At 61.8% G+C, this 112,614-nt stretch carries 105 protein-coding genes and 1 pseudogene (1 of these 106 only partly in view); 43 read left to right on the top strand and 63 right to left on the bottom strand.

The features are described from left to right. Window positions 1-166 precede the first annotated feature (166 nt). Window positions 167-1,831, bottom strand: coding sequence for an energy-dependent translational throttle protein EttA (gene ettA / locus AB1462_RS18660; protein WP_090399649.1), 1,665 nt, complete (start codon window positions 1,829-1,831; stop codon window positions 167-169). Window positions 1,832-2,116: 285 nt separating this feature from the next. Here ettA and AB1462_RS18665 point away from each other — a divergent pair, with 285 nt between their 5' ends. Both AB1462_RS18665 and glyA read left to right on the top strand, forming a co-directional pair. Further along, window positions 2,117-5,968: a bifunctional diguanylate cyclase/phosphodiesterase gene (locus AB1462_RS18665; protein WP_276544562.1), complete on the top strand. Its 3,852-nt coding sequence runs from the start codon at window positions 2,117-2,119 to the stop codon at window positions 5,966-5,968. A 230-nt stretch (window positions 5,969-6,198) separates the two neighbouring features. Next, a complete protein-coding gene (glyA, locus tag AB1462_RS18670; protein ID WP_053137906.1) occupies window positions 6,199-7,452 on the top strand; it encodes a serine hydroxymethyltransferase in 1,254 nt (417 codons plus the stop codon). 45 nt (window positions 7,453-7,497) lie between these two features. Here glyA and yjiA read toward each other — a convergent pair whose 3' ends face one another. The 3 genes from yjiA to AB1462_RS18685 form a co-directional block, all read right to left on the bottom strand. Continuing rightward, on the bottom strand, window positions 7,498-8,463 hold the full coding sequence (yjiA, locus tag AB1462_RS18675) for a GTPase (RefSeq protein ID WP_090399644.1): 966 nt from the start codon (window positions 8,461-8,463) through the stop codon (window positions 7,498-7,500). A gap of 156 nt (window positions 8,464-8,619) precedes the next feature. Continuing rightward, window positions 8,620-8,817 (bottom strand): YbdD/YjiX family protein, encoded by a 198-nt coding sequence (locus AB1462_RS18680; RefSeq protein WP_003176208.1) that lies wholly within the window; start codon window positions 8,815-8,817, stop codon window positions 8,620-8,622. A 15-nt stretch (window positions 8,818-8,832) separates the two neighbouring features. Continuing rightward, window positions 8,833-10,899, bottom strand: coding sequence for a carbon starvation CstA family protein (locus tag AB1462_RS18685; protein ID WP_259194196.1), 2,067 nt, complete (start codon window positions 10,897-10,899; stop codon window positions 8,833-8,835). Window positions 10,900-11,073: 174 nt separating this feature from the next. Between AB1462_RS18685 and AB1462_RS18690 the strand changes: the two genes are divergently transcribed. After that, window positions 11,074-11,442: a PilZ domain-containing protein gene (locus AB1462_RS18690; protein ID WP_090399640.1), complete on the top strand. Its 369-nt coding sequence runs from the start codon at window positions 11,074-11,076 to the stop codon at window positions 11,440-11,442. A gap of 30 nt (window positions 11,443-11,472) precedes the next feature. Here the strand turns inward: AB1462_RS18690 and radA are convergent, their stop codons facing one another. The 3 genes from radA to katB are packed head-to-tail and all read right to left on the bottom strand — an operon-like array spanning window position 11,473 to window position 15,012. Further along, complete coding sequence (radA, locus tag AB1462_RS18695; protein WP_024077502.1) at window positions 11,473-12,840, bottom strand: DNA repair protein RadA; 1,368 nt, start codon at window positions 12,838-12,840, stop codon at window positions 11,473-11,475. A gap of 35 nt (window positions 12,841-12,875) precedes the next feature. Beyond that, window positions 12,876-13,415 carry an ankyrin repeat domain-containing protein gene (locus AB1462_RS18700; protein ID WP_090399638.1) on the bottom strand — a complete coding sequence of 180 codons (540 nt, stop codon included), beginning with the start codon at window positions 13,413-13,415 and terminating at the stop codon, window positions 12,876-12,878. A gap of 55 nt (window positions 13,416-13,470) precedes the next feature. Beyond that, the gene (gene katB / locus AB1462_RS18705; RefSeq protein WP_090399636.1) at window positions 13,471-15,012 is read right to left on the bottom strand and encodes a catalase KatB; all 1,542 of its coding nucleotides are present in this window, start codon (window positions 15,010-15,012) and stop codon (window positions 13,471-13,473) included. 287 nt (window positions 15,013-15,299) lie between these two features. Between katB and mscL the strand changes: the two genes are divergently transcribed. Then, on the top strand, window positions 15,300-15,716 hold the full coding sequence (gene mscL, locus AB1462_RS18710) for a large-conductance mechanosensitive channel protein MscL (protein ID WP_053137928.1): 417 nt from the start codon (window positions 15,300-15,302) through the stop codon (window positions 15,714-15,716). A gap of 47 nt (window positions 15,717-15,763) precedes the next feature. Here mscL and AB1462_RS18715 read toward each other — a convergent pair whose 3' ends face one another. After that, window positions 15,764-16,540, bottom strand: a complete 777-nt coding sequence (locus AB1462_RS18715; protein ID WP_090399634.1) for a ferredoxin--NADP reductase — start codon at window positions 16,538-16,540, stop codon at window positions 15,764-15,766. Between the two features lie 380 nt (window positions 16,541-16,920). Between AB1462_RS18715 and AB1462_RS18720 the strand changes: the two genes are divergently transcribed. After that, window positions 16,921-17,631 (top strand): autoinducer binding domain-containing protein, encoded by a 711-nt coding sequence (locus tag AB1462_RS18720; protein ID WP_367247601.1) that lies wholly within the window; start codon window positions 16,921-16,923, stop codon window positions 17,629-17,631. 161 nt (window positions 17,632-17,792) lie between these two features. Further along, a complete protein-coding gene (locus tag AB1462_RS18725; protein ID WP_259194194.1) occupies window positions 17,793-18,917 on the top strand; it encodes a methyltransferase in 1,125 nt (374 codons plus the stop codon). Window positions 18,918-18,998: 81 nt separating this feature from the next. Here the strand turns inward: AB1462_RS18725 and AB1462_RS18730 are convergent, their stop codons facing one another. From AB1462_RS18730 to AB1462_RS18740, 3 genes are read right to left on the bottom strand one after another with little or no spacing between them, the layout of a single operon-like run. Continuing rightward, window positions 18,999-19,166, bottom strand: coding sequence for a DUF2474 domain-containing protein (locus AB1462_RS18730; protein ID WP_099584739.1), 168 nt, complete (start codon window positions 19,164-19,166; stop codon window positions 18,999-19,001). Between the two features lie 12 nt (window positions 19,167-19,178). Further along, window positions 19,179-20,186 (bottom strand): cytochrome d ubiquinol oxidase subunit II, encoded by a 1,008-nt coding sequence (cydB, locus tag AB1462_RS18735; RefSeq protein ID WP_131700155.1) that lies wholly within the window; start codon window positions 20,184-20,186, stop codon window positions 19,179-19,181. Between the two features lies 1 nt (window position 20,187). Next, the gene (locus AB1462_RS18740) at window positions 20,188-21,621 is read right to left on the bottom strand and encodes a cytochrome ubiquinol oxidase subunit I (protein ID WP_090399625.1); all 1,434 of its coding nucleotides are present in this window, start codon (window positions 21,619-21,621) and stop codon (window positions 20,188-20,190) included. A 318-nt stretch (window positions 21,622-21,939) separates the two neighbouring features. Here AB1462_RS18740 and AB1462_RS18745 point away from each other — a divergent pair, with 318 nt between their 5' ends. Beyond that, window positions 21,940-23,190, top strand: a complete 1,251-nt coding sequence (locus AB1462_RS18745) for an MFS transporter (protein ID WP_090399622.1) — start codon at window positions 21,940-21,942, stop codon at window positions 23,188-23,190. A gap of 138 nt (window positions 23,191-23,328) precedes the next feature. Here AB1462_RS18745 and AB1462_RS18750 read toward each other — a convergent pair whose 3' ends face one another. From AB1462_RS18750 to AB1462_RS18765, 4 genes are all read right to left on the bottom strand, one after another. Beyond that, entirely contained in the window at window positions 23,329-25,512 is a 2,184-nt protein-coding gene (locus AB1462_RS18750) for a xanthine dehydrogenase family protein molybdopterin-binding subunit (protein ID WP_367247602.1), read from the bottom strand. Further along, the gene (locus AB1462_RS18755) at window positions 25,509-26,498 is read right to left on the bottom strand and encodes a xanthine dehydrogenase family protein subunit M (protein ID WP_090399617.1); all 990 of its coding nucleotides are present in this window, start codon (window positions 26,496-26,498) and stop codon (window positions 25,509-25,511) included. The genes AB1462_RS18750 and AB1462_RS18755 overlap by 4 nt, the downstream gene beginning before the upstream one ends. Beyond that, window positions 26,495-27,019: a (2Fe-2S)-binding protein gene (locus AB1462_RS18760; protein ID WP_259194192.1), complete on the bottom strand. Its 525-nt coding sequence runs from the start codon at window positions 27,017-27,019 to the stop codon at window positions 26,495-26,497. The genes AB1462_RS18755 and AB1462_RS18760 overlap by 4 nt, the downstream gene beginning before the upstream one ends. 96 nt (window positions 27,020-27,115) lie before the next feature. Then, window positions 27,116-27,562 carry a YolA family protein gene (locus AB1462_RS18765; RefSeq protein WP_259194191.1) on the bottom strand — a complete coding sequence of 149 codons (447 nt, stop codon included), beginning with the start codon at window positions 27,560-27,562 and terminating at the stop codon, window positions 27,116-27,118. A 188-nt stretch (window positions 27,563-27,750) separates the two neighbouring features. Between AB1462_RS18765 and AB1462_RS18770 the strand changes: the two genes are divergently transcribed. Both AB1462_RS18770 and trmA read left to right on the top strand, forming a co-directional pair. After that, window positions 27,751-29,046 (top strand): NCS2 family permease, encoded by a 1,296-nt coding sequence (locus AB1462_RS18770; protein WP_053137959.1) that lies wholly within the window; start codon window positions 27,751-27,753, stop codon window positions 29,044-29,046. Next, entirely contained in the window at window positions 29,043-30,122 is a 1,080-nt protein-coding gene (gene trmA, locus AB1462_RS18775) for a tRNA (uridine(54)-C5)-methyltransferase TrmA (protein WP_367247603.1), read from the top strand. Before AB1462_RS18770 ends, trmA begins: the two co-directional genes overlap by 4 nt. A 158-nt stretch (window positions 30,123-30,280) precedes the next feature. Here trmA and AB1462_RS18780 read toward each other — a convergent pair whose 3' ends face one another. The 7 genes from AB1462_RS18780 to AB1462_RS18810 all read right to left on the bottom strand — a co-directional run bounded on the left by AB1462_RS18780 (window position 30,281) and on the right by AB1462_RS18810 (window position 40,035). Further along, the gene (locus AB1462_RS18780) at window positions 30,281-31,597 is read right to left on the bottom strand and encodes a TolC family outer membrane protein (RefSeq protein ID WP_367247604.1); all 1,317 of its coding nucleotides are present in this window, start codon (window positions 31,595-31,597) and stop codon (window positions 30,281-30,283) included. After that, a complete protein-coding gene (locus AB1462_RS18785) occupies window positions 31,594-32,919 on the bottom strand; it encodes an HlyD family type I secretion periplasmic adaptor subunit (RefSeq protein WP_090399607.1) in 1,326 nt (441 codons plus the stop codon). The genes AB1462_RS18780 and AB1462_RS18785 overlap by 4 nt, the downstream gene beginning before the upstream one ends. Continuing rightward, window positions 32,916-34,652 carry a type I secretion system permease/ATPase gene (locus AB1462_RS18790; RefSeq protein ID WP_367247605.1) on the bottom strand — a complete coding sequence of 579 codons (1,737 nt, stop codon included), beginning with the start codon at window positions 34,650-34,652 and terminating at the stop codon, window positions 32,916-32,918. The genes AB1462_RS18785 and AB1462_RS18790 overlap by 4 nt, the downstream gene beginning before the upstream one ends. 174 nt (window positions 34,653-34,826) lie before the next feature. Continuing rightward, a complete protein-coding gene (locus AB1462_RS18795) occupies window positions 34,827-35,447 on the bottom strand; it encodes a heme acquisition protein HasA (RefSeq protein ID WP_367247606.1) in 621 nt (206 codons plus the stop codon). 103 nt (window positions 35,448-35,550) lie between these two features. Then, window positions 35,551-38,301, bottom strand: a complete 2,751-nt coding sequence (locus tag AB1462_RS18800; RefSeq protein WP_367247607.1) for a TonB-dependent hemoglobin/transferrin/lactoferrin family receptor — start codon at window positions 38,299-38,301, stop codon at window positions 35,551-35,553. Window positions 38,302-38,451: 150 nt separating this feature from the next. After that, complete coding sequence (locus tag AB1462_RS18805) at window positions 38,452-39,450, bottom strand: FecR domain-containing protein (RefSeq protein ID WP_367247608.1); 999 nt, start codon at window positions 39,448-39,450, stop codon at window positions 38,452-38,454. 63 nt (window positions 39,451-39,513) lie between these two features. Beyond that, window positions 39,514-40,035, bottom strand: coding sequence for an RNA polymerase sigma factor (locus AB1462_RS18810; protein WP_259194186.1), 522 nt, complete (start codon window positions 40,033-40,035; stop codon window positions 39,514-39,516). Window positions 40,036-40,242: 207 nt separating this feature from the next. On the opposite strand from AB1462_RS18810, the gene aroQ reads away from it, so the two are divergent. After that, window positions 40,243-40,692: a type II 3-dehydroquinate dehydratase gene (gene aroQ, locus AB1462_RS18815; RefSeq protein ID WP_010206717.1), complete on the top strand. Its 450-nt coding sequence runs from the start codon at window positions 40,243-40,245 to the stop codon at window positions 40,690-40,692. Then, window positions 40,689-41,537, top strand: coding sequence for a shikimate dehydrogenase (locus AB1462_RS18820; RefSeq protein WP_367247609.1), 849 nt, complete (start codon window positions 40,689-40,691; stop codon window positions 41,535-41,537). Before aroQ ends, AB1462_RS18820 begins: the two co-directional genes overlap by 4 nt. A 359-nt stretch (window positions 41,538-41,896) precedes the next feature. Here the strand turns inward: AB1462_RS18820 and AB1462_RS18825 are convergent, their stop codons facing one another. Together AB1462_RS18825 and quiC are read right to left on the bottom strand one after the other, a co-directional pair. Continuing rightward, on the bottom strand, window positions 41,897-42,562 hold the full coding sequence (locus AB1462_RS18825; RefSeq protein ID WP_090399815.1) for a TetR/AcrR family transcriptional regulator: 666 nt from the start codon (window positions 42,560-42,562) through the stop codon (window positions 41,897-41,899). An 80-nt stretch (window positions 42,563-42,642) separates the two neighbouring features. After that, a complete protein-coding gene (gene quiC, locus AB1462_RS18830; RefSeq protein ID WP_090399592.1) occupies window positions 42,643-44,544 on the bottom strand; it encodes a 3-dehydroshikimate dehydratase QuiC in 1,902 nt (633 codons plus the stop codon). Between the two features lie 223 nt (window positions 44,545-44,767). Here quiC and AB1462_RS18835 point away from each other — a divergent pair, with 223 nt between their 5' ends. Then, entirely contained in the window at window positions 44,768-46,102 is a 1,335-nt protein-coding gene (locus AB1462_RS18835) for an MFS transporter (RefSeq protein WP_367247610.1), read from the top strand. Here the strand turns inward: AB1462_RS18835 and AB1462_RS18840 are convergent, their stop codons facing one another. Beyond that, window positions 46,103-46,981: a DMT family transporter gene (locus tag AB1462_RS18840; protein ID WP_090399587.1), complete on the bottom strand. Its 879-nt coding sequence runs from the start codon at window positions 46,979-46,981 to the stop codon at window positions 46,103-46,105. 198 nt (window positions 46,982-47,179) lie between these two features. Between AB1462_RS18840 and AB1462_RS18845 the strand changes: the two genes are divergently transcribed. The 3 genes from AB1462_RS18845 to AB1462_RS18855 are packed head-to-tail and all read left to right on the top strand — an operon-like array spanning window position 47,180 to window position 49,503. Then, the gene (locus AB1462_RS18845) at window positions 47,180-47,593 is read left to right on the top strand and encodes a lipoprotein (RefSeq protein ID WP_090399585.1); all 414 of its coding nucleotides are present in this window, start codon (window positions 47,180-47,182) and stop codon (window positions 47,591-47,593) included. A gap of 44 nt (window positions 47,594-47,637) precedes the next feature. Further along, window positions 47,638-48,525 (top strand): neutral zinc metallopeptidase, encoded by an 888-nt coding sequence (locus AB1462_RS18850; protein ID WP_259194183.1) that lies wholly within the window; start codon window positions 47,638-47,640, stop codon window positions 48,523-48,525. Beyond that, a complete protein-coding gene (locus AB1462_RS18855; RefSeq protein ID WP_367247613.1) occupies window positions 48,526-49,503 on the top strand; it encodes an alpha/beta hydrolase in 978 nt (325 codons plus the stop codon). It begins immediately after the preceding gene. A gap of 120 nt (window positions 49,504-49,623) precedes the next feature. Here the strand turns inward: AB1462_RS18855 and AB1462_RS18860 are convergent, their stop codons facing one another. Genes AB1462_RS18860 through AB1462_RS18870 form a run of 3 tightly spaced genes read right to left on the bottom strand, consistent with a single transcriptional unit; the run spans window position 49,624 to window position 51,700 of the window. Then, window positions 49,624-50,223 (bottom strand): HAD family hydrolase, encoded by a 600-nt coding sequence (locus AB1462_RS18860; protein WP_259194181.1) that lies wholly within the window; start codon window positions 50,221-50,223, stop codon window positions 49,624-49,626. Further along, a complete protein-coding gene (gene tesB / locus AB1462_RS18865) occupies window positions 50,220-51,089 on the bottom strand; it encodes an acyl-CoA thioesterase II (protein ID WP_027605282.1) in 870 nt (289 codons plus the stop codon). Before tesB ends, AB1462_RS18860 begins: the two co-directional genes overlap by 4 nt. Before the next feature lie 41 nt (window positions 51,090-51,130). Next, the gene (locus AB1462_RS18870) at window positions 51,131-51,700 is read right to left on the bottom strand and encodes a GNAT family N-acetyltransferase (protein WP_090399575.1); all 570 of its coding nucleotides are present in this window, start codon (window positions 51,698-51,700) and stop codon (window positions 51,131-51,133) included. Between the two features lie 76 nt (window positions 51,701-51,776). On the opposite strand from AB1462_RS18870, the gene AB1462_RS18875 reads away from it, so the two are divergent. Continuing rightward, on the top strand, window positions 51,777-52,697 hold the full coding sequence (locus AB1462_RS18875; protein WP_259194179.1) for a histone deacetylase: 921 nt from the start codon (window positions 51,777-51,779) through the stop codon (window positions 52,695-52,697). A 171-nt stretch (window positions 52,698-52,868) separates the two neighbouring features. After that, window positions 52,869-54,095: a TIGR03862 family flavoprotein gene (locus AB1462_RS18880; RefSeq protein ID WP_367247614.1), complete on the top strand. Its 1,227-nt coding sequence runs from the start codon at window positions 52,869-52,871 to the stop codon at window positions 54,093-54,095. Window positions 54,096-54,138: 43 nt separating this feature from the next. Here AB1462_RS18880 and AB1462_RS18885 read toward each other — a convergent pair whose 3' ends face one another. Together AB1462_RS18885 and yedA are read right to left on the bottom strand one after the other, a co-directional pair. Then, complete coding sequence (locus AB1462_RS18885; RefSeq protein WP_259194177.1) at window positions 54,139-55,476, bottom strand: DEAD/DEAH box helicase; 1,338 nt, start codon at window positions 55,474-55,476, stop codon at window positions 54,139-54,141. Window positions 55,477-55,524: 48 nt separating this feature from the next. After that, window positions 55,525-56,421, bottom strand: a complete 897-nt coding sequence (gene yedA, locus AB1462_RS18890; protein WP_367247615.1) for a drug/metabolite exporter YedA — start codon at window positions 56,419-56,421, stop codon at window positions 55,525-55,527. 161 nt (window positions 56,422-56,582) lie between these two features. Between yedA and AB1462_RS18895 the strand changes: the two genes are divergently transcribed. After that, window positions 56,583-57,044, top strand: a complete 462-nt coding sequence (locus tag AB1462_RS18895) for an Lrp/AsnC family transcriptional regulator (protein WP_090401964.1) — start codon at window positions 56,583-56,585, stop codon at window positions 57,042-57,044. Window positions 57,045-57,130: 86 nt separating this feature from the next. Here AB1462_RS18895 and AB1462_RS18900 read toward each other — a convergent pair. The 4 genes and pseudogenes from AB1462_RS18900 to AB1462_RS18915 all read right to left on the bottom strand — a co-directional run bounded on the left by AB1462_RS18900 (window position 57,131) and on the right by AB1462_RS18915 (window position 59,626). Next, a pseudogene (locus AB1462_RS18900) lies at window positions 57,131-57,354 on the bottom strand (acyl carrier protein). Between the two features lie 277 nt (window positions 57,355-57,631). Then, window positions 57,632-58,243: a PolC-type DNA polymerase III gene (locus AB1462_RS18905; RefSeq protein WP_090401963.1), complete on the bottom strand. Its 612-nt coding sequence runs from the start codon at window positions 58,241-58,243 to the stop codon at window positions 57,632-57,634. A 46-nt stretch (window positions 58,244-58,289) separates the two neighbouring features. After that, window positions 58,290-58,766, bottom strand: a complete 477-nt coding sequence (locus tag AB1462_RS18910; RefSeq protein WP_090401961.1) for an NYN domain-containing protein — start codon at window positions 58,764-58,766, stop codon at window positions 58,290-58,292. A gap of 116 nt (window positions 58,767-58,882) precedes the next feature. Beyond that, entirely contained in the window at window positions 58,883-59,626 is a 744-nt protein-coding gene (locus tag AB1462_RS18915) for a DUF2076 domain-containing protein (RefSeq protein WP_090401959.1), read from the bottom strand. A 180-nt stretch (window positions 59,627-59,806) separates the two neighbouring features. Between AB1462_RS18915 and AB1462_RS18920 the strand changes: the two genes are divergently transcribed. Both AB1462_RS18920 and AB1462_RS18925 read left to right on the top strand, forming a co-directional pair. Next, window positions 59,807-60,466, top strand: a complete 660-nt coding sequence (locus AB1462_RS18920) for a YciC family protein (protein ID WP_090409866.1) — start codon at window positions 59,807-59,809, stop codon at window positions 60,464-60,466. A gap of 40 nt (window positions 60,467-60,506) precedes the next feature. Beyond that, window positions 60,507-61,595 (top strand): endonuclease/exonuclease/phosphatase family protein, encoded by a 1,089-nt coding sequence (locus AB1462_RS18925; protein WP_259194174.1) that lies wholly within the window; start codon window positions 60,507-60,509, stop codon window positions 61,593-61,595. Window positions 61,596-61,635: 40 nt separating this feature from the next. Here AB1462_RS18925 and hrpB read toward each other — a convergent pair whose 3' ends face one another. Next, a complete protein-coding gene (gene hrpB / locus AB1462_RS18930; RefSeq protein WP_367247616.1) occupies window positions 61,636-64,146 on the bottom strand; it encodes an ATP-dependent helicase HrpB in 2,511 nt (836 codons plus the stop codon). 110 nt (window positions 64,147-64,256) lie between these two features. Here hrpB and AB1462_RS18935 point away from each other — a divergent pair, with 110 nt between their 5' ends. Further along, complete coding sequence (locus AB1462_RS18935) at window positions 64,257-64,676, top strand: polyribonucleotide nucleotidyltransferase (RefSeq protein ID WP_090401953.1); 420 nt, start codon at window positions 64,257-64,259, stop codon at window positions 64,674-64,676. A 9-nt stretch (window positions 64,677-64,685) separates the two neighbouring features. Then, on the top strand, window positions 64,686-65,591 hold the full coding sequence (locus AB1462_RS18940) for a cation diffusion facilitator family transporter (protein ID WP_090401951.1): 906 nt from the start codon (window positions 64,686-64,688) through the stop codon (window positions 65,589-65,591). A gap of 64 nt (window positions 65,592-65,655) precedes the next feature. Here the strand turns inward: AB1462_RS18940 and AB1462_RS18945 are convergent, their stop codons facing one another. Beyond that, window positions 65,656-66,726 (bottom strand): DUF6515 family protein, encoded by a 1,071-nt coding sequence (locus tag AB1462_RS18945; protein WP_367247617.1) that lies wholly within the window; start codon window positions 66,724-66,726, stop codon window positions 65,656-65,658. 431 nt (window positions 66,727-67,157) lie between these two features. Between AB1462_RS18945 and AB1462_RS18950 the strand changes: the two genes are divergently transcribed. Together AB1462_RS18950 and AB1462_RS18955 are read left to right on the top strand one after the other, a co-directional pair. Beyond that, complete coding sequence (locus AB1462_RS18950; RefSeq protein ID WP_003194418.1) at window positions 67,158-67,637, top strand: Lrp/AsnC family transcriptional regulator; 480 nt, start codon at window positions 67,158-67,160, stop codon at window positions 67,635-67,637. 195 nt (window positions 67,638-67,832) lie between these two features. Then, the gene (locus AB1462_RS18955) at window positions 67,833-68,042 is read left to right on the top strand and encodes a DUF2788 domain-containing protein (RefSeq protein WP_025999909.1); all 210 of its coding nucleotides are present in this window, start codon (window positions 67,833-67,835) and stop codon (window positions 68,040-68,042) included. Here AB1462_RS18955 and AB1462_RS18960 read toward each other — a convergent pair. The 5 genes from AB1462_RS18960 to AB1462_RS18980 all read right to left on the bottom strand — a co-directional run bounded on the left by AB1462_RS18960 (window position 68,037) and on the right by AB1462_RS18980 (window position 74,835). Next, window positions 68,037-68,672, bottom strand: a complete 636-nt coding sequence (locus AB1462_RS18960) for a pseudouridine synthase (protein WP_090401947.1) — start codon at window positions 68,670-68,672, stop codon at window positions 68,037-68,039. The two genes, AB1462_RS18955 and AB1462_RS18960, sit on opposite strands and share 6 nt — an antisense overlap. A 71-nt stretch (window positions 68,673-68,743) precedes the next feature. Further along, window positions 68,744-70,216: an AMP nucleosidase gene (amn, locus tag AB1462_RS18965; RefSeq protein WP_167361103.1), complete on the bottom strand. Its 1,473-nt coding sequence runs from the start codon at window positions 70,214-70,216 to the stop codon at window positions 68,744-68,746. Window positions 70,217-70,411: 195 nt separating this feature from the next. Continuing rightward, on the bottom strand, window positions 70,412-72,067 hold the full coding sequence (locus tag AB1462_RS18970; RefSeq protein ID WP_090401943.1) for an acyl-CoA dehydrogenase family protein: 1,656 nt from the start codon (window positions 72,065-72,067) through the stop codon (window positions 70,412-70,414). A gap of 100 nt (window positions 72,068-72,167) precedes the next feature. Next, window positions 72,168-74,558, bottom strand: coding sequence for a hybrid sensor histidine kinase/response regulator (locus AB1462_RS18975; protein WP_259194170.1), 2,391 nt, complete (start codon window positions 74,556-74,558; stop codon window positions 72,168-72,170). Beyond that, a complete protein-coding gene (locus tag AB1462_RS18980; protein WP_143513856.1) occupies window positions 74,500-74,835 on the bottom strand; it encodes a hypothetical protein in 336 nt (111 codons plus the stop codon). Before AB1462_RS18980 ends, AB1462_RS18975 begins: the two co-directional genes overlap by 59 nt. Between AB1462_RS18980 and AB1462_RS18985 the strand changes: the two genes are divergently transcribed. From AB1462_RS18985 to AB1462_RS19000, 4 genes are all read left to right on the top strand, one after another. Then, complete coding sequence (locus AB1462_RS18985) at window positions 74,834-75,631, top strand: hydroxymethylpyrimidine/phosphomethylpyrimidine kinase (RefSeq protein ID WP_124418525.1); 798 nt, start codon at window positions 74,834-74,836, stop codon at window positions 75,629-75,631. The genes AB1462_RS18980 and AB1462_RS18985 overlap by 2 nt on opposite strands. 32 nt (window positions 75,632-75,663) lie before the next feature. Further along, a complete protein-coding gene (gene thiE, locus AB1462_RS18990) occupies window positions 75,664-76,293 on the top strand; it encodes a thiamine phosphate synthase (protein WP_090401937.1) in 630 nt (209 codons plus the stop codon). 11 nt (window positions 76,294-76,304) lie between these two features. Next, the gene (hemL, locus tag AB1462_RS18995; RefSeq protein WP_090401934.1) at window positions 76,305-77,588 is read left to right on the top strand and encodes a glutamate-1-semialdehyde 2,1-aminomutase; all 1,284 of its coding nucleotides are present in this window, start codon (window positions 76,305-76,307) and stop codon (window positions 77,586-77,588) included. Between the two features lie 226 nt (window positions 77,589-77,814). Next, entirely contained in the window at window positions 77,815-78,369 is a 555-nt protein-coding gene (locus AB1462_RS19000; RefSeq protein WP_090401932.1) for a tetratricopeptide repeat protein, read from the top strand. An 8-nt stretch (window positions 78,370-78,377) separates the two neighbouring features. Here AB1462_RS19000 and AB1462_RS19005 read toward each other — a convergent pair whose 3' ends face one another. After that, the gene (locus AB1462_RS19005; RefSeq protein WP_003215457.1) at window positions 78,378-78,704 is read right to left on the bottom strand and encodes a DUF1820 family protein; all 327 of its coding nucleotides are present in this window, start codon (window positions 78,702-78,704) and stop codon (window positions 78,378-78,380) included. A 131-nt stretch (window positions 78,705-78,835) separates the two neighbouring features. Between AB1462_RS19005 and miaB the strand changes: the two genes are divergently transcribed. The 5 genes from miaB (at window position 78,836) to lnt (ending at window position 84,227) form a co-directional block, all read left to right on the top strand. Continuing rightward, window positions 78,836-80,164, top strand: coding sequence for a tRNA (N6-isopentenyl adenosine(37)-C2)-methylthiotransferase MiaB (miaB, locus tag AB1462_RS19010; RefSeq protein WP_367247618.1), 1,329 nt, complete (start codon window positions 78,836-78,838; stop codon window positions 80,162-80,164). Between the two features lie 193 nt (window positions 80,165-80,357). Then, window positions 80,358-81,362 carry a PhoH family protein gene (locus tag AB1462_RS19015; protein ID WP_053138073.1) on the top strand — a complete coding sequence of 335 codons (1,005 nt, stop codon included), beginning with the start codon at window positions 80,358-80,360 and terminating at the stop codon, window positions 81,360-81,362. Continuing rightward, on the top strand, window positions 81,355-81,813 hold the full coding sequence (gene ybeY, locus AB1462_RS19020) for an rRNA maturation RNase YbeY (protein WP_053138075.1): 459 nt from the start codon (window positions 81,355-81,357) through the stop codon (window positions 81,811-81,813). Before AB1462_RS19015 ends, ybeY begins: the two co-directional genes overlap by 8 nt. A 42-nt stretch (window positions 81,814-81,855) precedes the next feature. Beyond that, the gene (locus AB1462_RS19025; protein ID WP_005791724.1) at window positions 81,856-82,695 is read left to right on the top strand and encodes an HlyC/CorC family transporter; all 840 of its coding nucleotides are present in this window, start codon (window positions 81,856-81,858) and stop codon (window positions 82,693-82,695) included. A gap of 8 nt (window positions 82,696-82,703) precedes the next feature. Beyond that, window positions 82,704-84,227, top strand: a complete 1,524-nt coding sequence (gene lnt, locus AB1462_RS19030) for an apolipoprotein N-acyltransferase (protein WP_090401930.1) — start codon at window positions 82,704-82,706, stop codon at window positions 84,225-84,227. A gap of 74 nt (window positions 84,228-84,301) precedes the next feature. On the opposite strand, the gene AB1462_RS19035 is transcribed toward lnt, so the two are convergent. Both AB1462_RS19035 and AB1462_RS19040 read right to left on the bottom strand, forming a co-directional pair. Then, entirely contained in the window at window positions 84,302-85,063 is a 762-nt protein-coding gene (locus AB1462_RS19035) for a YdcF family protein (protein ID WP_259194168.1), read from the bottom strand. Between the two features lie 97 nt (window positions 85,064-85,160). After that, the gene (locus AB1462_RS19040) at window positions 85,161-85,478 is read right to left on the bottom strand and encodes a hypothetical protein (protein WP_090401926.1); all 318 of its coding nucleotides are present in this window, start codon (window positions 85,476-85,478) and stop codon (window positions 85,161-85,163) included. A 261-nt stretch (window positions 85,479-85,739) separates the two neighbouring features. Between AB1462_RS19040 and leuS the strand changes: the two genes are divergently transcribed. From leuS to AB1462_RS19065, 5 genes are all read left to right on the top strand, one after another. Beyond that, entirely contained in the window at window positions 85,740-88,346 is a 2,607-nt protein-coding gene (leuS, locus tag AB1462_RS19045; RefSeq protein WP_259194167.1) for a leucine--tRNA ligase, read from the top strand. 88 nt (window positions 88,347-88,434) lie between these two features. Continuing rightward, window positions 88,435-89,040, top strand: coding sequence for an LPS assembly lipoprotein LptE (gene lptE / locus AB1462_RS19050; protein ID WP_090401922.1), 606 nt, complete (start codon window positions 88,435-88,437; stop codon window positions 89,038-89,040). 39 nt (window positions 89,041-89,079) lie between these two features. Beyond that, the gene (holA, locus tag AB1462_RS19055; protein WP_259194166.1) at window positions 89,080-90,117 is read left to right on the top strand and encodes a DNA polymerase III subunit delta; all 1,038 of its coding nucleotides are present in this window, start codon (window positions 89,080-89,082) and stop codon (window positions 90,115-90,117) included. 127 nt (window positions 90,118-90,244) lie between these two features. Continuing rightward, window positions 90,245-90,409, top strand: a complete 165-nt coding sequence (arfA, locus tag AB1462_RS19060) for an alternative ribosome rescue factor ArfA (RefSeq protein WP_003176285.1) — start codon at window positions 90,245-90,247, stop codon at window positions 90,407-90,409. 61 nt (window positions 90,410-90,470) lie between these two features. After that, window positions 90,471-91,796 (top strand): lytic murein transglycosylase, encoded by a 1,326-nt coding sequence (locus tag AB1462_RS19065; protein ID WP_090401918.1) that lies wholly within the window; start codon window positions 90,471-90,473, stop codon window positions 91,794-91,796. Window positions 91,797-91,911: 115 nt separating this feature from the next. Here the strand turns inward: AB1462_RS19065 and AB1462_RS19070 are convergent, their stop codons facing one another. From AB1462_RS19070 to AB1462_RS19130, 13 genes are all read right to left on the bottom strand, one after another. Beyond that, window positions 91,912-92,832, bottom strand: coding sequence for an LD-carboxypeptidase (locus tag AB1462_RS19070; RefSeq protein WP_367247620.1), 921 nt, complete (start codon window positions 92,830-92,832; stop codon window positions 91,912-91,914). A 155-nt stretch (window positions 92,833-92,987) separates the two neighbouring features. Beyond that, window positions 92,988-93,989 carry a lipoyl synthase gene (lipA, locus tag AB1462_RS19075; protein ID WP_057444888.1) on the bottom strand — a complete coding sequence of 334 codons (1,002 nt, stop codon included), beginning with the start codon at window positions 93,987-93,989 and terminating at the stop codon, window positions 92,988-92,990. A 26-nt stretch (window positions 93,990-94,015) separates the two neighbouring features. After that, entirely contained in the window at window positions 94,016-94,663 is a 648-nt protein-coding gene (gene lipB, locus AB1462_RS19080; protein ID WP_367247621.1) for a lipoyl(octanoyl) transferase LipB, read from the bottom strand. Further along, on the bottom strand, window positions 94,663-94,938 hold the full coding sequence (locus AB1462_RS19085; protein WP_090401914.1) for a DUF493 domain-containing protein: 276 nt from the start codon (window positions 94,936-94,938) through the stop codon (window positions 94,663-94,665). Before AB1462_RS19085 ends, lipB begins: the two co-directional genes overlap by 1 nt. An 84-nt stretch (window positions 94,939-95,022) precedes the next feature. After that, window positions 95,023-96,180 (bottom strand): D-alanyl-D-alanine carboxypeptidase family protein, encoded by a 1,158-nt coding sequence (locus AB1462_RS19090; protein ID WP_053138096.1) that lies wholly within the window; start codon window positions 96,178-96,180, stop codon window positions 95,023-95,025. A 176-nt stretch (window positions 96,181-96,356) separates the two neighbouring features. Continuing rightward, window positions 96,357-97,355, bottom strand: a complete 999-nt coding sequence (locus AB1462_RS19095; RefSeq protein WP_259194165.1) for a septal ring lytic transglycosylase RlpA family protein — start codon at window positions 97,353-97,355, stop codon at window positions 96,357-96,359. After that, on the bottom strand, window positions 97,355-98,365 hold the full coding sequence (gene mltB / locus AB1462_RS19100; protein WP_367247624.1) for a lytic murein transglycosylase B: 1,011 nt from the start codon (window positions 98,363-98,365) through the stop codon (window positions 97,355-97,357). The genes AB1462_RS19095 and mltB overlap by 1 nt, the downstream gene beginning before the upstream one ends. A gap of 17 nt (window positions 98,366-98,382) precedes the next feature. Beyond that, a complete protein-coding gene (gene rodA / locus AB1462_RS19105) occupies window positions 98,383-99,486 on the bottom strand; it encodes a rod shape-determining protein RodA (RefSeq protein ID WP_050442794.1) in 1,104 nt (367 codons plus the stop codon). Between the two features lie 31 nt (window positions 99,487-99,517). Continuing rightward, a complete protein-coding gene (gene mrdA, locus AB1462_RS19110; RefSeq protein WP_090401911.1) occupies window positions 99,518-101,416 on the bottom strand; it encodes a penicillin-binding protein 2 in 1,899 nt (632 codons plus the stop codon). 15 nt (window positions 101,417-101,431) lie between these two features. Further along, window positions 101,432-101,899, bottom strand: a complete 468-nt coding sequence (rlmH, locus tag AB1462_RS19115; protein WP_064454284.1) for a 23S rRNA (pseudouridine(1915)-N(3))-methyltransferase RlmH — start codon at window positions 101,897-101,899, stop codon at window positions 101,432-101,434. Window positions 101,900-101,908: 9 nt separating this feature from the next. After that, on the bottom strand, window positions 101,909-102,403 hold the full coding sequence (gene rsfS, locus AB1462_RS19120) for a ribosome silencing factor (RefSeq protein ID WP_003176298.1): 495 nt from the start codon (window positions 102,401-102,403) through the stop codon (window positions 101,909-101,911). Window positions 102,404-102,472: 69 nt separating this feature from the next. Then, a complete protein-coding gene (gene nadD, locus AB1462_RS19125; RefSeq protein ID WP_065910068.1) occupies window positions 102,473-103,117 on the bottom strand; it encodes a nicotinate-nucleotide adenylyltransferase in 645 nt (214 codons plus the stop codon). After that, a complete protein-coding gene (locus AB1462_RS19130) occupies window positions 103,117-104,382 on the bottom strand; it encodes a glutamate-5-semialdehyde dehydrogenase (protein WP_259194164.1) in 1,266 nt (421 codons plus the stop codon). Before AB1462_RS19130 ends, nadD begins: the two co-directional genes overlap by 1 nt. A gap of 175 nt (window positions 104,383-104,557) precedes the next feature. Here AB1462_RS19130 and AB1462_RS19135 point away from each other — a divergent pair, with 175 nt between their 5' ends. Next, window positions 104,558-105,241 carry a DNA-3-methyladenine glycosylase gene (locus AB1462_RS19135; RefSeq protein WP_367247626.1) on the top strand — a complete coding sequence of 228 codons (684 nt, stop codon included), beginning with the start codon at window positions 104,558-104,560 and terminating at the stop codon, window positions 105,239-105,241. Between the two features lie 25 nt (window positions 105,242-105,266). Beyond that, complete coding sequence (locus AB1462_RS19140) at window positions 105,267-106,583, top strand: bifunctional DedA family/phosphatase PAP2 family protein (RefSeq protein ID WP_090401908.1); 1,317 nt, start codon at window positions 105,267-105,269, stop codon at window positions 106,581-106,583. Here the strand turns inward: AB1462_RS19140 and AB1462_RS19145 are convergent. From AB1462_RS19145 to AB1462_RS19155, 3 genes are read right to left on the bottom strand one after another with little or no spacing between them, the layout of a single operon-like run. Next, window positions 106,580-107,170, bottom strand: coding sequence for an LON peptidase substrate-binding domain-containing protein (locus tag AB1462_RS19145; RefSeq protein WP_090401907.1), 591 nt, complete (start codon window positions 107,168-107,170; stop codon window positions 106,580-106,582). The two genes, AB1462_RS19140 and AB1462_RS19145, sit on opposite strands and share 4 nt — an antisense overlap. Before the next feature lie 21 nt (window positions 107,171-107,191). Next, window positions 107,192-107,908, bottom strand: coding sequence for an LrgB family protein (locus AB1462_RS19150; protein ID WP_090401906.1), 717 nt, complete (start codon window positions 107,906-107,908; stop codon window positions 107,192-107,194). Beyond that, complete coding sequence (locus AB1462_RS19155) at window positions 107,905-108,258, bottom strand: CidA/LrgA family protein (RefSeq protein WP_090401905.1); 354 nt, start codon at window positions 108,256-108,258, stop codon at window positions 107,905-107,907. Before AB1462_RS19155 ends, AB1462_RS19150 begins: the two co-directional genes overlap by 4 nt. A 166-nt stretch (window positions 108,259-108,424) precedes the next feature. Here AB1462_RS19155 and AB1462_RS19160 point away from each other — a divergent pair, with 166 nt between their 5' ends. The 3 genes from AB1462_RS19160 (at window position 108,425) to AB1462_RS19170 (ending at window position 111,375) form a co-directional block, all read left to right on the top strand. Continuing rightward, window positions 108,425-108,880 (top strand): MaoC family dehydratase, encoded by a 456-nt coding sequence (locus AB1462_RS19160; protein ID WP_003194496.1) that lies wholly within the window; start codon window positions 108,425-108,427, stop codon window positions 108,878-108,880. Between the two features lie 105 nt (window positions 108,881-108,985). After that, complete coding sequence (locus AB1462_RS19165) at window positions 108,986-110,704, top strand: C13 family peptidase (RefSeq protein WP_259194159.1); 1,719 nt, start codon at window positions 108,986-108,988, stop codon at window positions 110,702-110,704. 29 nt (window positions 110,705-110,733) lie between these two features. Beyond that, complete coding sequence (locus AB1462_RS19170) at window positions 110,734-111,375, top strand: oxidoreductase (protein ID WP_259194158.1); 642 nt, start codon at window positions 110,734-110,736, stop codon at window positions 111,373-111,375. 91 nt (window positions 111,376-111,466) lie between these two features. Here the strand turns inward: AB1462_RS19170 and AB1462_RS19175 are convergent, their stop codons facing one another. The 3 genes in view from AB1462_RS19175 to mpl are tightly spaced (each overlapping or abutting the next) and all read right to left on the bottom strand, a layout consistent with a single transcriptional unit that may run on beyond the window. Continuing rightward, entirely contained in the window at window positions 111,467-111,751 is a 285-nt protein-coding gene (locus tag AB1462_RS19175) for a YceK/YidQ family lipoprotein (protein WP_090401902.1), read from the bottom strand. Further along, window positions 111,744-112,373, bottom strand: coding sequence for a flavin prenyltransferase UbiX (ubiX, locus tag AB1462_RS19180; RefSeq protein WP_017735613.1), 630 nt, complete (start codon window positions 112,371-112,373; stop codon window positions 111,744-111,746). Before ubiX ends, AB1462_RS19175 begins: the two co-directional genes overlap by 8 nt. Then, a protein-coding gene (gene mpl / locus AB1462_RS19185; protein WP_090401901.1) for a UDP-N-acetylmuramate:L-alanyl-gamma-D-glutamyl-meso-diaminopimelate ligase crosses the window boundary here: on the bottom strand, window positions 112,370-112,614 show its 3' portion. 1,105 nt of this gene lie beyond the right edge of the window; the window shows 245 of its 1,350 coding nt (coding positions 1,106-1,350); its start codon lies beyond the right edge, outside the window; the stop codon is at window positions 112,370-112,372. Before mpl ends, ubiX begins: the two co-directional genes overlap by 4 nt.

The raw sequence follows: 112,614 nt of genomic DNA on the forward strand, positions 1-112,614 counted from the left end.
GTTTTTGACGGCCCTATCGGGAGCAAGCTCCCTCCCACATTTTGAATGTGTGCACAAATCAAATGTGGGAGGGAGCTTGCTCCCGATAGGGCCGTCAAAAACACTGCAAAACCCCAGCGCAAAAAAAAGCGGAGCCCGAGGGCTCCGCTTTTTCAAACCAGCCGGATCAGGCCAGTTTTTTGTGGCGTACACGGTGCGGCTGGGCAGCAGCTTCGCCCAAGCGCTTTTTACGGTCCGCTTCGTACTCGGTGTAGTTGCCTTCGAAAAAGACTGCTTGCGAGTCGTCTTCGTACGCCAGGATGTGGGTCGCGACGCGGTCAAGGAACCACCGATCGTGAGAGATCACAATGGCGGCGCCCGGGAAGTCCAGCAGGGCTTCTTCCAGGGAACGCAGGGTTTCAACGTCGAGGTCGTTGGATGGTTCGTCGAGCAGCAGGACGTTGCCGCCCTCTTTCAGGGTCAGGGCCAGGTGCAAGCGACCGCGCTCACCACCGGACAGGTCCTTGACGAACTTCTGCTGGTCGCCGCCCTTGAAGTTGAAACGACCGACGTAGGTGCGCGACGGGATTTCATAGTTGCCGATGCGGATCTGGTCGGAACCGTCGGAGATTTGCTGGAATACCGTCTTGCTGCCATCCAGGTCTTCGCGGCTCTGGTCCACACAGGCCAGTTGCACGGTTTCGCCGACTTCGATGGTGCCCGAATCCGGGGTTTCCTTGCCCATCAGCATGCGGAACAAGGTGGATTTACCCGCACCGTTACCGCCGATAACGCCGACGATCGCGCCTTTTGGCATGGAGAACGACAGATTGTCGATCAGCACGCGGTCGCCATAGCCTTTGGAAACGTTCTTGAACTCGATGACCTTGTCACCCAGGCGCGGACCGGCCGGGATGTAGATCTCGTTGGTTTCGCTGCGCTTCTGGAATTCCTGCGACTGCATTTCTTCAAAGCGTTGCAGACGTGCCTTGGATTTGGACTGGCGGGCCTTGGCGCCTTTGCGCACCCACTCCAGTTCTTCCTTCATGGCTTTTTCATGGGCCGATTGCTGCTTGGATTCGGCGGCCAGACGGTCGGACTTGGCTTCCAGCCAACCGGAGTAGTTGCCCTCGTAAGGGATGCCGGCGCCACGGTCGAGCTCGAGGATCCAGCCGGCAACGTTGTCCAGGAAGTACCGGTCGTGCGTGATCGCAACCACGGTGCCCGGGAAATCGTGCAGGAAGTGCTCCAGCCAGGCGACGGAGTCGGCGTCCAAGTGGTTGGTCGGTTCGTCGAGCAGCAGCATGTCGGGAGCCGACAGCAGCAGGCGGCACAGGGCCACGCGACGTTTTTCACCACCGGACAGGAACTCGACCTTGGCGTCCCATGCCGGCAGGCGCAGCGCATCGGCGGCGACTTCCAGCTGGCGCTCCAGGTTGTGACCGTCGCCGGCCTGCAGGATCGCTTCGAGCTTGGCTTGTTCAGCGGCCAGCTTGTCGAAGTCGGCGTCCGGTTCGGCGTAGGCGGCGTAGACCTCGTCCAGGCGGGCCTGGGCGTCCTTGATCACGCTGACGGCCTCTTCGACCACTTCGCGCACGGTCTTGGTCGGGTCCAGGATCGGCTCCTGCGGCAGGTAACCGATGTTCAGTTCCGGCATCGGGCGGGCTTCGCCTTCGAACTCGGTGTCGACGCCGGCCATGATTTTCAGCAGCGTGGACTTACCTGAACCGTTGAGGCCGAGCACGCCGATCTTGGCGCCAGGGAAGAAGGACAGCGAAATGTTTTTCAGGATTTCCCGCTTCGGAGGGACAACTTTTCCCAGCCGATGCATGGTGAAGACGTATTGAGCCATGGTGAACCTAGCGTCAGTGACTGATGAATTAAGCGGGCGAAGCCCGTGCCAGGCCATGCGCCGCGCGGGCCGTTGACTATCATCAATGCCAGCGAGCGGAAAAAGCCTGAATATCTGGGGCTGGAACGCCCCCGCGTAACCGGCAAAGCTACCTCAATGCGCTTGGTCAGTCCAGCCAAGCAGGGCTGGCACTTTGCCACAAGTCAAGGCATGCTAGCCGCCCTTCGGGCGTCCGGCTTATAGTGCACGTCGCGCGCCAGTCCAGCCAAACCGCAGGATCACAGCTTGTCCAAAGTCACGCCGCCAACTCCCTTGCGCGCCGCTCATGTAGCGCCGGGAACGCCCCTGCACGGCACCCTTAAAGGCGCATTGGCGACGCTTGTCCTCATGCTGCTCGCATTATTGTTCTGGCAACTGCTGGACCAGCTGCAGCAAAACCAGAAAAACCAACAGCAATACACCATCGACTACAGCGCCGACCTGGCTGAACAGATCAGCCTGAACATGGCCCTGAGCGCAAAAATTGCCCTGAACCTGCTACCGATGGTCGAGCCGCCGCGCGACATCGAACAGCAACAAGCCTTGACGCGCACGCTACAGCGTTCCCTGCCGGAACTGCGCAGCATCGCCCTGCTCGCGCCGAGCGGCGCGATGATCAGCGACAGCGCCAATGACAGCCAGGACAGCGCCTTTCTGGAAGAGTTGGTGCAGCGCAGCCACGGCCAACCCTACTACTTGAGCAATAACAACGATGGCACCCTCATCTATCTGCTGCTGCACCAGCCCAGCGGCGGCTCAAGGATGTACTGGGCGCTGCGCCTGGCACCCGCCTACCTGGTCAACCTGACGCGCCAGGACAGCCAGGGCCAGCGCCCCATGTGGGCCATCGAGAACCGCGTGAACCACCGTGTGGTCAGCCGTGACGGCGGCATGCCGGCGCAATGGACCGGTGCCCTGACCCCGGATGACCTGAATAAAAGCGTGCTGGTCACGCCCCTGAGCAAAAGCGACTGGCAGTTGCGCGGGATGTTCGACCGCGCAGCCGTGCTGGAACAACTGCTGCCGGCATTTATCGGTAAATGCCTGCTGGGCCTGGCCTTCTCGTTGATCCCCGTGATCGTGCTGCTGAATATGCGTCGCCGCCAGCGCCAGGTACATGAAGGCCGGCGGCGGTATCAGGATATTTTCGAAGGCACCGGCGTCGCCCTGTGCGTACTTGACCTGTCGGGCCTGAATGCATTCTTTGGCAAGGCGCACTTGCAGACCCGCGAGCAACTGCACGCCTGGCTGCAAAACACCCCCGAAGAGTGCCGACAGCTGCTCACCGAACTGCGCATCACCGAGATCAACCAGGTGGCGGTGCGCCTGCTGAGAGTGGGTTCGTGCGAGGAGGCTTGGGAACGACTGATCGATGATTGCCCGCGCAACACCACGTCCATCGGTCATCAGATACTCGAAGCGGTGCTGACCGAACAAAATCAGCTTGAGTTGGAAATCCAGCTCAAGGATGCAGCCGGCAACGAGCAATACCTGTGGCTGGTGATGCGCCTGCCGGAGCAGCAGGACGACTTCAAGGCGGTGATCCTCAGCATCAGCGACATCACCAGCCGCAAGCTGATCGAACTGTCACTGGTGGAGCGTGAAAGCTTCTGGTCGGACGTGGTCCGTACCGTACCCGACCACCTGTATGTGCAGGACGTGATCAGCCAGCGCATGATCTTCAGCAACCACCATCTGGGCCACACCCTCGGCTATACCAAGGCCGAACTGCAGCAAATGGGCGAGTATTTCTGGGAAATCCTGCTGCACCCCGAAGACGCCGAGCATTACCACGATTTGCGCCAACAGCAACGCCAGGTCGGCTACACGACGCAGCTGCACTGCCAGTTGCGCTTTCGCCATCGCAATAACCAATGGCGGCGCTTTGATATTCGCGAGCAGGCCCTGGCGCGGGACAAGACGGCGCAAGTCACACGCATCATCGGTGTGGCCAAGGACATCACCGACCAGATCGAAGCCAGCGAGTCCCTGCGCGACAGCGAACAGCGCTACCGCATGCTGGCCGAAAGCATCAGCGACGTGATCTGCTCCACCGACAGCCAACTGGCCCTGAACTACGTCAGCCCGTCGGTCAACGCCGTGCTGGGTTACGACGTGGACTGGGTGTTCAAGAATGGCTGGCAGTCGATCATCGCCAACCCGCAGCAACTGACCGGCATCTATAGCCTGGTGGAACAGGTCAGCCGCGCACTGGGCGATCCCGAGGCGCTGAATAAACTGCGCGATCAAGTGCAGACCCAATTGTTCCTGTTCGACTGCCTGCGCGCCGATGGCCGCAAGGTGCCGATCGAGCTGCGCCTGGTGCTGGTGTGGGATGAGCACGGCGCCTTCGAGGGCATCCTCGGCGTGGGCCGCGACATCAGCCAGCAACGCCGTGCCGAAAAAGACCTGCGCATGGCCGCCACCGTATTCGAGCACTCCACGTCGGCGATCCTGATCACCGACCCCGCCGGCTATATCGTGCAGGCCAACGAGGCGTTCAGCCGGGTCAGCGGTTATGCGGTGAGCGATGTACTCGACCAGTTGCCGAACATGCTCACCGTCGACGAACAGCAGGAAGCCCACCTGCGCTACGTGCTCAAGCAACTGCACCAGCACAGCACCTGGGAAGGCGAAGTGTGGCTCAAGCGCCGTAATGGCGAGCATTATCCGGCCTGGGTCGGCATTACGGCGGTGTTCGACGATGAAGGCGACCTGGCCAGTTATGTGTGCTTCTTCAGCGATATCAGCGAACGCAAGGCCAGCGAACAGCGCATCCACCGCCTGGCCTATTACGACGCCCTGACCCACCTGCCCAACCGCACCTTGTTCCAGGACCGCCTGCACACCGCGTTGCAGTCGGCCGAGCGGCAGAAGTCGTGGGTGGTGCTGATGTTCCTCGACCTCGACCGCTTCAAGCCGATCAACGACTCCCTGGGCCACGCCGCCGGCGACCGCATGCTCAAGGAAATGGCCACCCGCCTGCTGGGCTGCGTGGCCGAAGACGACACCGTGGCGCGCATGGGCGGCGACGAGTTCACCTTGCTGCTGCAACCGCGGGTCAGCCGCGAAATGGCGCTGAACCGCGCGATCCATGTGGCCGAGCAGATTTTGGCCAGCCTGGTGAAACCGTTTGTGCTGGAGGGTCGCGAGTTCTTTGTGACCGCCAGTATCGGCATTGCCCTCAGCCCGCAGGACGGCAACGAGCTGAGCCAGCTGATGAAGAACGCCGACACCGCGATGTATCACGCCAAGGAACGTGGCAAGAACAACTTCCAGTTCTACCAGGCCGACATGAACGCCAGCGCCCTGGAACGCCTGGAACTGGAAAGCGACCTGCGCCATGCGCTGGACCAGGACGAATTCGTGCTCTATTACCAGCCGCAATTCAGCGGCGACGGCAAACGCCTGACCGGCGCCGAAGCGCTGCTGCGCTGGCGCCATCCACGCCGTGGGCTGGTGCCGCCGGGAGACTTCATTCCGGTGCTCGAAGAGTTGGGCCTGGTAGTGGACGTGGGTGACTGGGTGATCAGCGAAGCCTGTCGCCAGCTCAAGACCTGGCACCAGAACAAGGTGCGGGTGCCGAAAGTCTCGGTGAACATCTCCGCGCGGCAGTTCTCCGACGGCCAACTGGGCACGCGCATCGCCACCATCCTCAAGGACACCGGCCTGCCACCGGCGTGCCTGGAGCTGGAGCTGACCGAAAGTATCCTGATGCGCGAAGTCAACGAAGCCATGCACATCCTCGACAGCCTGAAAAACCTGGGCCTGAGCATCGCGGTGGACGACTTTGGTACCGGCTATTCGTCACTCAACTACCTCAAGCAATTCCCCATCGACGTGCTGAAAATCGACCGCACCTTCGTCGATGGCTTGCCATCCGGCGAACAGGATGCGCAAATCGCCCGCGCCATTATCGCCATGGCCCACAGCCTGAACCTGGCGGTGATCGCCGAAGGCGTGGAAACCCATGAGCAACTGGACTTCCTGCGCGAACACGGTTGCGACGAGGTGCAGGGTTATCTGTTCGGGCGGCCGATGCCGGCACATCGGTTCGAGGCGCAGTTCAGCAATGATGCGCTGTTCATGTTCGATTGAAATGTTGTGGTGGGGCTTATGGCCTCATCGGGGGCAAGCCCCCTCCCACATTTGAATGTATTCACAAGTCAAAAGGTGGGAGGGGGCTTGCCACCGATGAGGCCGGCACAGTCACCACCCATCCCGAGATGAGCCCCACTTGTCCGCGACATGATGTCCTTTCATATGCCATCTAAAACCCATTGGGTTAGAATGCCCTCCTTTTCTGCCCCCGATCCTTGAGGACCGCCATGTTCAGCCGTGATTTGACTATTGCCAAGTACGACGCCGATCTCTTCGCCGCCATGGAGCAAGAAGCCGTGCGCCAGGAAGAGCACATTGAGCTGATCGCTTCGGAAAACTACACCAGCCCTGCGGTGATGGAGGCTCAAGGTTCGGTTCTGACCAACAAGTACGCCGAAGGCTACCCAGGCAAACGCTACTACGGCGGCTGCGAATACGTCGACGTGGTTGAGCAACTGGCCATCGACCGTGCAAAAGAACTGTTCGGCGCCGATTACGCCAACGTCCAGCCCCACGCCGGCTCCCAAGCCAACAGCGCCGTCTACCTGGCCCTGCTGCAAGGCGGCGACACCATCCTGGGCATGAGCCTGGCCCACGGCGGTCACCTGACCCACGGCGCCAGCGTTTCCTCCTCCGGCAAGCTGTACAACGCCGTTCAATACGGCATCGATGCCAACGGCCTGATCGACTACGACGAAGTCGAGCGCCTGGCGGTCGAGCACAAGCCAAAAATGATCGTGGCCGGTTTCTCTGCCTACTCGCAGATCCTGGACTTCCCGCGCTTCCGTGCGATCGCCGACAAGGTTGGCGCCTACCTGTTCGTCGACATGGCTCACGTGGCTGGTCTGGTCGCCGCTGGCGTCTACCCGAACCCGGTGCCGTTCGCTGACGTGGTCACCACCACCACCCACAAGACCCTGCGCGGTCCACGTGGCGGCCTGATCCTGGCTCGCGCCAACGCCGAGATCGAGAAGAAGCTGAACTCCGCCGTATTCCCAGGCGCCCAGGGTGGCCCACTGGAACACGTGATCGCCGCCAAGGCGATCTGCTTCAAGGAAGCACTGCAGCCTGAGTTCAAGACCTACCAGCAACAAGTGGTGAAAAACGCCCAGACCATGGCCAGCGTGTTCATCGAACGCGGTTTTGACGTGGTGTCCGGCGGTACTGAAAACCACCTGTTCCTGCTGTCGCTGATCAAGCAGGACATTTCCGGTAAAGATGCTGACGCTGCCCTGGGCAAAGCCTTCATCACCGTGAACAAAAACTCCGTGCCGAACGACCCACGTTCGCCGTTCGTCACCTCCGGCCTGCGCTTCGGCACCCCGGCTGTGACCACTCGTGGCTTTAAAGAAGCAGAGTGCAAGGAGCTGGCTGGCTGGATCTGCGACATCCTGGCGGACCTGAACAACGAAGCCGTGATCGACGCGGTACGTGAGAAGGTCAAGGCCATCTGCAAAAAACTGCCGGTATACGGCGCTTGATTGCAGTTGTTTGACTAAGAAGCCCGGCCCTTGAGCCGGGCTTTTTTATGCCTGTTGTTGGTAAACCTTGGCAAAGCCTTCGCGGATTTTGTCTTCCGGCAACTCATCGGCAATAAACACGATCACACTTTCCCGCACCTCACCCTCGGCCCACTCGGTATCCCAGTCGAAACCATAGAGTTTGAGCACGCCCTGGAACACCATGCGGCGGTCTTCGCCGGCGATGTTGAGCACGCCCTTGTAGCGCAGCAGCTGCTTGCCATGGTCTTCCAGCAGTTCGTTCATGAACTCACTGAGACGGTCGATATCCAGCGGCTGGTCGGTGCGCAGCACCAGACTGGATATACGGTCGATGGACGGCGCCTTGCTCACCGGGCGCAGGCTCATGCCGGCGTTGAGGTTGAAACCACGCACATCGAGCAGTTCGGCCAAGTCAATCTTGCCGTGCTCGACCACGCGAATCGGCGCGCGGCGGTTGATGCGTGTGAGGCGTTCACTGAGCGCCTCGAAGGTGGCGTCGTCCACCAGGTCACGCTTGCTCACCAGCAGCCGGTCGGCGAAACCGATCTGCGCCTGGGCGATGGTTTGGGTCAGGTGGTGCTCGGCGTGGGCCGCATCCACCAGGGTGATGATGCCGTCGAGGATGTAGCGCTCGCGCAGTTCCTCATCGATGAAAAAGGTTTGGGCCACCGGCGCCGGATCGGCCAGGCCGGTGCACTCGATCACCAGGCGGTCGAAGGCGATCTCGCCGCTGTCCAGGCGTTCGAGCAGCAGATAGAGGGCCTTGGTCAGGTCGGTGTGAATGGTGCAGCACACGCAACCGTTGGACAGGGTCATGACTTGCACTGGCTCGGTGCCCAACAACTGGGTGTCGATACCGGCATCGCTGAATTCGTTTTCGATCACGGCGATTTTCAAGCCGTGTTCGGCCTTGAGCAGATGGCGCAACAAGGTGGTCTTGCCGGCGCCGAGAAAGCCGCTGAGGACGGTGACGGGAATGGGAGAGGACAAAAACAGTTCTCCTTATTAACTGAAGGAACACAAAACAAATGTGGGAGGGGGCTTGCCCCCGATAGCAGTGTGTCAGGCACTTATGTGTCACTGAGACACCGCTATCGGGGGCAAGCCCCCTCCCACAGTAGATCACCGCCAGCCCGAACTACCGGGTCAACAGCACTTGGGCCCACCCTTGCCGCCGTAACGGGCCTCCTGGCGTTCACGGAAGAACGCCTTGTAGTCCATCATCGGCTTGTCCGGGTGCTTGGTTTGCATATGCTCGACGTACGTGTCGTAGTCGGGCATGCCGACCATCAGGCGTGCGGCCTGACCGAGGTATTTACCGAGGCGACTGATGTCATTGAACATGTTTGCAATCCTCGGTTATGCGTCCGGTACGGCCTGGAACGGGGCTTCTTTATCCGTACGCTCTTTGTTGCCCCAGGCGGCGACACCGACCTTGAGCGCATAGAACAGGATGCTGAACACCACGAACAGGAACAGCGCCGTCAGCGTTGCGTTGGTGTAGGCGTTCCAGATCACGTGCTGCATCTGGTCGATGCTCTTGGCCGGGGCCAGAATCTGGCCGTTAGCCAGGGCATCGCTGTATTTCTTCGCCAGCGACAGGAAGCCGATCGCCGGGTTGGCGTCGAACAGCTTGATGAAGCCTGCGGTGGTGGTGCAGATCAGCAGCCATACCGCCGGCACCATGGTCACCCAGATGTAGCGTTGGCGTTTCATTTTGATCAGCACAACGGTGGCGAGCATCAGCGCGATACCGGCCAGCATCTGGTTGGAGATACCGAACAGCGGCCACAAGGTGTTGATGCCGCCCAGCGGGTCGATCACGCCCTGGTACAGCAGGTAACCCCACATGGCCACGCAACCGGCGGTCGCGATCAGGTTGGCGGTCCAGGATTCGGTGCGCTTGAGCGCCGGTACGAAGGAACCCAACAAGTCCTGCAGCATGAAGCGACCGGCACGGGTACCGGCGTCAACCGCCGTCAGGATGAACAGCGCCTCGAACAGGATCGCAAAGTGATACCAGAACGCCATGGTGTTTTCACCCGGCAACACACTGTGCAGGATCTGCGCGATACCCACCGCCAACGTCGGCGCACCACCGGCACGCGCCAGGATGGTGGTTTCACCGATGTCATGGGCCACGGCCGACAACGCCTCAGGGGTAATTGCAAACCCCCAGCTGCTGACGGTTTGCGCCACGGTGACCACGTCGGTGCCGACAATCGCCGCCGGGCTGTTCATGGCGAAGTACACGCCTGGCTCGATCACCGAAGCGGCAACCATCGCCATGATCGCCACGAAGGACTCCATCAGCATGCCGCCGTAACCGATGTAACGGGCGTGGCCTTCACTGGCCAGCAGCTTGGGCGTGGTGCCCGAGGAAATCAGCGCGTGGAAGCCCGAGACCGCGCCACAGGCAATGGTGATGAACAGGAACGGGAACAGACCGCCCTTCCATACCGGGCCGGTACCATCGATGAACTGGGTCAGCGCCGGCATTTTCAGGTCGGGCATGGTGACCAGGATGCCAATCGCCAGGGCGATGATGGTGCCGATTTTCAAGAAGGTAGAGAGGTAGTCACGTGGCGCGAGGATCAGCCACACCGGCAGTACCGCTGCCACGAAGCCGTAGCCGATCAGCATCCAGGTGATCTGGATCCCGGTGAACGTGAAGGCCTTGGCCCAGACCGGATCAGCGGCAATCTGCCCGCCCAGCCAGATCGAACCGAGCAGCAACAGCACGCCGATGATCGAGATTTCACCAATGCGGCCCGGGCGGATGTAGCGCATGTAAATGCCCATGAACATCGCGATCGGGATGGTCGCCATCACCGTGAAGATGCCCCATGGGCTCTCGGCCAAGGCCTTGACCACGATCAGCGCCAGCACCGCGAGGATGATGATCATGATCAGGAAGCAGCCGAACAGCGCGATGGTCCCCGGGATACGGCCCATCTCTTCGCGGACCATGTCCCCCAGGGAACGGCCGTTGCGACGAGTAGACAGGAACAGGACCATGAAGTCCTGCACCGCACCAGCCAGCACCACGCCGGCAATCAGCCAGAGCGTGCCGGGCAGGTAGCCCATTTGCGCCGCCAGTACCGGGCCGACCAAGGGGCCTGCACCGGCAATCGCCGCAAAGTGGTGACCGAAAAGGATGTGTTTGTTGGTCGGCACATAGTCCAGACCGTCATTGTTGACCACTGCGGGGGTGGCCCGCCGTGGATCGAGTTGCATCACGTTGTTAGCGATGAACAGGCTGTAGTAGCGATAAGCGACCAGATAAATGGCCACGGCAGCGACCACGATCCACAAGGCGTTGATCGCCTCGCCTCGGCGCAAGGCCACTACGCCCAGGGCGCACGCTCCTACGATTGCCAGCACCAGCCAGGGTAAGTGGCGTAGCAGGCTATTATTATTTTTCATTTTTATATTCCAGCCAGGGTGGACAGAAAGGACAGCCATCCGGAGTTTAGCGCTACTGGCCTTAAAGGCCACCCCCCTACGTTGGTCTAGAGCCTTGCAACGGCAAAAAAAGCAGAAAAAACCGCCCAATGATGGCGCACGGCTACAATCCTTTTATCCACAGAGGGTTTCACCATGACCGAGCAAGCGTCTGATCGCCGCCGTTTTCGTCGAATTGCCTTTGATGCCAAGACCGAACTTCGGCAAGGCGATAAGGAATGGCCGGTGCAATTGGTGGATTTGTCGCTCAAGGGCCTGTTGGCGCAACGGCCTGAAGATTGGAAGGGGAATAAAGCGCTGCCGTTCGCCGTCGACATACGCCTGGATCCCAAGGCTCATATAAAGATGCAAGTTCGGCTGACCCACGAAGCCGATGGCCAACTGGGGTTTGTGTGCACAGACATCGACCTGGACTCGATCAGCCACTTAAAGCGGCTTATCGAGCTGAACCTTGGAGATGAAGAAGAACTGCACCGGGAGTTGTCGGCGCTGCTGGAGATCTAACAACCCACATTGGTTTTGCGGCGTTGGTGATTACTCGAACAAGGCATCCAACGCCTGTTCCAGGCGGGTGACCCCAATCACCTGCAATCCTGGCGGCATTTCCTTCGGCGCATTGCCCTTGGGCACGATCGCGCGCTTGAAGCCGTGCTTGGCCGCTTCCTTCAAGCGTTCCTGACCGCTGGGCACCGGGCGCACTTCGCCGGACAGGCCCACCTCACCGAACACCAGCAGGTCGTGGGGCAATGGCCGGTTACGCAGGCTGGACATCACCGCCGCCATCAACGCCAGGTCGGACGCGGTTTCCAGCACCTTGACCCCACCTACCACGTTGAGGAACACGTCCTGGTCATGGGTCGGGATCCCCCCATGGCGGTGCAACACCGCCAACAGCATCGCCAGGCGGTTTTGATCCAGGCCCAGAGTGACGCGACGAGGGTTGGCCAAATGGCTGTCATCCACCAGCGCCTGGACTTCCACCAGCATCGGCCGGGTACCTTCCCACGTCGCCATGACCACGCTGCCTGGGACTTCTTCCTGGGCACGGGTGAGGAAAATAGCCGAGGGGTTGGAAACTTCTTTCAGCCCCCGGTCAGTCATGGCGAACACACCCAGTTCGTTCACCGCGCCGAAACGGTTCTTCACCGCCCGCAGCAAACGCAAACGACCATCGGACTCGCCTTCGAAATACAGCACGGTGTCGACCATATGCTCCAACACCCGTGGCCCGGCCAGCGCGCCTTCCTTGGTGACGTGGCCGACCAGGAAGATCGCCGTGCCGCTCTGCTTGGCGTAGCGCACCAGCAACGCCGCACTCTCGCGCACCTGGGAAACACCACCGGGCGCCGATTGCAGTTGCTCGGTGAAAATCGTCTGGATCGAGTCGATCACCATGACCTTGGGTTTTTCGATCCGGGCCGTGGCGATGATGCTTTCGATGCAGGTTTCGGTCATCACCCGCAACTGGTCCTGGGGCAAACCGAGGCGGCGGGCGCGCATAGCCACCTGTTGCTGGGATTCTTCGCCGGTGACATACAGCGCCGGCATACGGCTGGCGATGCTGCACAGGGTTTGCAGCAGAATCGTCGATTTGCCAATGCCGGGGTCGCCGCCAATCAACACCACCGAGCCGTCCACCAGGCCGCCACCCAGGACCCGATCCAGCTCACCGGAAGCCGTCGAGAAACGCGGGATCTCTTCGACGCTGACCTCAGCCAGGGTCTTGATCTGCGCCTGTTGCCCGGTCCAGCCGGCGCGGCCAGTGGGGGCCGAGGCACCGCCACTTTCAATCATGGTTTCAGTCAGGGTATTCCACGCACCACACTCGGTGCATTGGCCGGCCCACTTGGGAAAGGTCGCGCCGCACTCCGTGCAGCCGTACATGCGCTTGGCCTTTGCCATTTGAGAACCTCCAACCGAAAAACCGCGATGATAGCTCAGCGCGACGCCGGGGTCCGGATTTCACCGCTGGCCAACCGTGAAGCACTGTTGCCGACCGGGTCTTCGGCGTTGAGATCGGCGCCCTTGGCCTTGAGTTCGTCGAGCAACTCAATGCGCTTGAACAGGCCGGCGTACATGGCCGCCGTCTGACCGGCGCCGTTACGTTGGTCGGGGTTGCAGTCGGTGGACAGCAGGCGCTGGGCAATTTTCAGTTCACCCTTGAAGATCGCGCCCATCAACGCGGTGTTGCCGCGGTTGTCCTGCACGCAAGCATCGGCCCCGGCAGCGAGCAAGCGCTCCACGTAGGCGCTTTCGCCATGGTAGGCGGCGAGGATGAGCGCGGTGTAGCCCTTGTCGTCCTGGGTATTGAGGGGGAATCCGGAGTCGATAAAGGTGTTGAGCATGTCGACGTCGCCACGGCGGGCGGCGTCGAAGTAATAATCCTGGAGCTGCGCCTTGAGCGCGACCGGGTCGGGCGACTCGGCATGCGCGACAAAGGCCAGCATGGCCATCAGTAGGCCGATAGAAATACGCATGGGTGCTCTCCTGCCAGAGGTCGACGCCCGCGTCGGGCGTCGACCGAAACCAACGTCAGTCAGTGAGTTTTTCAGCCAGCGCCTTCACGCGCGCCAGGTCACCCTTGGCGACCTTGGCCACGCCGGTGCCGTATTCCGGATCAGCCTTGTAGAGGAACGACAGGATGATGTGCTTGCTCTCGTCATCGGTAGTGGCCAGGGAGCCGCCGAAGTTGTCGATCAAGTCCTGACGCTCTTTCTTGCTGTAGGAGCGATACAGATCACCGGCCTGCTTGAAGTTCTGCTCACGCTGGATCTTCGCCTGCTGGGTGCTGCCCGACAGTGCCGCCTGGCTGTAGCGCGCGGTTTGCGGCTCTTCACGGTTTTCCAGGCGGCTTGGCTGGTAGTTCACGCCGCTGGTGGTCTTGCCGAAGTTCAGCGCGCCGTCCTGGTTACCGTTGTTGACGGTGACCCGTGGGGCGTTGATCGGCAATTGCAGGGCATTGGCGCCCAGGCGATACATCTGCGTGTCGGCATACGAGAACACCCGGCCTTGCAGCAGGCGGTCTTCCGACGGTTCGATACCCGGTACCAGGTTGGCGGGGGCCATGGCCACTTGCTCGGTTTCCTGGAAGACATTCGCCGGGTTGCGGTTCAGCACCATCTGCCCGACTTTGCGCTCGGGTACATTCGGCCAGATCTTGGTGGCATCCAGCGGGTCGAAATCAAACTTGGCCAAGTCTTCCGGTTTGAGTACCTGCACATACAGGTCCCACTTGGGGAAGTCGCCCTTGTTGATATGGGTGACCAGGTCGTTGGTCATATGGCTGTAGTCACGCCCCTGCACTTCGGTAACTTGCTTGGGGTCGAGGTTCTTGATGCCTTGCAGGCTCTTCCAGTGGAACTTGACGTAGTGCACCTCGCCCTTGGCGTTGATCAACTTGTAGGCATGTACGCCATTGCCATCCATTTCCCGATAGCTGGCGGGGGTACCGGAGTCGGAATACAACTCGGTGAGTGTGCGAGTGGCCTCGGGAACATGGGAAAAGAAGTCGAAGCGACGGGAGTCATCGTCCAGGTTGGTGCGCGGGTCCGGCTTGAAGGCGTGGACCATGTCGGGGAACTTGATGGCATCGCGGATAAAGAACGTCGGGAAGTTATTGCCCACCAAGTCCCAATTGCCGTCAGCGGTGTAGAACTTGGTGGCGAAACCGCGCGGGTCACGCAAGGTTTCCGGGGAGTGGTTGCCGTGCACCACGGCGGAGAAACGCACGAACACCGGGGTGGCTTCGCCTGCCGCAAAGACCTTGGCCTTGGTCAGGTCGCTGAGGTTGTCGGTGACGGTAAACGTGCCGTGGGCGCCGGTGCCACGGGCATGCACCACGCGCTCAGGGATGCGTTCGCGGTCGAAACGCTGCAGCTTCTGGATCAGTTGCACGTCTTGCAGCAGTACCGGGCCATTGGCGCCCGCGGTTTGTGAGTTCTGGTTGTCGCCAACGGCGGCGCCGTTATCGCGGGTCAGGTTGGCGGCTTGCACAGAGAGGGAAAGCAGGCTGGCGGTCGCCAGTACCAGCACATGACGCGCCAATACCGGGCCGCGATTGGTTGGAGTCTTCATCAAGGTTTCCTCTGGTTTTTTTAGTGCACATTCAGTTGTGCTTGCCAGAGGCTAGTGACCCGCGAGTCAGAAGATAAATAGAAAAACCCCACCAGGGCGATTAAGAAATTAATGTGGCAAGCCACTGAAATGGCGAGTATTTCGCGCGCGATTGGTGGCACTTTGCAAACTATTTGCGTTTTAATGTGTCGATTAAAACTAACAGTGTTAAGAGTTGTGTCGGGCAAGCCCGCTACGACTGACTTACACTGAGCGGCACCCTTCTCATGTGTAACAAGGAATAACCTATGGGCGTGATCAGTGAGTTCAAGGCCTTCGCGGTCAAAGGTAATGTGGTCGACATGGCCGTCGGTATCATCATCGGCGCAGCCTTCGGCAAAATTGTTTCCTCGTTTGTAGGCGACGTGGTGATGCCGCCCATTGGTCTGTTGATCGGTGGCGTGGACTTTGGTGACCTGGCGATAACGCTCAAGGCGGCACAAGGCGATGTACCCGCCGTCGTCCTGGCGTACGGCAAGTTCATCCAGAGCGTGATCGACTTTGTGATCGTCGCATTTGCGATCTTCATGGGCGTCAAGGCCATCAACCGCCTCAAGCGCGAGGAAGCCGTGGCACCGAGCCTGCCACCGACGCCAAGCAAGGAAGAAGTGCTGCTGGGTGAGATTCGCGACCTGCTCAAGGCACAGAACGACAAGCCGCTTTAACCCCTACCGGCTTGGAAAAAAGGCGCCTGCTTGAGGCGCCTTTTTTATTACCAGTAGTTTTCCACCGCCACCTGCCCCGGCCGGCGGCTCAGGCTCAATTGCATATCGCGCTGCTTGAGCAACTGGCGAGTGTCATCCACCATCTGCGGGTTGCCGCAAATCAGCACGCGCGAATGTTCCGGGGTCAACTCGACGCCGGCAGCACGCTCCAATTCACCGTTTTCGATCAACGTGGTAATGCGCCCATTCAATGCACCCGGATGTTGCTCGCGGGTGACGGTAGGAATGTAAGTGAGCTTGTGCGCGTACTCAGCCAGGTACTCCCGCTCACCCAGCTCCTTGATCAGCGACTGATAGGCCAACTCTTTGCCTTCGCGCGCGCTGTACACAAGGATGATGCGCTCGAATTTCTCCCAGACTTCGAAGTCCTGCAGCATCGACAGAAATGGCGCTACCCCGGTGCCGGTGCCCAGCATCCACAAATCGCGGCCATCGACGAAACGGTTCAGGGTCAGGAACCCCGTGGCCTGGCGTTCCACCATCAAGGTATCACCTACCCGCAGGCGACTCAGTTCACTGGTGAATTCCCCGCCAGGGACGACAATCGAGAAGAAATCCAAGTGCTCATCAAACGGTGAGGACACCACTGAGTAGGCACGCCACACCGTGCTGCCATCCGCCTTGGTCACCCCCAGACGCACGAACTGACCGGCGGTAAAACGGAACCCCGGGTCACGGGTGGTTCGCAGCGTAAACAGGCTGGGGGTCAGCGATTGCACATCGAGCAGGGTCTGGCGGGTAAATTTCTCAGCACTGGCCGTCATGGGGGACTCCGTTCTACAGGTGCCCTAGTGTCCCTCAAAGTCGCGCCCGGAAACACCGCTGGTTTGTAGTGGTTTCGTAGGCAGCGAATAATAGCAATTTAATGCCACTCCTAACTAATTCGCTATTAGCCACTTTACCAATGGTTACTCACACACTCTAAGTTGACCCGTCCTCAGTGCTTTAACCCACTAATAAATCCCAAAAAAACCAACTAACCCTTTGCGCGCTCAACTCGCAGCGGTGTAAAGAATCTATAAAATATCGTCGGCAAATAGCGAAAATCTCAGCTCTCCATGTAGCTCGTGTCCTACACTGATTTCCGTGCAGTGGGAGTTCAGGACGTATCCCATATCAAGCGGAAACCCATGGAGAGTTACCGATGGTTAACTGGCGCAACACAAGACTTCCCAAGCGGGAAGGCGAGAGTGAGGCCTCTAGTCTTTTCGACATGGCCGTCAACCACACCTACGCACTCGGCTTCCAATACTGTTCCTTTACGATGAGTTCCCAACTCCCCAACAATCAAACGAAACCAATCCGCATCAATAACTATCCAGACGAATGGAACACCTTGTATAACCAGGCGCACTTCTTTGAAGTTGATCCTGTGGTCAAACATTGCAAGCGTTGCGTATTGCCACTTGTCTGGGAAGAAAAAACCTTTAAAGACGCACCAAACTTATGGTCTTTAGCCCAGTCATTTGGCGTGCATCTGGGCTGGACCCAAGCAGTGCATGATTTCCAGGGTGTGTTCAGCATGCTGACCCTGGGTCGTAGCAAGGGCCAAGTCAGCCCGCAGGAGCTGTACGAAAAGGCCGGCCAGGTACTGTGGTTATGCCATGCGTTACATGCAGCCGTGGCGCAGACGTATGCCGATAAGACTGGCGCCAGCCCCGCCAGCAAATTGAGCCCGCGGGAAACCGAAATCCTCAAGTGGTCTGCCATGGGCAAGACTGCGGCGGACATCGCCGCGATCCTGTGCTTGTCTGAACGTACGGTGGGCTTTCATATCTGTAGTTGCTTCAAAAAGCTGGGGGTCAACAACAAGATCGCCGCCGTGCTCTGCGCTTCGAAAGCGGGATTGTTTTAGCCACCGTTGAAACACCGCATGTAATCCCTCTGGAAAAAAAGTAACATTTACGGCCAATTCTGAGTGTTGAGCAGCCCCCAAGGGGTGCCGCACGCTGTTCACTCAGACGGTTCCGCAGCCGACTGCCGAACACCCATCGATGACCCAGAGCCTCCCCCGCCATGCCCCTGCTCGACAGCCCCTTCGCCCAGCTCGATCTGATCCGCCAGCCAGAGCAACATAACGATCCGCTGCAAGCCTTCGACGCCGCCGACGAGTACCTGCTCAGCTATCTGGCCGAACAACAACCGACCGCTGCGACGCGCGTGCTGGTGCTCAATGACAGCTTCGGCGCCCTGGCTGCCAGCCTGGAAGGCCGGGTGCAGGTAACCTCCAGCGGTGACTCGTTCCTGGCCGCCATGGGCCTGGATAAAAACCTGGTGCGCAATGGCAAAGCCTTTGATGCCGTGCCGTTCATCCCCGCCAGCGAAGTGCCCAGCGGGCCGTTCGACCGGGTGCTGATCCGCGTGCCCAAGACCCTCGCATTGCTGGAAGAACAACTGATCCGCCTGCAAGGCCAACTGGCGCCGGGCGCCGAGGTGATCGCAGGGGCGATGATCAAGCACTTGCCCCGGGCGGCCGGTGAGTTGCTGGAGCGCTATATCGGGCCGATGCACGCCTCCCTGGCCGTCAAGAAAGCCCGGCTGCTGATCGCCACGCTGGCCGACCGACCCGTCGCCGTGTCGCCCTACCCAACGCGCTACGCCCTGGACGCGCCGGCGATTGAACTGCTGAACCATGCCAACGTGTTCTGCCGTGAAGGCCTGGACATTGGCACCCGCGCCTTCCTGCCGCACCTGCCAAAAAACCTCGGCAGTGCCCGTGTGGCGGACCTGGGTTGCGGCAATGGTGTACTGGCGATTGCCAGCGCCCTGCAAAACCCTGAGGCGCACTACACCCTGGTGGACGAGTCCTACATGGCTGTGCAATCGGCGCTGGAGAACTGGCAAGCCGCCCTCGGCGATAGGGATGTGACAGTACGCGCCGGCGACGGCCTCGCAGGCCAGGAGCCGGATTCCCTCGACGTGGTGCTGTGCAACCCGCCGTTCCACCAGCAGCAGGTGGTCGGCGACTTCCTTGCCTGGCGTATGTTCCAGCAGGCCCGGGAAGCACTGGTGGTCGGCGGCGCCCTGTATATCGTCGGCAACCGTCACCTGGGTTATCACAGCAAGTTGGCGCGTTTGTTCCGGGGCGTCGAGCAGGTGGCCGCCACACCGAAGTTTGTGATTCTCAAAGCGCGCAAATAAAAAAGCCCTGCCCTTCCAAAAGAAGCACAGGGCTTGCCCTCAAGTTAACAGGCAGCGGGCCGCGAAGCCCGGATCGGGATGTCAGTGGGTGGTCAGGCCGGCCGCATTCATGAACATGCGCATCAGGCTGGCCACGATGAACAGGGCCAGCACACTGCCGGTCCAGATCATCGCCAGCCACCCCAGGCGCCGCCACAACGGCTGTTTCTCGGCCTGTTCGATCTCGTGCAACGTAGGTTTGCCGGACATGCAACGACCCTCCTAGTGATAACCGTCTTCGTGGGTGACCTTGCCGCGGAACACGTAATAGCTCCAGAAGGTGTAGCCCAGGATGAACGGGATGATGAACAAGGTGCCCACCAGCATGAAGCCTTGGCTCTGCGGCGGCGCAGCGGCATCCCAGATCGACACCGATGGCGGGATGATGTTCGGCCACAGGCTGATCCCCAGGCCGCTGTAGCCGAGGAAGATCAACACCAGCGTCAGCAGGAACGGCGTGTAGTGGGCGTTACGCGCCACGGCGCGGATCAACCCGTACATGGTCACCAGCACCAGGATCGGCACCGGCAGGAACCAGAACAGGTTCGGCAGGGTGAACCAGCGCGAGGCAATTTCCGGGTGCGACAGCGGGGTCCAGATGCTCACGATACCAATCACCGCCAGCACCACGAAGGCCAACGGCCGCGCCAGGTTGTGCATCTTCTCCTGCAACGGGCCTTCGGTTTTCATGATCAGCCAGGTGCAGCCGAGCAACGCATAGGCCACGATCAGCGCAACACCGCAGAACATCGTGAACGGTGTGAGCCAGTCCAGCGAGCCGCCGGCAAACTGGCGATTGACCACCGGGATCCCGTCGATAAACGCGCCCAGCGCTACACCCTGGAAGAACGTGGCCGCCAGCGAACCGCCGATAAACGCCTTGTCCCACAGGTGACGCTTGTGGTCCTTGGCCTTGAAGCGGAACTCGAACGCCACACCGCGAAAGATCAGCCCGATCAGCATCAGGATCAGCGGCAGGTACAGCGCCGACAACACCACCGAATAGGCCAGCGGAAACGCGCCGAACAACGCCGCGCCGCCGAGTACCAGCCAGGTTTCGTTACCGTCCCAGACCGGGGCCACGGTGTTCATCATCACGTCACGGTCGGTCTTGCCCGGAATAAACGGGAAGAGGATGCCGATGCCGAGGTCGAAGCCGTCCATGACCACGTACATCATGATGCCGAAGATGATGATCACGGCCCAGATCAGCGGAAGATCAATACCCATCTCAATGCCCCTTGTGCTGGAGGTGGTCGTCATCGCTGCCATCGTCGGCAGCCGACAACGGACGCGCCGGTGTGCGTTTCTGGCCAGGGCCACCGTGGGTCGGCTCGGTGCCTTCGTGGGTCACGGGGCCTTTGCGCACCAGGCGCATCATGTAGCCCAGGCCCGCACCAAACAGCGCGAAGTACACCACCACGAACAACACCAGGGTGATCGTCATCTGCGCCAGGCTATGCCCGGAAGACGCATCCGCCGTGCGCATCAACCCGTAGACCACCCACGGCTGTCGGCCGATTTCGGTGGTGAACCAACCGGCGAGAATCGCGATCAGGCCAGACGGGCCCATCCACAGCGCCAGGTACAGGAACGGTTTGGACGTGTACATCTTGTCGCCCCGGCGCAGCCAGAGGCTGAACAGGCCGGTGAAGATCATCAGGAAGCCCAGGCCGACCATGACCCGGAACGACCAGAACACGATGGTCGAATTCGGCCGGTCTTGCGGCGGGAATTCCTTGAGCGCCGGCACCTGTTTGTCCAGGGAGTGGGTCAGGATCAGGCTGCCAAGGTACGGAATTTCCACCGCGTACTTGGTTTTTTCGGCCTTCATGTCCGGCCAGCCAAACAGGATCAGCGGCGTTGGCTCATTGCCTTTGTTTTCCCAGTGGCCTTCGATGGCGGCGATTTTTGCCGGCTGGTGCTCGAGGGTGTTGAGGCCATGGAAGTCACCGATCACCGCCTGGATAGGCGCCACGATCAGGGCCATCCACATCGCCATCGACAACATTTTGCGGATCGCCGGGTTGTCCTTGCCGCGCAGCAAGTGCCAGGCCGCCGAGGAGCCGACGAAGAACGCGGTGGCCACAAAGGCCGCCGTAGCCATATGCGCCAGCCGGTAGGGGAACGAGGGGTTGAAGATCACCGCCAGCCAGTCAGTAGGAATCACGCGGCCATCGATGATTTCAAAGCCTTGCGGCGTTTGCATCCAGCTGTTGGACGCCAGGATCCAAAAGGTCGAGATCAACGTACCGACGGCCACCATCACCGTGGAGAAGAAGTGCAGCTTGCGCCCCACCTTGTTCCAGCCGAACAGCATCACGCCGAGGAAACCGGCTTCGAGGAAGAAGGCCGTAAGCACTTCGTACGTCAGAAGCGGCCCGGTGACGGCGCCGGCGAAGTCCGAGAAACGGCTCCAGTTGGTACCGAACTGGTAGGCCATGACCAAACCGGAGACCACGCCCATGCCGAAGTTGACGGCAAAGATCTTCGACCAGAAATGGTAGAGGTCACGGTAGGTGTCGTTGTGGGTCTTGAGCCACAAGCCTTCCAGCACCGCGAGGTAACTGGCCAGGCCGATGGTGATCGCCGGGAACAGGATGTGGAACGAGATGGTGAACGCGAACTGAATTCGGGCGAGATCTAGCGCCTCCAAACCGAACATAAGTCTTCCTCTGTCAGGTAATACCGGCTGCTGGCGGGAGCCTGCACCCACTGCCCCCACGGATATGGAGTCTGGCGAATTTCAATTCGTTTCTTTTTTTAACCAACCACGTAGGGAATCGGGCCTTGCGGCCACCAGAACAAATTCTGAAATGACTTTGATCTGGATCAATCACAGTCAAAAGAGTAGTCCCATTTTCGCGGTTGGCCTGTGTGGTCTTTTGCCGCGTGACAGCTTGCCTCAGCCTTCTTCTGGCAACTAATTGTTACAGCTTGATGCTAATCTGGCCCTTCCCTCCGGCCTTGACCTGAATTTCCGATGCCTAGTGAACCCGCGTTGCTGTTACGTCACCACCGCCCTTTCATCGCGTTCTGGCTGGCACGGATCTTCACCGCCAGCGGCTTCCAGATGCTTACCGTGGCCATTGGCTGGAACCTCTACCAACTCACCGGCAACGTGCTGGACCTGGGGCTGGTCGGCTTGGTGGAGTTCGTGCCGCGCGTGCTGTTCATGCTGCACACCGGGCATGTGGCCGACCGCTATGAGCGACGCAAAGTCGCGGCCATCTGCCAGACCGTGCAGGCGCTGATTGCCCTCTCCCTGGCCATCGGCGGCCTGACCGGCAACGTGACCCGCGAGATGATCTTTATCCTGGCCTTCCTGCTCGGCGCCGCGCGCTCGTTTGAAATGCCCACCACCCAGGCGCTGTTGCCGAGCATTGTGCCCAGCGCACTGTTCCCGCGCGCCGTGGCCTCGTCGCAGTCGGCCCAGCAACTGGCAACCATCGTCGCCCCGGCGCTCGGTGGTTTGCTTTACGCCTTCGGCAGCGTCTGGGTGTATGGGCCCACGGTGGTGCTGTACATCATTGCCTGCGTGCTGACCCTCAACCTGCCCGCCCGCCAGACCCCGCTCAATAAAGGCAAGGCCACCCTCGATTCGCTGCTGGCCGGCATCCGCTTTATTCGCAGCCGCCCGGACATTCTCGGGGCGATTTCCCTCGACCTGTTCGCCGTGCTGCTGGGCGGCGCCACCGCGTTGCTGCCAGTGTTCGCCAAGGACATCCTGCTGACCGGCGCCTGGGGCCTGGGCCTGTTGCGTTCGGCGCCGGCGGTGGGCGCCTTGTTGATGTCACTGTGGCTGGCACGCTTTTCGGTAGATCGAAAGGTCGGCCGGGTGATGTTCACCGCTGTCGGCGTATTCGGCGTGGCGACCATCGCCTTCGGCCTGTCCACCTCGTTCTGGTTTTCCCTGGCGGTGCTGGTGGTGCTGGGCGCGGCGGACATGATCAGCATGGTGATCCGTGCGTCCTTCGTGCAACTGGAAACCCCGGATGAAATGCGTGGGCGGGTGAGCGCGGTCAACGGCCTGTTTATCGGTGCATCCAACCAACTGGGCGAGTTCGAGTCCGGCCTCACCGCCCATTGGTTCGGCACCGTACCGGCCGTGGTGATGGGCGGGATCGGTACGCTGGTAGTGACCGGGGTGTGGATCAAGCTGTTCCCGACTCTGGCCAACCGGGATCGCATGCATGTGCCGGTGGAAGAGCCCGCTCAAAAAGCTACCGCATAACCCATGTGGGAGGGGGCTTGCCCCCGATAGCGGTGGATCAGTCAACTTATGCTTGGACTGAAACTCCGCCATCGGGAGCAAGTCGAATCGTCGCACCGCCCCTCCCACATTTGGATCTTCACTGTTTGCTGAACCGCGTCAGAGCAGCTTGTCCAGGGTGATCGGAAACTCCCGCACCCGCTTGCCGGTGGCGTGGTAAATCGCATTCGCCACCGCCGCCGCCACGCCGACAATCCCGATCTCGCCCACGCCTTTGGACCCAAGGGCGTTGACGATTTCGTCGTGTTCTTCAACAAACACCACGTCTATGTCGCCGATATCGGCATTTACCGGGATGTGATACTCGGCCAGGCTGTGGTTCATGTAGCGTCCTAACTGATGGTCGACTTGGGTCTCTTCGTGCAGGGCCATGCCGATGCCCCACACCACCCCGCCGAGGATCTGGCTACGGGCCATCTTCGGGTTGACCACCCGCCCGGCCGCAATGGCGCTGACCACGCGGCTGACCTTGATCGTGCCCAAGTCCTCATCCACCCGTACCTCGACGAACACCGCCGAATGGGTGGCGGTGGCGTAACCTTCGCGTTTCTTGTCCGGTTCGCTGTCGACTTGGACCTCCAAGGCCTCTTCGCCACTGTCCTTGACCAGTTGCGCCAACGACACACTCACGTCGCCGGTGTGCAGTTGGCCGTTTTCAAAACGCACGGACTCGGCATCCTTGAACACCGGGTAAGTCTGCCGGGCGATGGTCAGCAGTTTGGCGGTCAACGCTTGGCAGGCTTGCTGCACGGCGGTGCCGACGGACGACACGGTGAACGAGCCGCCTTGCAGCGGTGCAGTGGGCAATGACGAATCGCCGAGCAGAAACACCACGTCCTCCACCGCCACACCACTGGCCTGCGCCGCGATCTGGGTCATCACCGTGTAGGTGCCGGTGCCAATGTCCGTGGTGGCGCTGCTGACCGTCAGTTTGCCCTCGGCGTCGATGCGCGCCTTGGCGCTGGCCTTCATCTGCATGGCCTCCCACACGCCACCGGCCATGCCCCAGCCGATCAACTGGGAGCCGTCGCGCATGCTGCGCGGTTCCGGATTGCGCTGGCGCCAGCCGAAGCGCTCGGCACCTTCGCTGTAACATTCGCGCAGCGCCTTGCTGGACCAGGGTTTATCTTCGTTCTGGTTGCGCTCGGCGTAGTTGACCAGCCGCAGTTGCACCGGGTCCATGCCCAAGGCGCACGCCAACTCGTCCATGGCGCACTCCAGGCCAATCACGCCCAACGCGGCGCCGGGCGCGCGCATGTCCAGTGGCGTGAACACATCCAGCGGCACCAGCTTGTAGGTCAGTTGCACGTTATCGCAGTGGTAAAGCATGCCGCTCCACTCCACCACGTGCTCGCTGAAATCTTCGAAGCGCGAGGTCTGGCCAATCGCCGTATGCCCCAATGCCAGCAGGCGACCATTGGCGGCGGCGCCCATCTGCAAACGCTGCAACGTGCGCGGGCGGTAGCCGAAGGTGAACATCTGCTGGCGGGTCAGGGTGACGCGCACCGAGCGCTTGAGCGCCAGGGATGCCATCACCGCCAAGGGCAATTGATACTGCGGACGCAAGCCCGAGCCGAAGGCACCGCCAACGAATGCAGCAAAGATGCGCACCTGGCTGTTATCCAGGCCGAACACCTTTTGCACATAGGCCTGGCAGTTCTGCGGGCCCTGGGTCTTGTCGTGGATATGCAAGGTGCCGTCCGGCTGATACAGCACGGTACTGGCGTGGGGTTCCATGGGGTTGTGGTGTTCGATGGGCGTGCTGTAGTGCAGGTCGAGACTGACGGCGGCAGCGGCCCACTCGGCCTGGAAGTTGCCGCGTGGCTTGGGCGGCGTTTGCGCTGAAGCATGGGCCTGTTCCTGTTGGGCGAGCAGGTCGGTCTCGAAGTCTTCGCACGCGTATTCGATCTCTACCAGCGAGCCGCCATGCCGCGCCAGTTCGAGGTTGTCGGCAAGCACCAGGGCCAGGGGCTGGCCGCTGTACAGCACACGGTCGTTATACAGCGGGCGAAACGGTGAGCCGTCCGCCGCGTCATCATCCTGGAAGGCATCGTCGTAACTGGCGATTTTCGGCCGGTTGAGGTGATGGATAACCGCCACCACGCCCGGCAGGGCCAGTGCCCTGGCCGCGTCGATAGCCAGCACACGGCCCTTGGCGATGGTGCTGGACACCACACTGCCGTGGAGCAGGCCGTCTTCGGGGAACTCGCCGGCATAACGCGCCTGGCCGGTGACCTTGAGCAGACCGTCGACACGGTCCAGGGGTTTGCCAAGGGCAGTCATGGGCGTTCTCCTGCGACGGCAGCGTCGCTCAGGGCGCGGATCATTGCGCGGCGCGCCAGCTTGATCTTGAAGCCGTTGTGTTCCAGCGGCTCAGCGTCTTGCAGCACCGCGTCGGCGGCGTTGCTGAAGGTCTCGCGGCTGACCACCTGGCCGATCAGCGAGGCTTCCACCGCGCGGTCACGCCAGGGTTTATGGGCCACGCCGCCAAGGGCCAGGCGCGCGTCGACGATTCGCTCGCCCTCCAATTCAAGCGCGGCGGCGACAGACACCAACGCAAACGCGTAAGACGCGCGGTCGCGGACTTTCAAATAATGGCTATGACGAGCCAGGTGGTCGGCGGGCAATTCGATAGCGGTGATCAGCTCATCGTCGGCCAGTTGGTTGTCGCGTTGCGGCGCATCACCGGGCAAGCGGTGGAAGTCGGCAAACTCGATAACCCGCGCACCGCCACGCCCCTCCACATGCACCCGCGCCTCCAGCGCCGCCAGGGCCACGCACATGTCCGAGGGATGAGTGGCCACGCACTGGTCGCTGGCGCCGAGGATCGCATGGATACGGTTCAACCCAGTGCGCGCCGGGCAACCGCTGCCGGGCTCACGCTTATTGCACGGCACCGTGGCGTCATAGAAGTAGTAGCAACGGGTGCGCTGCAACAGGTTGCCACCGGTACTCGCCATATTGCGCAGTTGCGGCGAAGCACCGGCGAGGATCGCCTGGGACAGCAACGGGTAGCGCTGTTCGATCAGCGGATGCCAGGCCAGGTCGGCATTGCTCACCAGCGCGCCGATCCGCAGGCCGCCCTCGGCGGTTTGTTCAATCTCATTGAGCGGCAGGCCGGTGATGTCGATCAGATGCTCGGGGCGGCTGATGTTTTCTTTCATCAAATCCAGCAGGTTGGTGCCGCCGGCAATAAAGCGCGATGCGGCGCTGCTCAGGTGCACGGCTTCGTGGACGTCCGCCGGTTTGCTGTACTGGAAGGGATTCATTGCGCGCCTCCCTGGGTGCGGCAGGCCGGCAAGGCCTCTTCGATGGCATCGCGGATGTTGCTGTAGGCGCCGCAGCGGCACAGGTTTCCGCTCATCAGCTCCTGGATCTGCGCGCTGTCGTGGGCACGGCCTTCATTGGCCAGGCCGACGGCGGAGCAAATCTGACCAGGCGTGCAGTAGCCGCACTGGAAGGCATCGTGCTTGATGAAGGCTTGCTGCATCGGGTGCAGTTGATCGCTGTCGGCGAGGCCTTCGATGGTGGTCAGTTCGGCGCCGTCGCACATCACCGCCAGGGTCAGGCAGGCGTTTATGCGTTTGCCGTCGCGCAATACCGTACAGGCGCCGCATTGGCCGTGGTCACAGCCTTTTTTGCTGCCAACCAGGTCCAGTTGCTCGCGCAGCAGGTCCAGCAACGTGGTCCAGGGCAATACCTCGAGTTGGCGGTCCTGACCATTGAGGGTCAAGCGTATGGAGTGGGCGACGAACGGTTGGACCGCCGCGCCATTAGGGGTCGCGCTCATAAACACCTCACGGGTTGGTGTACATCCGCGGCGTTCAGGAAAGTCGCCGTCTCAGGGGTACGACTTCCCAGGGTATTGAGCGTTCAAGGTGATTGATCAGCGGATATTGAGCAGTGTCTTCAAGGTATTGCGCGGGCCGTTGATCGACGTGTTGCTGTATTCGAACCAGCCTTGGGCTTGGACATTCAGGTCAAATACATAGATGTAGCCCATCAACGTACCCGCACCGCTGCAAGCCTCGCTGATGCTACCGACCTGGCACACGGGCGTACGTTGCCCGTTCAGTTCGGCACCGTTGAAACGGCCCATCGGGTTGTTGCCCAGGCCGACTTCCATCACCGACACTTTGGTGGGCCCACGGTGCGTGCACATCTGGGTGCTTTGCGCGCGTTCCGGGATGGTTTCCGTGCAGCGCGCCGATTCGACCTTGAACACGCGCACCTCGCTCAAGGGCGGTGCAGTCGCGCCCCACACCGGTGCCGCGCCCAGCCACAGGCCGAGACAAGGGATCAGGGCTAGACTCCACGCGTTGGCTTTTTTCATGCTGTCGATGACCCGCTGTTGAACGTCGCCGCAGTATGCCTCAAGGCCATGCGCCACACAGCCTCGGCTGCTGGTATGATGCGCCGCTTTTTCCGATCCTCTCTGGAACCACAGCCGCTTGGCGCAGTTTGTGCTTTGACTTAGAGGTCAACAAATAACGACGCAACATAGCGTCACAGGGAGCAGGCATGCTGGAAAAGCTGTTTCAACTCAAGGCACACAACACCAACGTGCGCACCGAGATCCTCGCGGGCATCACGACATTCCTGGCCATGGCCTACATCCTGTTCGTCAACCCGAGCATCCTCGGCGAGACCGGCATGGACAAAGGCGCGGTGTTTGTCGCGACCTGCCTGGCGGCGGCCATCGGTTCGACCGTGATGGGCCTGATCGCCAACTACCCGATCGCGCTGGCGCCGGGCATGGGCCTCAATGCCTTCTTTACCTACACCGTAGTGCTGCACATGGGCCACACCTGGCAGGTTGCGCTGGGGGCGGTGTTCATTTCGGCGGTGCTGTTCTTCCTGCTGTCGATCTTCCGTATCCGTGAGTGGATCATCAACAGCATCCCCCTGCCCCTGCGCTCGGCGATTGCCGCCGGTATCGGCCTGTTCCTGGCCTTGATCGCCCTGCACAACGCCGGGATCGTGGTGGGCAACCCGAACACCCTGGTGGGCATGGGCGACCTGACTAAACCGGCGCCTATCCTGGCCATCCTCGGCTTCATGCTGATCGTTGCACTGGAAGCCCTGGCCGTGCGCGGTGCAGTGCTGATCGGCATCCTGGCGGTGACCATCGTCTCCATCCTGCTGGGTGTGACCGCGTTTGGCGGCGTGATGTCGATGCCGCCGTCCCTGGCCCCGACCTTCCTGCAACTGGACATCAAGGGCGCGCTGGACATCGGCCTGGTCAGCGTGATCTTCGCCTTCCTGTTCGTTGACCTGTTCGACAACTCCGGCACCCTGATCGGCGTGGCCAAGCGCGCCGGGCTGATGGGCAAGGACGGCCACATGCCGAAAATGGGCCGTGCGCTGATCGCCGACAGCACCGCCGCCATGGCCGGTTCGCTGCTGGGCACCTCGACTACCACCAGTTACATCGAGTCCGCCGCGGGCGTGAGCGCCGGTGGCCGTACCGGCTTGACCGCCATCGTGGTCGCGATCCTGTTCCTGCTGGCGCTGTTCTTCTCGCCGCTGGCCGCCAGCGTACCGGCCTTTGCTACCGCGCCGGCGCTGCTGTTCGTCGCCGTATTGATGACCTCAGGCCTGGCCGAAATCGACTGGGATGACATTACCGTTGCAGCGCCGGTGGTGATCACCGCCCTGGCGATGCCCTTCACATACTCCATCGCCAACGGCATTGCCTTCGGTTTCATCGCCTGGACCGCCATCAAGCTGCTTTCGGGCCGCTACCGTGAGCTCAACCCGGCGCTGGTGATTCTGTCGATTCTGTTCGTGATCAAGCTGGGCTGGTTCAACGCATGACTTTTGACGCCGCACGCTACACCGTTCAACTGCAAGACAAGGTCACGCGTTTGCGTGACCTGCTGGCACCGTTCGACGCACCCGAGCCGCAGGTCTTCGAGTCGCCGTTGCAGAACTTCCGCCTGCGGGCGGAGTTCCGCTTGTGGCGCGAAGGCGGCGAACGCCACTACGCGATGTTCTCCCAGGACGACAAGCGCACGCCGATCCTGATCGAAGCATTCCCCATCGCCAGCCAGCGCATCAACCAGTTGATGCCGCAGCTCAAGGCCGCCTGGCAAGCCAGCGCCGCCCTAAGCCACAAGTTGTTCCAGGTGGAGTTCCTCACCACCCTGGCCGGCGACGCGATGATCACCCTGTGTTATCACCGCCCGCTGGACGAGCACTGGCACACCGCGGCGAATAAGCTGGCGGCTGATTTGAATGTCAGCATCATCGGCCGCTCCAAGGGCAAGCGCGATGTGATCGGCCACGACTACGTGGTGGAAAAACTCGACGTGGGCGGCCGCACCTTCAGCTACCGCCAGCCCGAAGGCGCCTTCACCCAGCCCAACGGCACGGTGAACCAGAAGATGCTCAACTGGGCATACGACGCCTTGGGCGATCGCCCGGATGACCTGCTGGAGCTGTATTGCGGCAACGGCAACTTCACCCTGCCGCTGGCCACCCGTGTGCGTAAAGTGCTGGCCACCGAGATCAGCAAGACCTCGGTGAATGCGGCCCTGAGCAACCTCGATGAAAACGCGGTGGGTAACGTCACCCTGGTGCGCCTCTCCGCCGAAGAACTCACCGAAGCGCTCAATGAAGTGCGACCGTTCCGCCGCCTGCACGGCATCGATCTCAAGAGCTACGAATTCGGTAGCGTGTTCGTCGACCCGCCCCGCGCCGGCATGGACCCGGACACCTGCGAACTGACCCGGCGCTTCGACAACATCCTCTACATCTCCTGCAACCCGGAGACGCTGGCGGCGAACATTGCGCAACTGCATGACACCCACCGCATTACCCAGTGTGCGATGTTTGACCAGTTCCCGTGGACGCACCATATGGAATCCGGGGTGTTATTGACCCGGCGGTAATGCCAAGGCTCATCGCAGCTCTAAATGTGGGAGGGGCGGTGCGACGATTCGACTTGCCCCCGATGGCGGTGCATCAGCTAAAAGTGTGCTGATTGCCCCCCTGCTATCGGGGGCAAGCCCCCTCCCACATTGGATCGGTGTGTTGGCAAATATCTTTGTCAGGCCGACGGCTGGAAATACCCCGCCAACGCCCGCAAGTCCTGCTCACTCAGCAACCCCGCGTAATATTTCAACTGAATCCGCGCCAGCAAATACGCGTGCCGAGCATTCGCCAGGTCGCGGCGGGCGGTGAACAGTTGTTGTTCGGCGTCGAGTACGTCGAGGTTGACCCGCTCACCGCCGCTGACGCTTTTCTTCGTCGCGGTGACCAGTGCCGTGGCGGAGCTGACGGCCATTTCATAAGCCCGCACTTTCGCCGCGCCGCTGGTGTTGAGGTTGAATTGCTTGCGCAGCTCCACCAGCGTGGCCGAGGTTTGGGCGTCCAGTTCGTACTGGGCCTGGCTCAACTGATTGCCTGCCTGACGGGTAGAAGCCGATACCGAGCCACCGGCAAACAACGGCAGGCTGAGCTGGATGCCGACGCTGTTGGTGTCGTACTTCTGGTTGTAGCTGCTTTCGGAATCGGAGCTGGTCTGGCGGCTGCTGGCGTACAGGCTGACCTTGGGCAAGTGCCCGGCGCGTTTACGCTCCACTTCGTAAGAGGCGACGTCCAGCGCGTGGTGTTGGGACTTGAGTTCGGGGTTATTGGCCATGGCCATTTCACGCCACGTCTCGAAGCGGTTGGGCTCCAAGGGCGGGATGTCGAATTGGCGGACCAGGGGGGCCAGCTCTTCGATCTGCAACGGTTGGCCGACAATCGCTTCCAGCTCGCGCAAGGCGCCATCCTGGGCGTCCTGCGACTCGAGCGCCTCTGCCTGGGCCAGGCTCAAGCGCGCCTGGGTTTCCAGTACATCGGTGCGCGTACCTTCGCCGCCTTTGAGCAAGCGATCATTGAGTTGCAGGCGTTCGGCAAACGCACGCTTCTGCGCACGGCTCAACTCGATACGCTCCTGGGCCAGCAGCGCCTGGCTGTAGGCTCTGAGCACGCGCACCGCCAATTCCTGGCTTTTGCCGCGAAAACGCTCATCGGCCATCAGTGCCTGGGCGGTGCCCTGGCGAAAGCGCGCGTAGGCTTCGTAATCCAGCAACGGCTGCTGCAAGGTCAGGGTCGAGGCATAGCTGCGGTAATCACGGTCGCTGGTGACATCGCCCGCCGTCACTTGCGACTCGTTGCGCGAATTGTTGTAGCTCCACGACAGATTCGGCAGCAATGCAGCCCGGCCAATCACGCGATGCTCTTCACCGGCTTCACGTTCCTGGATGGCGGCCTGAAAGGTCGGGTCATTGCGTAGGGCAAGGTCGTAGGCGTCGAGCAAACCCAAGGCATGCGCCGCTGGGGTAACGCTCAGGCACAAGGTAAAAAACAGCGCCTTCATTCTTCCACCAGGGCCATGTGAGTGCGATCCAGCAAGGGTTTGAACAGGTAGTTGAGCAGCGAACGTTCACCGGTCTTGACGAAGGTTTCCACCGGCATGCCCGGACGGATCTGCACGCCGTCCAGTTGTTGCATGCCCGCCGCACTGACCTGGGCGCGCACGGTGTAATAAGGCTCGTCGGTGCGCTCATCGACCTGGCGGTCGGCGGAGACCAGCGTCACCTCACCGGCTACCCGTGGGGTGGTGGCCTGGTTGAAGGCCGAGAACAGCAGTTCCACCGGCAGGCCCGGGTGCACTTTGTCGATCATTTGCACCGGCACCCGTGCTTCCACCCACAGCGGTTCGCCCTGGGGCACGATGTCCATCAGCGCCTGGCCGGGCTTGATCACCCCGCCTTCGGTGTACACGTCCAACCCCACCACCACCCCCGAAGCCGGCGCTCGTACCAGGCTGTTGGCCAGTTCAAACTCGGCCGAGGCCAGGCGGTTGCGCAGGTCGTCACTGCGGGTGCGGGTCTCGGCCAACTGGCCGCGCAGGTCTTTCTGGAAGTCTTCGCCGAGCTGGCGGATGCGCAGGCGCAGTTCCAAAACCTGACGCTGCAACTGGCCGATGCGCCCGTAGTCTTCGGCAATCGCGCCGTCGACCTGGGCATACAGGCGCTCGCTGTCGAGCAGGCGATTGCGCGGGATATAGCCGTCGCGCGCCAACTCGCGCAGCCCTTGCAACTGCTCACTCAACGCCGCGCGCTGCTGCTCCTTGCTCGCTTGGGAATCCCGCGTGCCACGCAACTGCGCCTCGGTGCCGGCGATGGTTTCACGCAGGCCTTGTTGCTCGGTGGCCAGCGCCTGGGCACGGCTGGTGAACAGTTGCCGTTGCAGATTCAGGGTGTTGGCCGCCTCCGGCTCATTCAGCAATTCAGGACCGAATGTGATGGCGGACAGACCTTCGCTTTCCGCACTCAAGCGCGCCTCACTGGCCAAGGACGCCAGGTACTGACTGCGCAGCGACTGCATCTGCCCGCGCAAGGGCGTTTCCTTCAAGCGCAGCAGCACCTGGCCGGCGTTGACCACGTCACCGTCACGCACGTCGATACGTTCGACGATGCCACCGGCGGGATGCTGCACGGTCTTGCGATGGCCAGAGACCATGACCTTGCCCGACACCGCCACGCCCTTGTCCAGTGGCGCCAACGCCGCCCAACCGATAAATCCGGTAAAGCCACCGAGCACCAGCCACCAACCCAGGCGCGAATATTTTTTATCATCCAGCGCCAACACCGTGTGAGCGCGGTCACTGACCAGCACCGGTTTACTCACGCTCATGCCTGTTTTCCTTCACCAAGGCGGTAGCTCATGCTCATGGTCGACACCGGCTTGGAGGCCGCCGGTTTCTGTCGTGCTTCCAACACTCGCGCCGTAGGACCAAAGGCCTGCAACTGGCCGTCCTTGAGGATCAGCAACTGGTCGGTCAGGCTCAGCACATTGGCTTTGTGGGTAATCAGGATCACCGTGCGGCGCTGCTGCTTAAGCTGGGTGATGGCCTGGAGCAGAGCCTGCTCTCCCACTTCGTCGAGGTTGGCATTGGGCTCATCCAGCACGATCAACGCCGGCAGGCCGTACAGCGCACGGGCCAGGGCCACGCGTTGTTTCTGGCCGCCGGACAACCCCGCACCGCCCTCCCCCAACGGCGTGTCGTAGCCTTGGGGCAGTTGCAGGATCAATTCATGCACACCCGCCATTTGCGCGGCGGCGAGGACTTTTTCGGCTTCCCGCTCGGCAAACCGCGCGATGTTGTCGGCGATGCTGCCGGCGAACAGTTGAATGTCCTGGGGCAGGTAGCCGATGTGCGGGCCGAGTTGTTGTTTGTCCCACTGGGCCAGGTCGGCGCCGTCGAGCCGCACCTTGCCGGCCAGCGGTGCCCAGGTGCCCACCAGCACCCGCGCCAGGGTGGATTTGCCGCAACCCGACGGGCCGATCACGCCGAGCACTTCACCCGCTGGCAGGTTGAACCCCAGGTTCACCAGCGCCGGTCGACGGCTGCCGGGGGCGCAGGCGCTGATTTGCTCGACGCTCAACTGGCCCTTGGGCACCGGCAGGCTCATGCGCGGCGGTCGCGCCGGGTTGGCCGCCAGCAGCTGCGACAGCCGCTCATAGGCCAGGCGCGCCGAGCCCCATTGCTTCCAGACGCCGATCAGTTGGTCGATGGGGGTCAACACCCGCCCCATCAGGATCGAGCCGGCAATCATCATCCCCGGCGTGATATCGCCCTGCACCGCCAGCAACGCACCCAGGCCGAGTACCAGCGATTGCAATGCCAGGCGCACGCCCTTGGACCAGGCGGTGACGGCAGCGGTCTTTTCACTGGCCAGGTTTTGCTCGGCGAGGAACGCCTGGTGCTGGTTGAACCAACGCCCGCGCAAGGTGGCGAGCATGCCCATGGCTTCGATGGTGTCGGCATTGCGCAGGTTGGCCGTGGCCTGCTGGCTGGCGTGGATGGACAGTTGGCTGGCCTGGGCCATCGGCGCCTGGCTGACGTGGTGGTTGATCCACGCCAACGCGATCAATACCACTGCGCCGCCCAATGCCAGCAGGCCAAGCCAGGGGTGGAACAGGAAGATCACCAGCAGGTACACCGGAAACCACGGCGCATCGAAAAACGCGAACAGCGCCTGGCCGGTGGCGAACTGGCGCAAGGTGGTCAGGTCATGCAACGCCTGGCCCGCCGCCTGGGTGCCGCCTTTGAGTTGCGCTTCGAACGCGGCGTCGTAGACCCGCTGGTTCAGGCGCATGTCCATCTGCGTGCCGAGGCGGATCACCACCTGGCTGCGCACCCACTCCAACGCGCCCATCAGGCCGAACAGGCCGAGGATCATCAACGTCAGCATGAGCAGGGTCATCTGATTGCCCGAGGCCAGCACCCGGTCGTACACCTGCAGCATGTACAACGCCGGGGCCAGCATCAGCAGGTTGATCACCGCCGAGAACAGGCCGATGTTGAAGAAGCCACCTTTATAGGCCGTGAGGGCGGCCAGGGTTTCATTGCCGGCGTGGCGCATCTGGGGATTCTCGTGGGGTTGAGCGTGCAGCGTCGCCGCGTTGACAGGCAATACGACGCTGCGCAGAATTCGGCACCGCCGTCGCCGGAAGAGTTAGAAGGCTTGGGCGACGGCGGTGTAATGCAGCGAATGGGAGAGCGATCTTCCATTCGCTTTTTTCATGCAGCAGCAGGTTCAGGCGGCGAGTGCCCAGTCCTGTGCCACGTCCTGCACGCCCACCAGGGCAACGTGGGTGGACACTGCGCTGGCGTGTGCCGCCAGGCCCGCCGACACTTCGTCGAACGTGCTGGCAGTGGACAGGCCAAAGTCGTCGAGCAGGTTGTTGAGCACGGTTTCCAGCGCGGCGGTGTCGCCCTGCATCAAACCGTAGATCACGCTTTGTACTTCGTTGCCAGCCCGGCCGGCGCCCTCGGCGGCGCTCAGGTCGAGGCCGTTGAACGCGACTTTGAAGTCGCTCAGGCTGAAGTCGCTGCCATTGCCGCCACCCAGACCAGTGCCCAGTTGCACATTATCCAGGTCGCCCCACAGGTAGTGGTTCAGGTTGCTGCTGGCAGGCAACGACGGGTTGAACACATAGTGCAGGCCATTGCTGGTATCGCTGTCGGCGATGAACGCGTACTCGGAGTTGTTGGCGCCGTGGGTCGAATACTGGTCGCCGCTGAGGGTGCCGTTGCTGAAGCCGCCCGTGTTACTGGTGCCGTGACCTGCCGTGTTGAACCCCACTGCCCAGGAGCTCAGGTAGTCCGATACCGACAGAGAACCCAGGCCCGAATCGTAGCTAACAGAAATAGTCATCACTAAACCTCGTTAAACAACGTTTTTGATGAACACGCCGGAGCGGCGCGCCTTTTTGCCCACCCATGGGCAAAACCGTTAATCAGCGGCCTGCGCACACTGATCAGAATTTGTATTCCAGCATTCCGCTCAGGGTTCGCCCGCGCGCCAGGCTGAGGTTGTTGGCGTCGCCCATGGCGACGAAATAGGCTTCATCGGTGGCGTTTTCCAGCGCCAGTGCAATGTTCAATTGATCGGTCATCCAGTAACTGGCGTACAGGTCATAGAGCGTGTACTTGGGCCACATCGCCTGATCCATCAGTTCGTAGCCCTGCTGATTGAGGTTTTCGCCGTTGCCCGAGCTGTAGCGCACACGCACACCGGTATCCAGGCGTTTTTCCAGCAAGCGCGTACCCAGCGTCAGCGAGCCGCGATCGGCAGGCATGTACGTGGCATTCCCCATGATTCTCCCGCAGCTTTCCTTGTTGTTGGCGACGTCGTCATCCAACACTTCATAGGTGGTGACCGGCCGTATGCTGATGCGCCCATCCGGCAGTGTGAAGCGCTCCAGGCGCGTGGTCCTTGGCCCGGTGGTCTTGGCGCCGCCCATGTAATAGTTCTTCGAGCAGAACTCATTGCTGCCGATCATGTGGGTGTAGCTGAGGTTGGCGTACGCGCGCCCCATGTCGTAATTGAGCTGGTATTCGACCCCGCGAAACCGCGTCGGGTTGGTGTTATTGACGTAAGCCATGGTGCCGAGAAATCCACCCACCTGGGTTTCCGGCAAGCTGACGCTGGTGTTGAGGAAAGAGAAGTTTTCAATCCGGGTATCGAAATAAGCCACCTTCATGCCGAGGCGGTCATCACTGAAGAACAAGCCCTCCTTGAAGACATTCATGCCCACTTCCCAATCCCGTGACTCTTCAGGCTTGAGGTACGGGTTGGGAAACACGCGCTCTCCCGAACCACCACCGTGGGGTCGGCCGGTCATGAAGGTTTCGGTCACCGCCGGTGGCCGCCAGCCCTTGCCCCAACGGGTATAGAGTTGCAGCCAGTCCACGCCCGGCTTCACCGCAAGACCGAAGGTGGGGGAAAACTGGCCTTCTTCACGGTCAACCTCGATCACTTCCGAGACACGCCTGGCGCCGACGAGGCTGTTGTAGAAACGATCACGCCGGTACAGGGTCATGCCGGTTTCGCCTTCGAGCCGATAGCGGTCATAACGCAAGCCCGCATCCAGGGTCAGCCAGCCGCCATAGTCGTACTGCGCGTTGTTGAACAGGCTCGCGATGGTGCGTTTGCCCCCCGGCGTACTGCCCTCGGCGTAAGGCAACAAGCCCAGGTTGTTGGTGGCTTCCACTTTGTTGGTGCGTGGCTTGAACTCGTCCTGATACAACTCCACACCGTAGTTCCAGGTGACATGCCCCCGCTCGCCGAAATCAAACCGTGAGGTGTTGTCACCCTGCAGGCCCCAGGTGTCGGTCTGGAAGTGATCGGTGTAGGCACCGACGTAGTTACCGGTACCCGGCGACGCCTGGTTGGGGCTGTTGCCGCGATCCATCTGGGTGGTGACGTAATAGAGCTTGGCCTTGAGATCGATCAGCGGGTTGTCCGGGCTGTAGCTGTAGTCCAGCGCGACGTTTTTCGCGTTGAGATTGTTTTTGCTGGTGCGCACGTAGTAGGTGCTCTGAAGGTCGTCGGCGATATAGCCCCAGGCATCGTTACTGTCGGTGTCGGTTTCCAGGTAGCTCAACTGCAGGCGTTGGTCGTTGGGCAGGTTCAGGCCAAACTTGACGATCTGTGAGCGGGTCACGCTGCCGGTGTCGCCGACTTCGCTGTTCAACCAGTCGTCGAAGGCAGCCGGCGCATACTTCCTGGCCCGCAGGTTGGTGCCCAGGTTGTCGTCGTTGTGCCTGCCGGCGCGGTAGTTACCGAAATGCCGCTCGCTGTAGCCCAGCAATACATCGCCGCGCTCATCACCAAAGGCAAACACGCCGCTGCCGTTGAAATCGGTGCCGTTACCCAGCGCTCCGATGCCGCTGCCGGCGCGAAGGCGGCCGCCGTAGTCCTTGCCGTCTTTGAGAAACTCACTGGCATCCAGGGTCTTGAACGACGCAATGCCGCCCAACACCGCAGCGCCGCCCTGCCCCGACTGGCTGCCTTTGTCGATCTCGATGCTGGAGATGAACTCCGGGTCGATCAGCATGGTGCCGTTACGCTGCTGGTGGCCGTTGACGTTGAAGTTCTGGCGCATGCCGTCGATGTTCATGTTCACGCGGCCATAGTCCTGCACGCCGCGAATATTCACCGACAGGCCGGGGTCGCGCTGGTCGACGGCAGTGTAGACGCCGGCGGTTTCTTCAAGCATGTCGGCGGCATGGCGGGGCGGACGTTTATCGATCATGTCCCGGCTGATCACCGCCACGGACTTTGGGGTCTGGTACACCCAGTCGCTGGCCTGGCCATTGGTGTTGCCGGTGATGGTGGTGGTACCCACGGTGATGGCTCCAGCGTGGTCGTCGCTGACACGGTTGAGGGTGACCTGCCGCTCGCCGGTAAAGCGATATTCCACCGGTGTGGCACCGAGCAATCGGCCAAGCCCTTCCTGCACGCTGAAGCTGCCTTTGAGCGCGGTGCTGCTCAAGCCTTGCAGGCGCGGGCTGTCGAACAACACCTGCAAACCGGCTTGGTCGGCAAAGGCCAATATGGCACTGCCCAAGGATTGCGCCGGCACATCGAACGCCAGCACCGCCGGCTGGGCAGCGCCCACCTGAGGCTGCGCCGCATACACGGGAGCGATTGCGGCGAACAAGCCCAAGTGGATGGCCAGGGCTAACCGGCTACCGGTGATACGCCCCTTGGTGAGTGCTGACATTTCTGGTTTCCCTGCGCTGATCGTATTTTTGTTTATGCGAATGCTTCTCACCTAGCAAGACGTACGAGGCGCAGGAAGTCAGTAAGACTTTTTCAAAAGTTTTTGAGCCGGGGGTTTTAAGCGAGTGGGAGCGGGCCTCCCACCGGGTCATCAATAGATCAGGCTGAGGCCTGCCAGGTCCAAGCGTTGCACTTGAAGTTCCTGGGTGAGGGTGCCGAGGGCGCTGTCGAGCATGTCGAGACGGAAGACGCCGCTGACTTCGCGCTCGCCCAGGTCGGCATGGGTCAACACCACCCGCCCTGGGCGGTAGCGATTGAGCTGCTCAATAACCTTGGCCAGGGGCTGGCGATCAAAGATCAGCACACCCCGTCGCCAACTGGTGGCACGGTCTACATCGAACTGATCCAGGGGCACGACACCCTCCTGGGCGTTGTAGCGCACCGCCTGGCCCTCCTGGAGCACCCGGTCGCTCGGGCCTTTTTTCGGCGAGGCATGCAAAGAGACTTCGACGCTGTGCTGCAACACGCCCACCCATGCCTGGGGTTCGGCCTCGCGCGCCACCACAAACCGCGTGCCCAGCGCCCGCGTCTGCCCGCCGGCACTCTGCACCACGAACGGGCGGGTCTCCTGACCCACCATCGGCGCCACATCAAAAATCGCCGAACCCTGGATCAGGCTGATGCGCCGTTGCACGCCGTCGTAATCCAGGCGGATAGCACTCGCGGAATCCAGCTCCACCGTGCTGCCATCGGCCAAGTGCACGGTGCGCACCTCGCCCTTTTGGGTGACATAGTCAGCCTGCATGCGCAACCAGGCATCCGGCCCGCGCACCCAGCCAACGCCCGCCGCCACCACGACCAGCGCCACCGCCACCGCACGCTGCCACGGCCTTCGTCGCGAGGTTCGGCGCAGCGGCAGCGCCGCCGCAGACGGACGCTGGCGATACAGCGGCTCGTCCTTATGCACCTCGCCCAACGCCGCCCAGGTCTGTTCGGCAAAGCGCAGCGCCGCTTCATGGCGGCTGTCGCAGGCGATCCACTGGCGCAGCTCGGCCTGCTCCTGGTCGGTCAGGGCACCGGCGTGCAGGCGCACCGCCCACTCGGCGGCCTCCTCGGTAATGCTGTGCTGCTGCTGACCCTGGCTATTCACGTGTGAATCTCGAATTTTTCGTTATATGACGCTGTGACGTCTGAGCTGAGGTTTTTCCGTAATTCATTTGTCGGATGGCCCCACCTCACCGTCCTGCAAGCGCTGCATCACATACGCCAACGCCTTGGCCAGGTGCTTTTGCACGGAACTGTCGGAGATGTCCAAATGCCGGGCAACCTGGGCGTGGGTCATGCCCTCTATACGGTTCAGACGGAAGATCTGCTGGGTTCGTTCCGGCAGCTCCGCCAACGCCTGCTTCAATGCCTGTCGCTGTTGCTGCGCCATTGCCTGAGCCTCCAACCCGGCCACGTCATCTTCAATCTCGGCCAGCGCCTCATGGGGCACGGAATCTGTCTTGCGCCGCGCTTCCTGGCGAATATGGTCGATCAGCAGATTGCTCGCCGTTCGATAGAGATAGCCCTGGGAGTTGTCGATACGCTCGCCGACCGGTTTTTCCGCCAGGCGCAGGAAGCTCTCCTGTACCAGGTCGGCAGCCAACTGCGGGTCCCGTACCTTGCGCGCCAGATACCCGCGCAGGGTATCGGCATGCTTGAGAAACAGGCCTTTGAGATCCACGTCCGACAAACCGACTCCCTGGAATGTAAAGGAAACAGGCGGGCATCTTAAGCGTTATCGAGAATGATTTTCAATTGATATGTAGTCTGATTCGAACCTGCACACTGCGCGATTAAGAGTTCGATAATCGAACATATCCGCTGCCATCAATTGACCAAATTAACTAACCAGTACATTTTATCCCCACAATGAACAAGAACTGTGGAGATACCCTTTATGCCGCCCATCGTGCTGGTGCTCAACGGCCCCAACCTCAACCTGCTCGGCACCCGCGAACCCGCGACCTACGGCCATGAAACCCTGGCCGACGTCGCTGCCCTGTGCGGCCGCAGCGCCGAACAACTGGGACTGAAAATCGAATTTCGGCAGACCAATCACGAGGGCGAACTGCTGGACTGGATCCACGGCGCCCGCGCCCGCTGCGCCGGTATCGTGATCAATCCGGCCGCCTGGACGCACACTTCGGTGGCGATTCGCGATGCCCTGGTAGCCAGTGAAGTGCCAGTGATCGAGGTGCACTTATCCAATGTGCATGCGCGCGAGGCGTTCCGGCATCACTCATTCGTGTCGCCCATCGCCAAGGCGGTGCTCGCGGGCTTTGGCAGCCATGGCTACCACTTGGCCCTGGAACATTTCAGCCAGTTGCTGAAGGGGTCGGCCCGATGAAACCGCGCATCCTCGCCGGCCTGATCGGCGCCGGCATCCAGGCCTCCCGCACCCCCGCCCTGCATGAGCAGGAAGGCGACGCCCAAGGCTTGCGTTACCTGTATCGCCTGATTGACCTTGAGCCCCTGCACCTGGATATCAACGCCCTGCCCGACCTGCTGGACGCTGCCGAGTTGATGCACTTCACCGGATTGAACATTACCTACCCGTGCAAGCAGGCGATCCTGCCGCTGCTCGATGATTTGTCCGACGAGGCCCGAGGCATCGGCGCGGTCAACACCGTGGTCTTCAAGGACGGCAAGCGTATCGGCCATAACACCGACTGCCTGGGATTTGCCGAGGGCTTTCGCCGCAACCTCAACGATGTGCCGCGCCAACGCGTGGTGCAGATGGGCGCGGGTGGCGCAGGCGCCGCAGTGGCGCATGCGTTATTGGCGGAGGGTGTCGAACATTTGAGTATTTTCGACGTGGACGCCAGCCGCGCCCGCGACCTTGTGGATAACCTCGCCCAGCGTTTCGGCACCGGCCGCGCCCAGGTCGGCACCGACCTTGCAAACGCCATGGCCGAGGCGGACGGCCTGGTCAACACCACGCCGATGGGCATGGCCAAACTGCCCGGTACCCCGGTGCCAGCGGCGCTGCTGAGAGCCGAACTGTGGGTAGCTGAAATTGTGTATTTCCCGCTGGAGACCGAACTGCTGCGCGACGCCCGCGCCTTGGGCTGCCGCACCCTGGATGGCGGCAACATGGCGGTGTTCCAGGCGGTGAAGGCATTTGAACTGTTCAGCGGTGAGGTGCCGGACGCGCAGCGAATGCTCGCGCACTTCAAAAGCATGAATACCTGACCGACGAAACCGGATCAAAAAAATGTGGGAGGGGGCTTGCCCCCGATTGCGGTGGGTCAGCTACACATAAGCTGACTGATCCACCGCTATCGGGAGCAAGCCCCAATGCCAGTCAGTTAAGGAGGAACACTGTAACTGTGGCGAGCGGGCTTGCCCCGCGTTGGGCTGCGCAGCAGCCCCAAAACACAGCGCCGAAGCTGCCTGGCGCACTGCAGCGCTCTTATTGGGGCTGCTGCGCAGCCCAACGCGGGCGGTGCGACGATTCGGCAAGCCCGCTCGCCACAGGTAACTTGTCTGTTCTATCTCTTAACTGACTGGCATTGGGGCTTGCCCCCTCCCACATTGGGTTAGGGGTGTATTCAGGCCTGCAGGTAGCGCAACACCGACTCGCAAATCATCTCGCGATGCCGTTGTTTAACCGCCTCATCCGACAGGTCGATCTGAAAGATCTCACTGAACGTATGGCGGTTGGACACTCGGTAAAAGCTGAATGAGTTGATCAGCAGGTGCACGTCCAACGGTTCCAGCCCTTCGCGGAACAGGCCCATCTCGGCGCCTCGGCGCAACGTCACCCCTAGCCCCTCGAGGATTTTGCTGTTCATCGCCTTGATCGTTTCGGTGCGTTTCACGTACTCGGCATTGTGGATATTTTCGATGCTGACGATACGCACGAAATCGACGTTCTGATCGTGGTGATCAAAGGTGAACTCCACCAGCCGCCGAATCGCCTCTCGCGGTTCCAGCGCGGTGAGGTTCATCCGCGTTTCGGTGTTGCGAATATCGCCGTAGAGCTTCTCCAGCACCTCGACGTACAACTGCTCCTTGCTGCCGAAGTAGTAATAGATCATGCGCTTGGAGGTATGGATGCGCTCGGCGATGGCATCCACGCGAGCGCCGGACAGGCCCTGCTGAACAAACTCGACGATGGCTTCCTGGAGAATATTCTCGCGGGTCTTTTCCGGATTGTTCTTACGACTCTTGCGCGGTGCGTCTAACACCGCGGGGAGTTCGGGACTTGAGGTCATGGTGCGCTCACGGCCATTTTTATTGTGCAGGCCGCGATTATGGGCCGAGGCGTCTTGCGAAGGAAGCACCTCGCCTACCGTTATAAACGCGCCTGGCGCACCGCGCCGCTGCGGGATTTGGCCATCGCCGCCAGGCGCACCGCCACGTTGGCCGCGCCGTAGCCGGCATAACCGTTCTTGCGCTGGATGATCTCGAAGAAAAACCGTCCCTCGAAAGGTTCGGTGTACACATGAAACAACTCACCGCCCTGGGCGTCACGGTCGTACAACACGTTGTAGTACGCCAGTTCGCTGAGGAACTCGTCATCGAAATCAAAGCGCGCCGCGAGGTCGTCGTAGTAGTTGAGGGGAATATCCAGCAGCGGTACCCCGGCCTCCTTCGCGCGGCGCACTTCGGCAAAAATATCCGCGCAGTCGAAGGCAATGTGATGCACACCCGAGCCGCGATAACTCGACAGCGCGTGGGAAATCGCAGTGTTGCGGTTCTCGGAAATATTCAGCGGCAGGCGAATCGAGCTGCAACGGCTGCGCAGTGCACGGCTTTTCACCAGGCCGTAGGGGTCGGGCAGCACCACTTCGTCATCCGCTTCGAAATCCAGCAGGCTCTTGTAGAACAGCACCCAACTGTCGAGGCTGTCGGCCGGCAAGGCCATGGCCATATGGTCGATGCGCAGCAACCCCCCGCCCGCAGCGCTGGACGCTTGCAGATTGAAGTCGGTGTCGTAGATCCCCCCCTCACCCTGATCCACCAGGTAAATCAGGCTGCCGTCCGGCGCGCGTACTGCCGCCAGCTCCAGCTCGTTGGGCCCGACCAGGCCGCGATAGGGCTGGCCCTTGTAGGCCACCGCTCGTTCCAGGGCCTTGGCGCTGTCCTTGACCCGAATCGCCGTGGCGCACAACGACGGCCCATGGGCCTCGAAAAAGTTATGCGCGAAGGAATAGGGTTCGCAGTTGAGGATCAGGTTGATGTCACCCTGGCGCAGCAGGCTCACGCTCTTGGAGCGGTGCTGGCCGGCCTTGACGAAACCCAGGCGCTCCAGCCAATGGGTGAGCTTGGCGCCGAGGTTTTCATCCACGGCGAATTCGAGGAACTCGATACCGTCGTACTCGCTGGCCGCAGGGGTATCAAACAGAATCTCGACAGGTTGCGCGGGCGCCTCCTGTTGCAAACGCTCGCGGGTTTTTTCTTCCAGGTACAGCAAGGAACGCAGGCCATCCGCCGCATTCGCGCGGGTCGGCGCGGCGCGGAAGCCATCGTTGAAGATTTCCAGAGACAAAGGCCCGGTGTAGCCGCTCTTGATGATCGGCGCGAGGAACCCCGCCAAGTCGAATTCGCCCTGGCCGGGGAAGCAGCGAAAATGCCGGCTCCACTCCAGGACATCCATGGCCAGGATCGGCGCGTCGGCCATTTGCACGAAGAAGATCTTGTCGCCGGGGATCTGCGCGATGGCACTCGGGTCGCCCTTGAGCGACAGCGTATGGAAACTGTCGAGCAACACCCCAAGGCTCGGGTGATCGACCTGGCGCACCAGGTTCCACACCTGCTGCCAGGTGTTCACATGCTTGCCCCAGGCCAACGCTTCATAACCAATGCGCAGGCCGCGACGGCCAGCGTGTTCGGCCAACAGGCTGAGGTCGTCCAGCAGGATGCGTTCATCGCCGACGCAATCGGCTGAGGCATTGCTGCACACCAGCACCAGGTCGGTGCCCAGTTCCTGCATCAGGTCGAACTTGCGCTCGGCGCGCTCCAGGTTGCGCGCCAGGCGATCGCGGCGGCAGCCTTCAAAGTCGCGAAACGGCTGGAACAAGGTGATGGCGATGCCGAGGTCGGCGCACATCTGCCTGACTTCTCGGGGGCTGCCGTCGTAATACAACAAGTCGTTTTCGAAGATCTCCACCCCATCGAACCCGGCGGCGGCAATGGCTTCGAGCTTTTCCGGCAGGGTACCGCTCAAGGACACGGTGGCGATGGAACGTTGCATGGACGACTCCCGGCAATTGTTGTTTGTGGCAAATTATTCGCCCCCAGACTACCCGCAGCAATTAAAATGTACGAACCGGTTAGTTTTTGGTGCGATTATCGAACACTAAGCCTCTTTGGCGAATTGACGATTTTTTAGCCACTGCGCACCATCAATCACGCAGCGACACCCAAAAGAAGACCCACAACACCTCATAAAAATTTCAAAAAACGGGTACAACCACATGCCTTCGCAAAACTCCGCCCTGGCCGCGCGCCCGGGCACCCCGCACGCCGGCATCGGCGACAAGATCCGCGGCGCCCTTGCCGTGGGTAAAACCCGCTGGGGCATGCTGGCCCTGGTGTTCTTTGCCACCACCCTCAACTACATCGACCGTGCCGCCCTGGGCGTGATGCAACCGATCCTGGCCAAGGAAATGAGCTGGACGGCGATGGACTACGCCAACATCAACTTCTGGTTCCAGGTCGGCTACGCCATCGGTTTTGTGCTGCAAGGCCGACTGATCGACCGCGTGGGCGTCAAACGCGTGTTCTTCTGCGCGGTTCTGCTGTGGAGCCTGGCCACCGGTGCCCATGGCCTGGCCACTTCGGCCGTCGGTTTTATGGTCTGCCGCTTTATTCTCGGGCTGACCGAAGCTGCCAACTATCCCGCCTGCGTCAAGACCACCCGCCTGTGGTTCCCCGCCGGTGAGCGTGCGGTGGCCACCGGTATCTTCAACGCCGGCACCAACGTCGGCGCAATGATGACGCCGATGCTGCTGCCGCTGATTCTGCATGCGTGGGGCTGGCAGGCTGCGTTCCTGTGCATGGCGTCGCTGGGCGCGATCTGGCTGGTGTTCTGGGGTTTGAAGTACTACAACCCGGAAAACCACCCGACCGTTAAACAATCCGAACTGGACTACGTGCAACGGGAAGTCGAACCGGAACAACCTGGCGTACCGTTCAGCCGCATCCTGCGCATGCGCGGCACCTGGGCCTTTGCCATCGCCTATGCACTCACCGCACCGGTGTTCTGGTTCTACCTGTATTGGCTGCCGCCGTTCCTGAACCAGCAGTACAACCTGGGGATCAACGTGACGCAGATGGGTATCCCGCTGATCATCATCTATCTGACAGCCGACTTCGGCAGTGTGGGTGGGGGGATTCTGTCGTCCTTCCTGATCGGCCGTGGGATGAACTCGATCAAGGCGCGGTTGCTGTCGATGCTGCTGTTTGCCTGCTGCATCATCGGCGTGATCATGGCGGCCGGCTCAAGCCAACTGTGGGTCGCGGTGTTTGCCATCTCCCTGGCCATCGGTGCGCACCAGGCCTGGACCGCCAACATCTGGAGCCTGGTGATGGACTACACACCCAAGCACATGATGAGCACGGTGTTCGGGTTCGGCGGCATGTGTGCAGCCATCGGCGGCATGTTCATGACCCAGATCGTCGGCCACATCCTCACCGTGACCAACAACAACTACACCGTGTTGTTCACCCTGATCCCGGCGATGTACTTCATTGCGCTGACCTGGATGTACTTCATGGCACCGCGCAAGATTCCTACCGTAGACGCCTGATCACCTGCGCCGCTGCTGCCAGGCAGCGGCCAACCCGCTCATGCAGATCACCCCGATACCGACCACCGTGGTCATATCGGGGGTATGGTTGAACACCAGCCAACCCAACAACCCCGCGAATACGATCTGGCAATAGCCGAACGGCGCCAGCAAGGCCGGCGCCGCAAAGCGGAACGCCTGGGTCAGCATCAAGTGCGCGGTCATCCCGCAGGTGCCCAGCGCCAACATCATCACGCCGTGCCACAGCGTCGGGATCTGCCAGAAGAACGGCACCATCGCGCTCATCACCAAGGTATTGCACAGGCCGGCGAAGAAGTTGCTGGTGGTCGGGGTGTCGTATTGGCTGAGGATGCGCGTAAGCAGTTGGTAGAAGCAGAAGAACAGCGCCGAGCACAGCGGCAGCAGCACCGCAGGCGTAAACAACTCACCGCCTGGGTGAATGATCACCAGCACGCCGATAAAGCCGCAGATCACCGCCAGCCATTGGCCGCGTGTCACATGCTCGCCGAGCAGCGGCACCGACAGGGCCGTCACCAGGATCGGCGCGAGGAAGTTCACCGCCGTGGCTTCCGCCAACGGGATGTAATGCAATGCCGTCGTGAAAAACAGGCTGGTGCCCAACAAGCACAAGGCCCTGACTACCTGCATCCCCGGGCGTTTACTGCGCAGCACGCGTAGCCCCGATTGCGGCAGGAAAATCCCGGCCATCAGCAAGGTATGCACCAGGTAGCGCGCCCACACCACCATCACGATCGGGTAGAACCCGGCCAGGTATTTGGACAAGGCGTCGTGGCTGGAGAACAGAAACGTCGCCGCCACAATCAGCACAATGCCTTTGAAGGGATGGTTGACGCCGGAAAGGGGGGTGCTGACAGTCATGGAATTCTCTTGCGTGGCGGGCGGAACGCTGAGCACTGAACGAAGTAGCGCTCAACCCGGTAATCTAGCAGCCGGGCCGGAGTCTGCCCCAAGAGCATAACCAAACACCGGGCGAACAGCGCACTAAATCACGGGATTCGAGTCCAACGCAGCATCTTAGCCCCGCGCTGCATACTTTTTAACCAAGGCCTTGCCGCTATGAAAAAAACCCTCTTTGTTCTTTCTGCCCTTACCCTGCTGACCGCCTGCAACCAGGAGTCCAAGCCAGCGCCCAAACCCGCGCCGCCTTCCGTGCAAGCTACCCTGGTCCCCGAAACCCCGCCCACCGATAAATGGGTCGGCAAATGGATCGGCGTCGAAGGCCTGAACCTGACCATCGCCAAGGACGACAGCATCGGCCGTGGCCATTACCTCCTGACCATGCAATACGGCCTCGACGCCGACGACTCGGGTACCTTCAAGGGTGAAGCGGCCGAAGACGGCATCGCCTTTACCCGCCCGGACGGCCCGCAGTTGCTGCGCGCCGGCGATGGCGAAGCGACCGGGCTGAAATGGCTGGCGGATAAAAAAGACTGCCTGATCGTCGCCACCGGCGAAGGCTATTGCCGTTAATACCGACCATACTCAATCACGGTCAGCACACAGAGGATTGCCCCATGCTATGGAAAAAAGGCCGACGCAGCGACAACGTGGTGGATGCCCGCGATGACAGTGGCGGCGGCGGTGGAGGGATGCGCTTTGGTGGCGGCAAGGGCCTGAGCCTGACCGCGATTGTGCTGATCGTCGGTATCGGCTGGCTGACCGGCCAGGACCCGCTGCAGATCCTCGGCCAGTTGACCGGCCAGATGGAGCAGGCGCCCTCGGTCAGCACGCAATCGCGCCAGGCACCGCCGGCCAACGATGAGCAAGCCGACTTCGTACGGGCAGTGCTGGGCGATACCGAAGACACCTGGGGCCAGGTGTTCCAGGAAAACGGCCTGGTCTACAAGAACCCGAAACTGATTCTGTTCCGTGGCCGGGTCAATTCCGCCTGCGGTGGCGCCACCTCGGCCAGCGGCCCGTTCTATTGCCCGGCGGATCAGCAGGTGTACCTGGACCTGGATTTCTTCCGGGAAATGTCGCAACGCTTCCAGGCTGCCGGCGATTTCGCCCAGGCCTATGTGATCGCCCACGAAGTCGGGCACCACGTACAAACATTGCTGGGCATTTCGTCGAAGATCCAGGCCGCACGCCAGCAAGGCCGGCAGATGCAAGGCGACGGCGGCCTGCTGGTACGCCAGGAGCTGCAAGCCGACTGCTTCGCCGGCGTATGGGCCAACCGTGCGCAAAAACGCCTGAACTGGCTGGAGCCCGGCGATATCGAAGAAGCCCTGAATGCCGCCAACGCCATCGGCGATGACCGTTTGCAGCAACAGGGTCAGGGGCGCGTGGTGCCGGACTCGTTTACCCACGGCACCTCGGCGCAGCGGGTTCGCTGGTTCAAGACCGGCTTCGCCCAGGGTCAGATCACTCAATGCGACACGTTCACTGCCAAGAGCCTATAGATGACTATACGATCGGGACTCCTGCTGGGCTTGCTGTTGACCTGCACCGCCAGTTGGGCCGCCGAGCATGGCGTCAAGGTGGTCAGCCCCGGTCGTTTTCACCTCGAAGCCGGCGACCTCAGCCTCGGCTTGAGCCAGGACTGGCGCCAGCCACTGCCTGACGTCACCCGCGCCGTGATCATCGTGCATGGGCGCCTGCGCAATGCGCAGACCTACCTGCAAAGCGGGATCGATGCCGCCGAACACGCCGGGGTTGCCGCCAACACCCTGGTGATCGCGCCGCAGTTTCTCAACGGCTCTGACGTGAAGCGCAACCACCTGGACACCCAGCTGCTGCGCTGGAACGGCAATGACTGGATGGCCGGCGGCGCCTCGACCGGCCCGGGCCAGATCAGCTCTTTCGGCGCCCTCGACCAGATCATCAAGCACCTGGGCAACCGCACGCTGTTCCCGGCGCTGAAGGAAATCGTGGTCGCCGGTCACTCCGGCGGTGGCCAGGTGGTGCAGCGCTTCGCCCTCACCGGCCACGCCCACCCTATCCTGCAAACCAAGGGCATCCGCCTGCGTTATGTGGTGGCCAACCCATCGTCCTATGCCTACTTCAGCCCACAGCGACCGGTGAAGTTTGACGCAGCCAGTTGCCCAGGCTTCAACGACTGGAAGTACGGCATGCAGCACCTGCCGGCCTACGCCCAGGGCCAAAGCGCCGAGCAGCTTGAGCAGACCTACGTGTCACGCAACATCACTTACCTGCTGGGCCAGCAGGACACCGACCCGAACCACCCGGCGCTGGATAAAAGCTGCGAAGCCGAGACCCAGGGCGCGTATCGGCTGATTCGCGGGCACAACTACTTTGACTACCTCAAGCAGCGCCATCCGCAATTGAGCCAGACGCTGGTGGAAGTGCCGGGGGTGGGGCATGACGGGGATGGGATGTTTACGTCGCCCGAAGGGCAGAAGGTACTGTTCACTCAGTAATACCGGAAGAAACAGTCTCAAAATGTGGGAGGGGGCTTGCCCCCGATAGCAGTGTGTCAGTCAGCTCATCTATAACTGACCCACCGTCATCGGGGGCAAGCCCCCTCCCACATTTGATTTCTATTGCCTGGGCTGGATCATCCGGCGCAGTACCGCGCAATCTGCAGCATGCCAATCCGCCAGCTCCGGCCACGGGTTCTCCGGCAGGTTGACCAACACCGTTCGGGTCCCCGCCGCCCGACCGCAGTCCAGGTCAAAGCGGTAATCCCCAACCATCACCATCTCGCTCGTCGATACATCCCACGCCGCCGCCAACTTCAACAACCCACCCGGATCGGGCTTGGGCGGCGCATCGTCGCGACCCAGCACATCGTCCACGGCAAAGCAGTCCGCCAGGCCAATCGCCTCCAGGGTGATATGCGCCAACTCCCGCGCGTTGCGGGTCAGGATACCCAGGCGATAACCCCGCCCGGCCAGCTCGCGCACCAGCTCCACCGCACCGTCCGCCGCGACGGAGCCCAGCGCCAGCTCGCGCTCATGCTCCAGCAACCAGGCATGCTTGGCCGCTGCGATGTCCGCCGGCAAGGCCGCGAGGTGGGTGAGGATGTCGTCCTCGGGGGGAATGTCCAGGGCCACGCGAATCGCCGCAAAGTCATGCACCGCGACCGTCAGGGTGCCGTCCATGTCGAACACCCAGTGCTTAACGTCCGTCAGGCTCATGCCCAATCCTTGCGATGGCGAATCAAGCCTTCCTGGGTCACCGACGCCACCAGTTGCCCGGCGCGGTTGTACACGCTCCCGCGGGAGAACCCACGGGAATTGCCGGCCCATGGGCTGTCCATGGCGTACAGCAACCAGTCATCGGCACGCAGGTCGGCGTGGAACCACAGCGCGTGATCGAGGCTGGCGACCTGCATGTCTTTCTGCCACACGGTCTTGCCGTGGGGCAGCAACGAGGTGGTCAGCAGGCCGAAGTCGGACGCGTAGGCCAGCAGGTATTTGTGCAGCGCCGGCGTATCCGCCAAGGCGCCATCGGCCCGAAACCACACGTATTTGACCGGGTCGGACGGCTGCGGGTTGAACGGGTCTTTTTCGGTGACCGGGCGCACTTCGATCGGCTTGGGGCACAGCAGCTTGTCGCGCATATGCTCGGGGATCAGGTGCGCGCGCTGCTGGGTCAGCTCCAGCTCCGACGGCAGGTTTTCCGGGCCGACCACCACAGGCATGGTGGTCTGGTGCTCGAAGCCGGCCTCGTCATACTGAAACGAAGCGCTGCAGGTGAAGATCGGGTGGCCCTTCTGGATCGCCGTCACACGGCGCGTACTGAAACTGCCGCCATCGCGGACGCGGTCCACCGAATACACCACCGGCAACTTCGCATCGCCAGGGCGCAGGAAATAACCATGCAGGGAATGCACGTGCCGCGCTTCTTCGACGGTCTGGCTGGCGGCCGACAACGACTGGCCGAGCACCTGGCCACCGAACAGTTGGCGAAAACCCAGGTCCTGGCTGCGGCCGCGAAAGAGGTTTTCCTCGATCGGCTCCAGGGTCAGCAAGTCCACCAGATCTTCCAATACTTGGCTCATAGAGCAACTCCTACAACAATCGATAGGGCATTCCGGGCTGCTTATCCGTGCAGCGTGTCCAACCATTGGGCGCGGGTGATGCGGTATAAAACGTGGGGGCACAGCGGGTCATCGGCTGCGACCTTGGGGTGTGCAAAATCTGCCTGGGGATCGTAATGCATACCGATGGCCTGCATGACTTTTTGTGATGGCAGATTGGCTTGAGTGGTGAAAGCGACGATTTCGTCCAACTGCAAACGGTCGAAACCACAGCGCAGCGCGGTCCAGGCCGCCTCGCTGGCATAACCCAGGCCCCAATGCTCACGGGCCAGGCGCCAGCAGATTTCCACCGCCGGGGTAAAGCCCGCTTCGAAGCTGACGTTCTGCAACCCGGTCAGGCCGATGAACTCACCGGTGTCCTTGCGTTGCAGGGCCCACTGGCCAAAACCGTATTCGGCGAAGTGGCCGCGAATCCGGCCGATCAGGGCGGCACTTTCCAGGTGACTCAATCTGGCCGGGAAATAGCGCATCACCTGCGGGTCGGCGCACATGCGCGCAAATTCCGTCAGGTCGGCATCGCGCCATTGGCGCATGACCAGGCGCGCGCTTTCCAATTGCAATATCTCCTCCATGGGTCCCCTCCCCTTGCCATGTGCGTGAGTGTACAGCGCTGTTAAGATCCTTCGCAGATCCCCGTCAGAAAATCCCATGCCTTTGCCATTGATCTACCACGATGACTACAGCCCTGAGTTCCCGGCAGACCACCGGTTCCCCATGGACAAGTTCCGCCTGCTGCGTGACCACCTGGTGGCCAGCGGCCTGACCGAAGACAGCCAATTGCTGCGCCCGTCGTTATGCCCACCGGAGATTCTGGCCCTCGCCCATGAACCTGGGTATATCGAACGCTACATGAGCGGCGAGTTGTCCCGCGAAGACCAACGGCGCCTTGGCCTGCCCTGGAGCGACGCCCTGGCCCGGCGCACCGTGCGCGCGGTCGGCGGCTCGATCCTGGCGGCGGAGCAAGCGCTGGAACACGGCCTGGCCTGCCACCTCGCGGGCGGCACCCACCACGCCCACTACGACTACCCGGCGGGCTTTTGCATCTTCAATGACCTGGCGGTGATCAGCCAATACCTGCTGGCCAGCGGCCGGGTCAACCGCGTGCTGATATTCGACTGCGACGTGCACCAGGGCGACGGCACCGCGCGCATTCTCCACGACACACCGGATGCGATCACCGTGTCCCTGCACTGCGAAAAGAACTTCCCCGCCCGCAAGGCCCAGAGCGATTGGGACATCCCGCTGCCCATGGGCATGGGCGATGCCGACTACCTCACCGTGGTGGATGACGCGCTCAACTACCTGCTGCCGCTCTACCAACCGGACCTGGTGCTGTACGACGCCGGCGTCGATGTGCACAAGGATGACGCCCTCGGTTACCTCAAGCTGACAGACGCAGGCGTCGCCGCCCGCGATGAAAGCGTAATGCGCCATTGCCTGGGCCGCGACATCCCGGTGATGGGCGTGATTGGCGGCGGCTACAGCAAGGATCGCCCGGCCCTGGCCCGCCGCCACGGCATCCTGCACCACAGCGCGCAGCGGGTGTGGACGTCATCAGGGTGTCATTGAACTGTGGGCGTTACCCACAATGCCTGTGGAACGGCCTGTGGATAACTTGAGCGTAAGCGTCTGAGAGCCTGTATCCGTATACCCTGTAGGAAGCTGTACGTTTTTTGATCAGGCAGCGCCGCGCTCCTCGGGTAGAATGCTCGGCTTATTTCCGCGATCGTAGCCCTGCCCATGCCCGACATCTCCTCACGACACGTCACCATCATCGGCGGCGGCCCAGCCGGGCTGATGGCCGCCGAAGTCTTGAGCCTGGCCGGAGTGCATGTCGATCTGTACGACGGCATGCCGTCGGTGGGACGCAAATTCCTGCTGGCCGGCGTGGGCGGCATGAACATCACCCACTCAGAAGCGTACCCGGCGTTCGTGTCGCGCTACGCCGAGCGCGCACCGAACATCGCACCGTTGCTGCGGGCGTTTGGTGCCGAGGCGTTGTGCGAGTGGATTCATGGCCTGGGTATCCAGACCTTTATCGGCACCTCCGGCCGCGTGTTTCCTACGGATATGAAAGCCGCCCCTCTGCTGCGCGCCTGGCTCAAGCGCCTGCGTGACCAAGGCGTGGTTATCCACACCCGGCACCGTTGGTTGGGCTGGAATGCCGACGGCGACCTACTTATCCACAGCCCGGAAGGCGAGAAAACCGTCCGCAGCGATGCAGTCCTCCTGGCTCTGGGCGGCGGCAGCTGGTCGCGGCTGGGTTCCGACGGCGCGTGGCTCAAGCTGCTGGAGGATAAAGGCGTGCCTTACGTGGCACTGCAACCCAGCAACTGCGGCTTCGAGGTGTCGGCCTGGAGTGAATTGATGGTCAGCAAATTCGCCGGCGCGCCGCTGAAAAACGTCGCCATCGGCCTGGGGGATGACAAGCCGCGACTCGGCGAATGCGTGATCACCGCCACCGGCATTGAGGGCAGCCTGATCTACGCGCTGTCGGCGCCGATTCGTGAGGCGATCAACCGTAAGGGCTCAGCCACGGTGCATATCGATTTGCTGCCCAGCAAGCCGTTGGACAAGGTTCAGGCGGCGTTGGCCAAGCCACGCGGTTCACGCTCGGTGAGCAAGCATTTGCACAGTCAATTGGGTTTGGATGGGGTCAAGGCGGCGCTGCTGCGCGAGTTGGCACCTGCTGAGCATTTCAACGACCCGGCGCAATTGGCAGTGGATATCAAGGCGCTGCCGTTGACGTTGGTGAAGACACGGCCGATGGATGAAGCCATCAGCACCGCAGGCGGCGTGCCGTTTGAGGCGCTGGATGAGCGCTTGATGCTCAAGCAATTGCCTGGAGTGTTTTGTGCGGGGGAGATGCTCGACTGGGAAGCGCCGACCGGGGGGTATTTGCTGACGGGGTGTTTTGCCAGTGGCAGAGCGGCTGGGCTGGGGGTGTTGGAGTGGCTCAACCGCTGAGATCTGCGGTGAATTCAAAGCCGCCATCAGCCACCCCGCAAAATCACTTCTTCTTACGCGGCCCAGTATTGAACACCGGCACCTTACGCACCGGCTTGATCGAAGGCTCCGACGGCGCCACTTCACCACTGTCCACCCACTTGCCGAGGTTGCGCTTACCACCGCCACCACCTGACGCCTTAGGCTTCTTCGGTTTTTTTGGCTTCTTCACCACTTGACCGCTGGCATCGGTATCCGGCACGCGGTGCTCCGGCTCGAAGTCCTGTTCCATCTGGCGGGTCAAGGTCTGGCGGGTCAGCATCTCAATGGCTGAGAGCATGTTGACTTCATCGGCGCACACCAGGGAAATCGCCTCACCGGTGTTGCCCGCGCGACCGGTACGGCCGATGCGGTGGATGTAGTCCTCGGCCACGATCGGCAGGTCGAAGTTGACCACCAGCGGCAAGTCTTCAATGTCCAGGCCGCGGGCGGCGACGTCGGTGGCGACCAGGATCTGCACTTCGCTCGATTTGAAACGGTCCAGCGCCCGCTGGCGCGTGGCTTGCGGCTTGTCGCCATGGATGCCGTCGGCGTTGATGCCCAGGCCCTGCAACTTATCCACCAGCGCATCCACACCATTACGGGTCTTGGCGAACACCAGCACTTGCTTCCAGCGGCCTTTGCGCATCAGGTGCACAAACAGTTCCGCCTTGCGCTTCTTGTCCACCGGCACCACCCATTGCTTCACGGTGTTGGCGGCGACGTTGCGCGGGCTGACTTCGATGGTCAGCGGGTCGTTGAGCATCTGTCCGGCCAGCAGGCGGATGTCATCGGAGAAGGTCGCGGAGAACAGCAAGGTCTGACGCTTTTTCGGCAGCATGCGGTAGATGTTCGCCAGTTCTTCGGAGAAGCCCAGGTCGAGCATGCGGTCGGCCTCATCCAGCACCAGGGTTTGCAGTTGGTTGAGTTTCAGCGCGTTCTGGCGGAACAGGTCGATCAGGCGGCCCGGCGTAGCGACCAGTATGTCGACGCCCTTGCGCAGCTTCATCATCTGCGGGTTGATGCTGACGCCGCCGTACACCGCGTAGGTGGTGAGCGGCAGGTTTTGGGCGTATTCGGCAACGCTGGCGTGAACCTGCTCGGCCAGCTCGCGAGTCGGGCACAGGATCAGCGCGCGCGCCGAGTTGGCGGCGACTTTAGGCCCTTCCATGGTCAGCAGTTGCAGCAGCGGCACGGCGAAACCGGCGGTCTTGCCGGTGCCGGTCTGGGCCGCGGCCATCAGGTCGCGACCGGCCAGCACCGCCGGAATGGCTTGCGCCTGCACCGGCGTCGGGGTCTGGTAGCCAAGCGTCTCAAGGGCGCGCAGCAAGGGTTCGATCAGGCCAAGTGTGGCGAAAGTCATGTGTTTACCGTAGGAAAAATTCAGCGCAAGGGCGTAATGCGCGGCAGTTTACCTTATTTCCGGCTTGGGCTTTCGCCACTGGGGCAGACTGATCAACAGCACGGCGCTGATAATCACCAGCATCGCCAGGGCCTCTTCCAAACCGATGGTCTCGCCGATGAACACAATCCCCAGCAACACTGCGACGGCCGGGTTGACGTAGGCATAGCTGGTCGCGGCCGCCGGGCGCACATGCTTGAGCAGGTACATATAGGCGTTGAAGGCGATGATCGAGCCGAACACGGTCAGGTAGGCCAACGCCAGCCAACCCTCCAATGGCGGCATGGCCTGCAGGTGCTCACCGGAAAGCGCGCTGCCGATCAACAATGTCACGCCCGCCACCAGCATCTCCGCTGCGCTGGCCATCGCGCCCTGGGGCAGCGACAACTGCCGACTCCACACTGACCCGAATGCCCACGATGCGGCCGCGAACAACAACAAGGCAGCACCCACCGGGCTTGATTGCAGGGTGCTGCCCATATTGAGCATGGCGATGCCGACAATCCCCAGGATCACCCCGGCCCATTCCAACCGCGTGTTGCGCGCGCCCCAGAAATACCCGCACAGCAAGGTGAACAGCGGCACGGTCGCCACCGCCAGGGCAGCCACGCCGGACGACACGCCCGCGTGTTCGGCCAACGTGACGCCGCCATTACCGAAGGCGAGCAGCAAAATGCCGATCATCCCGGCGGCCTTCCATTGTGGCCACGTCGGCGCCGGCACCCCGCGCCATCTGAGGTAGCCATACATCAGCGCACCCGCCGTGCAGAACCGAATCCCCGCCAACAACAACGGCGGCCAGTAGTCCACGCCGATGCGGATCACCAGGTAGGTGGACCCCCAGATGACATACAGCGCAAAAAAGGCGGCGATCAACGGTAAAGGAAAGCGACGTGGGCCAGGCATTGGGCAGCTCGAAGGCAGATATAAGAGATGCTTATTCTAAAAAGGCAGGTCTTTAAACATAAGTTACAAAACCTGTTTAAACCGCCCATACACTTTTCAAAGCATGGTTATGAAGGCTATAAACCATACTTTCGAAAGCCACCTGGCGCTGGAGCCTTTTCATGGACAAATACGACCGCATGCTCCTCAGCGCCCTGCTCGAAGACGGCCGCGCCTCCTACGCGCAACTGGCCCGCACGGTAAACCTCTCCGCCCCCGCCGTGGCCGAACGCGTGGCCAAGCTGGAAGCCAGTGGGGTGATCACCGGGTACCAGGCCAAGGTGGATATGTCGAAAGTGGGTTTGCCGATTCAGTGCGTGATTGAACTGCGGCTGACCAACCATGGCAGCCAGAAGGTGTATGACGCACTGGCCGAAATCCCCGAACTGACTGAATGCCACCGGGTGACGGGCGATCCGTGCGTGATCATGCAGGCGGCGGTGGGCTCGATGCCGGAGTTGGAGAGTTTGATCAATCGGCTGGCGAAGTTCGGGTTCAGCAAGACCTCGATTATTTTGTCGAGCGCGATAGAGCGGCGGGTGCCGTTGGGGCAGTTGGAAACCAATGGCAGAAATGGTGGCTGATCTACCGCCATCGGGAGCAAGCCCCCTCCCACAGTTTGATTTGTGAATACATTCAAAATGTGGGAGGGGGCTTGCTCCCGATGGCGTCAGTGGCCGCACTGCAAATTCGAGCGTTCAACAATCAAATCGACTATCTGCTGGATGGTGGTGATGTGATCCCAATCCTCCTGCGTCGCTTGCAGGTCAAATCGTCATCAATAATCTTGAAATCATGGATGAAGTCCGTTTGCTCCGTGACCTGGCTTCGGTCGATGAAACCGATGATATCGACGAATAGCTGAATCACCTTTTCGCTGATCTCAGTTCTCATTTAGTCAGCGTCCTTTTCTTCGCCCCGGAATAACTGAACAGATACTAGAGGGCGGTTTTTAATCGCCAGCAAATGCGGCGGATTTGCTGAGCTGCGCGGTGGGCACTGCGCACTCGTCGGGTGAGGCGATGGATGTGCAGCCTCGATGAACGACAGATAACCAATGTGGGAGGGGGCTTGCTCCCGATAGCTGAGTGTCAGTCACCAGATGTACTGGCTGACACACTGCAATCGGGAGCAAGCCCCCTCCCACATTTTTTTGAACGGCGTTGTTCTGTCAGAACCCGCGATGCTTCTTCAGATGCTCATTGATCTTCGCCGCCGGCACTTTCTGCAGGGTGCACAGCAGGTCGTGGGACAGTTCGCGCAAGCCATGGGTACGCCGCAGTTCCTGGGCCAGGTGTGCCGTGAGGTTGGCGGCCATTTCCGCATCCGCCAGCGCTCGGTGAGCCTGGCCGGTGTGGGGCAGTTTCGCGTAGGCGTTGAGGGTGCCGAGCTTGTGGTTGGGCGCAGTCGGCATCAGGCGGCGGGCCAACAGCAGGGAGCAGGCGAATTTTTGCAGGCGGGTGCGGCGGATCAGGCCGAGTTCGAAGTCCCAGAACTTCTGGTCGAACGCGGCGTTGTGCGCCATCAGCGGCGTGGTGCCGACGAATTCGTTGACTTCGTTCATCACCCGCTCGGCCGGCGGGGCGCTGCGCAGCATGGCGTTGCTGATGCCGGTGAGTTGTTCGATAAAGCCCGGCACGCGCACGCCTGCGTTCATCAGGCTCTGGTAGCGGTCCACGATCTGGCCACGCTCGAGGATAACCACCGCGATTTCCGTGGCCCGGCAATGGCTGCTCGGGGTGATGCCGGTGGTTTCAAAGTCGATGACCGCTATACGTTCCAAACCTGTTCCAACTCCGTCTAACCATTTATGTATTGAGCCGCAGCGCTTATTTAAGCAACAGCGCGCCTTCAATTGGCACGTAGCGGCTGGCGGCACGTATCAGTGAGTTGGCCGTCAGCCCCGGTACGCCGTAGGCCACGGCTTCGACGCCGTGCTTGTGGATGATGCGGTCGAGCAGCATGTCGAAGTCGCCGTCACCCGAGGCCAGCACAATTTCGTCGACGTGGTCGGCGGCGTCCATGATGTCGATGGTGATGCCCACGTCCCAGTCGCCCTTGGCCGAACCGTCGCTGCGCTGGATATACGGCTTGAGTTTTACCGTAAAGCCCAGGTTGCGCAGGATCTGCTGGAACTGCTGCTGCTTGCTGTCACCGCGGTCGATGGCATACGCATAGGCCTCGACGATCTGCCCACGCGAGCCGATATCAGCCCACAGGGCGGCGTAGTTGAAATGGCAGCCATAGGCCTGGCGGACGGTGTAGTAGAGGTTTTGTACATCGGCGAACACTGCAATTTTCTTCACCGCACTTCCTCATGACAGCCAGGCGCCGGGCCCGGAAAGGGTGCCAGTATGCCAGCCGCGAGAACGTTACCGGGAAAAATCAGACCGGGGCGGCTCAGCGCCCCGGACCGGGAGGGTCAGACGAAGGAATCGTCGTCGCCGAAGGAGGAAGAATCGTCGGAATAGTCGCTATCGGCAAAGCTGTCCGAGGCATTGTCGTTGCCCCAGCTGTCATTGCCGGCGAACTTCTGGTCGTCGTTGCCCCAGTTGCCGTTGTCACTGGCGGGCGCCGGCTCTTCACGGATGATTTCTTCCACGACCTGCGGCTGTTGCGAGTTGTGGTTGAACAGGCTGCTGATACCTTCGGCCAGCAACACACCACCGGCCACGCCCGCGGCGGTTTTCATCGCGCCACCGAGGAACCCGCTGCCAATGGGGGCTGCGGCAGGTTGTTGTGGCTGTTGATAGTTCTGTTGCGGCGCTGGCTGGCCAAAGGACGGCCGCGCCGGTTCACGCCAGCCACCGCCCGACGAGGCCGGAGCACTCTGGGCCGGTTGCGGGTCACGGGAACCGCCACCAAAGATGCTCGACAGGAAACCACCGCTGCTTGCCGGGGCCGGGGGCGCGGACTTGGCCCGCTGCAACTCATCCTGCAATTGCTGGATCTGCTGCGCCTGTTGCTTGTTCTGCGCGTCGAGACTCTTGAGCGCGTGTTCCTGCACCAGGATCGACTGGGTCATGTAGTACCCGGCGGCCGGTTGGCGAGTCATGTGCTCCTTGATCCGTGCTTCTGCTTGCGCATCGCGCGGGGCTGAGTCCGTTTCGGCTTGCTGCAACCGTGAAAACAGTCCATCGATCAGGGTTTGCTCTTCGCTGTTCATGGCGACCTCGTTAGATTGCCGGTAGAAATCGTGGTCCTGCCTGTGATCAGGCCAGGTGCGTCCTAGTTATGGGGGTGTTACCAGTTGTTTCAATGGTCTTTACTCAAGGTTTACGTTTGCTTACCGCTGGCCATGATCGGTTAAAGTGTTGCCCTTGCTTTTAGGCCTGCGATGAACCTGATGAATCCGTTAGACGTATTGCGCGACTCCTTCCGTTTTACCCGAGGCAACCTGGGTGCCATCGTCCAGCTGTGCCTGCCGCTGGTGATCCTCGAAGCCCTGCTGCAACAGGTGCTCGACCATGTGCTCGGCCCGGATGCCTTCCCCGGCTACAGCGTGGTGGTGGGGTTGCTGGTGTACCCGCTGTACACCGGCGCGTTGATCCTGTTCCTTGACGCCCGCACCCGTGGCGAGTCGCCGCGCACCAAGGACATCTGGGCCATGGCCCTGACCCTGTGGCCACGCTTCGCGCTGCTGACCGCCATGAGCACCCTTCTGATTTTGCTGGGCCTGTCGCTGTATTTTCTGCCGGGCCTGTGGCTGATGGTGGTGTTGGCCTTCGCCGAGTACCTGTTGGTGCTGCGCGGCATGCCGGCGCTGGAGGCGATGAAGGAAAGTTTGCGCCTGACCCGTGGGCATTTCTGGCGAATCCTGGTGTGCCTGTTGTGTGTGATGACGCCCCTGTGGCTGCTCAAAGGCGCCAGTGTGGCGGCATATCCCAATCCCGCGCCGCTGCTGGGGCTGCTGATGGACAGCGCCCACAGCTTCCTGCAACTGTTCACCAGCGTGGTGCTGTTCCGTTTATTCATGCTGATCGGTGGCGATGCCGACGCGCGGTGATATGCTCCACGCCACTCCTGAAACGCCATAAGCCGAGCCGATGACCCGTTTATTGCGCATCACCCTGCTGGGCCTGCTGATCGTTGCGGGCCTGCTGACGGCCCTGATCTACAGCCTGACCTGGCGCCCCGCCGCCAAGGAAACCCTGCCCGTCAGCTGCGTCGCGCCCCGTGCGCCGACCCTGTTGCCGGGGCAGGCGCTCAAGGTCATGACCTGGAACGTGCAATACCTGGCCGGCAAGAACTACGTGTTCTGGTACGACACCGCCGACGGCAGCGGCCCGGACGAACGCCCCACCGTTGAAGACATGGCCGTCAGCCTCGACGAAGTGGCGCGGGTGATTCGTGACGAACAACCCGACATCCTGCTCTTGCAGGAACTCGACGAAAACGCCAAGCCTTCCCACTATCAGGACCAGCTAGCGCTTTTGCAGGAACGCCTGGTCGACCTCTACCCATGCAGCGCCCAAGCCTTCGACTGGAAAGCCGACTTCGTGCCCGACCGGCATATCTTCGGCAGCGTCGGCCGCAAGCTGGCGACCCTGAGCCGCTACCAGATCGAACACGCCGAACGCCTGCAATTGCCGGCACCCGAGGCCAATATCATCAGCCGCCAGTTCCAACCCAAGCCGGCCTTGCTGTTGACCTACCTGCCGCTGAGCGACGGCGGCCAACTGGCGGTGCTCAATACCCGCCTGGACGGTGACGCGCCTGGGCGCAGCGCGGTGCAGGAACAGGTACAAACCACGGTGAAGTTGCTGGACAAGTTCGAAGGCCGTGGCACGCCCTGGCTGATCGGCGGCGATTTCAACCTGCTGCCCCTGGGGCAATTCCTGCGTTTGGATGCGGGTAAGCGCGGGCAGTATTCGCCGGACAGTGAGCTGCATTTATTGTGGGACAAGTACCCGATGATCCCGAGCAACAGCCAATCCAGCGGGATTGATCGTGAGAAATGGCTGACGCATTTTCCCAATGACCCGAGCATCGATGGCCCGGATCGTACGCTGGATTACCTGTTCTACAGCCCGCGAATCAAGCGAGTGGAGGCCAAGGTGAGGCAGGAGGATACGTTGCGTATTTCCAACCATATGCCGGTGATCGCCCGGTTCCTGCTGCCTGCCGCGCAATAACCCACACAACAAGCCCCCTCCCACATTGGGATCCTTAGCGTTACGACTTTCGGGGTTTGATGCGCGCGGTCGGCTCGGCTATCAGCGGATCATCCGGCCAGTAATGCTTGGGATACCTGCCCTTCAGATCCTTCTTCACCTCGGCATAGGTACTGCGCCAGAAGTTCGCCAGGTCCTGCGTCACCTGCACCGGCCGTCGCGCTGGCGACAGCAGGTGCAACTTCACCACCTGGCGCCCGCCGGCAATGCGCGGGGTGTCGGCCAGGCCGAACAGTTCCTGCAAACGCACCGCCAGGATCGGCGGTTGTTCGCTGTAGTCCAAACGCACCGATGAACCAGATGGCACTTTCACATGCTGTGGCGCCAGCTCGTCCAGGCGCTGGGGCAGCGGCCAGGGCAACAGGTTGTGCAGGTAGCTGGAAATATCCAGGTTGGCGAAATGACTCAGGCGCGAGACTTTGCCCAAATAGGGCATCAGCCAATGCTCCAGGCCGGCGAGCAAGGCGCTGTCGCTGACGTCAGGCCACTCGCTGGTTTTGCCGGCGTCCAACTGGCGCAGCAGCAGGACGCGGGATTGCCATTGCCGCAGTTCCGGGGTCCAGGGTAATAGCTCCAGGCCTTTGCGCCGCACCAGGTTGACCAGCGCCTGGCTGCGCGCGGATTCGTCGAGACCGGAGAGCGGTTCGCGGCTGAGCACCAGCTCACCGACTTTGCGCTGGCGTTCGGCACGCAGCACGCCTTCGCGCTCGTCCCAGTCCAGTTGATCGACGTTGCGCACTTGTTCGGCGAGGACCGTGTCGAACAGCGTCGGGTCAAAATCTGCCGCGAGGTAGATGCGTTCTTCGCGCTGGCCCTGGCGGCTGCCGAGGTCGGCGATCACCAGCCAAGGTTGTTTCATCAGGCTGTCGGCCTCGGCGAACAGCGCGGCGCGGCCGTTGGCCAAGCGGTATTCGGCACCACCGGGGCGACGTTGCTGGGCGACACGGTCCGGGTAGGCCAGCGCCAGCAAGGCACCGAGCCAGCGCGGGTGGTCGGGGTCGGCCACCGGCTGAGTCGCCTTGCCCCTTAAATAGCCACGGTATTGCCGTGCCAGTTGCTTGGCGCGCTGCACGCCACCTTGAGTACCGCGCGCGCGCTCTTCGCCGGACATCAGCGCCAGGCGGCTGTGCAAATCGGCGCCGCCGCCGCGCAAAATATCGCGCTCGCCCAACAGTGCCGCGACATCACAGGCCGTGGCCGCCAGCCCCAGGTCCTGCCCGCGCAGCAGCAAATGGGCGATGCGTGGATGGGCCGGCAACTCGGCCATCTTCTGGCCATGAGCGGTGAGTTTTTCTTCATTCAGAGCCCCGAGGCGCACCAGCAAATCCTGGGCCTGGGCATACGCGGCGGTCGGTGGCACGTCGAGCCAAACCAGCTGCGTGGGCGTGACGCCCCAGCGCGCCAGCTGCAGGGCCAAACCTGCAAGATCAGCCGCAAGGATTTCAGCACTGCCATACGCGGCCAGGCCTTCATGCTGGTCTTCGGACCACAACCGATAACACACCCCCGGTTCCAATCGCCCGGCCCGGCCCGCGCGCTGGGTGGCGCTGGCGCGGGAGATGCGCTGGGTGTCGAGACGGGTCATGCCGCTGCCGGGGTCGAAGCGCGGCACGCGCGCCAACCCGGCATCGATCACCACGCGTACGCCGTTGATGGTCAGGCTGGTCTCGGCAATGTTGGTGGCGAGTACCACTTTGCGTTTACCGGCAGGGGCAGGATCGATGGCCGCGCGCTGGGCGTTGAGGTCCAGTTCGCCATGCAGCGGGCACAGCAACACATCGCTGCGATCGCCCAGGGCGTCGGCCAGTTGCTGGTTGACCCGGCGAATTTCCGCCTGGCCCGGTAGGAACACCAGCACGCTGCCGGTTTCATCGTGCAGGGCTTCGAGGATGGTTTGCACCACGCGCGGCTCGATGAATTCACCGGGCTGGTACGGTCGGCCCCAGCGCATCTGCACCGGGAACATGCGCCCCTGGCTGCGCAGGATCGGCGCGTCGTCCAGCAGGCTGGCCAGGCGCTCGCCTTCGAGGGTAGCGGACATCAGCAGGATTTTCAGCGGTTGCTCGTCGCGAAACACATCGCGGCCGTTCAGGCTCAGGGCCAGCGCCAGATCGGCGTCGAGGCTGCGCTCGTGGAATTCGTCGAAGATCAGCAAGCCCACACCGTCCAGTGCCGGGTCGTCCTGCAGACGGCGGGTGAGGATGCCTTCGGTGACCACTTCGATACGCGTAGTGGGCCCGACCTTGCTGTCGAGGCGGATGCGATAGCCGACGGTTTCACCGACCTTTTCGCCCAGTTCGCTGGCCAACCGTTCCGCGGCGGCGCGAGCGGCCAAACGCCGGGGTTCGAGCATCAGGATGGTCTGCCCGGCCAGCCAAGGCTCATTCAACAAGGCCAAGGGTACGCGGGTGGTTTTACCGGCGCCGGGCGGCGCTTCCAGCACGGCTTCATGGCGATTCGCCAAGGCGTCACGCAGGGCGGGTAAAACATCATCGATTGGCAACGAATTCATACTGGCTCCAAAGCAGAGCGGCGAGTATAACGGCGAACTGCCGGATGCCGATGATGGTCTCAATGGCAGTGCTATATAGTCCCCTCTCAACCGTGTTCAGGAGAGTCTCCATGCGTATCGCTTCCCGTGTCATCGGCGGTGTCCTCGCCGTCACCCTGCTGAGCCAACTGACGGCCTGCGGTTCGATTTTCTACCCGGACCGCCGTGGCCAGATCGACGGCAAGATCGACCCGACCATTGCCGTGCTCGATGCCGTGGGCCTGTTGTTCTACGTGATCCCTGGCTTGATCGCATTCGGCGTCGACTTCGCCACGGGCGCGATCTACTTCGAACCCGGCAAGACCGCCCAGGTCGACCCGGAAAAACTCCACGAAGCCATCGGCGCCGACGGTAAGGTCGACAACGCCAAGCTGCAAAGCATCATCCAGAAGGAAACCGGCCGCACCCTGCCGCTGGACGACCCGCGCATGATCCAGTTTAAGGGCAGCGTGCAACAACTTGCGTCCCTGGGCCTGCAACCCGCCGCCTAAGGAACGTTTATGACCAGCAGTCCCGAACACGCCCGGCTGTTACGCCTGGCCACCCGCGCCTCGGTGGGTGTGGCCTGTGCGCTGATCGTTACAAAGGCCATCGCCTGGTGGCTCAGCGGCTCGGTGAGCATGCTCGCCGGATTGACCGACTCCCTGCTCGATGGCGTGACCTCGCTGCTGAACCTGCTGGCGGTGCATTACGCCCTGCGCCCGGCCGATGACGATCATCGTTATGGTCACGGCAAGGCAGAGTCGCTGGCGGGCATGGCCCAGGCGTTGTTTATTGGCGGCAGTGCGGTATTGATCGCCTTGCAGGCCTACGAGCGTTTGCAGCATCCGGAACCGGTCGGCGCGCCATGGCTGAGCATTGGGGTGATCGTGTTTTCCCTGGTGCTGACCGTGGCACTGCTGATGCTGCAACACCGGGTTGTGCGCGAAACCGGCTCCAGCGCCGTGCGGGCGGATTCGCTGCACTATCGCTCTGACCTGCTGCTCAACGGCAGCATCCTGGTGGCGTTGGTGCTGGCGGGCATGGGCTTTCATCAGGTCGACGCCTGGTTCGGCCTGGGCATCGCCGCCTACATTTTGTGGAGCGCGATCCAGATCGCCAAGGAAAGCTTTGCGGTGTTGATGGACGAGGAACTGCCGCCGGACGTCAGCCAGCACATGCTGGAACTGGCCCGAGGCGTACCGGGGGTGCTGGGAGCCCATGACTTGCGCACGCGCATCTCCGGCAACCATTGGTTTGTGCAGTTGCACCTGGAGTTGCCGGGGGAGTTGACGCTGTCAGTGGCCCACGGCATCAGCGACCAGGCCGCCGATGCCATTCACGCAGCCTACCCGCGCGCCGAAGTGCTGGTGCATGCGGATCCTGCGGATCAGGTACACGCTGCAAGCTATAAGCCGCAAGCCTGAAGCTAAAAACTTGAAGCTTGAAGCTTGAAGCTTGAAGCTTGAAGCTTGAAGCTTGCAGCTGCCTCTATTGCACCTGATACCCGCGACTGCTCAGGCAGTTGCCCTGGGCCTGGCGGTAGGTTTGCACCACCGCCGGGTCAGGGGCGTAGGTGACCGCCTGCGGGTCGAAGCCGCTTTGTTGCACCGCCCAGCGATAACAGTCGTAACCATCCTGCTGGACTTGCGCCGGTGACTGCCCGTTGGTGGGATAGGCCACCACGTCATAACCATTGCCTTGCGGTGCTGGCTGCGGCGCTGGCACTTGCGTCGGCGGTTGCACCACCACGTATTGCTGGGTGCTTTGTTCGTAGGCGTAGTAGGCGCCGGCGGCCAGGAACAACAGCGAGCCACCGACCCACACTTCGCGCGCGTAGTCCGGCAAGTAATGCACACGGATGCCATACGGCGGCGCCACGACCACATAGCGCGGGCCTTGAGGGCGGTACCAGTAGCCGCCGGAGAAGAAGTAATCCTGGCCACGGTACGGCACGCGGTAATTGCGGTCGGGGAAGCGGTCGACGGTATAACCGGGACGATATTGCGGGCCGGGGCCCCAGCCATTGCCATGCCCATCGGGGCGGCCAGGCCAGCGGTTATCGCCGGGATGGCCGTTGTTATAGCCGCCACCGTTGTTGCCCGGACGCGAGCCGGGGCCACCGGCCTCCCAATTCCGGTTGTCGTCGTTGCGTCGAGGAATGTCACGGTAGTAACCCTGACGCGGCTCCTGGGTCTGGCGCACGGTATCGGGGCGACCCTGGATCGGCAGGTTATTCGCAGGCTGCGGTGCTGGGCGAGGCTGTTCGGCACCTTGCGAGCGGCCTTGCTCCTGTCCGCCACCGTGCTGCTGTTGCTCGGCGCGATCAAAATGCGGGTTCTGTGGACGTGGCTGATTGTTTTCCGGCCGTGGTTGATTGTTCTGTGGGCGCGGCTGGTTATTTTGTGGGCGCGGCTGTTCGTTACCTTGACCTTGCCGACCGCCCTCCGGCCCTCTTTCATGCTGGCCGCCCCCTTCAGGGCGCGGGTCTTCGGCCATCACTTGCGTGCCGACGGTGACCATCAGCAAACCTACACCTGCCATACGCCAGATGCGCTTCATGCTATTCCTCACTGCGGATAAGGGCCTAGAACGTCCAGCCTCATAGATGAGACTGGAAAAGCCTCGCCCGGTTCTGAGACAGGTTATCAGTCACGAGAACAATTTTCTTAAGGCAAAAGAAAAGGGGTGACCCGTCGGCCACCCCTTGAGAACTTCGTCCGTGCTCAACGCTTTTGACGTTGGCTCACCTCACGCCGTCTTGTGGACAGTGTGCAGCCTGGAGGCCGGCTCAACCCTGCTGGGGTGGCGGCCGCAGCAAGCCTGATTGGGCGAGCTGCTGTGGACTGTTGTCCAGGCGGTGATTCTGTTGATAAAGATACAGGCCCGCGCCCGACAGATGATTGCGAAGATTGCGTCAATAAACAGTGCTTGCGCAATTTTTAACCCTTCATGGATAATTCACCGCAATAGTTACGACAAAGGCCAACCCGATGAGCAAGCTTGACCGATACGACTTGAGTATTTTGGCGGAATTGCAGCGCGACGCGAGGATCTCCAACCAGGAGTTGGCCGAGCGTATCGGCCTGTCGCCTTCGCCCTGCTCACGCCGGGTCAAGCAGTTGGAAGACGACGGCTACATCGCGCGCCAGGTCGCCCTGCTCGACCGCAAGATGCTCGGCCTGAGCCTCACGGCCTATGTGCTGATCGGCATGGACCGCCACACTCCCGAGCGCTTCGAGAACTTCGAAGCGGCCATCCGCACCCTGCCCCAGGTACTGGAGTGCAGTTTGGTGACGGGGATGGATGCGGACTATCAGTTGAAAGTGGTGGTGCCGGACATGGACCACTATCAAAAACTGCTGCTGGGCCACCTCACTCGCATTGAAGGCGTGACCAGCGTGCGGTCGAGCTTTGTGCTGAACCAGGTGCTCAACAGCACCGAATTGCCGCTGACCCACCTGCGTACTTAAGATCGGTGAAGGTCAACTGTGGGAGGGGGCTTGCTCCGATGACGGTGCGTCAGCCACAGATTAGCTGACTGACACACCGCCATCGGGAGCAAGCCCCCTCCCACAATTGGAACGCACTTCGATCCAGGTCAATGTTGCGCCTGTGGCACTGCCGTATACTTGCCGCCTGCCCCGTTGGAAGAGCCCATGAACAACATCGACCCCGCCCTGTTCGAAGAATGGATGATGACCGGCCTGGTCACTATCCTGATCATTTTCATGGGCTTTATCGTCTGGGACCTGGCGAAGAAATCCAAGGCCGGGCGCTTTGGCTCGTTCATCCTGTTTTTCGTGCTGGGCCTGGGCGTGGCCGCGTTCATCATCAAGAGCGTGGTGATCGGCCTGATCGAGTCCGGCGCTTTATAAACGCGCCGGGACTTCCTTCCATTGGCCTTGGTCCAGGCCGTCGATTGTCCAATCGCCGATACGCACCCGCACCAGACGCAAGGTCGGCAGGCCCACGGCGGCGGTCATGCGTCGTACCTGGCGGTTACGCCCCTCTCGAATCACCAGCTCAAGCCAGTAAGTCGGTAGGTTTTTGCGAAAGCGCACCGGCGGGTTGCGCGGCCACAACTCAGGCTCATCCAAACGCCGGGCCTCGGCGGGCAGGGTTTTGCCGTCGTTGAGTTCTACCCCCTCGCGCAGGCGTTGCAGCAACTCTTCGGTGGGTTCGCCCTCCACCTGCACCCAGTAGGTTTTCGCCAGCTTGTGCTTGGGATCGGCGATACGCGCTTGCAACTGGCCATCGTTGGTCAGCAGCAACAGGCCTTCGCTGTCACGGTCCAGGCGGCCTGCCGGGTAGATGCCGGGGATGTCGATAAAATCCTTGAGCGTCGCGCGCCCGCCTTCGTCGCTGAACTGGGTCAGCACATCGAAGGGTTTATTGAACAGGATCAACTTCGGCTCGGCCGGTGGCGCCTTGGCAACACGGCGCGCGGCAGAATACGGAGGTTTCACGCCAGGGCGGCGCGGATCGGGACGGCTGGGACGGGACATGGCAAAGGAACATCTAACGGTCAGGACCGACAATGCTAGTGGCCTGACCGCTAAATAACCATCCCAACCGCTTAGCGGAACGGCGGCTCGTCGAAGCTGCGCAGTTTGCGCGAGTGCAGCGAATTGAGTTCGGTGCGCAACAAGTCCACCGCCTCGATGCCGATCTTCAAATGCTGGCTGACCGCACGTTCATAGAACGCGTTGGCCGAGCCCGGCAGCTTGATCTCACTGTGCAGCGGCTTGTCCGACACGCACAGCAAGGTGCCGTACGGTACGCGCAAGCGGTAGCCTTGGGCGGCGATGGTGCCGCTTTCCATGTCCACCGCCACGGCGCGGGAGAGGTTGATCAACGGTCGTTCCTGGGCCCAACGCAGCTCCCAGTTGCGGTCGTCGTAGGTCAGCACGGTGCCGGTACGCAGGCGTTTTTTCAGCTCTTCGCCTTTCTCACCGGTGACATTCGCCGCCGCCTGCTGCAAGGCCATCTGCACTTCGGCCAGGGCCGGGATCGGAATGTTCGGCGGTACCACCCGATCGAGAATCCCGTCGCGGCGCATATAGGCGTGGGCCAGTACGTAGTCGCCGATAGTCTGGGATTGGCGCAGGCCGCCACAGTGGCCAATCATCAGCCAGCAGTGTGGACGCAGCACCGCCAGGTGATCGGTGATGTTCTTGGCGTTGGACGGGCCGACACCGATGTTCACCAAGGTCACGCCGTGGCCATCGCTGGCCTGCAGGTGATAGGCCGGCATCTGGTAGCGGTGCCACACCACGCCCGCGGCAATCGCCGAGGCTTCGCCGTGGTCCATGCTCTTGTCGATGATGACGTTGCCCGGCAGCACCATGCGGATAAAACGCGGGTCGCTGCGCAGTTGTTCCAGGCCATGCAGGATGAACTGGTCGACATAGCGGTGGTAGTTGGTCAGTAGGATCCACGGCTGCACATGGCGCCAGTCGCTGCCGGTGTAATGCACCAGCCGGCGCAGGGAAAAGTCCACGCGCGCCGCATCGAACAGCGCCAGCGGCAGCGGGTCGGTGTTTTCCCAGTCGTAGAGGCCGTCGGCGATGCCATCGGTGGCGGCCGACAGGTCGGTGCTGGGGAACACGCGCGCCAAGGTCGCGGCGGTCACACCGGAGCCGGCCAGTTCGTCGCCCTGCTCCACCACGTAGGGGTACGGAATGTTCTGCTGGCTGACGCCCACTTCCACGGTCACGGTGAAGTCGTGCATCAGCGGCACCAGTTGTTCCAGCAAATACTTACGGAACGCCGCAGGATGAGTAACGGTAACGCTGTAGGTCCCCGGTAGCTGGACCTTGGCATACGCCCGGGTAGTCTGTGGGACTTCGCCGTGGCAGTGGTAAGTCAGGCGCAGTTCCGGGTAGCGAAACAGCGCACGTTGTGCGGCGTCGGGTTCGACGCGGTCCTTAAGGTATTGCTTGAGGGCTTGATTGAGCGCGCCGGTGGCACGCTCATGCAGGGCCGCCAGCCGATCCACGGCCTCTTCGGCGGTTTGAACGACAACAAAAGCTTCGGTCACGGTAAGCATCCTGTGTTCTGACTTGCAGGCCTTTATCTTGCCTGTATCCCTGTCAGACGCAAACCTTGAATTGGAGTGCCCTCTCAAGATTGCTGCAATCCCTGTGGGAGGGGGCTTGCTCCCGATAGCGGTGGGTCAGTTTATAGATAGGCTGACTGACTCTCAGCCATCGGGAGCAAGCCCCCTCCCACATTTGGACCGTGTTTATTCAGAGACAGTGGGGCTTGAGCGCGCGACGATGGCTTCGACATCAACGCCTCGCGGCAAGGTGCCATATGCCCGGCCAGACGACTGGCCCAAACGGCTGGCGATAAAGCCATCGCTGACCGCCGCATGACCGGCCTCCAGCAACAACTTGGCCTGTAGCGCCACAGCAATATCCTCGGTCAACTGCCGCGCGCGGTACTGGATGTCCTGGGTGTCCATGAACGCCGACTTCAGTTGCTCGATGTGCCGCGCCAGCTGCTTGTCGCCATGCCCATCACCGAGTTCGACAAACAACGCCTCCAGCACGCCGGGCTCTTTGGACAGTGCGCGCAGCACGTCCAGGCATTGCACGTTGCCGGAACCTTCCCACGTCGAATTCACCGGTGCCTCACGGTACAAACGCGGCAGAATGCTGTCCTCCACGTAGCCCGCACCGCCCATACATTCGGCGGCTTCGTTGATCATCGCCGGGGCGCGCTTGCAGATCCAATACTTGCCCACCGCCGTCACCAGCCGAGCGAACTTGGCTTCCCGCTCATCGCCCAGGTTGTCCAGGGCGCAGCCCATGCGCATGCTCAAGGCCAGCGAGGCTTCGCTTTCCAGGGCCAGGTCGGCCAGCACGTTTTGCATCAGCGGTTGCTCGCTGAGTACGCGACCACCCACCAGACGATGGGCGCAATGATGGCTGGCCTGGGTCAACGCCTGGCGCATCAAGGCGCTGGAGCCCACCATGCAATCGAAACGGGTCATGGCGACCATCTCGATGATGGTCGGCACGCCACGCCCCTCTTCACCGATCATCCAGGCCAGGGCCCCGCGAAACTCCACTTCACTGGAGGCGTTGGAGCAGTTGCCCAGTTTGTTTTTCAGCCGCTGGATGTAGAACTCGTTGCGGGTGTCATCCGGGCGGTGCCGGGGCAGCAGGAAACAGGTCAGGCCTTTGTCGGTCTGGGCCAGAGTCAGGAAGGCATCGCACATCGGCGCAGAGCAGAACCACTTGTGGCCCACCAGTTCATAGGCTTGCCCAGGCCCGCCCGCGCCCACCGGATAGGCGCGGGTGGTGTTGGCGCGCACGTCGGTGCCGCCCTGTTTCTCGGTCATCGCCATGCCGATGGTTGCACCGGTCTTGTGGGCAATGCCGACATTGCGCGGGTCGTATTGGGTGCTGAGGATTTTCGGCAGCCAGGTCTTCGCCAGGTCGGGTTGCAGGCGCAGGGCCGGGACGCAGGCGAAGGTCATGGTGAGCGGGCAGCCGGTGCCGGCCTCAGCCTGGCTGTGCAGGTAGGTCATGGCAGCACGCGCCACATGGGCGCCGGATTGTGGATGGGCCCACGGCAGCGACGGCAGGCCATGCTCGACCGCAGTGCGCATCAGCTCGTGGTAGGCCGGGTGAAACTCCACCAGATCGATGCGATGGCCATACCGGTCATGGCTGCTGAACACCGGTTTGTTCTGGTTGGCCAGGAACCCGGCCTCCATCAGCGGCCCGCCAGCCAACACCCCGTACGCATCGATGCGCGCCTGCGCCCAGCCGGCGCCAAAGCGCCGCGACCACTCTTGCAGCGGCACGTCGATGCGGTACAGGTTGGTGCCGTCCAAGGAGGGCGGCTGGTTGGTGACGTCGTGGGTTTCGGCGAACTGATGCAGGTTCATGACGGGCCTCCTGGAAAAAAGGCCCTGTCGAATGCACACCTACCCATAAAGGCGCAGATCGATTGAGGCCGGTTTTTTCAGTTAAGCACCGTCATCCGGGTTAAAAAAGTGGCATACGCGCCGAATGCCCGGCGCGTTCGCCGTCTAACGCGTTTAACAAGTGGCGCTCCAGTACCGCCTCTAACGCCTCGAAGCGCACCGGCTTGGCCAGGCGCTCGGTGATGCCGACGCCATGGCAGCGCTCGCGCTCGGAGGTATTCAGCGAGGTACTCAAGGCGATCACCGGCAATTCACTGCCGCCAGGCAGCGCACGAATCTGACAACACAACGAGAAACCGCCTTCAGGTATGTCCAACAAGACGGCGTCGAAGTTTTGCCCCTGCAAGGCCGCCAACGCAGCCGGACCACTGTCCACGGTTTTCACTCGGTAACCCAGCTTGAGCAACATGCCGCGCACCACCAACTGGCCGACGCTGTTGTCATCCACCAGCAATACCGCGCAGTCCTGGGGCGCGCGCTGCCGATCGGGCGCCGGTTTTGCCTCGGGCGGCACCGGGCTGACTTTCACGTCCAGCTGGAAGCGGCTGCCCTTGTGCGGCTCGGAATGATGGGTAAGGCGCCCGCCCAACAACTCGATCAATTGCCGGCAGATGGCCAGGCCGATACCCAGGCCGCCGTATTCGCGGGTCATGGAGCCATCGAGCTGGAAAAAGCGCTGGTACAAGGTGGCCTCGTCGAGGAAGGCGAAACCAATACCGGTGTCGGTAACAATGAAGCTCAGGCGCACACCACCGTCACTGTGAGGCACACCTACCACGCGCAGGCGCACGGAGCCTTCGCGGGTGAACTTGAAAGCGTTGTCCAGCAAGCAATCCAGGCACTGGACCAGTTTGTCGACGTCGCCCACCACACGGTCCGGCAGCTCATCGGCCACATCAATGGAAAATGCCAGGCCTTTGCCTTGGGCGCTGGCGTTGAATTGCTGGCGCAAGGTGTCGAGCACGCCGCGCAGGCTGAACACCCGAGGCTGGGCACTCAGGCGCCCGGCCTGCAATTCGGTGAGCGTGAGGATGCCATTGACCATGCGCATCATGTCCCGTGCCGAACCGGCGGCAGTTTGCTGGTACTGCGCCAGGTCATCGTCCAACGGCACCGTTTGCATCAGCTCAAGGGAGCCGATCACACCGTTCATGGGCGTGCGCAGTTCGTGGGTCAGCGTCGCGAGGAATTCATCCTTGAGACGGTTGCTGCGGGCCAGTTGCTGGTTGAGCACTTCGAGCTTCTGGCTGGCATCGAACAGGATCTGCGCCTGTTGCTCACGCATGCCATTGATGCGGTCGGCGAGGGCCAGGGATAACAGTGCCACTTCAATCGCCGAGCCGATCTGGCTGGCGTACATGGTGAGGAACACATTGGGCAGGTAGCCCAGCACCATCAGCGTGTTCACCACCCCGCCCAGCAGGAACGCCGACCAGGCGATGATGAAATACCGCGCCACCCGCTGGCCGCAGTACCAGGCCTTGATGGCGGCGACGAAGATGGTCACGGTGAATACCAGCGCCAGGCCGGTGGCCAGGCGCAAGGCCAGGGCGTAGCTGGTCAGCAGCGCCAGCGCCATCACTACGCCGCCGCACACCGCCAGTGTCAGCAAGACCCGGTTGAGCCAGCGGCTGTGCTGCGCGGTATGCAGGAAGCTACGGGCGAACAGGCTGCCGAACAGCGCCGCCGAACCGATCAGCAACGGCACCGCCGCATTCGCCCACCACGGGTTGTTGGGCCAGAAGTACTGCACCGCCACGCCATTGACCGAGAGTTGGTACAGGCCAAACGAGGCGATATAGAGGATGTAATACAGGTAGCTGGTGTCGCGCACGCTCAGGTAGATGAACAGGTTGTAGACCAGCATCCCCAGCAATACGCCGTAGATCACCCCAAGCACAGACAGGCGCAACGGTTGTTGCTCCAGGTAAGCGGTGCCGGACCAGAGCGTCAGCGGCGCCTGGATCGAGCCCTCACTTTGCAGGCGCAGGTAGAGTGTTTGCTGCTGGTCAGGCACAAAATTGAGCTTGAACAGGTAGTTGCTCTGGCTGACTTCACGGCTGGAAAAAGGCAGCGCACTGCCGGTGCGGATGGCCAGCCGATAGTTGCCGGTGCCATCGTTCTGGTACAGGTCCAGATGATTCAGCGGTGGGTAAGCCAACTCCAGGAACCAGGTGCGCGGTGCGCGGGGGTCTTTGGCCATGTAATGCAGGTCGACCTTGAGCCAGAACACCGACCGCGAATAGCCGGCATTGAGGGTGGCTTTGTCATGGTGCTTGAATTGCGCAGCGTAGGCGGGGGAGCTTACTTCGGCGATGGTGAGGGCATCGGTTGGGTCTTCGAGCACTTGCATGGCTCGGCCCAGCGGCAGGCTTCGGGTGTCCTGGTTGAACTCAATGGCGCTGGCGAGCATCGGCAGCCCGCACAACAATAGAATCAGAAAATAGCGCATAGAGCCCCAGCGTGGCCTGTCCGGTTATGTCAAAAGCCCCCCATTCCTTTTGAGAAGACGTACACCGGCGGTACAGTAAGTTGTTTGGATCCACTTTAGCATAGCCGCTAAAGGCCATTGGACACCATTGAAATAATTTTTTGAAAGGCTCTAGAACAAGGCTTTCAGCGCGTTTCAGCGGCCGACGAAACGCCAAAAAAGCGGTGCTTTCAGGCCAAAATTCAACCATCGCCCGACGGCCCCGCCAAAAGCGTTTGGTGGTAAGCTCGCGCACCATGAATATCTACAGCTCTCGCCCCGTTGTCCTCTGTCTCTCCGGCCATGATCCCAGTGGTGGCGCCGGCTTGCAGGCAGATATCGAAGCCCTGCTCGCCCAGGGGTGCCATGCGGCTCCAGCCGTCACCGCCCTGACCGTGCAGAACACCGTCAATGTCAGCGATTTTCGCGTGCTCGACCGTGAGTGGGTACTGGCCCAGGCCAATGCCGTGCTCGGCGACTCCGAAGTGGCGGCGGTCAAGCTGGGCATGCTCGGCTCCACCGCGATGGTCGACACCGTGGTCGAACTGCTGCAGGCGCACCCGCACCTGCCGGTAGTGTGCGACCCGGTGCTGCGCGCCGGCGGCGGTGGCAGCCTGGGCAAGGACGAAGTCGGCTACGCCATGCGCGAGCGGTTGTTGCCGTTGTCGCTGATCGCCACGCCGAACCTGCCTGAAGCCCGCATCCTCGCCGAACTGCCCGAGGGCACCGCCGACGAATGCGCCGAGAAGCTGTTGCCGTTTATCAAGCACCTGTTGATCACCGGCGGCCATGGCGATGAACACGAAGTGCACAACCGTCTCTACAGCCGTGATGGCACGCGCCAGACCTTTACCTGCCAGCGCCTGCCCGGCAGCTATCACGGTTCGGGCTGCACCCTGGCCAGCGCCCTGGCCGGACGGATCGCCCAAGGCGAAGGGCTGGTGAGTGCGGTGCAGTCGGCACTTAACTACACTTGGCGCACCCTGCGTGACGCCGAACAACTCGGCCAGGGCCAGTTTGTACCGCGCCGGCTGCCGCTGGATTTCTGCTCGTAACTTTCTGCTCTTAAAAGCAAGAGGCCTGCCCGATGAAACTACGTGGCCTTTACGCCATTACCGACAGCCAACTGTTGGCCGGCAAGTTCCTCGCCTACGTCGAAGCGGCATTGGACGGTGGCGTGACCCTGCTGCAATACCGCGACAAAAGCAGCGACGAAGCCCGGCGCCTGCGCGAAGCGGAAAAACTGCGGGAGCTGTGCTCGCGCTACAAGACCCAGCTTATTATCAATGATGACTTTGACTTGGCCGCGCGCCTGGGCGTCGGCGTGCACCTGGGCCAGACCGACGGCCCCCTGACGCCGGCTCGTGCGCTGCTCGGCTCCAAGGCAATCATCGGCGCCACCTGCCACGGCCAGATCGAACTGGCCGAACAGGCGGCGAAGGAAGGCGCCAGTTATGTCGCCTTCGGCCGCTTCTTCAATTCCAACACCAAGCCGGGCGCTCCGGCCGCCAGCGTTGAAATGCTCGCCGAGGCCCGCAAGCGCCTGCACGTGCCGATCTGCGTGATCGGCGGCATCACCCTGGAGAACGCCGAACCGCTGGTAGCCCATGGTGCCGACCTGCTGGCCGTGGTCCACGGCCTGTTCGGTGCCGACAGCACCCAGGAAGTCACGCGTCGCGCCCGCGCCTTCAACGACCTTCTTAAAATTTCAGTTTAGAGAGCCCGATCATGTCTCGTTCAGAAACCCTGTTTGCCGATGCCCAGAAACACATCCCCGGCGGTGTGAACTCCCCCGTGCGTGCGTTCAAGAGCGTGGGTGGCACGCCGTTGTTCTTCAAGCATGCCGAAGGCGCCTACGTCACCGACGAAGACGACAAGCGCTACGTGGATTACGTCGGCTCCTGGGGGCCGATGATCCTCGGCCACAGCCACCCGGACGTGCTGGACGCAGTGCGCAAGCAGCTGGAACACGGGCTGTCCTACGGCGCGCCGACCGCCATGGAAACCGAGATGGCCGACCTGGTATGCAGCATCGTGCCGTCGATGGAGATGGTGCGCATGGTCAGTTCCGGCACCGAAGCCACCATGAGCGCGATTCGCCTGGCCCGTGGTTTCACCGGCCGCGACAGCATCATCAAGTTCGAAGGCTGCTACCACGGCCACTCCGACAGCCTGCTGGTCAAAGCCGGTTCCGGCGCGCTGACCCAAGGCGTACCCAGCTCGGCCGGTGTACCGGCAGCGTTCGCCAAACACACCCTGACCCTGCCGTTCAATGACATCGGCGCCGTCGAGCAGATGCTCAGCGAAGTCGGCCAGGACGTGGCCTGCATCATCGTCGAGCCGGTGGCCGGCAACATGAACTGCGTGCCGCCCGCCCCAGGCTTTCTGGAAGGCCTGCGCGAACAATGCGACAAGCACGGCGTGGTGCTGATTTTCGACGAAGTGATGACCGGCTTCCGCGTTGCCCTCGGCGGAGCCCAGGCGCACTACGGCGTCACGCCGGACCTGAGCACGTTCGGCAAGATCATCGGTGGCGGCATGCCGGTAGGCTGCTTCGGTGGCAAGCGCGAAATCATGCAGCACATCGCGCCGCTGGGCCCGGTGTACCAGGCCGGCACACTCTCGGGTAACCCGCTGGCCATGGCGGCGGGCCTGACTACCCTGCGCCTGATCAGCCGCCCGGGCTTCCACGCCGAGCTGACCGATTACACCAGCCGCCTGCTGGACGGCCTGCAGCAGCGCGCCGATGCAGCCGGTATCCCGTTCGTGACCACGCAAGCGGGCGGCATGTTTGGCCTGTACTTCAGCGGCGCCGATGACATCGTCACCTTTGATGATGTGATGGGCAGCGATGCCGACCTGTTCAAGCGCTTCTTCCACCTGATGCTGGAGGGCGGCGTGTACCTGGCGCCGAGCGCCTTTGAAGCGGGCTTCACCTCGATCGCCCATGGCGATGCCGAGCTGAAACTGACCCTGGATGCCGCCGAACGCGCCTTCGCCGCACTGAAATAAACCGGTGCAAAAACCTGACGTCGCTGTGGGCGGCGTCAGATTTGCTACTTTGCTTACAGAGATTTCCTTATTTTTCCGAGAATTTACCTGCAATCCGGCAGATAACTTGCCCAAGCAGCAGAAAAACGAGTAAAGACTTTGTAAGCAGAGGCCTGCTTATTTCATAATGCGCGCTTATTGGATCCCGTGAGGATCCGCGCGCCCCGTCAGAGGTAAGTCGATTCCCATGAAACGCACCGGCCGCACCCTGGTACTGGGCTGCCTGTTGCTCCTTCAGCCGCTGCTGGCATATGCCCAGGCAGGCGGCAACTCGTTGTTAATCCCAGCGATGGGTCGTTGCACCCTCAATACCCAGCCAGACAGCCAGGCCGAATCCCTGAGCGCGTGTCAGAAACAGGCCGACGGTGGGGATGCGCAGGCGCAATACGAGTTGGGCGAGTACTACCACGACAGCAAGAACCCCGCCCGCGACCTCAACAAAGCCTTGAGCTACTTCGAGAAAGCCTCGTTGCAGGGCCACGCGCAGGCGCAATTCCAGCTGGGCACCATGTTCTTCAAAGGCGAAGGCGTGCCGGCCAATAACGTCCAGGCCTATATCGTCCTGAAAATGGCCGCGGTCAATGGCGCCGAAGACGCGCTGGACACCGCCGACGAAGTCGCCGAGCACATGCAACGCGATGAATTGGAAGTGGCCACCCAGGTACTGGGGCAGATTTTCCGCAACTACCTGCTGGAACTGCAGAGTGCCGATGGGCGCTCGCCCTTCTCACCCCTGCCCTGACACCCAGCCTATTTCTCAGGCATCGGCATCGGAAATGGCATGACATTGCTCATGCCTCGGGCTTCGCTGATCTTCGGCGTGCCCAGGCGCTCGACTTCATCGATGCGCACGATCGAATGCATCGGCACAAAACTGCGCACCACGCCTTCGAACTGGGCCTTGAGTTTTTCCTCGCCCGGATCGACGACCAGCTGCGTGCGCTCGCCAAAGACGAACTCTTCCACTTCCAGGAAGCCCCACAGATCACTTTGATAGATCTGCTTGGCGTACATTTCGAACACCTGGCCCTGGTTGAGGAAAATCACCTTATAGATTGGAGCTTCACGTTTGGTCATGGTGGGTGAGGAACACATGGGGGATATAAAAGAGGGCGCGAACTATAGCATGGCACCCGATGCACAGTGCTAGGAACCGATGGGCATGACCCCTATAATGCGCGGTTCTTTACCACCAGTTGACGATTCCCATGGCCAAGAAGCTTTATATCGAAACCCACGGTTGCCAGATGAACGAGTACGACAGCTCGCGCATGGTCGACCTGCTGGGTGAACACCTGGCCCTGGAAGTCACCGCCCGCGCCGAAGATGCCGACGTGATCCTGCTCAATACCTGCTCGATCCGCGAGCGGGCCCAGGACCGTGTGTACTCGCAGCTGGGCCGCTGGCGCGAATTGAAACTGGCCAACCCGGACATGGTGATCGCCGTCGGCGGTTGCGTGGCCAGCCAGGAAGGCGCCGCGATCCGCGACCGCGCGCCGTATGTCGACGTGGTCTTCGGCCCACAGACCCTGCACCGCCTGCCGGAAATGATCGACGCCGCGCGCATCACCAAGCTGCCCCAGGTCGACGTCTCGTTCCCGGAAATCGAAAAATTCGACCACCTGCCCGAGCCGCGCATCGACGGGCCGAGCGCCTACGTATCGGTGATGGAAGGCTGCAGCAAGTACTGCACCTTTTGTGTGGTGCCCTACACCCGGGGTGAAGAAGTCAGCCGGCCGTTTGACGACGTGCTCGCGGAAATCATCCACCTGGCCGAAAACGGCGTGCGCGAAGTGACCCTGCTGGGCCAGAACGTCAACGGCTATCGCGGCCTGACCCACGACGGGCGCCTGGCTGACCTGGCGGAGCTGATCCGCGTGGTCGCTGCGGTGGATGGCATCGAGCGCATTCGCTACACCACCTCGCACCCGCTGGAGTTCTCCGACAGCCTGATCCAGGCCCATGCCGACGTGCCGGAACTGGTCAAACACCTGCATTTGCCGGTGCAATCGGGCTCGGACCGCATCCTCTCGGCGATGAAACGCAACCACACCGCCCTGGAATACAAATCCAAACTGCGCAAATTGCGCGCAGCGGTGCCGGGCATCTGCATCAGTTCGGACTTTATTGTCGGCTTCCCCGGCGAAACCGAGAAAGACTTCCAGCAGACCATGAAGCTGATCGAAGACGTCGGTTTCGACTTTTCCTACTCGTTCGTCTACAGCCAGCGCCCAGGCACCCCGGCGGCGGACCTGCTGGACGAAACCCCGGAAGCGCTGAAAAAAGAGCGTTTGAACGCGCTGCAACATCGCCTTAACCAGCAGGGTTTCGAGATCAGCCGACAAATGGTCGGTTCGATCCAGCGCATCCTGGTCACCGACTACTCGAAAAAAGACCCTGGCGAATTGCAGGGCCGCACCGAGAACAACCGGATCGTCAACTTCCGTTGCGACAATCCAACCCTGATCGGCCAATTTGCCGATGTGCACATCGATGCGGCGCAACCGCACTCGTTGCGCGGGTCTCTGGTGCAATAAATGTGGGAGGGGGCTTGCCCCCGATGGCGGCGAATCAGACCACTCCTTTATTACTGACACACCGCTATCGGGGGCAAGCCCCCTCCCACATAGGAACCGTGCAACATTCCAATGACGTAAGTGCTTTCGTACCCGCGTCACTGGCGTTATCCTCTCTTTCACTTAAACAGCCAAAGGGCGGCTAAAAGCAACCTTGAACGCACCCATAGCAGAACCCCATCGTTTTCTCCTCGAGCCCTTTGAGGCTCGCCGTTTCGCCAACCTGTGCGGACAGTTCGACGAGCACCTGCGCCTGATCGAACAGCGCCTGAGCATCGAGATCCGCAATCGCGGCAATCAGTTCGAGCTCATTGGCGAACCCCAACACACCACGTCTGCAGAAAACCTGCTGCGCCGTCTCTACCGTGAAACCAAGGGTAGTGAGCTGTCGCCGGAAACGGTGCACCTGTACCTGCAGGAATCTGCCGTGGAAGACCTGGCCAACAACCCGGTGGCCGAAGCCAGCGTGGCCCTGCGCACCAAAAAAGGCATGATTCGCCCTCGCGGCTTGAATCAGCAGCGCTACGTCAAGGAAATCCTCGGTAACGACATCAACTTCGGCATCGGCCCCGCCGGTACCGGCAAGACCTACCTGGCCGTGGCCTGTGCGGTCGACGCCCTCGAGCGCGAGCAAGTACGCCGTATCCTGCTGGTGCGCCCAGCGGTCGAGGCCGGTGAAAAACTCGGCTTCCTACCCGGCGACCTGGCCCAGAAGATCGACCCGTACCTGCGGCCGCTCTACGACGCGCTGTACGAGATGCTCGGCTTTGAATACGTGGCCAAGCTGATCGAGCGCCAGGTGATCGAGATCGCCCCGCTGGCCTACATGCGCGGCCGCACCTTGAACAACAGCTTCATCATCCTCGACGAAAGCCAGAACACCACCGTCGAGCAGATGAAGATGTTCCTCACCCGTATCGGTTTCGGCTCCACCGCCGTGATCACCGGTGACGTCACCCAGGTCGACCTGCCCAAAGGCACCAAGTCCGGCCTGGCCCAGGTGATCGAGGTGCTCAAGGATGTGCCGGGTATCAGCTTCACGCACTTCATGCCCAAGGACGTGGTCCGCCACCCGCTGGTGCAGCGCATAGTCGAAGCCTACGAGCGCTTCGACCACCGCGATGACGCACCGGCCAAGGACGTTCGCCGCGATGCTTGAGCTTGACCTGCAGCTGGCCACTGAAGCGCCCGCCCCCAGCGAAGAACAGTTCCGTCAATGGTGCGCCCTGGCCCTGCGCCAGCGCACCGCCGACTCGGAGCTGACCATTCGCCTGGTGGACGAGCCCGAGGGCCGCGAACTGAATCACACCTGGCGCCAGAAGGATTACGCGACCAACGTGCTGTCGTTTCCCGCTGACGTACCCGATGAGCTGCTGGACATCCCCTTGCTGGGCGACCTGGTGATCTGCGTCGAGGTGGTCGAGCGTGAAGCGAAGGAACAAGGCAAGGAACTTGAGGCTCACTGGGCCCATCTAGTCATCCACGGCTGCCTGCATCTCTTGGGTTACGACCATATAGACGATGAAGAAGCCGAGGAAATGGAAGCACTGGAACGAACGTTGCTTGCAGAATTGGGTCACCCAGATCCATATGCAGACGACGAAAACTGATCAACACTCAACTGTCACATCAAAGGATTTAGAGTAATCGCTATGAGCGAAGACCGATCGAGCAACGGGCAAAAGTCATGGCTGGGTAAACTGACCCAGGCTTTTGCCCACGAGCCGAAAAACCGCCAGGAGCTGCTGGAGCTGCTGCGCGAGGCCCACCAGAACAAGTTGCTGGACAGCGAAGCGCTGGCCATCGTCGAAGGCGCCATCCAGGTGGCTGACCTGCAAGTACGGGACATCATGGTCCCGCGTTCGCAGATGATCAGCATCAAGGCGACCCAGACTCCACGGGAATTCCTCCCGGCCGTGATCGACTCGGCGCACTCGCGTTACCCGGTGATCGGCGAAAGCCATGACGACGTCATGGGTGTCCTGCTGGCCAAGGACCTGCTGCCGCTGATCCTCAAGGAGAACGGTGACAGCTTCAACATCAAGGACCTGCTGCGTCCGGCCACCTTCGTGCCCGAATCCAAGCGCCTGAATGTGCTGTTGCGCGAATTTCGCGCCAACCACAATCACATGGCCATTGTGATCGACGAATACGGCGGTGTAGCAGGCCTGGTGACCATCGAAGACGTGCTGGAACAGATCGTCGGCGACATCGAAGATGAGCACGACGTCGAAGAAGACAGCTACATCAAGCCTCTGCCCAGCGGAGACTTCCTGGTCAAGGCGCTGACGCCGATCGAGAACTTCAACGAGTTCTTCGACAGCGAATTCTCCGACGACGAGTTCGACACTGTCGGCGGCCTGGTGATGAGTGCGTTCGGGCATCTGCCCAAGCGTAACGAAACCACCGAGATCGGCGCGTATCGCTTCCGCATCCTGAATGCCGACAGCCGCCGCATCCACTTGATTCGCCTGACACCTATTGCCCGCTAAGGATTGATATGCGCCGTCTGACCCGCCCCGGCTGGCCCGGTAATTTGCTGGCCGTGGTGGCCGGCGCCATCACCACCCTGGCGCTGGCGCCGTTCGACCTGTGGCCATTTGCACTGGTCGCGGTCGGGTTGTTCTATATCGGGCTGCGGGAACTGACGCCGCGTCAGGCCTTGGGCCGTGGCTGGTGCTTCGGCTTCGGCCTGTTTGGCGCGGGCACCAGCTGGATCTACTACAGCATCCACCACTTCGGCGGCGCCTCGGTGCTGCTGGCTGGCTTTTTGATGCTGTTGTTTACCGCCGCCATTGCCTGGTTTTTCGCCCTGCCCGCGTGGTTATGGGCGCGCTGGCTGCGTCGCAATGAAGCGCCGTTGGCGGATGCGCTCACGTTTGCCGCATTGTGGGTCGGCCAGGAAGCCTTTCGCGGCTGGTTCCTCACCGGTTTCCCGTGGTTGTACTCCGGTTACAGCCAGCTCGACGGCCCACTCACCGGCCTGGCGCCAGTGGGCGGGATGTGGCTGATCTCCTTTGCCCTGGCACTGACGGCGGCCCTGTTGTGCAACCTGCCGCGCCTGTTGGCCGGCAAGCGCAATGCGTTTATCGGCGCCGGCCTGGTGTTGCTGGTAGCGCCCTGGGCCATCGGCCTGGCACTCAAGCATCATGCCTGGACCAGCCCCTCCGGCGCGCCGCTGAGCGTGGCCGCGATCCAGGGCAACGTCGAACAAAGCATGAAGTGGGACCCCGAGCAGCTGAATGCGCAGCTCGCGCTGTACCGCGATATGAGCTTCAGCTCCAAACCGGTCGACCTGTTGGTGTGGCCGGAAACGGCCGTGCCGGTGCTCAAGGAGTCCGTCGAAGGCTACCTGGGGATGATGGGCAAGTTTGCGGCAGACCGTCACACCGCGCTGATTACCGGCGTGCCGATTCGCCAGGAAGTGCATCACCAGAAGCGCTACTTCAACGGCATCACGGTGGTGGGTGAAGGTGACGGTACGTACCTCAAGCAGAAGCTGGTGCCGTTTGGCGAGTACGTGCCGCTGCAGGATATGTTGCGCGGCCTGATCGCCTTCTTCGACCTGCCCATGTCGGACTTCGCCCGTGGCCCTGCCGACCAGCCGATGCTGCAAGCCAAGGGCTATCAGATCGCGCCGTTCATTTGCTACGAAGTGGTGTACCCGGAGTTCGCAGCCGGCCTTTCCGCCCAGAGCGACCTGCTGCTGACCATCAGCAATGACACCTGGTTCGGCCGCTCCATCGGCCCGTTACAGCACCTGCAAATGGCGCAGATGCGTGCGTTGGAGGCTGGCCGCTGGATGATCCGCGCCACCAATAATGGCGTAACCGGGTTGATCAACCCGTTTGGGCAGATCACCGTGCAAATACCGCAGTTCGAACGCGGCATTCTCTACGGCGAAGTGGTGCCGATGCACAACTTGACGCCGTACCTGCAATGGCGCTCGTGGCCGCTGATCATCGTGTGCCTGGGGTTGTTTGGTTGGGCGCTGCTGGCAGGCCGGATGGCCAAAACCGTCTAACAGAATCAAACCGAACCCAATGTGGGAGGGGCAAGCCCCCTCCCACATTTTGATCTGCATGTTAATCAGCAGTGTCAGCGATAAAACAACCGATACCCCACCTGCCCCACCGCCTCGTTGATCAATTGCCCGCTTTGCCACACCGACTTAAACTCCGGCATCCAGCCGCCCAGCGGCCGGGCGTTGTCCACGCCCAGGAACCCCACCGGCGCCGGCACCACGGTGAAGCCGGCCTTTTCAAAACTCCACACCGAACGCGGCATGTGCCAGGCCTGGGTCACGACCACCACACGCTTGATGCCCTCGGGCAATAGAATCTCGGCACTCATCTGCGCGTTTTCCCAGGTGGTGCGGCTGCGCTCTTCCTTCCAGCGCACAGCAACGCCGAAGTCATCCTGCATCGACACCGCCATCAATTGCGCCTCGCTGGGCGGCGTGCCGTAATGCAGGCCACCGGTCGTCAACACCGGCAGCCCGGAGGCCTTGGCCAGTCGCGCGGCATACCGCTGGCGCTCCAGGCCGATGCCGGTCGGCTGATCAGAACCCCATGCCGGGTCGCCGCGCTCGCGGCCCGAGCCCAGCACCACAATGGCGTCGGCGCGCTGGGCCAGGGTCGACCAGTCTTCATGCGCCAACGGCGGCTCGGTCTCCAGGGTCCGCGCGCCCCACTCCACCGCCACCGGCAGGCTGATAAACCACATGCCACCAAACCCCAGGGCAAAGCAGCAACCGGCCAACCGTGGGCGACTGCGACGAAACCACCAGGCAAGGGCCAGCAGCAGCAAAAGAATGCCGGGCGGCAGGAGCAGTTGTTTGATGAAATAACGAATAGGCATCGGGCATCTCCAAAGATGCCCGAAGCCTAAGGTGTAACGGGGTTTAGCGACAATCTTTACAGTGACATGGCGCGACGGTGTGGCTCAGGGGAATGAACTACTTGAAGCGGGCGGACCGGAGTCTTTCCGGGCCACGACCGGCTGACAAGTCCTTGAGCCACACCACCTTGGCTGAGTGCGTAGGCTCTTTGGCTGGCGGGGTTGCCACCCAAGGGGGCGCACTGCGCTTATTACGTTCCAGGTAAGCTTTGATCAGTTCCAGCTCCGCACGGCTCAAACCGCGCAGTTCCAACTCTACAGGCCGCTCATCACGCAATCGGCCCGCGGTCCTCGCTGCATCCAATGCACGACCCAATCGGTCGATCAGTCCTTCGTAGACGTCCGGTTTCGATGCGATTCGCTGCGATTCAACCATCCCCTCACCTCATTGAAGAAAGACTTGCTCCCCAATAAACAGCGTAGTCCCCGTGGCTGCGCCTGCCCGGCGCCGCGACAGACGGCCCTTGCCGCGCAATCAGGGTTTCCCTCGATAGAGTGGGGTCATGTATGCTACGGCGCTTCCTGTAACTCCACTTCCCGCAGGGTTTGGGCACGGACGCGCCGCTTTTTGGTGTCGAACAACCTGAACGTTGCACCGAAGAGGATTAGGCCACCCCTATTCAGTTCAAAAGTAGCCATGCACGAACAATATCAGCCCCGTGAAATAGAAAATGCCGCCCAAACCTTCTGGGACGAGCAAAAGTCCTTTGAAGTCAGTGAACAGCCAGGCAAGGAGACTTTCTATTGCCTGTCGATGTTCCCTTACCCCAGCGGCAAGCTACACATGGGGCATGTGCGCAACTACACCATCGGCGACGTGATTTCCCGCTACCAGCGCATGCAAGGCAAGAACGTCCTGCAACCGATGGGTTGGGACGCCTTCGGTATGCCGGCGGAAAACGCCGCGATGAAAAACAACGTGGCCCCCGCCAAGTGGACCTACGAAAACATCGCCTACATGAAGACCCAGCTGCGCAGCCTGGGCCTGGCGGTGGACTGGTCCCGCGAAGTCACCACCTGCAAGCCGGATTACTACCGCTGGGAACAATGGCTGTTCACGCGCCTGTTCGAAAAAGGTGTGATCTACAAAAAAAGCGGCACCGTGAACTGGGACCCGGTCGACCAGACCGTACTGGCCAACGAACAGGTGATCGACGGTCGCGGCTGGCGCTCCGGCGCGCTGATCGAAAAGCGCGAAATCCCGATGTACTACTTCAAGATCACCGCCTACGCGGATGAACTCTTGTCGAGCCTCGACGATTTGCCGGGCTGGCCTGAACAGGTCAAGACCATGCAGCGCAACTGGATCGGCAAATCCAAGGGCATGGAAGTGCAGTTCCCCTACAACGTCGACTCCATCGGCGAAGCGGGCGCACTCAAAGTCTTCACCACCCGTCCGGACACCCTGATGGGCGCGACCTACGTCGCCGTGGCCGCCGAGCACCCGCTGGCCACCCAGGCCGCACAGAACAACCCTGAGCTTGCAGCGTTCATCGCCGAATGCAAAGGCGGCAGCGTGGCCGAAGCCGACGTCGCCACCCAGGAGAAAAAAGGCCTGCCGACCGGCCTGTTCGTCGAGCACCCGCTGACCGGCGAGAAGTTGCCGGTATGGGTCGCCAACTACGTGTTGATGCACTACGGTGATGGCGCAGTAATGGCTGTGCCGGCCCACGACGAGCGCGATTTCGAATTCGCCACCAAGTACAACCTGCCGATCAAGTCGGTGGTGCGCACCAGTTCGGGCGACACCAACCCGGCCCCGTGGCAAGACGCCTACGGCGAGCACGGCACGCTGATCAACTCCGGCGAGTTCGACGGCCTGGACTTCGCCGGCGCCTTCGACGCCATCGAAGTCGCACTGATCAAAAAGAACCTCGGTGCCTCGCGCACCCAGTTCCGCCTGCGCGACTGGGGCATCAGCCGCCAGCGCTACTGGGGCTGCCCGATCCCGATCATCCACTGCGAAACCTGCGGTGACGTGCCGGTGCCGGAAGATCAACTGCCGGTCGTCCTGCCGGAAGACGTGGTGCCGGACGGCGCCGGTTCGCCATTGGCACGCATGCCTGAGTTCTATGAGTGCAGCTGCCCGAAATGCGGCCAGCCTGCCAAGCGCGAAACCGACACCATGGACACCTTCGTCGAGTCCTCGTGGTACTACGCTCGCTACGCGTCGCCGCACTATGAAGGCGGCCTGGTGGAAAAATCCGCGGCCGACCACTGGTTGCCGGTGGATCAGTACATCGGCGGTATCGAACACGCCATTCTTCACCTGCTATACGCGCGCTTCTTCCACAAGCTGATGCGCGACGAAGGCCTGGTGAGCTCCAACGAGCCGTTCAAGAACCTGCTTACCCAGGGCATGGTGATCGCCGAGACCTACTATCGTCGCGAAGCCAATGGCGCCTACACCTGGTTCAACCCGGCGGACGTCGAGCTTGAGCGCGACAGCAAAGCCAAGGTCATCAGCGCCAAGCTGATCGCCGACGGCCTGCCGGTGGAAATCGGCGGCACCGAGAAGATGGCCAAGTCGAAGAACAACGGCGTCGACCCTCAGTCGATGATCGATCAGTTCGGCGCCGATACCTGCCGCCTGTTCATGATGTTCGCCTCGCCGCCTGACATGAGCGCCGAATGGTCCGACTCCGGCGTCGAAGGTTCGCACCGCTTCCTCAAGCGCGTCTGGCGCCTGGCGCACGCCCATGTCAGCCAGGGCCTGCCGGCCAAGCTGGACGTGGCGTCGTTGAGCGACGAGCAGAAACTCATTCGCCGCAGCACCCACCTGGCCATCAAGCAAGCCAGCCAGGACGTGGGCCAGAACCACAAGTTCAACACCGCCATCGCCCAGGTGATGACGCTGATGAACGTGCTGGAAAAAGCCCCGCAGGCGACCGAACAGGATCGCGCGCTGGTGCACGAAGGCCTGGAAACGGTCACCCTGCTGCTGGCTCCGATCACCCCGCACATCAGCCATGACCTGTGGAGCCGCCTGGGCCACAGCGACGCGGTCATTGATGCGCGCTGGCCGGTGCAGGATGACAGCGCCCTGGTACAGGACACGTTGCAACTGGTGATCCAGGTCAACGGTAAACTGCGCGGCCAGATCGACATGCCGGCCAGTGCCAGCCGTGAAGAAGTCGAAGCGGCCGCACGCGTCAACGAGAACGTGCTGCGCTTTACCGAAGGCCTGACGATCCGCAAAGTGATCGTGGTGCCTGGAAAACTGGTCAATATCGTCGCTAGCTAATCGGATCGGGCGCAGGGCTTGAGCCCTGCGCCGAACAAAGCCTTCAGGGCCTCGATAAGGCCCACATGGTTTCAAGGGGAGCAACAAAATGATCAAACGCAATCTGCTGGTTATGGGCCTTGCCGTACTGCTGAGCGCTTGCGGCTTCCAGCTGCGCGGCACCGGCACCAATGACCTGACGATCAAGGAACTGGACCTCAGCGCTCGCGACGCCTACAGCGAGACAGTAACCCAGCTGCGCCAGGTCCTGGAAAACAGCGGCGTGCACGTCTACACCGGTGCGACCTACAAGCTGTTCCTGGCTAACGAGAAAGAAACCCAGCGTAACCTGAGCTACGCCAGCGCCGGGCGCGCGTCCGATGTCGAACTGAGCACGGTGCTCAGCTTTGAAATCCAGGGCCGCGATCACCTGCCATTGATGAATGACGACATTCAGGTGCAGAAGATTGTCAGCCACGATGGTAACAACCTGGTGGGTTCGGACTCCGAAATCATCCAGGTGCGCAAGGAGATGCGTCGCGAGCTGGTGCAACGCATGGTCCTGCGCCTGTCGCTGCTCACCCCACAACAGCTGGAAACCTTGCAGCAACGCGCTGACGACAAGGCCAAGGCCGATGCCGACGCGCTGAAAGCCGCGAAAGAGTACGAAGACAACACGCCGAAACAATCGCCTGTTGAAGTACCTGTCGAGTAAGCCAGACGGGGCGCCCCAGGCGCCCCGTTCGCCCTGCCTATGAAACTCGCCCCCGCCCAACTCGCCAAACACCTGCAAGGTGGCCTCGCGCCTGTCTACATTGTCAGCGGCGATGACCCGCTGCTGTGCCAGGAAGCCGCCGACGCCATTCGCGCCGCCGCGCGCCAGCAAGGCTTCGATGAGCGCCAGGTGTTCAGCGCCGACGCCAGTTTCGACTGGGGCACGTTGCTGCAAGCCGGTGCAAGCATGTCGCTGTTCGCCGAAAAACGCCTGCTGGAGCTGCGCCTGCCGTCGGGCAAGCCCGGCGATAAGGGCGCGGCTGCACTGATGGAATACTGCTCGCGGCCCGCCGAAGACACGGTGTTGCTGATCAGCTTGCCCAAGCTCGACGGCAGCGCGCAGAAGACCAAGTGGGGCAAGGCCCTGGTGGATGGGGCGCAGACCCAGTTCATCCAGATCTGGCCAGTGGACAGCAATCAGTTGCCGCAATGGATTCGCCAGCGCCTGTCCCAGGCGGGGCTGTCCGCGACACAGGATGCAGTGGAGCTGATCGCAGCGCGGGTCGAAGGCAACTTGCTTGCCGCCGCCCAGGAGATCGAAAAGCTCAAGCTGATGGCCGAAGACGGGCAGATCACCGTCGAGACCGTCCAAGGCGCAGTAGCAGACAGTGCACGTTTTGACGTGTTCGGGCTGGTGGATGCGATCCTCAACGGTGAGCCCGCCCATGCCCTGCGCATGCTCGAAGGCCTGCGCGGCGAAGGTGTGGAGCCGCCGGTGATTCTCTGGGCCCTGGCTCGTGAGCTACGAGTATTGGCCAATATTGCCCTGCAATACAGCCAAGGCACGCCGCTGGACAAATGCTTCAGCCAGGCTCGGCCACCGGTGTGGGACAAGCGCAAACCCCTGATGAGCAAAGCCCTGCAACGGCACTCGGCGCCACGCTGGGCACAGCTGTTGCTGGAGGCACAGCGCATTGATGCACAGATCAAGGGCCAGGCGGCGGGCTCGCCGTGGATGAGCCTCAGCCGTTTGTCGCTGTTGATGTCCGGACAGCGCCTTACATTACCTGCCGAATAACTCCTCCCTTAAAAACGCTGCAAAGCCCCTCCCACATTTTTGATTACGTTTACAATTCATGGGCTTTACAGCGGCCTAACTTCGGCAGATTATTTGCGCCGCATCCCCCCTATCAAGAGCATCGACCATGAGCAAAAAGCCATCCAAGCATGGCCCCAACAAGGCCAAATCCATCATCGCCCAGCCACTGTTCCGCAGCCGTCAGGAACGCGCCGGCAAGGGCAAAGGCAGCTACCGCCGCGAAGCCTTCCAGTCTAATAGCTGGGAGGCTTCTTACTTTCTGGCTGCCTGAAGGCAAGCGCCCCTCTGGCATGATAAGGTCTGTGCCTGATTTGTAATTCCTGGACCTGTGCATGCCCTCTTGTCTTTCCCGTCGTTGGCACCTTCGCCAATTGATCGCTGCCTCCAGCCTCATTCTGCTTGTCGCCTGCGCGGAAAAACCCACCGCCGCCGACGCCCAACCTCTGCCGAAGCTCCAGACCGCACCGGTGGCAGCACCTGCCGTCGTGGCCCCTCTGGCCGTGGACAATCTCGACATCCAACCGACCCAGACCTTTGCTGAATGGCAGGCTGGCTTTCGCGCGCAAGCCCTGCAGGCGGGCATCACTGCCGCTGTTTTCGACACTGCATTCGCCAATGTCACCCCCGACATGGCGGTGATCCGCGCCGACCGCAGCCAGCCGGAGTTTTCCCGCCCGGTGTGGGAATACCTCGACGGCGCCCTGTCGCCCGTGCGCGTACGCAATGGCCAGGCGCTGCTGGTCAAGTACGCCGACATCCTGCAAAACATCGAGCAGCGTTATGGCGTCGACCGCCAGGCGCTGGTCTCGGTGTGGGGCATGGAGAGTAACTTCGGCCAGTTCCAGGGCAACAACTCGGTGATCCGTTCCCTGGCGACCCTGGCCTATGAAGGCCGACGCCCGGCCTTTGCCCAGGCACAATTGCTGGCGGCGTTGCAGATCATCCAGCACGGCGACATCGCCGCCGACCAGATGAAGGGCTCCTGGGCCGGGGCCATGGGCCAGACCCAGTTCATTCCGACCACTTACAACACCCACGCGGTGGACTTCGATGGCGACGGTCGCCGCGATATCTGGAACAGCCCGGCCGACGCCCTTGCGTCCACTGCGCACTACCTGCAAAGCTCCGGCTGGCAGAAAGGCCAACCGTGGGGCCTTGAAGTGCAGCAATTGCCGGCGAACTTCGATTACGCCCTGGCCGACGGCGGCGTGCGCAAGAGTATTGCCGACTGGCTGAAACTGGGCATTCAGTTGCCACCGGGCGCGAGCATGCCGCCGAACGTCGACCAACTTTCAGCCGCCCTGCTACTGCCGGCAGGCTACCGTGGCCCGGCGTTCCTGGTGCTGGATAACTTCCGCGCGATCCTCAAGTACAACAACTCGTCGTCCTATGCACTGGCGGTGGGCCTGCTGTCGGAGCGCTTTGGCGGCGGTGGTGTGATTCGTGGCGACTGGCCAAAGGATGAACTGCCGCTGAGCCGTTCCCAGCGCATTGACCTGCAGACGGCGTTGAGCGCCAACGGTTATGACGCGGGCAACCCGGATGGAATTATCGGCGCCAACACGCGCAAGGCGATTCGGGCGGCGCAGCAGGCACTGGGCTGGCCGGCAGATGGGTATCCGACGGTGAAGTTGCTGGAGTCGCTGCAAAACCGATAGATCCGCGCATGGCGACTATCGAAATCGGGGGCAAGCCCCCTCCCACATTTGACCGTACGCGGCCCCTGTGGGAGGGGGCTTGCTCCCGATTTCGATTTAGCCGGCAAAATCAGACTCAGGCTTTGAATACCACATCCTGCTCCAACACCAGCCGCCGCTCCCCCGCATCCAGCCGCACCAACGCGCCCATCGGCAGCGTCAGGTTCGGATCGCAGTGCCCGCTGCGCCAACCGGCCAGCACCGGTACGCACAGCGGCTCGAACGTCTGCTTCAGCAGGCGCTCCAGCGCAACGTTATCCACACCCGCCACATCTCCTACCAGCACACCGGCAACCTGGGCCAACTTGCCCGCCAGACGCAGATGGGTCAACAGGCGGTCGATGCGGTAGATCGGTTCGTTGACGTCTTCGATAAACAGGATGATGCCTTCAGCGTCGATTTCGTAAGGCGTGCCCATGACCGCCGCAATCATCGACAGGTTACCCCCCAACAAGCGCCCACAGGCAATGCCAGGCTCGATCGTGGTCAGCGGGTACGCTACCGGGTGCGCAAGCACACTGCCAGCGCCCAACTGGCCGCGCAGAAGGCTGAACAATGACGACTCGGTAGGTTGTTGCTTGTCGCCGAGCAGGTCGGCATTGAGCATCGGGCCGTGGAAGGTCACGAAACCGGCGTAACGGTTGATCGCCAGGTGCAGGGCGCTGATGTCGCTATAGCCGACGAACGGCTTGGGATTGGCACGCAGCAGGTCAAAGTCCAGCGCGTCGAGCAGCCGCGGTGTGCCGTAACCACCGCGCAGACAGAAGATAGCGTCGATGTGCGGATCGGCGAAGGCGGCATGCAGGTCACGCAGGCGCACGGCATCGCTGCCGGCGAGGTAGCCGTCGCGTTCATAGACACCGGGGGAAATCCGCAGATCGTAGCCGCGCGTACGCATCCATTGGCCAGCCTTTTCAACGTCCAGCACGGCGGGGCCGGCGGGGGCGATCAGGGCGATGGTGCCTTCAGAACGAAGGGCTGGAACGGCGGCGGTCATCTGAGAATCTCCCTATCTAACGCTGAAACCAATGTGGGAGGGGGCTTGCCCCCGATAGCGGTGGATCAGCCAGCACATGTAGCGACTGACATACCGCAATCGGGGGCAAGCCCCCTCCCACATAAGCCCACTCCCACACCGGGTCTGAACCCCGATCAGGAAACCAGGCTAGCCTTGACCAGCTTGGCCTGTTCGTCGGCGTGGTACGAAGAGCGTACCAGCGGGCCCGAGGCGACGTTCTTGAAGCCCATCTTGTAACCTTCCTCGGCGAACCAGGCGAAGGTGTCCGGGTGCACGAAACGCTGCACCGGCAAGTGGCTGCGCGACGGTTGCAGGTATTGGCCCAGGGTCAGCATGTCGATGTCGTGTTCGCGCATGCGCTTCATGACTTCGATGACTTCTTCATCGGTCTCGCCCAGGCCGAGCATCAAGCCGGATTTGGTCGGGATGTGCGGCATCATCTGCTTGAATTTCTGCAGCAGGGTCAGCGACCACTGGTAGTCCGAACCTGGACGCGCGGCCTTGTACAGGCGAGGCACGGTTTCCAGGTTGTGGTTGAACACATCCGGCGGCTCGGCAGCGGTGATTTCCAGCGCGACGTCCATGCGGCCACGGTAGTCCGGCACCAGGGTCTCGAGCATCACGTTCGGCGACAGTTTGCGGATTTCGCGGATGCAGTCGGCAAAGTGCTGGGCACCGCCGTCACGCAGGTCGTCGCGGTCTACCGAGGTGATGACAACGTATTTGAGTTTCAGGTCGGCGATGGCGATGGCCAGGCTTTCCGGCTCATTGACGTCCAGTGGCTTCGGCCGGCCATGGCCGACGTCGCAGAACGGGCAACGACGGGTGCAGATGTCGCCCATGATCATGAAGGTGGCGGTGCCGCCGGAGAAGCATTCACCCAGGTTCGGGCAGGACGCTTCTTCGCACACGCTGTGCAGCTTGTGTTTGCGCAGCAAGGCCTTGATACGGTCGACTTCCGGCGAAACCGGGATGCGCACGCGAATCCAGTCGGGCTTTTTCGGCAACTCGGTGGTCGGGATGATCTTGACCGGGATGCGTGCAACCTTCTCGGCGCCGCGCAGCTTGACGCCGGCTTCCACCTTGGCACGCGGGGCCGGGGCCGGACGCTCGGTGATGTCCAGCGTCGGGATCATGGTTTGCACTGCATCAGTAGTCATAATCAGTCGATTCCGCCCGTGAGGGTCGTCTGCTCAGCATAGTCGAGGTGTTTGACGAGCTGCGCACGCAGCCGGGCACTTACCTCGGCAAATTTAATCGGTGTGGCGTGGTCGCTCAGTTGGGTCATCGCCAGCCCGGCATAGCCGCACGGGTTGATCCGCCGAAACGGTGCCAAGTCCATGTCCACATTCAAGGCAAGGCCATGAAATGAACAACCGTGGCGAATCCGTAAACCGAGGGACGCGATTTTCGCGCCCTCCACATACACACCGGGTGCATCGGGCTTGGCCGCGGCGCTCACGCCGTAACTGGCCAACAGCTCGATCAGGCAAGCCTCCATGCGGCTCACCAGGTCGCGCACGCCAAAACCCAGCTTGCGCACGTCCAGCAGCAGGTACGCCACCAGTTGACCGGGGCCATGGTAAGTCACTTGACCACCTCGGTCGACCTGCACCACCGGAATATCCCCCGGTAGCAGCAGATGCTCGGCCTTGCCGGCCTGCCCCTGGGTGAATACCGGCGGGTGTTCCACCAGCCAGATTTCATCCGGGGCCGAGCTGCCGCGTTCGTTGGTGAAGCGTTGCATAGCATGCCAGACAGGCTCGTAGTCCATCCGGCCGAGCTCGCGAAAGCCCAGGACCTGTGACATCACAACACCATGTGCACGAAGCCGGTGGCCCGCAGTTCGCTGTTGATGTCGTAGAGCTGGTCTTGACCCGTCGCAACAATGTGCAACTGGATCGTGGTGTATTTACCGTTGGTACTGGAACGCTCGTCCACACGGTTGTCATTGACCGTCGCGTGTTTACGCACGATATCAATGATCTTGTCTTTGTTGCCCACACCGGTGTCGCTGATCACCTTGACGGGGTAATCCGTCACGGGGAATTCGATCTTTGGCGCCTTTACTTCTTTATCGGTCATGGCAGAACGGCCTCGTAAGCGGTAAGCCGTGGCGACGGCAAAGCCCCGCGTCGGATCAACGCGGGGCTTTGCAGGTGCACACAATCAGTTGAACAAGCCGTAGAAGAATAGACGGATGCTATCCCACACGCGGCGGAAGATACCACCTTCGTCGACGGCGTCCAGCGCGATCAGGTCGGCGCTGTGCACCACCTTGTCGTCCAGCTTGACTTCGACTTTACCGATCACGTCGCCCTTGGCGATTGGCGCAACCAATTGCGGGTTCATGGTCATGCTGGCAGCGAGCTTTTTCAGCTGGCCTTTAGGCATGGTCAGGGTCAGGTCTTCAGCCAGGCCGGCCTTGACTTGCGAGGTCGCGCCTTTCCATACCGGCGCGGTCGCCAGTTCAGCACCCTTCTGGTAGAAGGTCTGGGTTTCGAAGAAGCGGAAACCGTAGGTCAGCAGTTTTTGCGTTTCGGCCGCACGGGCCTGCTCGCTGTTGGTGCCGAAGACGACGGCGATCAGGCGCTGGCCATCACGTACCGCGGACGACACCATGCAGTAGCCGGCTTCGTCGGTGTGGCCGGTTTTCAGGCCATCGACGGTCTTGTCGCGCCACAGCAACAGGTTGCGGTTAGGCTGCTTGATGTTGTTCCAGAAGAATTCCTTCTGGGAGTAGATCGCGTAGTGCACCGGGTCGACACGAATGATCGCGCGCGCCAGGATCGCCATGTCATGAGCCGACGAATAGTGCTCAGGGTTTGGCAAACCCGTCGGGTTCATGAAGTGGCTGTTGGTCATGCCCAGGTCGGCCACGGTTTTGTTCATCATGTCGGCGAATGCGTCTTCGCTGCCGGCGATGTGCTCGGCCAGGGCGACGCTGGCGTCGTTACCGGACTGGATGATGATGCCGTGCAGCAGGTCGCTCACGGTGACTTGCGAGCCCACCTTGATGAACATCCGCGAACCGCCGGTACGCCAGGCGTTTTCGCTGACGGTCACCGGGTCGTTTTCGCCGATCTGGCCGCGACGGATTTCCAGGGTCGCGATGTAGGCGGTCATCAGCTTGGTCAGACTGGCCGGTGGCAGGCGCTGGTCACCATTGCTCTCGACCAGCACGTTGCCACTGGCGGCGTCCATGAGGACCCAGGACTTGGCGGCCAGTTGCGGTGAAGCCGGTACCATTTCCACCGCCCAGGCGGCCGGGGTGATGATCAGCGAGATAAGCAGGCACGTGCGTTTGGCTAAGGTGGTGATGTTCATCCGTCTCTCGAAATTGCTTATGGAAACTTGCCCTCGCGGGCAAAACTTATTCAGACAGCCCGCTACCAGACTGTCGCGTGTTCGGTTGCCCGCTCACCCCTTGCCCCTGGGTTTTATTGTTCAACGAGCCAACAACCAGGGTTCAGGCCCGCATGCGAGCCTCAACCATCAATTTATTATTCGGCAGTGACCACGCTGGGTTGCCCCAGGTTAGCCAGACGCACACTGTTCTGCACTTGCGCAACCTCGCTCGGCGAGCCGATCGGGCCCATACGCACACGGTGCAGGGTTTGCTGGTTACGCACGATGGAGCTGATGAACACCGGCGCGCTGACCATGCTGCTGAGCTTGGACCTTAACAGTTCTGCCGCATCCGGGTTGGCGAAAGCGCCCACTTGCAGGTATTGCCCGCCCGCGACGGAAGCGCCTGGTGCCGCATGAGGCACGACCACCGTATCCGGGGCGTGCTGCTGCGGTGGCGGTGTCCATTGTTCGATCTTGCCGGTGGATGCCGTCACCTGCGGCTGCGCACTCTGCGGCTCGTTGAGCATCAACGGCGCGGGCTTGCCACGCTGGGCCCAGTACTGCGCCGGATCGATGCCTTCGACCTTGACCCGTGCGGTACCGGTTTCGGCATAGCCGAGTTTTTTCGCGGCGGCGTAGGACAAGTCGATGATGCGATCCGAATAGAACGGCCCACGGTCGTTGACCCGCAGGATCACCGTGCGGTTGTTGTCCAGGTTGGTCACGCGAACATAGCTGGGCAGCGGCAGGGTCTTGTGGGCAGCACTCATGCCGTACAGGTCGTAGACCTCGCCGTTGGCGGTGTTCTGGCCATGGAACTTGGTGCCATACCAGGACGCCGTGCCCGATTGCACGTAGGTCTTGGAGTCCTGCAACGGGAAGTAGGACTTGCCCAGCACCGTATAGGGGTTGGCCTTATACGGGCCGGTGTGCAGGGTCGGCGTGGCATCAGGGATCTTCGACACGTCGACATCCCACCACGGCGCGCCGTCTTTGTGCGCGCGGTTGATGTCCAGTCCTGGCTGGGAACGCACAGCGGTGCCGCCGGATTTCTGTACCGGGCCACGGCTGGTGGAACAACTGACGACCAGCAGGGACAACGCGGCGAACGCCACCAGCTTGAGCGGTTGATTGAACGGCGATGCCCGCATTACTTGTTGCCCCGTGCTTGGACCAGCATGTCTGACAGCTGATGCACGGCCATGGCGTACATCACACTGCGGTTATAACGCGTGATTGCGTAGAAATTCTTCAGGCCCATCCAGTATTCAGGGCCATTTTCGCCTTCGAGGCGGAACGCCGTCACCGGCATATCGTCGCGTGGCGCATTCTGACTCGACCAGCCCAGCGCCCGCAACTCCCCGACAGTCTTGACCGGCTCGATGCCCTGGGTCAGGCCTTCATCGGCACGTTCCCCCGTGACATCCGCGCGGATCACTACCGGCTCGCCACCGACCCAGCCATGGCGCTTGAAGTAGCTGGCCACGCTGCCGATGGCATCGTCCGGGTTGCTCCAGATATTGATGTGGCCGTCGCCGTCGAAATCCACCGCGTAGGCGCGAAAGCTGCTCGGCATGAACTGCGGCAAGCCCATCGCACCGGCGTAGGAACCCTTGAGGGTCAGCGGATCGACCTGCTCTTCGCGGGCCAACAGCAGGAACTCTCGCAGTTCCTTGCGGAAGAAGTCGGCGCGCGGCGGGTAATCGAAGCCCAGGGTCGACAACGCGTCGATCACCCGGTAGCTGCCGGTATTGCGCCCGTAGAAGGTTTCAATGCCGATAATCGCGACAATCACCTGGGCCGGCACGCCGTACTCCTGCTCGGCGCGGGCCAGCACGGCCTCGTGCTGGCGCCAGAAGTCCACACCTCGGGCTACGCGGGCGTCGGTGAGGAACATCGGGCGATATTCCTTCCACTGCTTCACGCGCTCGGCGGGGCGAGAGATGGCGTCGAGGATCGTCTGCTTTTTCTGGGCTTCGCGGAACACGCCCATCAGCTGTTCACCGGCAAAACCGTAGTCGCGGGTCATTTCACCGACGAATTCGGCGACCTGGGGTGAGCCATCGTAGTCACCGGCCTGCGCCTCGTGCGTTGCCCCCAGCAGCCCAATCAGGCCCATCCAGGACGCATGCCGAGTCGCCCAGCCGCGCATTACTTGCATTGACATCTTCACCTTATTCAAACCTGTGCGATCCACTTGCGATGCGTATGAATCGACATCAAAACCCCAAACGCTGACAGCAATGTCACCAGCGAAGTTCCGCCGTAGCTAATGAACGGCAACGGCACCCCAACCACCGGCAGCAGGCCACTGACCATACCGATGTTGACGAAAACGTAAACAAAAAAAGTCATGGTCAGGCTGCCGGCGAGCAATTTGCCGAACAGCGTCTGCGCCTGTGCAGTAATGACCAGGCCACGCCCGATCAGCAGAAGATAGATCAGCAACAGTGCGCAGATGCCCACCAGGCCGAACTCTTCGCCCATCACCGCAATAATGAAGTCAGTGTGGCTCTCGGGCAAAAAGTCCAAGTGCGACTGGGTGCCCAGCAGCCAGCCCTTGCCAAATACACCGCCGGAACCGATGGCCGCCTTCGACTGGATAATGTTCCAGCCGGTGCCGAGCGGGTCGCTTTCCGGGTCGAGGAAGGTCAGGATCCGCTGCTTCTGGTAGTCGTGCATAAAGAAGAACCACATCGCCACGGCCACCGGTACCGCCGCCGCCAGTACGCTGAGGATCCAGCGCCAGCGCAACCCGCCCATGAACAGCACGAACGCACCGCCGGCCAGAATCAGCAGCGACGTGCCGAGGTCAGGCTGGCGCACGATCAGAATGAACGGCACCCCGATCAGGATCAGACTGATGCCCACGTGCTTGAGCTGCGGCGGCAAGGTACGCTTGGACAAGTACCAGGCGATAGTCGCCGGCATCAGGATCTTCATGAATTCCGACGGTTGGAAGCGAATCACCCCCGGAATGTTGATCCACCGGGTCGCGCCCATGGCGTTGTGGCCCATGACGTCCACCACCACTAGCAGCAACACCCCGGCCACATAACCGAGCGGCACCCAGCGCGCCATGAAACGCGGCTCCAGTTGGGCGATCACGACCATGGATAACAGGCCCAGGCCAAACGAAGAAGCCTGCTTGATCAGCAAGTCCCAGTTCTTGCCGCTGGCCGAATACAGCACGAACAGGCTGCCGGCCGCCAGGGTCAGCAGCAGGATCAGCAACGGGCCGTCAATGTGCATGCGCTGCAGCAACGTCGCACGGCGACGCATCACATCCTCGCTGGAGAGGATGCGGTCAAAATTACTCTTCACTGGCCGTAACCTCGGGGGTTGAAGGGGGGCCGCCATATTCGGGCTTGAGCCTGCCGTCGTCGGCCAGCAACCAGGCGTCCATCACCTGACGCACTACCGGCGCTGCCACACCGGAGCCGGACTCGCCGTTCTCGACCATCACCGCCACCACGATTTTCGGGTCGTCGGCCGGGGCAAAGCCGACAAACAAGGCGTGGTCACGGTGACGTTCCTGGACCTTGGAGCGGTCGTATTTCTCGCCTTGCTTGATCGCGACCACCTGGGCGGTACCACTTTTGCCGGCGATACGGTATTGCGCACCGATCGCCGCCTTGCGCGCGGTACCGCGTGCGCCGTGCATCACCTGCTGCATGCCGTGGTTGACCTTGGTCCAGTCGGACGGGTCGCGCAGCACGATGTCGGGGATCGGGTTTTCATCCAAAGGCTTTTCGCCTTCGATCGTCCGGGCCAGGTGCGGGCGGTTCCAGATGCCTTTGTTGGCCACCAGCGCCGTGGCCTGGGCCAGTTGCAAAGGCGTGGCCTGCATATAGCCCTGGCCGATGCCGAGGATCAGGGTTTCGCCTGGGAACCACGCCTGACGGCGGGTCGCACGCTTCCACTCCCGCGATGGCATCAAGCCAGGGGATTCTTCGAACATATCCAGGGAGACTTTCTGACCGAGGCCGAACTTGCCCATGTAGGCGGACAAGCGGTCGATCCCCAGCTTGTGGGCCAGGTCATAAAAATAGGTGTCGTTGGAACGCATGATCGCGGTATCCAGGTCGACATAACCGTCACCGGTACGGTTCCAGTTGCGGTATTTGTGATCGTAGTTGGGCAGCATGTAGTAGCCCGGGTCGAATACCCGGCTGGACGCTGTGACCACGCCCGCGTCCAGGCCGGCAATCGCCACCGCCGGCTTGATGGTCGAGCCAGGCGGGTACAAGCCGCGCAACACACGGTTGAATAGCGGCCGGTCGATGGAGTCACGCAACTCGGCGTAGGCCTTGAAGCTGATCCCGGTCACGAACAGGTTGGGGTCGAAACTCGGCTGGCTGACCATCGCCAGGACTTCGCCGGTCTTCGGGTCCAGCGCCACCACCGCGCCACGCCGACCACCCAGGGCCATCTCGGCGGCTTCCTGCAGCTTGATGTCCAGGCTCAGGACAATGTCCTTGCCCGGCACCGGGTCGGTACGCTTGAGCACCCGCAGCACGCGGCCGCGAGCATTGGTCTCGACCTCTTCGTAACCCACCTGGCCATGCAACTCGGGTTCGTAGAAACGCTCGATGCCGGTCTTGCCGATATGGTGGGTGCCGCTGTAATTGACGGGATCGAGGCTTTTCAGCTCTTTCTCGTTGATCCGTCCCATATAGCCGACGGAGTGGGCGAAGTGCGGCCCTTGCGGGTAATGGCGCACCAACTGCGCCACCACTTCCACACCCGGCAGGCGGAACTGGTTCACCGCGATCCGCGCGATCTGCTCTTCGGTCAGCTCGAACAGGATCGGCACCGGCTCGAATGGCCGACGCCCCTGCTTCATGCGTTTCTCGAAGATCACCCGGTCTTCCGGGGTCAACTGCAGCACCTCGACGATCACATCGAGGACCTGTTGCCAGTCGCCGGAACGCTCGCGGGTCATGCTCAGGCTGAAGCTGGGCCGGTTATCCGCCACCACCACGCCATTGCGGTCGAAGATCAGCCCACGGGTCGGCGGAATCGGCTGCACATGCACGCGGTTGTTTTCCGACAGCGTGGAGTGGTAGTCGTACTGGATCACCTGCAGGAAATACAGGCGCGCAATCAGCACGCCGATCAACGCCACCACCATGATCGCGCCAAACACCACCCGCGCGCGTACAAGACGTGCGTCTTTCTCGTGGTCCTTGATGCGGATCGGCTGGGTCATCGGGAGGGGCGCAGATTATTTGTGGTAAGGGTGCCCGGACAGAACTGTCCAGGCGCGATACAGCTGTTCACCGATCAGGATCCTAACCAACGGGTGCGGCAGCGTCAGCGCCGACAGCGACCAGCGCTGGTCCGCCCGCGCACAGACTTCCGGCGCCAGCCCTTCGGGGCCGCCGACCATGAAGTTGACGGTGCGCGAGTCCAGGCGCCAGCGATCCAGTTCCACCGCCAACTGTTCGGTGCTCCAGGATTTGCCGTGCACTTCGAGGGTGACGATGCGCTCGTTGGGGCCGACCTTGGCCAACATGGCTTCGCCTTCCTGACGGATAAAGCGCGCCACGTCGGCATTCTTGCCCCGGGTGTTGAGCGGTATTTCCACCAGTTCCAGCGACAGCTCGGCGGGCAGACGCTTGGCATACTCGTGCCAACCTTCTTCCACCCACTTGGGCATGCGTGAACCGACAGCAATCAGACGCAGGCGCACAGCCGTTCCTTATTCCTGGTCTTTGTTGAGCTTGTCGAAGTGCGCGTGGCCCACTTCCGGGCTGTGGTGCTTGCCATCGGCGGCACGGCTCTGCTCGGCGCCTTTCCACAGACGCTCGAGGTCGTAGAACTGACGGGCGTTGGAAGTCATCATGTGAACGATCACGTCGTCCATGTCCAGCAGCACCCAGTCGCTGTCGCCCTTGCCTTCTTCACCCAGCGGCTTCACGCCTTGGGCTTTGACGGCTTCGCGAACCTTGTCCAGCATCGCGCCGATCTGGCGGTTGGAGGTACCGGTGGCGATGATCATGAAGTCGGTGATGCTCTGCTTGTCGCGCACGTCCAGGACCTGGATGTCCTGGGCCTTCACGTCTTCCAGGGCAGCAACGGCGACTTTTACCAGCTCTTCGCCAGCCAGTTCCGGGCCAACGTGGGCTTCAACCGGCAGCGGGGCGCTTTTGAACGTGCCTTTGCGTTTTACTTTGCTTACGTCTTTGTTCGTCATAAAAAACTCGTTTTGCTCGTATGTTCGGGCGCTCGCTGCACGACTGTTCGTGCGTTCAAGCGCGCCTTTTCAGTTCGACGCACGGTAAAGCCCGTGCGCATCGATGTAGGCCAGGACCGCGTCAGGCACCAGGAAACGTACCGACTTCCCGCTGGCCAGCAGTTGACGGATCTGGGTGGCAGACACCGCAAGCGGGGTCTGCCAGACGAATGCAATATTCCCGTTCGGCCCGGTCAGGGCCAAGGGGTCACTTACCGACCGCGCGGCCAGCAGGTTGCGCAAGGCATCCGGCGGTTCGCTGTCGGCATCCGGGCGTTGCAAAACCAGGATGTGGCAGTGCTGGAGGAGTTCCTCCCAGCGATGCCAAGAGGGCAGGCCGCAAAATGCGTCCCAGCCCAAAAGCAGAAACAACTGGTCATCCGCGGCCAACTCGGCGCGCATCAACTCCAGGGTGTCGACAGTGTAGGACGGTTTATCGCGCTTGAGCTCACGATCGTCCACCACCAGCGGCGGTATACCCTCTACGGCCAGGCGTACCATTTCCAGGCGCTGCTGCGGCGACACCTGCGGGGTATCGCGATGGGGCGGCCGGAAATTAGGGATCAGGCGCAGCTCATCCAACGCCAAGGCATCCGCGACTTCCAGGGCACTGCGCAAATGGCCGATGTGCACGGGGTCGAAGGTACCGCCGAGCAGCCCGATGCGTTTAGCCATCAAGTGCGCACATGACCGTCGCCGAACACCACGTACTTCTCGCTGGTCAGGCCTTCCAGGCCAACCGGGCCGCGTGCGTGAAGCTTGTCGGTGGAGATGCCGATCTCCGCCCCCAGGCCATACTCGAAGCCGTCGGCAAAGCGCGTCGAGGCGTTGATCATCACCGAGGCGGAATCGACTTCGGTGAGAAAACGCCGGGCATCGCTGAAATGCTCGGAAACAATGGCGTCGGTGTGCTTGGAGCCGTATTTGTTGATGTGCTCGATGGCCTCGTCAAGGTCGTCGACGATGCGGATCGACAGGATCGGCGCCGTGTACTCGGTGTACCAATCCTCTTCGGTGGCTTCGATCACGTCCGCGCCCAACAGCGCACGGGTGCGCTCGCAACCGCGTAGTTCCACGCCCTTGTCACGGTAGATGGCAGCCAACGGCGGCAGCACACGCTCGGCAATGCCGACGTGCACCAGCAGGGTTTCCATGGTGTTGCACGGCGCGTAGCGGTGGGTCTTGGCGTTGTCGGCGATGCGGATCGCCTTGTCGATGTCGGCAGCGATGTCGATGTACACGTGGCAGACGCCGTCCAGGTGCTTGATCACCGGCACCTTGGCATCGCGGCTGACACGCTCGATCAGGCTCTTGCCACCGCGCGGCACGATCACGTCGACGAATTCCGGCATTGTGATCAGCGCGCCGACAGCGGCACGGTCGGTGGTTTCCACCACTTGCACCACTTCGGCCGGTAACTCGGCCACGGCCAGGCCCTGCTGGATGCAGGCGGCAATGGCGCGGTTGGAATTGATCGCCTCGGAACCGCCACGCAGGATGGTGGCATTACCCGACTTGAGGCACAGGCTCGCGGCGTCGATGGTCACGTTCGGGCGCGACTCATAGATGATGCCGATCACACCCAGGGGCACGCGCATCTTGCCGACCTGGATACCGGACGGCAGGTAACGCATATCGCGGATTTCACCGATGGGGTCAGGCAGCTTGGCCACCTGACGCAAACCTTCGATCATGTCGTCGATACGTGCCGGGGTCAGCGCCAGGCGGTCCAGCAAGGCGGGCTCCAGGCCATTGGCGCGGCCGTTGGCCAGGTCCAGTTCGTTGGCGGCGGTCAGCTCGGAGCGCGAAGCGTCCAGAGCATCGGCGGCGGCCAGCAGGGCACGGTTCTTCTGCGCGGTGCTCGCACGGGCGATCAACCGCGAGGCCTGACGGGCAGCGCGACCCAGGCGGGTCATGTAGTCAAGAACGGACTCAGTCATGGTCAGGGAGTCTTGGCAAAGAGGAAAGCGGCAGATTATAGCTGTGACGCCGCCCGACTGACAGCGGTGAGGGGCGGATGGTCGAAATGAACTGTAAAAACTTGGGGTTCAGCCGTAATTAAGGTGGGAGTTGTTATTATTCCGTCACATTTAGCCGTATTAACCCCAGACCGCCATGCCCAGCTCTTCGCCCCAACTCCCCGCCAGCGCCCTGCCCGACGGCTTCTTCGACCGCGATGCGCAAATACTCGCGCGGGATTTGCTCGGAAAAGTCATACGCCATCGTGTCGGCGATCTCTGGCTTTCAGCGCGAATTATTGAAACCGAAGCCTATTACGTGGCCGAAAAAGGCAGCCACGCCTCACTCGGCTACACAGAAAAGCGTAAGGCTTTGTTTCTGGACGGTGGGCATATCTATATGTACTACGCCCGTGGCGGGGATTCGCTGAACTTCAGCGCGCAGGGACCGGGCAATGCCGTGCTGATCAAATCGGCCTATCCCTGGGTCGATGAAACCTCCGGGCCCGCCAGCCTGGCGCAGATGCTGTTGAACAGCCCGAACGCCAATGGCAGCCCGCGCCCCACGCAAAAGCTGTGTGCCGGCCAGACATTGCTGTGCAAGGCGCTGGGCCTGAAAGTGCCGATGTGGGATGCCAAGCGCTTTGATCAGGAATTGCTCTATGTGGAAGACGTCGGCCAGACACCGACACACATCATCCAGACCACTCGCCTGGGCATCCCCAGCGGCCGTGACGAGCACTTGATGTATCGCTTCGTCGACGCTGGCTATGCGCCCTACTGCACACGGAACCCGCTGCGACGGGGCCAGGTCGAAGGCCGCGACTACTTTTTGATTTGAATCTGTGGCGATGGAGTGAAGATTTATGGGCCAGTGGCTCGATAGCATTACCGGCTGGCTGACCCTCAACCCGCAATGGCTGGCGGCGGCGGTGTTTATCGTCGCGTGCGTGGAATGCCTGGCCATCGCCGGGCTGATCGTGCCGGGCACCGTGATGCTGTTTGCGATTGCGGCGCTGGCGGGCAGCGGCGCGTTGTCCCTGAGTGAGACCCTGCTGATGGGGTTCCTCGGTGGCTTGCTGGGCGATGCCGTGTCCTACTTCCTCGGCCGGCATTTCCATCAGAACATCCGCCGCCTGCCCGGCCTGCGCCACCACCCGGAATGGATGAACGGCGCCGAAACCTACTTCCACAAATACGGCATCGCTAGCCTGCTGGTAGGACGTTTCATCGGGCCATTGCGACCGATGCTGCCGATGGTGGCCGGGATGTGCGACATGCCCTTCCCGCGCTTCGCCCTGGTCAGCATGCTGGCGGCAGCCGGCTGGTCAGTCGCCTATCTGCTGCCAGGCTGGGCGACCGGCGCCGCATTCCGCCTGCCATTGCCGGAAGGGTTCTGGCCTGAGGCGGGGGTCGTCACGGCCTGCCTGGCGATCCTGCTGGGGCTGAGCCTGAACACCAGCCTGCGCGGGCATCGTCGCGCGACCTTGTGGATAGGTTGCGCCAGCCTGACCTTGTTGATCGCCCTGTTTATCGGCTATCACTACCTGGACGACTTTGACCAGGGCCTGAGCGCGCTGGTGCAGGAACACCGCAGCCCCTGGCTGGACCACACCATGGTGATGGTCACCCAGCTGGGTGAGTTCAAGAAGATGTTCTTCGCCAGCGCCGTGTTCACCGGGTTGCTGCTCCTGGCGCGGCAATGGCGTCACGCGCTGTTTGTCGGCGCCACGCTGGCCGGGGCGGCCGTGATCAACACCGGCACCAAGCTGTTCTTCGCCCGTGGCCGCCCGGAAATCCTTACCGACCCACTGACCAGTTTCAGCATGCCCAGCGGCCACGCCTCCGGCGCGTTCGCCTTCTTCCTGGCACTGGCGATACTGGCCGGTCGCGGCCAACCCACGCGGTTGCGCCTCACCTGGATGCTGCTGGGCTGTATTCCCGCTGCCTTCATCGCGCTGTCACGGGTCTACCTGGGCGCCCACTGGCCCACCGACATCCTGGCGGGCACGCTGCTGGCAATGACGGTGTGTGCGTTCAGCCTGGGCGTCAGCCAATATCGAAGCCCACTGCCGGCCATGCCGCAAAAAACCTGGTGGCTGCTACTGCCGGCACTGCTGGCGGTGCTGAGTTTTATCGCGCTCACTGGCACGCCCCATGCCTTGCTGCGCTACGCCTATTAAGTGAACAACTCGCCCTGCAACTCATCGAGCAGCATCTGGATCGCATCCAACCGCTGTTGCGGGTCATCGAGTTGCAGCAGGTCGATCTTGTCGGCCTCGGTGAACGGCAGCAGATACGCCAACTGATTGCCCAAGGCTTGCTGGCCATCGGCGTGAGTGCCCATGTCCAGCGAGGCGACCATCGGGTGTTCGGCCAGGGCCTGGAGCAAGGCCAGCAGGTCGGCGTCCTCTTCTTCCAGCGCCTGGTCCGGCAGCTCTTCCAGCCATTGCACCTCGGCCACCAGCAACTGGTCCTTCTGCACACCGGCATCACGCACGCGGAAGCGACGCCCGCCTTCGACACGAATCCCCAACAGGCCGTTGTCCTGCTGCTTGAAGTCGCGAATCAACGCTTCGCAGCCGATCAACGCATAGCCATCCGGGGCCATACCGACTTCCTTGCCATCAAGGATGCACACCACGCCGAAGCTTTCGCCCTTTTTCATGCAGCGGCTGACCATATCCAGGTAGCGTGCCTCGAACAGTTGCAGGTCGAGGGTGCAGCCAGGGAACAGCACGGTATTGAGCGGGAACAGCGCCAGACTCATAAAGGTTTCCTTAAACCCGGTTTAAACAATCACCGACACGGCCAGCGGCAGGAATACCGCCGTGGCCACGCCCATCAGACTCATGGCCAGCGCCGCAAAGGCACCGCACTCTTCGCTTTCCTGCAGGGCCACCGAGGTACCGACGGCGTGGGCGGTCATGCCCAAGGCCATGCCGCGCGCCTCGGGACTGTGCACCCCCAGGCGCGACAGCAAGGCCGGGCCGATCATCGCGCCGATCACCCCAGTAATCAGCACAAACACCGCCGCCAGCGCCGCCACGCCACCGATCTGCTCGGCCACCAGCATGGCAATCGGCGAGGTGACCGACTTGGGCGCCATGGTCATCAGCATCCTGTGTTCGGCACCGAACCACCAGCCCAGCAGCACACACAAGCCGGTGGCCAACACGCCGCCTATCACCAGCGTAGTAAAAATCGGCCAGAACAATTGGCGAATGCGGCGCAGATTGAGATAAAGCGGCACGGCCAGCGCGACCGTGGCCGGGCCCAGCAGGATGCCCATGATCTCGGTGCTCTTGCGGTACTCGGCATAGCTCAGGCCGCAGGTGAGCAATACACCGATCACCAGCAGCATGGAGACCAGCACCGGTTGCAGGAAAATCCAGCGGGTTTTCTCGAAACCCGCCAGCACCAGTTGATAGGCGCCCAGGGTGATACCGATACCGAACAACGGGTGATGAATGACAGCCGTCCATGCGCCGTGCCAGTCGAAGATCATTGGCTCTTCTCCTTGCGCTTGACCATCCGCTGCATCAGCACGCCGACAAAACCCATGGCAACCACCAGCGACAACACCAGCGCGCCGACGATGGCCCAGAAGTCGGCGGCGATGTCCTTGGCATACACCATCACCCCCACCGCTGGCGGTACCAGCAGCAACGGCAAGTAACGCAACAAGCTACTGGCCGCCAGGCTCAGGGGCTCGCCGACTTCACCACGCCAGATCAGGAAACCGAGCATCAACAACAGGCCGATGATCGGCCCCGGCAGTACCGGTACCAGCAAATGATTGATCGCCGTGCCGATCAATTGAAACAGCACCAGCCATGTCAGACCGCGTAACAGCATCCGCTTTCTCCCCCCCTCAAGACTCGCCCGCATTATAAGCATGCCCGCCCTATGCTCAGGCATTCGCCAAAAGCATGGTGGGTTGACCGGGCTGGATACCCATGATGATCTACATTGGTTCTCTGTAACCCCAAAAAACAGAACCGATGAACCAAGGAGAGACGCAATGCCCTATGTACCCGTAGCGCAGCTCAAAGACTATGTCGGCAAGGAACTGGGACGTTCCGAATGGCTCACCATCGACCAGGCACGCATCAACCTGTTCGCCGAGGCCACTGGCGATCATCAGTTCATCCACGTCGACCCGGTCAAGGCCGCGCAAACCCCGTTCGGCAGCACCATCGCCCACGGTTTCCTGTCGTTGTCACTGATGCCCAAGCTGATGGAAGACATCCTGATCATGCCCGAAGGGCTGAAGATGGCGGTCAACTACGGCCTGGACAGCGTGCGCTTTATCCAGCCGGTGAAGGTCAACTCCAAGGTGCGCCTGAACGTGACCCTCACCGACGTCACCGAGAAAAAACCTGGCCAATGGCTGTTCAAGGCCACGGCCACCCTGGAAATCGAAGGCCAGGAAAAGCCGGCTTATATTGCGGAGTCGTTGTCACTCTGCTTCGTGTAGTCCCAAGCCTGTGGTGAGGTGCTGAAACTCACCACAGGCTATGTAAATTTATGTATGAAGCTCGCAGCTGCGGCATACTCGGCGCTCAAATATCCGGATCCCGCTATGCGCCCACTCGCCCCCCTTGCCCTTGCCCTGTTGCTCACCGCTTGCGGAGACGGCGAATCGCTGTTGCCGCCCGATGCGCGCCTGCCCGATGGTGGCCGTTACCGGGGCGATGTGGTCAATGGCTTGCTCCAAGGCCAGGGCCGCGTGGATTACCCCAACGGTAGTTGGTACGCCGGGCAGTTCGACAAGGGCCAGTGGCACGGCCAGGGCGAATGGCATGGCAGCAACGGCGAAATCTATAAAGGCCAGTTCCAGCAAGGCCTGTTCGACGGCCAGGGCAGCCTGACCACGGCCGGCAGCCATTATGTCGGCGGGTTCAAGAACGGCCGGCGCAACGGCGAAGGCACCCTCAAAGAGGGGCAGATGACCTATCGCGGCGAATTCAAGGACGACCAGTATTCCGGCCTCGGCCGCCTGGAGCTGGCCGACGGCAGTCAGTATCAGGGCCAGTTCGCCCACGGCAAACCGAATGGCGAAGGCCAGCGCAATGACGACAGCGGCAACCAGTTCAGTGGCCACTTCGTCGATGGCCAGCTGGAAGGCAACGGCACCTTCAACAGCGCGGACGGCGACATCTATGTCGGCCAGTTCAAACAGAACCAGCTCAACGGCAAGGGCCGTTATGAAAACGCCGACGGCGACGTGTGGATCGGTCAGTTCAAGGAAGGCTCACTCAGCGGCAAGGGCGAGTTGATCGGCGTCGACGGCAGCCATTACGTGGGCCAGTTCAGCGATTGGCGCTTTACCGGCGAAGGCCGCCTGAACCTGACCGACGGCAGCTTCTACATTGGCGGCTTCGACAGCGACAACTACCAAGGCCGCGGCACCCTGGTACTCACCGACGGCACCGTGCTGGCCGGCACCTGGGTCAACGGCATGCGCGTGCGTGACGCCGACGGCGCATTGTTGCCCGACCCGCTGGAGATTGGCGTCCTGGCCCAGGGCCGTTTGCTCGATACCGCCCTCGCCGCCGTGCCGGCGTCCACCCCCGCAGTGGAGCTGTACACCCTGGCCGTGGCCGGCGACGGCAAACAGAGCGTGTTCCTGCGCGAAGCCGATTACGTCAGCAACATGCTCGCCACCCGCTTCGGCGCACGCGGGCAGGTCCGCCTGGTCAACCACCGCGACCATATTGCCGACCGGCCACTGGCCACCCGCGAAAGCCTGCGTCGCGCCGTGCAAACCCTGGCCGAGCGCACCGGACCGGAAGACCTGGTGTTTATCTACATGACCAGCCACGGTACCCACGAACACGAACTGGTGCTGGACCAACCACGCATGGAACTGGCCGACCTGCCCGCCGACGAGTTGGCCGCCGTGCTCGCGCCGCTGAAAAACCGCGACAAGATCGTCGTGATTTCAGCCTGCTACTCCGGCGGCTTCATCCCGGCGCTCAAAGACGAACGCACCCTGATCATGACCGCCTCGCGCGCCGACCGCGTGTCCTTCGGTTGCTCCGAAGAGGCCGACTTCACTTACTTCGGCGATGCCCTCTTCGCCCAAGCCTTCAACCAGACCGACGATTTGCAGCAAGCCTTCAAGCTGGCGCAGTTGCATGTGAGCGAACGCGAACAGGCAGACAACTTCGAAGCGTCCGAACCGCAGATCTGGGCCCCCAAAGGCGTGATCGCCCACTGGCAATTATTACGCAAGCAGCAGGCACGAAAGGCGCTGGAAAGCGTCTCAATGAATAGCAAGGAAGCCAAAGGCAACTAAGCTGTAACGTGTAACAAGGGGGAAACACCATGTACCTGACACCTCAGCATATCCTGCTCGCCGGCGCCTCTGGCCTCACCGGCGAACACCTGCTCGACCGCCTGCTCAACGAACCTACCGTGACCCGCGTGCTGGCGCCCAGCCGCAAGCCACTGGCCGAGCATCCGCACCTGGAAAACCCGGTGGGCGACCCGGCGGTGTTCCTGCCGCAACTGAGCGGCCAGGTGGATATTGCCTTCTGCTGCCTGGGCACCACCCTCAAACAAGCGGGCTCCGAAGAAGCCTTCCGCGCGGTAGACCTGGACATGGTCGTCGCCTTCGCCAAACGTGCTCGGGAAATGGGCGCGCGGCACCTGATCGTAATCAGCGCGGTAGGCGCCGACCCGAAATCCTCGATCTTCTACAACCGGGTCAAAGGCGAAATGGAACAGGCGCTCAAGGCCCAGGACTGGCCGCAGTTGACCATCGTGCGGCCTTCGCTGCTGCTGGGGGAACGGATGGAGCCACGTTTGGCCGAGCAACTGGCCGGGCCGCTGTCACGGTTGATTCCAGGGAAATACCACGGCATTGAAGTCTGCGAACTGGCCCGTGCCATGTGGCGCCTGGCGCTGGAAGAGCAGGATGGGGTACGCGTGGTGGAGTCGGATGAGTTGCGCAAGCTCGGTAAATAGGCCGAACGCAAAGCAAAATGCGGGAGGGGGGGCAAATCGAATCGTCGCACCGCCCCTCCCACATTGGTTGTGTAGTGCCTTCAGGTCAGCGCTAGAGCCCGCCTGTCGCGTTAAACCCCACACCGAGCACCGTCAACACCGACAGCGGCAACAACAAGGTGTCGAGCAACGCGCTGGCCGGCAGGTCGACGCCGGGGTAGCTGGGCGCCTCGGCACCGAACCGGTCCTTGGCGCAGCAACCTCCGTTCATTGCATACAAGTCCAAGCGTGTGCCGGCATATACCACTGGCGCGCCGGGCTTTGCGGCGTCCAGCGTACGCGCGGTGGCACAGCCGGCCAGTTGCAGCGCCAGTATTACCAACAGTGCCTTATTCATCGCTGCTCAAATGGTGTTCGCCCCAACGCGGCAGCATGTCCTGAGGGATATTCAGCAGGTTGAGAATCCGCGCCACCACGAAATCCACCAGGTCATCGATGGTTTGCGGCTGGTGATAGAAGCCAGGCGACGCTGGCAGGATGGTCACCCCCATGTTCGACAACTTGAGCATGTGCTCCAGATGAATGCTCGAATACGGCGCCTCGCGCGGTACCAGGATCAACTGGCGGCGCTCCTTCAACGTCACGTCGGCGGCGCGCTCGATCAGGTTGTTGCAGGCACCCGTGGCAATCGCCGACAACGTACCCGTGGAGCACGGCACCACAACCATTGCCGCTGGCGCACCCGAGCCCGATGCCACCGGCGACATCCAGTCTTCCTTGCCATAGACCTTGATCTGCCCCGCCGCCGCACCGGTGTACTCGGTGAGGAAGGCTTGCATCATCTGCACCTTGGGCGGCAGTGCGACATCAGTCTCGGTGGCCATCACCAACTGCGCAGCCTTGGAGATCAGGAAGTGCACCTCGCGGTCTTCGCGCACCAGGCAATCGAGCAGGCGCAAGCCATATGGCGCGCCGGATGCGCCGGTCATCGCCAGGGTGACGCGCTCGGGGCCACTCATTTCAGCGCCTCGGCCAGTTTGCCGTGCAAGCCGCCGAAGCCGCCGTTGCTCATGACCACCACATGGGTGCCGGGCTTGGCCTGGTGCTTGACGAACTCAATGATGCCCTCGATGGAATCACAGACTTTCGACGGCACCGTGCACTGCGCTGCAATCGCCGGCAAGTCCCAGCCGAGATTGGCCGGGGCATACCACACCACCTGGTCGGCATCGTTAACGCTTTCCGGCAGGCCGTCGCGGT

The organism is Pseudomonas sp. SB113 (assembly GCF_040754745.1).
GTDB classification, from domain to species: domain Bacteria; phylum Pseudomonadota; class Gammaproteobacteria; order Pseudomonadales; family Pseudomonadaceae; genus Aquipseudomonas; species Aquipseudomonas grimontii.

Excerpts from the sequence above, each read along its gene's own strand:
- ettA (WP_090399649.1), bottom strand. The coding sequence starts at position 1,831 with ATGGCTCAATACGTCTTCACCATGCATCGGCTGGGAAAAGTTGTCCCT.
- glyA (WP_053137906.1), top strand. The coding sequence starts at position 6,199 with ATGTTCAGCCGTGATTTGACTATTGCCAAGTACGACGCCGATCTCTTC.
- AB1462_RS18680 (WP_003176208.1), bottom strand. The coding sequence starts at position 8,817 with ATGTTCAATGACATCAGTCGCCTCGGTAAATACCTCGGTCAGGCCGCA.
- AB1462_RS18685 (WP_259194196.1), bottom strand. The coding sequence starts at position 10,899 with ATGAAAAATAATAATAGCCTGCTACGCCACTTACCCTGGCTGGTGCTG.
- AB1462_RS18690 (WP_090399640.1), top strand. The coding sequence starts at position 11,074 with ATGACCGAGCAAGCGTCTGATCGCCGCCGTTTTCGTCGAATTGCCTTT.
- radA (WP_024077502.1), bottom strand. The coding sequence starts at position 12,840 with ATGGCAAAGGCCAAGCGCATGTACGGCTGCACGGAGTGCGGCGCGACC.
- AB1462_RS18700 (WP_090399638.1), bottom strand. The coding sequence starts at position 13,415 with ATGCGTATTTCTATCGGCCTACTGATGGCCATGCTGGCCTTTGTCGCG.
- katB (WP_090399636.1), bottom strand. The coding sequence starts at position 15,012 with ATGAAGACTCCAACCAATCGCGGCCCGGTATTGGCGCGTCATGTGCTG.
- mscL (WP_053137928.1), top strand. The coding sequence starts at position 15,300 with ATGGGCGTGATCAGTGAGTTCAAGGCCTTCGCGGTCAAAGGTAATGTG.
- AB1462_RS18715 (WP_090399634.1), bottom strand. The coding sequence starts at position 16,540 with ATGACGGCCAGTGCTGAGAAATTTACCCGCCAGACCCTGCTCGATGTG.
- AB1462_RS18720 (WP_367247601.1), top strand. The coding sequence starts at position 16,921 with ATGGTTAACTGGCGCAACACAAGACTTCCCAAGCGGGAAGGCGAGAGT.
- AB1462_RS18725 (WP_259194194.1), top strand. The coding sequence starts at position 17,793 with ATGCCCCTGCTCGACAGCCCCTTCGCCCAGCTCGATCTGATCCGCCAG.
- AB1462_RS18730 (WP_099584739.1), bottom strand. The coding sequence starts at position 19,166 with ATGTCCGGCAAACCTACGTTGCACGAGATCGAACAGGCCGAGAAACAG.
- cydB (WP_131700155.1), bottom strand. The coding sequence starts at position 20,186 with ATGGGTATTGATCTTCCGCTGATCTGGGCCGTGATCATCATCTTCGGC.
- AB1462_RS18740 (WP_090399625.1), bottom strand. The coding sequence starts at position 21,621 with ATGTTCGGTTTGGAGGCGCTAGATCTCGCCCGAATTCAGTTCGCGTTC.
- AB1462_RS18745 (WP_090399622.1), top strand. The coding sequence starts at position 21,940 with ATGCCTAGTGAACCCGCGTTGCTGTTACGTCACCACCGCCCTTTCATC.
- AB1462_RS18750 (WP_367247602.1), bottom strand. The coding sequence starts at position 25,512 with ATGACTGCCCTTGGCAAACCCCTGGACCGTGTCGACGGTCTGCTCAAG.
- AB1462_RS18755 (WP_090399617.1), bottom strand. The coding sequence starts at position 26,498 with ATGAATCCCTTCCAGTACAGCAAACCGGCGGACGTCCACGAAGCCGTG.
- AB1462_RS18760 (WP_259194192.1), bottom strand. The coding sequence starts at position 27,019 with ATGAGCGCGACCCCTAATGGCGCGGCGGTCCAACCGTTCGTCGCCCAC.
- AB1462_RS18765 (WP_259194191.1), bottom strand. The coding sequence starts at position 27,562 with ATGAAAAAAGCCAACGCGTGGAGTCTAGCCCTGATCCCTTGTCTCGGC.
- AB1462_RS18770 (WP_053137959.1), top strand. The coding sequence starts at position 27,751 with ATGCTGGAAAAGCTGTTTCAACTCAAGGCACACAACACCAACGTGCGC.
- trmA (WP_367247603.1), top strand. The coding sequence starts at position 29,043 with ATGACTTTTGACGCCGCACGCTACACCGTTCAACTGCAAGACAAGGTC.
- AB1462_RS18780 (WP_367247604.1), bottom strand. The coding sequence starts at position 31,597 with ATGAAGGCGCTGTTTTTTACCTTGTGCCTGAGCGTTACCCCAGCGGCG.
- AB1462_RS18785 (WP_090399607.1), bottom strand. The coding sequence starts at position 32,919 with ATGAGCGTGAGTAAACCGGTGCTGGTCAGTGACCGCGCTCACACGGTG.
- AB1462_RS18790 (WP_367247605.1), bottom strand. The coding sequence starts at position 34,652 with ATGCGCCACGCCGGCAATGAAACCCTGGCCGCCCTCACGGCCTATAAA.
- AB1462_RS18795 (WP_367247606.1), bottom strand. The coding sequence starts at position 35,447 with ATGACTATTTCTGTTAGCTACGATTCGGGCCTGGGTTCTCTGTCGGTA.
- AB1462_RS18800 (WP_367247607.1), bottom strand. The coding sequence starts at position 38,301 with ATGTCAGCACTCACCAAGGGGCGTATCACCGGTAGCCGGTTAGCCCTG.
- aroQ (WP_010206717.1), top strand. The coding sequence starts at position 40,243 with ATGCCGCCCATCGTGCTGGTGCTCAACGGCCCCAACCTCAACCTGCTC.
- AB1462_RS18820 (WP_367247609.1), top strand. The coding sequence starts at position 40,689 with ATGAAACCGCGCATCCTCGCCGGCCTGATCGGCGCCGGCATCCAGGCC.
- AB1462_RS18825 (WP_090399815.1), bottom strand. The coding sequence starts at position 42,562 with ATGACCTCAAGTCCCGAACTCCCCGCGGTGTTAGACGCACCGCGCAAG.
- quiC (WP_090399592.1), bottom strand. The coding sequence starts at position 44,544 with ATGCAACGTTCCATCGCCACCGTGTCCTTGAGCGGTACCCTGCCGGAA.
- AB1462_RS18835 (WP_367247610.1), top strand. The coding sequence starts at position 44,768 with ATGCCTTCGCAAAACTCCGCCCTGGCCGCGCGCCCGGGCACCCCGCAC.
- AB1462_RS18840 (WP_090399587.1), bottom strand. The coding sequence starts at position 46,981 with ATGACTGTCAGCACCCCCCTTTCCGGCGTCAACCATCCCTTCAAAGGC.
- AB1462_RS18845 (WP_090399585.1), top strand. The coding sequence starts at position 47,180 with ATGAAAAAAACCCTCTTTGTTCTTTCTGCCCTTACCCTGCTGACCGCC.
- AB1462_RS18850 (WP_259194183.1), top strand. The coding sequence starts at position 47,638 with ATGCTATGGAAAAAAGGCCGACGCAGCGACAACGTGGTGGATGCCCGC.
- AB1462_RS18855 (WP_367247613.1), top strand. The coding sequence starts at position 48,526 with ATGACTATACGATCGGGACTCCTGCTGGGCTTGCTGTTGACCTGCACC.
- AB1462_RS18860 (WP_259194181.1), bottom strand. The coding sequence starts at position 50,223 with ATGAGCCTGACGGACGTTAAGCACTGGGTGTTCGACATGGACGGCACC.
- tesB (WP_027605282.1), bottom strand. The coding sequence starts at position 51,089 with ATGAGCCAAGTATTGGAAGATCTGGTGGACTTGCTGACCCTGGAGCCG.
- AB1462_RS18870 (WP_090399575.1), bottom strand. The coding sequence starts at position 51,700 with ATGGAGGAGATATTGCAATTGGAAAGCGCGCGCCTGGTCATGCGCCAA.
- AB1462_RS18875 (WP_259194179.1), top strand. The coding sequence starts at position 51,777 with ATGCCTTTGCCATTGATCTACCACGATGACTACAGCCCTGAGTTCCCG.
- AB1462_RS18880 (WP_367247614.1), top strand. The coding sequence starts at position 52,869 with ATGCCCGACATCTCCTCACGACACGTCACCATCATCGGCGGCGGCCCA.
- AB1462_RS18885 (WP_259194177.1), bottom strand. The coding sequence starts at position 55,476 with ATGACTTTCGCCACACTTGGCCTGATCGAACCCTTGCTGCGCGCCCTT.
- yedA (WP_367247615.1), bottom strand. The coding sequence starts at position 56,421 with ATGCCTGGCCCACGTCGCTTTCCTTTACCGTTGATCGCCGCCTTTTTT.
- AB1462_RS18895 (WP_090401964.1), top strand. The coding sequence starts at position 56,583 with ATGGACAAATACGACCGCATGCTCCTCAGCGCCCTGCTCGAAGACGGC.
- AB1462_RS18915 (WP_090401959.1), bottom strand. The coding sequence starts at position 59,626 with ATGAACAGCGAAGAGCAAACCCTGATCGATGGACTGTTTTCACGGTTG.
- AB1462_RS18920 (WP_090409866.1), top strand. The coding sequence starts at position 59,807 with ATGAATCCGTTAGACGTATTGCGCGACTCCTTCCGTTTTACCCGAGGC.
- AB1462_RS18925 (WP_259194174.1), top strand. The coding sequence starts at position 60,507 with ATGACCCGTTTATTGCGCATCACCCTGCTGGGCCTGCTGATCGTTGCG.
- hrpB (WP_367247616.1), bottom strand. The coding sequence starts at position 64,146 with ATGAATTCGTTGCCAATCGATGATGTTTTACCCGCCCTGCGTGACGCC.
- AB1462_RS18935 (WP_090401953.1), top strand. The coding sequence starts at position 64,257 with ATGCGTATCGCTTCCCGTGTCATCGGCGGTGTCCTCGCCGTCACCCTG.
- AB1462_RS18940 (WP_090401951.1), top strand. The coding sequence starts at position 64,686 with ATGACCAGCAGTCCCGAACACGCCCGGCTGTTACGCCTGGCCACCCGC.
- AB1462_RS18945 (WP_367247617.1), bottom strand. The coding sequence starts at position 66,726 with ATGAAGCGCATCTGGCGTATGGCAGGTGTAGGTTTGCTGATGGTCACC.
- AB1462_RS18950 (WP_003194418.1), top strand. The coding sequence starts at position 67,158 with ATGAGCAAGCTTGACCGATACGACTTGAGTATTTTGGCGGAATTGCAG.
- AB1462_RS18960 (WP_090401947.1), bottom strand. The coding sequence starts at position 68,672 with ATGTCCCGTCCCAGCCGTCCCGATCCGCGCCGCCCTGGCGTGAAACCT.
- amn (WP_167361103.1), bottom strand. The coding sequence starts at position 70,216 with ATGCTTACCGTGACCGAAGCTTTTGTTGTCGTTCAAACCGCCGAAGAG.
- AB1462_RS18970 (WP_090401943.1), bottom strand. The coding sequence starts at position 72,067 with ATGAACCTGCATCAGTTCGCCGAAACCCACGACGTCACCAACCAGCCG.
- AB1462_RS18975 (WP_259194170.1), bottom strand. The coding sequence starts at position 74,558 with ATGCGCTATTTTCTGATTCTATTGTTGTGCGGGCTGCCGATGCTCGCC.
- AB1462_RS18985 (WP_124418525.1), top strand. The coding sequence starts at position 74,834 with ATGAATATCTACAGCTCTCGCCCCGTTGTCCTCTGTCTCTCCGGCCAT.
- AB1462_RS18980 (WP_143513856.1), bottom strand. The coding sequence starts at position 74,835 with ATGGTGCGCGAGCTTACCACCAAACGCTTTTGGCGGGGCCGTCGGGCG.
- thiE (WP_090401937.1), top strand. The coding sequence starts at position 75,664 with ATGAAACTACGTGGCCTTTACGCCATTACCGACAGCCAACTGTTGGCC.
- hemL (WP_090401934.1), top strand. The coding sequence starts at position 76,305 with ATGTCTCGTTCAGAAACCCTGTTTGCCGATGCCCAGAAACACATCCCC.
- AB1462_RS19000 (WP_090401932.1), top strand. The coding sequence starts at position 77,815 with ATGAAACGCACCGGCCGCACCCTGGTACTGGGCTGCCTGTTGCTCCTT.
- AB1462_RS19005 (WP_003215457.1), bottom strand. The coding sequence starts at position 78,704 with ATGACCAAACGTGAAGCTCCAATCTATAAGGTGATTTTCCTCAACCAG.
- miaB (WP_367247618.1), top strand. The coding sequence starts at position 78,836 with ATGGCCAAGAAGCTTTATATCGAAACCCACGGTTGCCAGATGAACGAG.
- ybeY (WP_053138075.1), top strand. The coding sequence starts at position 81,355 with ATGCTTGAGCTTGACCTGCAGCTGGCCACTGAAGCGCCCGCCCCCAGC.
- AB1462_RS19025 (WP_005791724.1), top strand. The coding sequence starts at position 81,856 with ATGAGCGAAGACCGATCGAGCAACGGGCAAAAGTCATGGCTGGGTAAA.
- lnt (WP_090401930.1), top strand. The coding sequence starts at position 82,704 with ATGCGCCGTCTGACCCGCCCCGGCTGGCCCGGTAATTTGCTGGCCGTG.
- AB1462_RS19035 (WP_259194168.1), bottom strand. The coding sequence starts at position 85,063 with ATGCCTATTCGTTATTTCATCAAACAACTGCTCCTGCCGCCCGGCATT.
- AB1462_RS19040 (WP_090401926.1), bottom strand. The coding sequence starts at position 85,478 with ATGGTTGAATCGCAGCGAATCGCATCGAAACCGGACGTCTACGAAGGA.
- leuS (WP_259194167.1), top strand. The coding sequence starts at position 85,740 with ATGCACGAACAATATCAGCCCCGTGAAATAGAAAATGCCGCCCAAACC.
- lptE (WP_090401922.1), top strand. The coding sequence starts at position 88,435 with ATGATCAAACGCAATCTGCTGGTTATGGGCCTTGCCGTACTGCTGAGC.
- holA (WP_259194166.1), top strand. The coding sequence starts at position 89,080 with ATGAAACTCGCCCCCGCCCAACTCGCCAAACACCTGCAAGGTGGCCTC.
- arfA (WP_003176285.1), top strand. The coding sequence starts at position 90,245 with ATGAGCAAAAAGCCATCCAAGCATGGCCCCAACAAGGCCAAATCCATC.
- AB1462_RS19065 (WP_090401918.1), top strand. The coding sequence starts at position 90,471 with ATGCCCTCTTGTCTTTCCCGTCGTTGGCACCTTCGCCAATTGATCGCT.
- AB1462_RS19070 (WP_367247620.1), bottom strand. The coding sequence starts at position 92,832 with ATGACCGCCGCCGTTCCAGCCCTTCGTTCTGAAGGCACCATCGCCCTG.
- lipA (WP_057444888.1), bottom strand. The coding sequence starts at position 93,989 with ATGATCCCGACGCTGGACATCACCGAGCGTCCGGCCCCGGCCCCGCGT.
- lipB (WP_367247621.1), bottom strand. The coding sequence starts at position 94,663 with ATGTCACAGGTCCTGGGCTTTCGCGAGCTCGGCCGGATGGACTACGAG.
- AB1462_RS19085 (WP_090401914.1), bottom strand. The coding sequence starts at position 94,938 with ATGACCGATAAAGAAGTAAAGGCGCCAAAGATCGAATTCCCCGTGACG.
- AB1462_RS19090 (WP_053138096.1), bottom strand. The coding sequence starts at position 96,180 with ATGAACATCACCACCTTAGCCAAACGCACGTGCCTGCTTATCTCGCTG.
- AB1462_RS19095 (WP_259194165.1), bottom strand. The coding sequence starts at position 97,355 with ATGCGGGCATCGCCGTTCAATCAACCGCTCAAGCTGGTGGCGTTCGCC.
- mltB (WP_367247624.1), bottom strand. The coding sequence starts at position 98,365 with ATGCAAGTAATGCGCGGCTGGGCGACTCGGCATGCGTCCTGGATGGGC.
- rodA (WP_050442794.1), bottom strand. The coding sequence starts at position 99,486 with ATGCGTCGCCGTGCGACGTTGCTGCAGCGCATGCACATTGACGGCCCG.
- mrdA (WP_090401911.1), bottom strand. The coding sequence starts at position 101,416 with ATGACCCAGCCGATCCGCATCAAGGACCACGAGAAAGACGCACGTCTT.
- rsfS (WP_003176298.1), bottom strand. The coding sequence starts at position 102,403 with ATGACGAACAAAGACGTAAGCAAAGTAAAACGCAAAGGCACGTTCAAA.
- nadD (WP_065910068.1), bottom strand. The coding sequence starts at position 103,117 with ATGGCTAAACGCATCGGGCTGCTCGGCGGTACCTTCGACCCCGTGCAC.
- AB1462_RS19130 (WP_259194164.1), bottom strand. The coding sequence starts at position 104,382 with ATGACTGAGTCCGTTCTTGACTACATGACCCGCCTGGGTCGCGCTGCC.
- AB1462_RS19135 (WP_367247626.1), top strand. The coding sequence starts at position 104,558 with ATGCCCAGCTCTTCGCCCCAACTCCCCGCCAGCGCCCTGCCCGACGGC.
- AB1462_RS19140 (WP_090401908.1), top strand. The coding sequence starts at position 105,267 with ATGGGCCAGTGGCTCGATAGCATTACCGGCTGGCTGACCCTCAACCCG.
- AB1462_RS19145 (WP_090401907.1), bottom strand. The coding sequence starts at position 107,170 with ATGAGTCTGGCGCTGTTCCCGCTCAATACCGTGCTGTTCCCTGGCTGC.
- AB1462_RS19150 (WP_090401906.1), bottom strand. The coding sequence starts at position 107,908 with ATGATCTTCGACTGGCACGGCGCATGGACGGCTGTCATTCATCACCCG.
- AB1462_RS19155 (WP_090401905.1), bottom strand. The coding sequence starts at position 108,258 with ATGCTGTTACGCGGTCTGACATGGCTGGTGCTGTTTCAATTGATCGGC.
- AB1462_RS19160 (WP_003194496.1), top strand. The coding sequence starts at position 108,425 with ATGCCCTATGTACCCGTAGCGCAGCTCAAAGACTATGTCGGCAAGGAA.
- AB1462_RS19165 (WP_259194159.1), top strand. The coding sequence starts at position 108,986 with ATGCGCCCACTCGCCCCCCTTGCCCTTGCCCTGTTGCTCACCGCTTGC.
- AB1462_RS19170 (WP_259194158.1), top strand. The coding sequence starts at position 110,734 with ATGTACCTGACACCTCAGCATATCCTGCTCGCCGGCGCCTCTGGCCTC.
- AB1462_RS19175 (WP_090401902.1), bottom strand. The coding sequence starts at position 111,751 with ATGAATAAGGCACTGTTGGTAATACTGGCGCTGCAACTGGCCGGCTGT.
- ubiX (WP_017735613.1), bottom strand. The coding sequence starts at position 112,373 with ATGAGTGGCCCCGAGCGCGTCACCCTGGCGATGACCGGCGCATCCGGC.